The organism is Steroidobacter sp. (assembly GCF_036402275.1).
GTDB lineage: Bacteria > Pseudomonadota > Gammaproteobacteria > Steroidobacterales > Steroidobacteraceae > Steroidobacter.
Map to the genome: position 1 here is coordinate 115344 of NZ_DASWTF010000013.1, position 115343 is coordinate 230686.

The following is a 115343-nucleotide window of genomic DNA, read 5'->3' on the forward strand; positions in this document are numbered from 1 at the left end:
AGGGCGCACGGCTGCTTATCTGCCACTGCCGGATGTGATCGATCTCGGTGAAGAGCTGCTGGCGGGATTCGGCGAGCTCGCCATCGTCTGTCTGGACGATGCGCAGGTCGTGGCCGGTCGCGAACCTTGGGAACGCGCCTTGTTTCGTTTACATCAAGAGCTCGATGAGCGCGGCGGACGATTGTTGGTGGCTGGCGCCATGCCGCCGGCCGCGTTGCCTTTCAAACTGCGCGATCTGGGCTCGCGCCTGAACGGCGGCCTGGTATTGACGCTGCAACCTCTGAACGAGGCCGAACAGATCGCGGCTTTGCAGTTGCGAGCGCAGCTGCGCGGCCTGGAATTGCCGGACGAAGCCGCTCAATACATGTTGCGTCGATTACCGCGTGACATGACTCATCTGTATGCCGTGCTCGACGAGCTGGATGCGGCGTCGCTGGTGGCGCAGCGTCGTTTGACCGTGCCGTTCGTCAAAGAAGTGCTGGAACGTCGACTGACGCCTTAACGCTGTGCCCGCGTCACGCGCAGATAAGCGATCAGCAATACAAACAACACGAACGCGTTGATCAGACACAGGCCCGCCCAGGCGCGCTCCGATGGATTGGCGACGGCTTCGGTGATCCCGACGATCAGAAAAGGCGTGACCGCCAGAGTCATCCACGCGTAGGTGCGTCGATGGCCCGCCAGCAGTCGCGGCAGAGCGAACAACAGCGGGGCGGTCAGCACGGCGAGGACCACAATGTCACCTGCGGACACGCCAGATCGGGTGCGCCAGACGATCAGGCCGGCCATCAACGTGACCATGGTTGCGATCACCGCGAAGCGGGTCCGCTGCACGGTCACGGCGTCGGTGTTCAACATACGTCGATCACTTGGCATTGCCGAGACGGACCGCGAGCTCGGCGACGCGCTTGCCGAGCAGCGCCGCCAGCAAACGTTCGTCTTCGGTGAGTTTGCCCTGCGGGCTCAGGCCGGCCACGTGACTGGCGCCGTATGGAGAGCCGCCGGAGCGAGTGTGGGTGAGCGCGGGTTCGGTGTAAGGCACGCCGACGATATACATGCCGTGATGGATCAGCGGCAGCATCATGCTGATGAGCGTCGTCTCCTGGCCGCCGTGCATGGTCTGCGTGGAAGTAAACACACCCGCGGGTTTGCCGGCCAACTCGCCAGTGGCCCACAACGCGCTGGTCCCATCCAGAAAATACTTCAGGGGCGCGGCCATGTTGCCGAAGCGGGTCGGGCTGCCCATCACGAGACCGTCACATTCGCGCAGGTCGTCGTGGGTCGCGAACGGCGGACCTTCGCTCGGCACCGGCGGCTCCGGTTGCTCTATCACCGTGGTGACTTGCGGAACCGTGCGCAATCTGGCCTTCGCGCCGGTCACAGACTCGATGCCGCGGCACACCTGTCGCGCCAGCTCGGCGGTGCTGCCTTTGCGTGAATAAAACAAAACCAGAATTTCAGCCATGCGCGCGGATGCTCCGAAAAACCGTCGCTGCGCGCGTCATGTGGGATGAATGCAACGCGAGGCTCGCAGTCGAGGCGCGTGCATTGTATTCAGACGCTCCTTGACGGTGTAGATTGCGATTGCTACGGTCGATTGAAAAAATCGCCATGGTAAGCCAGTCATCCCTCCGTTGTTTGGCGCTACTCATGCTTGGAACGAGCATGGGACTGGCTGCGTGCGCCGGCGCTCCCGTGCAGGAAATGAGCAACGCCCGACAGGCCATCAAGGCTGCGCGTGAAGCGGCCGGAGAGTCGGTGGCAGCCCCCGCTTCGCTGATCGAAGCTGAAGCATTGTTGAATCGCGCCGAAGACAGCCTGCAGAAGCGCGCCTACAAACAAGCCCGACGTGACGCCATCGCCGCTCGCGGCAAGGCCGCCGAAGCCCTCAGCTCCACACGGACCGCGGACGATCGGAACGGCGCCGGCTGAGCGCGCATTCATCTCTAATGTCGAACCTCATAGCACGCCGCTGCTATATCTCCGGCCGGGTGCAAGGCGTGTTCTATCGCGCCTCGACTCGTCAGAAAGCCACCGAGCTGGGCTGCGCCGGTTATGCGCGCAATCTGCCTGACGGGCGCGTGGAAGTGCTCGCGGTCGGCGAGCCGCAATCGGTGCAGTCGCTGCTCGATTGGTTGTGGCGCGGTCCGCCGGCGGCGGACGTGAAGCTGGTCGACGTGCAGGAATTGTCGCTGAACGATCTGGATGACGTGCCGGTGGGCTTCGCCCAGCGTTAACGGTATTGCCAGCGATTCGCGAGCCGCACCAGCACCAGGTCGGCGTAGTTACGACGCCCGACGCTGCCGTTGTAGCGGGCCAGCGCCTTGGTGTAGTCGCCCTTTTCCCGATCCAGGTAGAACTTGAGAATGGTAGCGCCCATGCGCACGTTCTGCGGAATGCGCACCAGCTCGGAATTGGTCATGCCCAGCTGATTCGGCCAGAACGGCATCACCTGCATCAGGCCCACCGCACCGGCCGATGACACGGCCCAGCGATCGAACCGGCTTTCCACGTCGATGACCGCCATCACCAGCCCGGGCGGCAGCTGCAGGCGGCGCGCCTCGCAGAACACGTGGTGCAGAATCTCGGCGCGCTCCTGCTCGTTCTTCACCAGCTTGAGCAGCTTCGGCTCCATGGTCGCAAGCCAGACCTTCTCCTCGAACTCATCTTCGAAGCAGGGGGCCTCCTTGAGGGTCTTTTGCAGGAAGCGGCCGAGCGCGGGATCCTGCTGGCGATCGGCCCAAGCGGGTGTCACCGTGGCGATCAGCGCCACCAGGAGCATGGAACGCAGTGCAGTCCTTGTTCGACGAGCCATGAGCGGGTTGGCTGACCGTGTATGTTGTGCGCGTTGCGGGCCGCACAATATCATGGGCATAAACACACATACTTCAGAGCGCGTCACAGCAGGGGTGCCCTGGCCGGAACATGACGCGTGCCGACACATTCAATCTGAATCCCTGGACCGACTGACCGCGACCCAATGGACCCCATGAGCGCCGAATATCACAGCAGCGATGTTGAGCCGGCGGAAACCCGGCGGCCGAGCCGCGGCGTGTATTGGCTGCCCAACCTGTTCACCACGGGCACGCTGTTCGGCGGCTTCTACGCCATCGTCGCCGCCATCGACGGCAATTTCTCCAATGCCGGCATCGCCATCTTCGTCGCCATGCTGGCCGACGGCCTGGACGGGCGCGTGGCCCGCTGGACCAATACCCAGAGCGACTTCGGCAAGGAGTACGACAGCCTGTGCGACATGGTCGCGTTCGGCGTCGCGCCGGCCATCGTCGTGTACCAATGGGGCATCGAGCGCATCTACGGCTATGGCACCTTCTGGGGCAGGTTTGGCTGGCTGGCTTGCTTTTTCTATGCCGTGGCCGCGGCCCTGCGCCTGGCACGGTTCAACTCGCGCGCCGCGACCGCGGACAAGCGCTACTTCGAAGGCTTGCCCAGCCCCTCGGCGGCTGCCACGGTCGCCAGCTTCATCTGGCTGGTGAGCGAATTTCCGGTCACCGGGCTGCCCGCCCTGGCGCTGGCGTTCGCCATCACCATCTGCATCGGCGCCTTGATGGTCAGCAAGTTCTCCTATTGGAGCGGTAAGGAGCTGAACATGCGGGGGCGTATCCCCTGGGTGTATGCAGCCCTGATCCCGTTGATCTACGTGATCGTGTCGCTTGCCCCGGTCTCCCTGTTCACCTTGTTCGGCCTGTATGCGGCCTCCGCCCCGTTGCATTGGGTCTGGCGCAAGGTGACGCGCAAGAAGCGTCCCGTGGAGACTGCCCCCTGACGTTTGCCGATGGTCTAGTGGACCGCGTGCCGGTAAGCTCTCCGGCATAACCATTCACTAGCACCGTCTCGCATGGATTCCCGCCGCCTGGCCTACCTCAAGGCACTCGAAATCGACGTCTGGGAACGTCGAGACGGGAGCGCGCGCGTGTCGGCGCCCCAGGCCGAAGCGGCTCCGGCGCCGGTGGCTCCAGTGATTCCCATTCGCGCGACGCCCGAGCCCGTCATTCAGGCTCGCGCCGTGCCGACGCCGCCGAGCATCGAAGGCGACCCCAGCGTCGCTGCCCTCGGCTGGGACGAGCTTGCAACCGCGGTGCGTTCCTGCACGAAGTGTCCCTTGCATGCCACCCGCACCAACGGGGTGTTTGGCGTCGGCGACCGTCGCGCCCGCTGGATGATCGTCGGCGAGGCGCCCGGAGCCGACGAGGACAAGCAAGGCGAGCCCTTCGTGGGCCGCGCCGGCCAGTTGCTCAACGCCATGTTGAAATCCGTCGGCCTGGCGAGGGAACAGGTTTTCATCGCAAACATTTTGAAATCGCGACCGCCCAACAATCGCGATCCGAAACCCGAAGAAGTGCGCGCCTGCATTCCCTATCTGTATCGGCAGATCGAGCTGGTGAACCCGGCCCTGATCCTGTGCGTGGGGCGGATCGCCGCGCAGACCCTGCTCGAGGTGGACACCCCGATCGGCAAGCTGCGCGGCACGGTGCATAGAATCGCGGCCAACCGCCCGATGGTGGTGACCTACCATCCGGCTTATCTGTTACGCAGTCCGGTGGAGAAGCGCAAATCATGGGCCGATCTGTTATTGGCCATGCGTACCTTCGAGACATTGCAAAGTGGGGCAACGGCGTGAGCGCCGAGCTCGACCGGAGCGCGCTGTATCAAGCGGTTCGCTTCCGGCCGATGACGCTCGTCGACGTCCCCGCCGTCGTCACGGTGGAGCGTGCCTCGTACCTGTTCCCATGGAGCGAAGGAGTGTTTCGCGACTGCGTCCGCGTCGGCTATCTGTGCCGCGTGGTCGAGTTCGAAAGCCAGGTGGCCGGCTACGGCATCATGTCCTACGGCGCCGGCGAAGCGCACATCCTCAATATTTGTATTCGCAACGATCTGCGTGGCGTGGGCGTCGGCCGCCGCCTCATGGATTTCCTGCTCAGCCGGGCGCGCGAGGCGGAAATGCAGGATGTATTTCTGGAAGTCCGCCCGTCCAATCCGGTGGCCATCAAGCTGTACGAATCGCTGGGCTTCGTCAAAGTCGGTGTGCGCAAGGCCTATTACCAGGCCGCCGGCGGCCGCGAGGACGCGCTGGTCTACAAGCGAGTGCTGACAACGACTTGAGCTGGGCCGCAGGCCCGGTCCCCCTCGCCCGTGTGACCCATGCCCTTGCAGGCGGGGCCCCGGTATGGTCAAAAGCCGACACCATCACCGGGGATCGGCTCGATGCAGCTCGCGGTCGCCACCGAAGAACAACGCCCAGGCCTGCTTGCCACCGTTCGAACCCTGCTGCTGCTGCTGATCGCGGCGGATCTGGCGTTCATCGTGCTCCACGTGGTGTACGTCGAGACCTCGCTGCTGCGTGGTCGGCCTTTTTCCCTGGAAGCCGATAACGGACTGCCCGAGGCCTTCCAATACGTCAAACAGTTCTGGATCGCGCTGTGCATGCTGGCTTTGTTTCGTCGCAGTCGCGGACTGGTGTATCTCGGCTGGGCGATCGTGTTCACGTTCCTGTTGCTGGATGACGCGGTCCAGATTCATGAGCGATTCGGCCGATGGCTGGGCGAGCACTATGCGCTGCCGGTCGCTTTCGGCCTGCGCCCCGACGACATCGGCGAGCTGTTGTTTGCATCGGCCGTCGGCGGCGTGACCGTCCTGCTCATCGGGTTCGGTTTCTGGCGCGCCGATGCCGATGCACGCACCGTCACACGCGATATGGCGCTTCTCGTCGTGGTTCTCGCCGCGCTGGGCGTCGGTGTCGACATCCTGCATGCGATCACCTACTTCAAGGCGCCCATGCTGGGTCAGTTGCTGCTGATTCTCGAAGATGGCGGCGAAATGCTGGTGGTCAGCGGCATTGCCGCCTACATCTTCAACGTCCTGATCCACGAAGGACGTGCGCCCGTGGCCTTGTGGGCTATCATTCGCGACTTTGCCAGCCAACGCTTGGCTTCTCGCGCCTGAGCCCGATCCCATCGGGCGGCCCGCGGGGAGCGGAATCGCCCCAAATCGCTCATGTCAGAAGATCTAACTGCCCGAGAGATAAGCAAAAGACGAACTTTTGCCATCATCAGCCATCCGGACGCCGGCAAGACCACGCTGACGGAAAAGCTGCTGTTGTTCGGCGGCGCCATTCAGCTGGCCGGCACCGTCAAGGGCCGCAAGGCGGCCCGGCATGCGACCTCGGACTGGATGGCGCTGGAACAGCAGCGCGGTATCTCGGTCACCTCCTCGGTCATGCAGTTCCCTTACGACGGCCACATGGTCAACCTGCTGGACACGCCGGGCCACGAGGACTTTTCCGAAGACACCTACCGCACGCTGACCGCGGTGGACTCGGCGCTGATGGTCATCGACTGCGCCAAGGGCGTCGAGGAGCGCACCATCAAGCTGATGGAAGTGACCCGCCTGCGCGACACGCCCATCATGACGTTCATCAACAAGCTCGATCGCGAGGGCCGCGAGCCCATGGAGCTGCTGGATGAAATCGAAAAGGTGCTGAAGATCTCCTGCGCGCCCATCACCTGGCCGATCGGCATGGGCCGCGATCTGCAGGGCATTTATCACCTGATCGAAGATCGCATCTACATCTATCAGGCGGGCGAGAAGGGCCGGGCGGGCACGCACGCGACCATCGACAAGCTCGACAGCGACGCGGCGACGGAGTTTCTCGGCGCACGCGCGCAGGCGTTTCGCGACGAAGTGGAACTGGTGCGAGGCGCTGCGCCCGAGTTCGACATCGAGCAGTATCTGGCCGCGAAGCAGACTCCGGTGTTCTTCGGTTCGGCCATCAACAACTTCGGCGTGACCGAGTTGTTGTCCTCGTTCGTCAAACATGCGCCGGGGCCGCAAGCGCGCGAGACCACCGGCCGCGTGGTGGAGCCGATGGAAGAAAAGCTCAGCGGCTTCGTGTTCAAGATTCAGGCGAACATGGATCCGGGCCATCGCGACCGCATCGCCTTCATGCGCATCTGCTCGGGCAAGTACTCGCGCGGCATGCGGTTGTTTCATGTGCGGCTCGGCAAGGAAATGCGCATCAACGACGCGCTCACGTTCCTGGCCGCCGATCGTCAGCACACCGACGAGGCGTTCGCGGGCGACATTCTCGGTCTGCACAACCACGGCACCATCAACATCGGCGACACCTTCACCGAAGGCGAGTCGTTGATGTTCACGGGCATCCCGAACTTCGCGCCGGAAATGTTCCGTCGCGTGGTGTTGCGCGATCCGCTGCGCATGAAGGCGCTGCAGAAGGGCCTGGATCAGTTGTGCGAAGAGGGTGCGACTCAGGTGTTCCGGCCGCTACGTAACAACGATCTCATCCTCGGCGCGGTCGGCCAGCTGCAGTTCGACGTGGTGGCGTTCCGCCTCCAGGACGAATATTCGGTGCAGGCGTCGTTCGACAACGTGAACGTGTTTACCGCCCGCTGGGTGTACGGCAAGGACGCCAAGAAGCTGGACGAGTTTCGCACTAAAGCCTACGAGAACCTGGCGTTGGATCATTCCGGCGCGCTGGTGTATCTCGCACCCACCCGCGTCAATCTGCAACTCACCCTGGAGCGCTGGCCCGACCTGGATTTCCGCGAAACGCGTGAACATCTGGCCGCCGCGGCGTAACGAACTAAACAGACATGAAGTCGCCGCTGATCACCAAGAAGGTCTTCGCCTGGGCGTTGTACGACTGGGCGAACTCGTCGTTCGCGACCACGGTGATGGTCGTGTTCTTTCCGCTGTTCTTCAAGCAGTACCTCACGGCGGATCAGGACGCGACCACCAGCACCTTCTGGCTCGGCATCGCCAACGGCGTGTCCAGCTTCGTGCTGGCCGTCATGGCGCCATGGCTCGGCGCGATGGCCGACCGGGGCAGCGCGCATCTGCGCTTCCTGGCCGCGTTCACGGCCATCGGCGTCATTCCGACGGCGATGCTCGCTTTCGTGGGCGCCGGTGAATGGCAGGCCGCGGCGCTGTTGTTCGCGGTCGCATCGCTCGGCTTCTGGGGCGGTTTGATTTTCTACGATTCAATGCTGATCAAGGTCGCGCCGCCAAAGCGTATCGATTCGGTGTCGGGCTTCGGTTATGCACTCGGCTATCTGGGCGGCGCGCTGCTGCTCACCGTCAACGTACTGATGTTCTCCAAGCCGGCGCTGTTCGGTCTGGCCAGCCCGGAGGCGGCGATTCGCGCGTCCTTTGTTTCCGTCGCGGTGTGGTGGATGCTGTTCGCGATCCCGATCTTTCGTTCGTTTCCTCGCACACAGGACAGTACGACCGTGGGCGCCGGACGTGCTTTGCGTGAAGGCTTTCAAGAACTGGCGCGCACTTTCAAGGAAGTCCGCAAGTACCGTGCGGTGATTCTGTTCCTGCTCGCGTATTGGATGTACATCGACGGCGTGAACACCATCATGAAAATGTCGGTGGACTACGGCCTGGCGCTGGGCTTTTCGGCGGACACCCTGATCTCGGGCATCCTCATGATCCAGTTCATCGGGTTTCCCGCGACGCTGCTGTTCGGCGCGCTCGGCGACCGCATCAGCCCGCTGGTGGGCATTTTCGTGGGCATCGGTGTGTACGCCGCGGTGACTTTCTATGCGGTGTTCATGACTCAGGAGACGGAGTTTTATTTCATGGCCGCCGCCATCGGTTGCGTGCAGGGCGCGACTCAGGCCATGAGCCGTTCGTATTACGGACGGTTGATTCCCGCCGACCGCGCCGGCGAGTTCTTCGGCTTCTACAACATGATGGGCAAGTTCGCCGCCGTGCTGGGGCCGCTGCTCATGGGCACCACGGCGTTGCTCACCGGCAATTCGCGGATGGCGATTCTATCGGTCGCGTTGCTGTTCGCAGGTGGGGCCATCGTGCTCGTCGTCGCTGCCCGCGCCGCGCGCGACGTCACGCCTGCAACTGGTTTACCAGAAACTTCAGCCGGCTGAGTTGCGTCGGCAGCGGCGTCGGGCCGTAGCGCAATCCCACGTACACCGAGCGGACTTCGGCGAGTTGGACGGCCAGCTCAGGGCGCGCCCGCGCGGCGCGCGTCACATAGTCGTTCGGTCCTTCGTGCGGTAAGCGCGGCACCCCGAGTTTCGCGAGTTTGCGGCAGAGCTGCTCATACACGTGCGCCACGGGATCGCGCGCTCGTGGCTTGAACTTCCACGCCAGGTACGCCGAAAGCACGCCGAAGAAGCCGAGCAGCGCGAGGATCATCGCCACGCCGAGATATTCCCAACGCGGATCCTTGATGTTGAGCTTCTCCAGCAGCCAGGCTTGCTGAGACGTGCCGAACTGCACGACCTGGTCGTTCCAAAAGGTATTGGCCGCGTCCCACGCCATGCGCATTTTGGAAAGCAGCGCGCTCTGACGCAGCGTTCGACCCGGAACCTCTTCCGACTCGGCGATGGCTGCGTCCAGCCCGCGCTCGATGCGCTCGGGCGCGATCGCCGCGGTGGGGTCGATGCGTTGCCAGCCTCGGCCTTCCAACCAAACTTCCGACCAGGCATGCGCGTCGGACTGACGCACTTGGAAGTAGCCGCCCATCGGGTTGAACTCGCCGCCTTGATAACCCGTGACGATGCGAGCCGGAATGCCGGCGGCGCGCGCCATCACGGTGAAGGCCGAAGCGAAGTGCTCGCAAAAACCGCGCCGGGTGTTGAACAGAAAGTCATCGACCGCGTTCATATCGAGCGCGGGCGGCTGCAGCGTGTAATAGAACTCTTCGCTGCCAAACTTGGTGAGCACCGACTGGATGAACGCTTCATCGCTGCCGGCGCGCTCACGCATCTGCTTTGCGAGCTGAACGGTGCGCACGTTGCGATTGGAGGGAAGCATGGTGTCGAAATGCCGCAGATCGCTACGCAAGGGCGTCGCCGTGATGTAGGTCGGGTTCGACTCGAGATCGAACGACGTGGGCACGGTGATCTGCGGCTGCCGTGCGTACAGCTGAAAGTCGCCAGTTCGAAACGCGCGCTCCCGGCTCCAGTCTGTTGCCATGTCGAGCGGGAAAATCCAGTTTCGTTCCTGCGGCTCGAGCGTGATGCGATATCGATAGGTGGCGCCCGACGACACGATCTCTTGAGGCGAGTACGGCGTGGCGACGCGACGCCACGTGCGACCGTCGAAGTGATGCAACACCGGGCCGCGCCAGTACCGTTCCCGCGCTGGCGGTGGATCGCCCTGGAACTTCACCCGAAACGCGGTGGCGCTGGACAGGCTCAGCTCCGACACGTCGCCGGGAGTCATTTCCTCGCTCAACCCGGTGAGCGCTTTTTCGCGCGGCGGCACGGCCCAGAACTGGCCCGGCAGGCGCGGAAAGAATAGGAACATCAGCACTGCGAGCGGCAGCGCCTGCAGACACATCTTCGCGGTGGCGCCGGCGGCTTCCCGGACGGACATCGCTTCTGTCTGGTGGATGCGCATCAGCGTCGCTGTGAGCAGCCATGCCGTAAAGATCATGTACGGCAGCAACAGCATGTTCTGGTTGTAGAGGAATGCGGCGAACAGCGCGAAGTAGGCCAGGAACACCACGACCGTGAGGTCGCGAACGGACTGTGTCTCCAGCAGTTTCATGCCCGCCATGATGATGAGCAGCGACGTGCCGGCGTCGATGCCGTTGATCGTGCGGAAACTCACGAGCACGCCGATCAGCGAGGCAAACGCGAGGGCGGTGCGTGCCCACCTCGGTGGCAGCGGCCAGCGTTTGACTTCGATGACCATGCGGGCGGCGGTCGCGACGCCTGCGATCAACAAGGTCCAGATCGCGATGTGATCTACATGCGGCAGGACCGACAACGTCAGGCCGGCGATGACCCACGGCAGCCGTTGCCCGAGCGGCGTAAGTTGTTGCAGTCGGATTGTCAGCGCCACGCTCATGGCTCGAACAATGCCAACGCGGTGAGGCAGCGTTGCCGGTGCGCCGGCCCGATGTTCGCTGGGATTTCCAGATCCGGCAGCTTCAATGCGAAGGCGCGGCCCTCGGCGTAGGCGTCTTCGATCCAGCGGGCCAGTTGTGACAGGCGCGCTTCCGTGCTCATTCCGCTCAGCACCTCCCAATCGAAAACGTGTGACGTGACAGCAGTGCCGGCGTAGAGCTTCACGTGCAGGCCTTGCTCACGCGCATAGGCCTTCCATGCGATGCGGCGTGGTGAGTCGCCAGGATGGAACGGGCGCGTGCCAGCGAATTCTTCGTCGCCTCGCGTCGAGTCCTGCGCGCCGCCGGTATCTGTTTCCACGGGCGGCGCCGACAGTCCGCGAGGGCTGGGTTTCGGATACACCACGCACGTCAGTTTCATGTGCAGGTGAGACCACGCCCGGAACAAGCCGAACGGATGTTTGGTGACGATCTCGAAATGATCGAGCGCCAGCAGGCCGCGGCGAGGCGCGGGCATTTGCAGTTCGAACACACCGCGTCCGTTGGCCGGCACGCGCAGGGGCGGAGCCTCGCCATGATCGTTGGCGACGGTGAGCTCATGGCGGGCGAGGGGCGCGGTGTTCTCCAACGCGATATGAAACTTCGCTACGTCGCCGGCGAACACCGGGTCGCTGATGGCCGAGCGCACGATCAATCCGGACAGGTTGCGGTGGGCGTGATGCATGGCGGTGAGCGCCAGCGAGCCGAGCAGGAACGTCAGTCCGAGCGCGAGATTGTTGGCGTAGTTCATCGCGCCGATGAACATTGCGAACAGCATCGCTGCGAACGCGATGCCGAGGCCGCTCGGGATGATATAGATGCGTCGGCCCGGCAGCGTCAAAGGATCGGGATCCACGCCGTGCTTCTTGAAAGCCCAGCGCCGCGAGACTTGGCGCAGCCGGCGGACGACGCCGAAATTGAATTTCAGGGCCACCATTTCGGCGCAGTGACCGTTACGGTACCGGGACTTCCTTGAGCACGAACGCGCCCACTTCGGTCGCCGTTTTGGGCGCGGACTCATCACGCGGTTTGAGGCGATGGCCCACGACGGCGGCGAGCACGGCTTGCACGTCTTCGGGGACCACGCCCTGATGACCGTGAATCAGTGCCCAAGCCTGCGCGGCGCGAAGCAAACCGATGGCGGCGCGAGGCGAGATGCCCGCTTCGAACAGAGGAGACTCGCGCGTGTAGCGAACGATGGCCTGCACGTAGTCGAGCAACGCATCGGACACGTGAACCTTGGGCACCATGGTTTGCATGAGTAGCAATTGTTGCGGCGACACCGTCGGCGCGAGTGTGGCCACCAGATCGCGACGATCCTGGCCGAGCAGCAGCTGACGCTCCAATGCCGGATCGGGATAGCCGAGCTCGATGCGCATCAGGAATCGATCGAGCTGCGATTCGGGCAGCGGATAGGTGCCGATCTGATACACCGGATTCTGCGTGGCGATCACGAAGAAGGGGGCGGCCAATGGATAAGTCGCGCCGTCGGCGGTGACCTGATGTTCTTCCATGGCTTCGAGCAACGCGCTCTGCGCCTTGGGCGTGGCGCGATTCACTTCGTCCGCCAGCACCAGCTGCGAGAACACCGGGCCTTTGTGGAACTGGAACGTGCTGGTGTCACGATCGAACACGGACACGCCGATGATGTCGGCGGGCAAGAGGTCGCTGGTGAACTGGATGCGTTGATAGGAGAGACCCAGCGATTCGGCGAGCGCATGCGCGAGGGTGGTCTTGCCGACGCCCGGAATGTCCTCGATCAGCAGATGGCCGCGCGCGAGCAGGCACGAAATGCACAACCGGATCTGGTGCTCCTTGCCCAGGATCACCCGATTGAGCTGCGCCGTCGTATTGGCGATCAGCTCGATGGGGTCGGCCTGCGTGATCAGAGTAGGGATGGCGGAATTCATGCGCTCTCCGGCTGCGGTCGCCGGCCAGTGTGTTTAGTACGGCGCGAAATGCAAGTAGGTAGTTCGCATTCGCGTCAACGCGCATGACAGATTCGCCAATTGGCGACGCGGAAACGGTGGCGCTTTCGACCAAGCGCCACCGCGACGCTCTTACAAACGACTCACCATCGTTTCCTGCTCCTCGAGCTGCGCGATCTGCCGTTTGAATTCGGCGATGCGCTCGTGAGCTAGGGCGACCACCTCGGGGTTGGCGTTGGCGACGAAGTTCGGGTTCGCCAGCTTGCTCTCTTCGCGCTTGAGGTCCTGCTCGACTTTCGCCTTGCGCTTGCGCAAGCGGGCAAGCTCCGCTTGCGGGTCGGAGATCAGGCCAGCCAGCGGCGAGGACGTGGTGCGACGGTCCACTATCGCTGTCGCGGACGGGGGCAGCTGGGCGTCAGTGGGCAGGATCTTCAGCTCGCTGATCTTGCCGACGCCGCGGACCACGTCGAGGCTGGCCAGGAGCGACGCTTCGTCCGCCGCTTCGGGCGACTGATATGCAACCGCGATCTCGCGCGCCTGCGGGATATCCAGCTGACCACGAATCTGGCGCGCGCCGAGAATCACGGCCTTGATCGGCGCAATCGCCGCTTCAGCCGCGAAATCACGCGGGAACTCCGCCGCAGTCGGATAGGACTGCAACATGATCGTCTCGCCCTTGCGTCCGGCGAGCGGCGCCACTGACTGCCAGATCTCTTCGGTGATGAAGGGCATCAGCGGATGTAACAACCGCAGATACGCCTCCAGCACAGTTGCCAGCGTCTCACGCGTGCCACGCTTCTGCGCATCGCTCGACTGCTCGGATTGCAACGTCGGCTTCGACAACTCGAGATACCAATCGCAGTACTCGTACCACGCGAACTCGTACAACGCCTGCGCGGCGAGATCGAAGCGATACTCGGCGAGGCGCGCGCGCACTTCTTCGATGGTCGCGCCCAGGCGCGAGCGGATCCACGAATCGGCCGCTGAATATTCCACCGGACCGGTGGCGGAAGAAGGCGGCGCGCTCTCCAGATTCATCATCACGTAGCGCGCGGCATTCCACAGCTTGTTACAAAAGTTGCGGTAGCCCTCGATGCGTCCGAGGTCGAAACGAATGTCCCGCCCCATGGTCGCGAGCGCGCAGAACGTGAAGCGCAGCGCGTCGGCGCCATAGGAAGGCATGCCGGTTGGAAACTGCTTCCGCGTCGCCTTCTCGATCTTGTCCTTCATCTGCGGCTGCATCAGGCCGGTGGTGCGCTTGGCCACCAGCGACTCCAGGTCGATGCCGTCGATCAGGTCGAGCGGATCGATGATGTTGCCCTTGGATTTGGACATCTTGTCGCCGTTCTCGTCGCGGATCAGGCCGGTGATGTACACCTCCCGGAACGGCACGTCGCCGGCGAACTTCAGGCCCATCATGATCATGCGGGCCACCCAGAAGAAAATGATGTCGAAGCCGGTCACCAGCACGCTGGTGGGATAGAGCGACTTCAGCTCCTTCGTCTGCTCCGGCCAGCCCAGGGTCGAGAACGGCCACAGCGCGGAGGAGAACCACGTGTCGAGCACGTCTTCGTCGCGTGTGAGTTTGACGTCGCGCCCGAGCGTCAGGCGCGCCTGCTGATAAGCAAGTTCCTCGCTGCGAGCGACGTAGCAGTTGCCTTGATCGTCATACCACGCCGGAATGCGATGGCCCCACCACAACTGGCGGCTGATGCACCAGTCCTGGATGTTTTCCATCCATTGGAAATACGTCTTGGCCCAGTTCTCGGGCACGAAACGAATGCGACCGTCTTTGACGCACTCGATGGCAGGCTCAGCGAGCGGTGCGATGCGCACGTACCATTGATCGGTGAGCCACGGCTCGAGCACAGCGTTGCTGCGATCGCCGCGCGGCACTTTCAGCGCGTGCGGTTCGATTTTCTCGACCAGCCCTAACGCTTCGAGATCCGCGACGACTTGCTTGCGCGCGACGAAACGATCGAGCCCGCGATATTTCTCGGGCACCTCGTCGTTGAGGGCGGCATTGGCGTCGAAGATGTTGATCAGCGGCAGCGAGTGGCGACGGCCGATCTCGTAGTCGTTGAAGTCGTGGCCCGGAGTGATCTTGACGCAGCCCGAGCCGAACGCCGGATCGACATAGTCGTCGCCGACGATGGGAATCAAGCGGTCGGTCAGCGGCAGGCGGATCTGCTTGCCGATGAGATGTTTGTAACGCTCGTCCTCGGGATGCACGGCCACTGCGGTGTCGCCGAGCATCGTTTCCGGACGCGTGGTGGCGACGACGATATGTTCGTTGGTCCCGTCGATGGGATAACGGAAATGCCACAGCGAGCCCTGCTCGTCGACTGGCAGCACTTCGAGATCCGACAGTGCGGTGTGCAGCACCGGATCCCAGTTCACCAGGCGCTTGCCGCGATAGATCAGGCCTTCCTCGTGAAGACGCACGAACACTTCGGCGACGGCCTCGGACAGCCCTTCATCCATGGTGAAGCGGTCCCGCGACCAGTCCACCGAGTTGCCGATGCGACGCTCCTGACGAGAGATCGTGTCGCCGGACTGCGCTTTCCATTCCCACACGCGTTTGACGAAGGCGTCGCGACCGATGTCACGACGATGCACGCCTTCGGCGTTCAACTGGCGTTCGACGACCATCTGGGTCGCGATGCCGGCGTGGTCCGTGCCCGGCTGCCACAAGGTGTTCTCGCCCTGCATGCGGTGCTGGCGGGTGAGCACGTCCATCAGCGTGTGCTGAAAGGCATGGCCCATGTGCAGGGTGCCAGTGACGTTCGGCGGCGGAATGACGATGGAGTAGGGGCTGCCCTCGCCCGACGGCTTGAACCAGCCGTGCGCCTCCCACCGCTGGTAGATGCGCTGCTCTAGGTCCTTGGGGTCGTAGGTTTTTTGCATGGCCGGCAGGGGCGGAAGCGTGGAAAACAGCTGGTTAGTATAGCTGCCACGCTTCCTGCCTGCCCGGCGAGGGGCTTACAGGAACATGCCACCGGAGGCTTCAATGCGCTGAGCATTGATCCAGCGGTTTTCCGGCGACAGCAGCGAGGCGACCACGCCGCCGATGTCGTCCGGCAGGCCGACCCGGCCGAGGGCGGTCTGGGAGGCGACGAAGGCGTTCAGCTCCTTGTTGTCGCGGACCGCGCCGCCGCCGAAGTCGGTCTCGATCGCGCCGGGGGCGACCACATTCACGGCGATGCCGCGACGACCCAATTCCTTGGCCTGGTAGCGCGTCAGCACTTCAATGGCGCCCTTCATGGCGGCATAGGCCGCATAGCCAGGCAGCGCGAACCGGGCCAGCCCGGAAGAAATGTTCACGATGCGGCCGCCGTCGGCCAGCAGCGGCAACAGCTTCTGGGTCAGGAAAAACGGCCCTTTCAGGTGGATGTTCATCAGCTCGTCGAACTGCGCCTCGGTGGTTTCGGCAAAGCCGGCATGAGCGCCGACGCCGGCGTTGTTCACCAGGAAGTCGAAGCGTTCGCGCTGCCAATGGTTCTTCAGCACCGCCCGCACCTGCTCGACGAAAGGATCGAAGGAAGAGGCGACGCCCACATCGAGCTGCAGCGCTGCCGCCCGTCGGCCGGACTTCTCGATTTCGGCGACCACGGCTTCGGCTTCTTTCCGGTTGCTTCGATAAGTCAGTACGACATCGATGCCGCGGCGGGCCGCTTGGAGGGCCATGTTCTTGCCGAGGCCGCGGCTGCCGCCGGTGATCAGGACGATGGGGGTGGTCGAGGTGCTCATTGCTGACTCCTTGTATGGGTGGGGGATAACCGTCGAGGGGCAGCTTATTGGTCGTGATAAGGAGGATAAACCGGCTAATTCTGAGCGTAGTGTTCGTATAATATGAACAATAGTCACGCATACTGGCCGCCATGAACCAATTCGAAGCCATGCAGATCTTCGTCCGGGTCGCCGAGTTGGCCAGCTTTACGCGGGCGGCGGAGAGCCTCGGCATGCCCAAGGCCAGCATGTCCACGGCCGTGCAACAGCTCGAAAGCGAGTTCGGCGCTCAGCTGCTGCACCGGACGACGCGCAAGGTGCAGCTCACCCTCGACGGGCGCGCTTGTTACGAACGCTGCAAGGATCTGCTGGCGGACATGGACGAGCTGCGCTCGATGTTTCAGCACGGCCCGCAGTCGTTGCGCGGGCGCCTGCGCGTCGATATGCCGACCCTCGTCGCTAGGTCCACTGTCATTCCTCAGCTGCCGGCGTTTCTACGTCAGCACCCTCTGTTACAAATCGAGCTGAGTTGCACGGATCGCAAAGTCGATCTCGTGCGCGAGGGGTTCGATTGCGTGATGCGGGTCGGTTCGGTGGATGACTCGAGCTTGATCGCGCGTCCGCTCGGTGCCTACGCCATCGGGAATTACGCCAGCCCCGAGTACGTGCGCACGCATGGCATGCCACGATCTGTCGAGGATCTCGCGCATCATCAGCTGATCCACTATGTGGGCACGCTGGGGGCGAGGTCGATGGGGTTCGAATATCACGACGGCGTCGCTTATCGCACCGTCGATATGCCTGGCGTGATCACCGTCAACAGCGCCGAGGCCTATCAGGAAAGTTGCATCGCCGGGCTCGGCATCATTCAGGCGCCCACGTCCGGTGTGCGTCACCTGATCGAGCAGGGGCGGCTGGTGGAAGTCGCGCCTGAGCTGCGGTCAGAGCCGATGCCTGTGTGGCTGCTGTATGCGCAGCGGCGCAATTTGTCACGACGCGTGCAAGTGTTCATGTCCTGGACTGCGGAACTGATGAAGCCGCTGCTGATACCGTTGCCTGGCGCATGAGCTTGGGTGCGTTATGATTTCGCGATCGAGAGTCGAGGAGCGACCACGATGAGCCGGTTTCGTTATTACCTGCGCACGCGCTACAACGAATGCGACGCGCAGAAAGTGGTGTTCAACTCGCGCTACGCCGATTACACCGACCTGGCCACGGCGGAATACTTTCGCGCGTTGGGCTATGAAAAAGAAATGCAGACGGGCGAGCTGGACTTTCAGCTGGTCAAGCAGACGACGGAGTGGCGCGCGCCGACTCGCTATGACCAGGTGCTGGAGATTTCGGTGTCCACGAAGCATCTCGGCAACACCTCGTTCACTTTGGCGACGGAGTTTCGGATCGCGGGCGATGAGCGGGTGATCGTCAACGTGGAGACGGTGTACGTGCACGTCGATCATCACACCCTGACGAAGTCGCCGCTGCCGCCGGCGTTACGTTCTGCGATGGAACGTGGCGCGTCGAATGTGACCATCGATCACGCCGCGTATTTAGCCTAAAGGTTGTGCGACTCCATCGTGCAGCCTTGCTCGCGATAGAGTTTGTAACGTTCGCGAGCAGTGCGTTTCCGTTCCGGGTCGACGTCGACGATCTCGGCAATGCGCTCGTATGCATTCACGTCCGGCGGCATGGCATCCACGAGGTTGATCAGCAGCGAGCGATGTGACGCCGGCCCGTCGTCCGAGCCGAGCATCACCATCACTCGCGCGTGCGAGGCAGGCTGGCCACGATAGATTTCGTGAGGCAGGAAGCTGCCATCGCTGAACGTCCACAACATGTCGTCGAGCCGTTGCACATCCGGCGTCTGGATGTACACGTAACAACCTTGCTCGACGGCGCGCTCCGCCAGCCTGCACGCATAGCGCAGGCGGGCGTCGGGCGCTTCCGCGGAGAGGACGTAGAAGTCCACTCGACTCATGGCTGCGATTATTTCTTGTTGAGGAGATAGTCGACCAGCAACGGGACGGGCCGGCCGGTGCTGCCCTTGTTCGCGCCGGCCTGGTAGGCCGTGCCAGCGATGTCCAGGTGCGCCCAGCGCAAGCCATCGGTGAACTTCGCCAGGAAGCACGCCGCCGTGATGGCGCCGCCTTCGCGACCGGCGACGTTGGCGAAGTCCGCGAAGTTGCTCTTCAGCTGTTCGCCGTACTCCTCGCCAATCGGCATGTGCCACGCGCGATCGTCCGCACGGTCGCCCGCCGCCTTGAGCTCGGCAGCCAGATCGTCGTCGTTGCTGAACAGGCCGGACAGATGATTGCCCAGTGCGATCACGCAAGCGCCGGTGAGCGTGGCGAGATCGATGACCACGTCGGGTTTGAAGCGGCGCGAGTAGGTGATGGCGTCGCACAGAATCAGGCGGCCTTCCGCGTCCGTGTTGAGCACTTCGATGGTCTGACCCGACATGCTCTTCACGATGTCGCCCGGCTTGGTGGCGCGACCGCTCGGCATGTTCTCGCATGCCGGCACGATGCCGACCACGTTGATGGGCAACTCGAGCTCGAGCACCGCTTTCATGGTGCCGAACACGCTCGCACCGCCGCTCATGTCGAACTTCATCTCATCCATGGCCGCCGGCGGCTTGAGAGAAATGCCGCCCGTGTCGAAGGTCACCGCCTTGCCGACCAGCACCGTCGGAGCTTCGCTGCGGGGCGCACCGTAATATTCGAACACGATGAAGGCCGCCGGCTCTTCGGTGCCGTTGGTCACGGACAGGAACGATCCCATGCCGAGCCGCTTGCATTCGGCTTCGTTCAGCACGCGCACATTGAGCTTTTTGTAATCCTTGGCCAGATTCTTGGCCGCGCGGGCCAGATAGCTGGGCGTGCAAACATTGGCCGGCTGATTGGCCAGATCTCGCATCAAGGCCATGCCGCTGACGATGGCCTGACCGTGCGTGAGGCCGCGCTCGGCGTGACCCTTGTCGCCGCGATTGGCGACTGCCACGCCGAATTTGGTCAGCGTCGGTTTCGGGCGCTTGTTCGCTGTCTTGTGATCTGGGATCCGATACTGCGAGGCCGCGACGACCTCGACCACGACGCGAGCCTGGGAGTACGCATCGGCATCCGCCATTTCGTCCAGACCCAGATAGCTGATTGCGTCGTGAGCACCGGTCTTGGACAGCATGGCCAGCGCGCTGGCGAGGGCCTTGCGGTACTGCCTGCGCTTGAAGGCGCTGCGCGCGCCGAGGCCGAGCACGATGACGCGCTCGACCGGCGCGCCGCTCAGATCGGACAACAGCACCGCGTCACCGGTCTTGCCGCGCAGGTCGCCCCGCTTGACCAGCTTGGCGATGCGGCCGCCGATGCGGGCATCGAGTTCTTCGGCCGCCGCGGACAGAACGCCCTTGTCGTACACGCCGACGATGGCGCAATCGGTGCGCTGACGAGAGGGGGAGGCAGTGCTGACAAAAAATTCCATGAACCTTCCTCGCACAAGGGCGCCAAAAAGGCGGTAGTCTACTCCATTCGCGGCGCGGGGCCGCCGCGGAAGCCGACCTCCCGCTGCGGGAAAAAATTACTGCCGTAAACAGACGCGGAACGAGCATTGCGGACCTTGGATCGATACCTCCTGCGGGAGGTTACGGAAACCTGGCTGGCGGTCACCGGCGTACTGCTGGTCATCCTGCTGTCGAATCAGCTGGCGCGGGTGCTGTCGCAGGCCGCGGCCAACGATTTTCCGCGCACGGTGGTGCTGCAATTGATCGGCCTGACGTCGGCGGGCTATCTGACCGTGGTCGTGCCGATCGGATTCTTTCTGGCCATCATGCTCACGCTGGGCCGGCTGTATCACGAAAGCGAGATGGCGGCGATCCAGTCGGGCGGTGTCGGTCCTTCGGGTCTGTATCGGCCGATCAGTTATCTGGGGGTGGTCATCGTCGGCCTGCTGTTCTGGCTGTCGTTCTGGGCCCTGCCACAGGCGGCGGCGCGGGCGCAGGAAATTAAGGTGCAGGCGTTGCAAGACGCGCAGTTCGGATTGCTGGAGCCTGGCCGGTTTCGCACCTTCGGCGGCGGCAACGTGGTGTTTTATGCCGAACGCGTCGATGACAACGGCATCCTTCACAACGTGAATGTGTTCGTCGACCGGACTCACGAAGAGGGCAGCAACGGCGAGCTGGAGATCTGGGTCGCGACTCGCGCCGAGCAGCGTGGCGCGGGGCAGGCCGATCAGATGTTCGTGTTGTACGACGGCGAACATTACAAGGGCGTGCCGGGCAAGGGCGAATGGCAGATCACTCAGTTCGCCGAAGGCGGCTATCCGATCCGGCTCGGCGAGATCAACGGCCGCGCCGGCAAGGTGGCCATGAAGCCGACCAGCGAACTTTTGCAATCCTCGGACCCGCGCGATCGCGCCGAGCTGCAGCGGCGCATCTCCACGCCGGTCATGGTCCTGATCCTGTTGCTGGTCGCTGTGCCGCTCGCACGCGTGCGGCCTCGTCAGGGGCGCTTCGGACGGATCGGCATCGCCATCCTGTTCTATTTCGTGTACTCGCTGCTGTTGCAAGCGGCGCGCACCTGGGTGGAGGGCGGCGTGGTCCCCGAGTGGGTCGGCGTCTGGTGGGTGCACGCGATTGCGATCGCGCTCGGACTCTGGCTGTTGTCGCGTGAAACTCCGTTGTTTCGGGCGCGGGCTGTGACGGTGCCGGCATGACTTCGATCCTCTCCCGCTACGTGATCAAGGCGGTGCTGGGCAACACCGCGCTGGTGATGCTCGTGCTGATGGCGTTGAGCGGCTTGTATCTGTTCATCACTCAGCAGGACGACATCGGCGTGGGCACGTTCTCGGTCGAGGACGCGTTCATGTTCGTCGGGCTGAATCTGCCGAAGTACGCCTTCGATCTGTTGCCGATTGCCGCGCTGATCGGCTCATTGCTGGCGCTGGGCAATCTGGCGCGCACGCTGGAACTGGTCGTCGTGCGAGCAGCGGGTGTGTCGACGATGCGTATCGCGCTCTGGACTGCGATGGCGGGCGTCATCCTGATGGTATTCACCGGCGTCATCGGCGAGTGGGTCGCGCCGCCGATGGAGCAGTACGGCCGCAAGTTGAAAACATTCGCCAAGTTCAACGACTACAGCATGGCCGGCAACAACAGCGCCTGGGCCAAGGACGGGGACATGATGATCTCCGTGCGACAGCAGTCGGCGGACAATCGTTATGGCGGCGTGTACGTGTTCAACTTCGATGCGCAGCGCCGCTTGCGGAGCGTGGGGCACGCGAACAACGCCAGCATCGATGAGAACAACAAATGGCGCTTGGAGAATTACGTCGAGTCGAGCATCAACGACGAATTTGTCGATACGCGCAAGGAACCGGAGACGGAACTGCAGACGCGGCTGTCGCCGGAGTTCCTCGGGCTCGCCGTGCTCGAAGCGGACTCGCTGCCGGGGCGTGGGCTGTACACTTACATTCAGCACTTGCGGGCCAACGGGCTCGACTCGCGCACCTATGAGACCGCGTTCTGGGCGCGCATCGCTCGTACCGCGGCCGTTGCCATCATCGTCGTGCTCGCGGTGCCGTTTGCATTTGGACCCATGCGCTCGACGGGCACGGGTGCGCGCACGGTCGTCGGCATCATGATCGGTGTGGTGTTCTTCCTTCTGGCCAAGATGTTGGAAAGCGGCGGAGAAGTCTTCAACATGCCGCCGCTCATGGTCGCCTGGCTGCCCACGTTCTTGCTGGCGGTTATTACCACCGTCGCCGTGTCTCGCGTTCGATAAATCATGACCGAAGTTGTTTCTCCCGATCGCTTGCCAAGCGCTGGCGTGCTGCGCCGGCTGGGCGCGATGTTCTATGACCTGCTGGCGATTCTTGCGCTGATGATGGTCATCACGGCGGCGCTGCTACCACTAACGGGCGGCGAGGCGATCACCAGCGAGCGCTATGGCGCATGGGAATACGCCTACCGCGGACTGCTGCTCGGGATCGTCGTCGCGTTCTTCGGCTTGTTCTGGACGCGTCGCGGCCAGACGCTTGGAATGCTCGCGTGGCGGCTCAGGGTGGAGAGAGAGGACGGAAGCCTGTTGAACTGGGGCGATGTGTTCAAGCGCCTCGCCGCCGCGACGGTATCGCTGACGCTGGCGTTCGCCGGCTACCTGTGGATCTGGATCGATCGCGATCGCCTGGCCTGGCCGGATCGCTGGACTCGCACGCGGGTGGTGGTGCTGCCGAAGAAGAGCTGAGCTGACTCGGCCGCGTCGCGTGACGCGGCCGAGTCGGGTGACGTTTATTTCTTGATCAGCTCGTCGACCGGTTTGAAGATCGCCTCGTACTTGTACGCGGGGATCTCATAAACCCAGGCGCTGTGCTGCGCGTTCGCCTTGGTCGCTTCCTCTTCGACGTTGCGAGTCGCTGGCTTCGCGGTCTCCGCGGCCGGAGGTGCGCCTTCGGTGCCCTTGTCGGCAGCGTCCTTGGCGTCGCTGGCGGCTTTGTCACCTTCCGCCACTGCGTCCTTCTTCTCGGTGTCCGCGGTCGCGACTTTGAATTTCTCGGCAAGCGCGGCGTCGTAAGAGGTCTTCAGCGCGAGGTAATGTTTGTCGTCCTTCTTCCAGCCGGTCGCTTCAGTCACCAGTCCATCGAAGGTCCGGATCGTGGTCGTCGCGCTGGGCTTGTCGGTCATGGCGGTGGCCGGCTGCACGTCGGCCAACTGCAGAGTCGCGAGCGCAGTGGCGAATCCGTCGGCGGCGGAGGGCGAGCTCAGCTCCTTGCCCTTGGGCAGACCTTCGACCGTGAAGTCCGCATCGGCGCGCGTCTTCTTCACGACGGAGTAGGGCTTCGCAGCGCCCACGCGCACTTCAGCAGACTGCACGCGATCCGCAGACACATCGATGATGTCCTTGCGCAGCCACTGATCGGCCGACGACGAGGTGTCGATGCTCTTGTTGATCAGCCAGCTCTTCGGCTCGCCGGCGCGACGCACGTAATGTGACTGACCGCCGGAGCCCTGCTTGCCGACGATGAGCTTCACCGGCTGTTTGGGGCCTTCGATCTCGATCTGCATGCTGCCAGCGGCGGCGTCACTGACATCCTCCACGCCCAGCGTCTTATAACTTTCCGGGTTGGAGGTTTTCTCTTCGACCAGCTTGGCCTCGGCCACGCTGGAGATGAGCTTGCGCAGCTTGGCGTCGTCAGCGGGATAGTTGTTACGCTCGGTGACCGTCCAGCCGGATTCGCCGCGTTTCATCTCGACCGCCGGCGCGCCGCCGGCTTTCACGATGCGCACCGTGGTCACTGCATCGAGCTCTTTGCCGAGATCGGGATACAGAACCGCGGATTCTTGCGCAGGCGTGGACGTTTGCCGGCCCGCCAGCCAGATGCCGGCGACCACGGCGATGACCGCAACCAGTCCCAGAATGGAAAGATTTCGCGAAGTCATGAGCTAACCTCACCTCAACCCGTGTGAGCCGCGGCGCGGCCGGCACGGAGCCGGCGACGACGCATGATTTCGAGGAAGATCGCGCCGAGCGCGAGCAGTGACGGCACCAACGCGATGTTGATCGCTTTGAGCCGCGTGCCGAGCGCTTCGATCTCTTCATCGAGGCTGCGGCGCGTTTCACGCAGTTCCTTACGAATGCGCACGCGCTGCTGCTGGAAGCGTTCGAGCTCCGCTGACTGCTCGGGCGACAAGGACAACGAGCCCTGTTCGCCGCCGCGCGCCGATTCGAGCGCGGTGAGTTTCTGTTCGGTGTCCTTGAGCTCCTGATCCAGCTCCTTCTCCTTGGCGCGCAGCTGATCGCCGGCCTGGCGACGCAGCTCTTCGACCTTGGTGAACGGACGGAAGAAGCTCTGACGACCGCGCACGCTGATCAGATCGGCGCTGCCTGCGAGGTTGTCGACCGAGTTGGCGAGGAAGTCGCCGTTGTTTGCCCAGGCGACGGCGAAGCGCTGACCGAACACGTTCTGCGTGCGCACCCACAGAGGATCCGCGAGCATGTCGGCATCCGCCACCAGGATGACGTTGCCGTCTTCCTTCGACTCGGTGAGGTGCTCGCCGGCGGCGCCTTCGGCGTTCGGCTTGCCGTTCGGGAAGGCCGACTTCAGCTTGCCGTGAATGCGGGCCGCGATGGTGTAGCGCTCGCCGGTGGCCTTGAAGCCATCGAGCAGCCCTTCACTGTCCGGCAGGAACATCAGCTTCGACGCCGGCAGCAGCGCGGCGTTGGTGCTCGACTGAATCAGCGGCTCGAACTCGATGGTCGCGCCTTCTTTCTTCGACAGCGCGCCGGCGGTCATGACGTTGATGGTGTCGAGCGCCGACACCGTCACGTCCTTCGGATTCATGCTGCCGCGATTCAAGCCGATGATGGCGATGTGCTGAGAGGGCGGCGTGCCCTGGCGCAGCGACACTGTCAGGCCGAGCTCGCGATCGCCGACGATCTGAGTGGTATCGAACTTCACGCCCCACGCATCGAGCAGCGGGCCGAGCGTCGACGAGCGGTCGCCCATCGGCGGCATGCCCGGTTGCGCGCCGGCGTTGTCGTTCTCGGACTGCGGATCCATGAAGGCGATCAGCTTGCCGCCGCGCATGACGAACTGGTCGATCGCATACTGCGCCTGCGGGCTCAGCTCCTTCGGATGAACCAGCATCAGCACGCCGATGTCGGCGGGGATGGGATTGCCGTCAGCTTGCAGCGTGCGCACCTCGAGCGTTTCACGCAGTTGTTGAATGCTTGCCCAGCCCGGCGCCATCTGGCCGCTCATCTGATCGAAGCGAGCATCCACCGGCAGGCTCGAAATCAAGCCGACGGTGGCGCGCTTGGCGTTGCTCAGCCGATAGATGAGGCTGGCGACGTCGTACTCCAGGAATTCTTCCTTATCCGGCTGGAACAGGCCGATGATCTCGCGACCGTCGGTGGAGTTGGTGCCGGCCAGGCCGAAGTACACCGGCTCGCCGCCCTGGGTCAGGGGCACGGGCGACAGGCCGAATTCGCCGGCGCGATCTTCATCTTCCGAGAACGGCTTCGGATCGATCACGGTGAGGCGCAGCTTGCCGTCGGAGTGCTGAGTCATTTCTTCCAGCAGCTCCCGCACGCGCTGCGCGTACGCGCGCAGTTGCGGCGACTGCTGGCTCGCTTCCTGAGAGAAGAAGAAATACAGGTTCACCGGTTCGGCCAGCGAGCTGACGATCCGCTCCGTACCGGGCGCGAGCGAGTAGAGCTTGCTCTCGGTGAGATCGATGCGCGCGCCGCGCAGGACGAACGTGATGAGGATGGTCACGCCGATGAATAACAGGGCGAGCGCCACGAGCGCGGTCGCGCCATAAGTCTTTCGTGTTGCTGTAGTCATGTCAGTCGGCCTTCTTCATGTCGAGCACGATCGAGTTGGCGGCGAGCCAGACGCCGATCACGGTCGCGAAATACAACAAGTCGCGCAGGTCGATCACGCCCTTGGAGATCGACTGGAAGTGCGTGAGGAACGACAGCGAGGCGATCGCATCGACCACCGGTTGCGGCGCCCAGCCTTCGAACAGCGCGAGCACCACCGGGAAACCCGACAGCAGGAACGCGAAGCAGATACCGATGGTGAAAATGAAGGCGATCACCTGATTGCGGGTCGCCGCCGACAGGCACGCGCCGATCGCGAGGAAACCGCCCGCCATCAGCAGGCTGCCGACGTAGCCGGCGAAGATCGCGCCGTTATCCGGGTCGCCGAGATAGTTGACCGTGATCCACATCGGGAAGGTCAGCGCCAGCGCCACGCCGGCGAACGCCCAGGCCGCGAGGAACTTGCCGATGACCGCCTGCCAGGTCGTGATCGGCAGCGTCATGAGCAGCTCGATGCTGCCGGACTTGCGCTCTTCGGCCCACAGCCGCATCGAGATCGCGGGGATCAGGAACAGATACAGCCAGGGGTGATAGCTGAAGAACGGCGCCAGATCCGACTGGCCGCGATCGTAGAAATTGCCGAACTGGAACGCGAAGGCCGCCGCCAGCACCAGGAAGAACACGATGAACACCAGCGCCAGCGGGGTGGCGAAGTAGCTGCTGAACTCGCGGCGGAAGATGGTTGTGACGTTATGCATGGCTCACCTCACGCTGCTTTCTGGCCGGTGGTGATCTGCCGGAACACGTCGTCGAGGCGGCCGCTCGGCGCGCGGGCGGCCAGTTCCTTCGGCGTGGCGTCGGCGAGCAGTTTGCCGCCGGCGATGATGATGGCGCGGTTACAGACCGCATCCACCTCTTCGAGAATGTGCGTGGAGATCACGATGATCTTGTCCTTCGCCATGTCGTTGATGAGGGTGCGCACGTGATGCTTCTGGTTCGGGTCGAGACCGTCGGTGGGCTCGTCGAGGATCAGCACCTGCGGATCGTGCAGCAGCGCCTGCGCCAGGCCGACGCGACGCTTGAAGCCTTTGGAGAGCGTTTCGATCATTTGTTCGAGCACGCTGGCGAGCTGCAGCCGGCTGACCACGTCGTCGAGGCGGGCGCGGCGACGGTCGCCGGTCAGGCCTCGCACATCGGCGATGAACTCGAGGAACCCGCGCACCGTCATTTCGCCGTAGCTCGGCGCGCCTTCGGGCAGATACCCCATGACGGCCTTGGCCGCGAGTGGATCGTTCTCCACGTCGTGTCCGCAGACGCTGATGCTGCCGGCGGTCGGGGTGAGAAAGCCGGTGATCATTTTCATGGTGGTGGACTTCCCGGCGCCGTTGGGGCCGAGGAAGCCGAGCACCTCGCCCGGCCGCACCGTGAAGGAGATGTCGTTGACGGCGGTCAACGCGCCGTAACGTTTCGACAGGTTTCTGATCTCAATCATGCGAGAGCCCTGTTCTGCAAAGAAGTGACAGTGGTCGTCAGAGAGGTCGGATGGTCCATGCTCGACAACCGGCCTACTAAAAATTTTCCCTTCAGACTGCGTCGGACTCCGCGGGTTCCTGCGGGGACCGGCGGAGCGGCCTTGGTGTTATCGCGAGGGCGCGACGCAAGAGGGCGGCGATTTTTTCGGGACGGGCGCGAATTTTCAAGTCACGGCCGGACGAGAAGCCATGACGATCTCTTAATGAATGGGCCGCTGAACTAATCGCCGCGGCGCGGTCCAACTTGGCCTGTGGGGCAAATCGAGGCTCCACGCAGTGTGAACGGGACGGTTTTATTGGAATTTTTGCAACGCAGTGTTGTGTTGCAGTGCGATCTAGGGTATCTTTGGCACCGCAAAATAAATGCGATAAATGATCCACGGCGCGCAGCGCGCCCCGGATCGTCGGCTCGAAGCGACAGCCCTTGAAAGTCGGTAAAGAGCCCGCAGTTAGGTTGCAACGAATTTGTAAGCCACGCCTGAGACAATGGCGCGGTTGATAGAATCCCCCTGTTGGCCGGATCACTTTCATTAGTATCCGGCCTCTTTTTTTGCCCGCGATTTTTCAGCGCCGGGCGGAAGTAGGGATTCAGGCCTGCGCGGCCTTTTCGATCTCGGCCTTGTGAGCGCGCAACACCTTGCGGATGTCCGCCGCCGGGGGGCGTTCGGCGATACGCTCGATCAGCTCGGCCAGCTCGTGCCAGGGCTTACCCCATTTCAGCAGGCGCACGGCGTCCGCGATGATCTTGCCTTTCAGGTCCTTTGGCAGCGCCAGTTTCGGGACCTCCGGCTGCGCGGCTGGGCGCGCGGCAGGTCTAGCTGGCTGAACGGCAGCCGGATTGATCTTCGGCGCGGGTCGGTTCGAAGGAATCGATCGCGCTGGCACCGCTATCGGCGTCAGCAAGTCTTCGTTGCTCAGTGCTTCGCTCGGATCGAGCAGGGGCGCTTCTTCCGGCTTGATCCTGACGGTCTTGAGCTGCGGCATCTCGCGGGTGGGCTCTTCAGCCGGTGCGCGCGCCGGTTTCGGAGCCGCGCGAATCACGGTCGGCGCTTCCACCGTTTGGCTGGTGCCGGCCACCGCGTCAGCCTTGGCCGGATCCGCCAGCGGTATGAATCGCTGGATATGCTGAATGCCGACCAGGTTGGCCAGAAACGCCATCAGCTCCAGCGACTCGGAGAATTTGCCGTCGCCCATGGCCTGGCGGGTCTCGCACTGCTGTTTCAGCTCCAGCACCTTCTGCCGCGCCACTTCCAGCACCCAGCGGGTCGGCCGGTCGTGCTTCTGCCAGGGCTGCACGCGCGCGTAAGCGGCGTCACTCAGCTCGACGTACTGCAAATGCAGGTCGATGCTGGTGAGCCACTTATCGATCAGCTCCGTGATGCGGCGGTCCGCTGGCGTCATGTCCACTCCGGGTCAGGGTGCGCGCATTATGCACAAGGAGTGTCCGGGGACGGCTGAAAGCCCGGCAATACGGCGCGTTTCTGTGCGCTATTACCGCTATGTCGCCAGATGGGGACTGCGTGCCAGGAACCCTGACGCGGGCAGAGATGGCGCTCCCACGGGGATTCGAACCCCGGTTTAGGCCTTGAGAGGGCCCCGTCCTAGGCCTCTAGACGATGGGAGCGTTTTAGCAGGCTGGCACGATGTGCCGAGAAGACGCGGTATTATACGGGCCGTTTTTTGCGGCTCAAGTTTTTAAGCTTCGACGGACCCGCCGATATTGAACGATAACAATTCTCCCGCCGAGATCATCGATGAGGCGAGCGCCCCGCGCGTGGTGGCGCGCGAACACCACCCGATCTCGCGCGCCAACATCTCCTCGAACGCACTGAAGGTCCTGTACCGGCTCAAGGAGGCGGGCTATCAGGCTTTTCTGGTGGGCGGCGCCGTGCGCGATCTGTTGCTGGGCCTGCACCCGAAGGATTTCGACGTCGCCACCAACGCCCATCCGGATCAGGTCAAGCAGTTGTTCCGCAACTGCCGCCTGATCGGCCGGCGCTTTCACCTGGCGCACGTGCGCTTCGGCTACGAGATCATCGAGGTCGCCACCTTTCGCGCGGCGCATACGCCCATTGACGAGGACAACAGCGTCGATGAAGCCGGGCATCGCCTGGTCGACGAGCGTGGCCGCATCCTGCGCGACAACCTGTACGGCACCATCGAAGAAGATGTGTGGCGGCGGGATTTCACCGCCAACGCGCTCTACTACAACATCAGCGACTTCTCGGTTTGGGATTACGTCGGTGGCTATGAAGACGCGCAGGCGCGCGTCCTGCGACTGATCGGCGATCCAGAAACGCGGTATCGCGAGGATCCGGTGCGCATGTTGCGCGCGGTCCGCTTCGCCGCGAAGCTCAACTTCGGCATTCACATCGATACCGCCACGCCGATTCCGAAACTCGCGTGGATGCTCGATGGCGTGCCGCCCGCGCGGCTGTTCGATGAAGTGAACAAGATGTTCCTCGCCGGCTACGCCATCCGTTCATTCGAGCTGCTGTGGGACCTCGGGTTGCTGGAGCATCTGTTCCCCGACCTCGCCGCGGCGATGAACACGGACCCAAACAGCCTGGCCGCGAGGGTGTTGCGATTGGGTCTGGAAGGAACCGACGAGCGAGTGCGAGCGGACAAGTCGGTCACGCCGACCTTCCTCTTCGCGGTGCTGTTGTGGCCTTCGATTCAGGAGGCGTTCGCCAAACTGCAGCCGGAGCAGGGCGATGTTCATGCGTTGCTCGCGGCTTGCGATCAAGTGACGGCGCGTCAGCAGGCGCGAGTGGCCGTGCCCAAGCGGTTTACTTTGCCGTTGCGTGAGATCGTCGGTCTGCAGCCGCGCTTTGCGTATCGCGAAGGACGTCGCGCGTTACGCTTGCTCGATCACCCGCGATTCCGCGCGGCCTATGATTTTCTGCTGCTGCGTGCGGCCGCCGGCGAAGTCGATCCAGATCTCGCGCAGTGGTGGACGGACATTCAGACGATGTCTGTCGAGCAGCGCACGTCCATGGTCGAACAAGGTGGCGGTGGCGCGCCCGAAGGCGGGCAGCGTCGTCGCCGCCGTCGTCGGCGTCGGCCCCGGCCGCCCGCTGCTTGAACGCCAGCACTTCGACGGCGTCTGCAGTGTGGTTCCCCGCGTATGTAGCGCTCGGCAGTAATCTCGATCAGCCTCTGGTGCAGATCGAGCTCGCGTTCACGGCGCTCGCCAGTCTGGCGAAATGCCGGCTGGTCGCGCGTTCCAATCTTTATAAGACGCAGCCGCTCGGTCCCCAGGATCAACCTGAATTCATCAATGCCGCGGCCGGCCTGCTGACTCAGCTGACGGCGCGCGAGCTGCTGGTGGAGCTGAAGAGACTGGAGCGCGAGCTGGGCCGCGAGTTGCCCGTCGTGCGCTGGGGGCCGCGCCGGATCGATCTCGATTTGCTCGTCTATGCCGATGCGCAGATTTCGGAAAGCGATCTGACGGTGCCGCATCGTGGTCTGCCTGAGCGCAACTTCGTCCTGTATCCTTTGCGGGATATCGCCCCCGAGCTGCTCGTTCCCGGTCACGGGCGCGTCCGGCAGCTTGCGGCACGCGTCGGAGGCGCCGGCTTGGCGCCGCTCGCCGGCGTCCAATGAACAATCTAGCGGTGGACATGACCGAGAAGTCTCTCATTCCAGCGCCGCATCGCTTGATCGTGGTCGAAGGACCGATCGGCGTCGGCAAGACCACGCTCGCGCGGCGGCTCGCGCGCAGCTTCGGCAGCGAGCTGATCCTCGAGCAGGCCGACGAGAATCCGTTCCTGGAACGCTTCTACAAGAATCCGCGCTCGGCCGCGTTGCAGACCCAGTTGTTCTTTCTGTTCCAGCGCACGCGCCAGCTGGAGGACATTCGCCAGCACGACCTGTTCGATACGGTGCGCGTCGCCGACTACCTGCTCGACAAGGACAAGCTGTTCGCGCAGCTGACGCTGGATGAAGAAGAGTTCTCGCTGTACGAGCAGGTGTATGCGCGCCTCGCCGTCGATGCGCCCGTGCCCGACCTCGTGATTTATCTGCAGGCGCCCGTCGACGTCCTGCGCGAACGTATCGAGCGGCGCGGGATCAAGTACGAACAGAACATCGAGAAGAACTACCTCGAGCGCTTACAGGAAACGTACGCGCGCTTCTTCCATGAATACAGCGCCTCGCCGCTGCTGATCGTGAACGCGGCCCAGGCGGATTTCGTCAATAACGACCACGACTACGCCCAGCTCCTGGAACAGGTGGTCCGCACCCGTCGCGGACGGCACTATTACAATCCGCTGAAAAGCGCCGTTTGAGCCGGCTGGGCGGCGCTTTGTTGACCGGGCGCGCGACAGCGGGGTCGGCTTGATAAGGCTGTCATGACCCCCAGTTTGACTGTCGGGTTCACCCTGGGCATTCTTCCCGCCCCGCCGTAGCTCACCGCCATGTACAAGCACCTTCAAGAGCGTTACGCGCCGCGACCTCCGGTCAACGTCGGCACTCTCGTCAAGATGAAGGCGGAGGGCGAGAAAATCGCCGCGATCACCGCCTATGACGCCAGCTTCGCCACGCTGGTTGACGACGCCGGCGTGGACGTTGTGCTGGTCGGCGACTCCCTCGGCATGGTCATCCAGGGGCACGACACCACCGTGCCGGTGACCCTCAACGACATCATTTATCACACCCGTGCCGTGGCCAAAGGGCTGTACCGGCCGTTCCTGATCGCGGACATGCCGTTCATGACCTATGCCTCGCGCGAGCAGGCGTTGGAGAACGCCGTCCGCCTGATGCAGGAAGGCGGCGCGAAGATGGTCAAGCTCGAAGGCGGCGCCGGGCAGGTCGAGATCGTCGAATTTCTCGCCAACCACGACATCGCGGTTTGCGCGCACCTGGGGCTGAAGCCGCAGTCGGTGCACAAGGTCGGTGGCTTCCGCGTCCAGGGACGCGAAGAAGCAGCGGCGGAGCAGATGCTTCGGGATGCGCAGGCGCTGGAAGGGGCCGGCGCCGACATCGTGCTGCTCGAATGTATTCCGGCTGCCTTGGGCAAGCACATCACCGAACAATTGCACGTGCCGGTCATCGGCATCGGCGCGGGCCCGGACACCGACGGCCAGATTCTCGTGCTGTACGACGTGCTGGATATCACGTCGGGCCGCAAACCGAAGTTTTCGAAAAATTTCCTCGCCGGCCGCGACAGCGCTCTGGAAGCAATCAAGGCGTACACGCAGGCCGTGAAGACCAAGGAATACCCTGGCCCCGAGCATTGTTTCTAAGCGATGGCTAAAACTTTAGAAGTGGTGGCTCGTCCACACGAGTTGCGCGAGCGCGTGTCGCAGTGGCGCCGCAAGGGCGAGCGCATTGCTTTCGTGCCCACCATGGGCAATCTGCATGCTGGGCACGGCACTCTGGTGAGCCGCGCGTCGGAGCTCGCCGAGCACGTCATCGTCAGCGTCTTCGTCAATCCCTTGCAGTTCGGACCGAACGAGGATTTCGCCGCGTACCCGCGCACACCCGACGAAGACAAGCAACTGCTTCAGTCGTTGAACGTGGAAGTGCTGTTCGCTCCCGAGGTCGATGACATTTACCCCCGCGGCCAGGAAACAACGGCGCGCGTGCATGTGCCAGGACTAGAAGACATTCTCTGTGGCGCGTTCCGTCCCGGCCACTTCATGGGTGTCGCGACGGTGGTGACCAAGCTCCTGAACCTGGTGCAGCCCGATGTGGCGCTGTTCGGCGAAAAAGATTTCCAGCAGCTGATGATCATCCGTCGCGCCATCGTCGATTTGTGCATGCCGATTGACATCGTCGGTGTGCAGACCGCGCGCGAGAAGGATGGGCTGGCGATGAGCTCGCGCAATCGTTATCTGCTGCCCGAGCAGCGGGCCGTTGCGCCTCAAATATTTGCGGCCCTGGAGCGCGCGCGGGCTGCGCTCGAATCCGGCACCACCGATTACGCGAGTCTGGAAAAGGCGGGAACCCAGGACTTGCAGAAGGCGGGTTTCCGGCCGGATTACTTTGCGATTCGCGATGCGAATTCGTTGCAGCTGCCGGAGTCTGGATCGAACGATCTGGTTGTTCTCACCGCAGCCCGCATCGGTCGCGCCCGCTTGATCGACAACGTCCGCGCCAAGCGAACCTCGACCAGATAATCAGGTTCGGTTTCCGGAGAAAAACAAAAAAATAAAAATTGAGTTCCCCCTCCCGTACACGGGAGGGGGCCAGGGGGTGGGTCTTCAGGCCGCCTGCTGATGCTGGGCCAGCGCCCAGTCCACATGCTCCCGCACGAGCGCTGAGGGATCATCCTTGCGGGAGGCGAGGGCGCGAATGACTTCGTCGGTCGTGGGCGCGTTCCCCAACGCCACCGCGATGTTTCTTATCCAGCATTCATAACCGATGCGCCGGATCGCGCTGCCTTCGGTGCGCTCCAGAAACTCCTGCTCGGTCCAGGCGAACAATTCGACCAGCTTGCTGCCATCCAGCGCATGGCGTGGCACGAAATCCACCTCGCTGGTGACGCGCGCGAACTTGTTCCAGGGGCACACCAGCTGACAATCGTCGCAGCCATAGATGCGATTGCCCATGGCCTTGCGGAACTGCTCGGGGATGGCGCTGCGCAGCTCGATGGTGAGATAGGAAATGCAGCGGGTCGCATCCAGCTCATAGGGGCCGACGATGGCCTGTGTCGGGCACACGTCGATGCACGCTCGACACGTGCCGCAATGATTGGTTTCCGGCTCATCCACCGGCAACGGCAGATCCGTGAGGATCTCGCCGAGAAAAAAGTATGACCCGGCGCGTCGATTGATGAGATTGGTGTGCTTGCCAATCCAGCCGAGCCCCGCATTGCGCGCGAACGCCTTCTCCAGCACCGGCCCGCTGTCCACGAACACACGATGTGACTGTGACGCGCTGTGCGCCTGAATTTTTTCCGCCAGCTTGGCCAGGCGCCGACGTAACACTTTGTGATAGTCGCGACCGAGTGCGTAACGCGAGACATAACCGCGTTCGGGATCTTCCAGAATCTCCTCCGCGCCTTGCGCGTTCGGCGGCAAGTAGTCCATGCGAACCGAGATCACGCGCAGCGTGCCGGGCACCAGTTCGTGAGGTCGCGCGCGGCGACGGCCGTGACGCTCCATATAGTCCATAGCGCCATGACGGCCTTGTTCCAGCCACTGCATCAGCCGTGCTTCGTCTTCGGGCAAGTCGATGCCGGCGATGCCGAGCTGCTGGAACCCGAGCTCGCGACTCCACTGGCGGATCGAGCTGGCGAGCTCGGCGTAGTCGTTTGGGGCATCGGCGGGCATGCGCGTAATTTTGTCAGAATGCCGGGCGGTTATTCATAAGGTTTTCTGTAGGGTTTTTGATAGGCTTTGTCCCATGAAGCCGCTGCCCTTGGCCGTCCATACCGCCGCACAAGTGCGCGCGCTCGATCGTCACGCGATCGACGATCTGCACATTCCTTCCTACACGCTGATGACCCAGGCCGGCGAGGCTGCGGTGGTGGCGCTGCGCAGTTGCTGGCCGTCCAAGCAGCGCGTCGCTGTCGTGTGCGGGCCGGGCAATAACGGCGGCGACGGCTACGTCGTGGCGCGCCTGGCGCAGTCCATGCGCATCGATGTCACGGTGATTTCACTGACCGATCCGGCCAAGCTGCAGGGCGATGCGCGACGCGCGCACGATGATTTCGTGGCTGCGGGCGGCGTGGTGCAGCGCTGGAGCGAGGGCTGTCTGGCGAATGCGGAGATCATCGTCGATGCGATTTTCGGCACTGGTCTGTCACGCCCGCTGGATGCCGGCACGGTCGAGCAGATCAACGCCATCAACGACTGTGGCGTGCCCATCCTTTCGCTCGATATTCCGAGCGGCCTCGATTCGGATACGGGCGCGGTCTGGGGCGCGGCCATCACGGCGGAGCGAACCCTTTCGTTCATCGGGCTGAAGCTGGGCTTCTATCTAGGCGAAGGGCCGAATCACACCGGCATCGTGCTGTTCGACGATCTCGACTTGCCGGAGGGCGCCACCGCCTTCGTTCCGCCGTCCGCGTTACGGATCGATGAAGATGCCGTCGCTCAATTGTTACCGCGGCGTCGTCGCACGACTCACAAAGGTCAGCAAGGCAGCGTGCTCGTGATCGGTGGTGGCATCGGCATGGCGGGCGCCGCGCGCATGGCCGGCGAGGCTGCTTTGCGAGCCGGCGCCGGGCTGGTGACGGTTGCTACCTGGCCGGAGAATGTTGCTTCCATCACTGCGAGTCGTCCCGAGCTGATGTGTCGCGGCGTCGAAGGCGCGAGCGATCTTGCGTCCATGATCGAGCGTGCGGATGTACTCGCCATCGGGCCGGGACTCGGCACGGGCGAGTGGGGCAGGGCGCTGCTCAACATCGCGCTGGAAAGTGACAAGCCGACGGTCATCGATGCCGACGCGCTCAATCTGCTGGCCCAGGAGCCTTGCTCCAATGCGAAATGGATTCTGACGCCGCACCCTGGCGAAGCCGGTCGCTTGCTCGGCATCGGCACGGGCGACGTACAAAGCAATCGTCTGCAGTCGGCTCGTGACATCGCCGCGCGGTATGGCGGCACTGTCGTGTTGAAGGGAGCGGGAACGCTCGTCGTCAGCGGCGATGCGTTGCCGTACATCTGCGACCAGGGCAATCCTGGCATGGCTTCCCCCGGCATGGGCGACGTCCTCACCGGCGTGATTGCCGGCATCGCGGCTCAAACCGCCGATCTTCCAGGTGCGGCTCGCGCTGGAGTGCTCGTACATGCGATGGCAGGGGACATGGCCGCACGGCGCGGCGAGCGTGGACTCCTGGCGACCGATCTTTTTGGATACCTGCCCACGTGCGTGAACCCGGCACAGAGATTCTGAACGTTCCCTCCGCCGAGCAGATGCAGGTGCTGGGGCGAACGATCGGTCAGGCAATCGAGGCCGTCGACGCTCCGTTCATCATTGCCCTCGAAGGCGAGCTCGGCGCGGGCAAGACGACGCTGGTCGGTGGGATCCTGCGCGCGTATGGAATTACTGGCCCGGTTCGCAGTCCAACTTACACATTGATCGAGCCGTACGAGACGGCGTCACGGCCGCTCTACCACCTCGATCTGTATCGGCTGACCGATCCCGGGGAGGCCGAGCCGCTGGGCGTTCGCGATCTGCTGACTGGCCTGGCGGTGTTAATGATCGAATGGCCGGCGCGGGCCGCGGGTGCGCTTCCCGCCGCCGACCTGTGGGTCGATATTTCTTATCCCGCTACGGGAACCGACGGCCGGCGGCTCAGGTTAACCCCTCATTCCCTCAACGGGGCTAACGTCGTGCGACGTATCGTTGCAGCAATACCGGAATTGCGTCAGCTATCTCCATAATTTCGTTGAATACTTGAATCATGGCGCGGTAGATTACCCGCCATATGCGAGGCTCCAGGCCAAGTTTGATTTATGTCACGTGGGCGGGCTGCCTGGGCCTGCTCCTGGCCGCGTTTGGCGCGCTCGCCGCCAAGCCCGTGACCATCAAGGATGTGCGCCTGTGGGCCGGCCCCGACGGCACGCGCCTGGTGTTTGATTTGAGCGCGCCGGCCGAACACTCGGTGCTGAAGCTCGACAATCCTGATCGCGTCGTCGTCGACATTCCCGCCGGGACCATGGAAAGCGAGCGTGCGCTGCCCGAAGGCCAAGGCTTCGTGAAGCAGCTGCGTGCGGCCGCTCAACCGAACGGCGATTTGCGAGTGGTCGTCGATCTCACCGGGCCCGCTGAACCGAAAGCTTTCAGCGTCGGTCCGCAGGAGTCCTACGGCCATCGGCTGGTGCTGGATCTCACGCCGGCAAAAGGAACATCTCCGCCGCCGCTGTCCGTCGTGAAGGCGGCCGCCGATCTGCACGGTCGGGATATCGTCGTCGCGATCGACGCGGGTCACGGCGGCGTCGATCCCGGTTCGATCGGTAAGCGCGGCACCTATGAAAAACATGTGACGCTTGCAATCGCCCGTCGCTTGAAGGAGCGCATCGATCGCGAGCCGGGCATGCGCGCCATTCTGACCCGCGACGACGACACGTTCGTCGAGCATCGCGAGCGCATCAGGCGAGCGCGCCGTCAGCAGGCGGATATGTTCGTGTCCGTGCATGCCGACTCTTACACCAACCGTTCGGTGGCTGGATCGTCGGTGTATGTGCTGTCCGCTCGTGGCGCGAGCGATGAATCGGCGCGCTGGCTGGCCGATCGCGAGAACGCGGCCGATCTCATCGGCGGCGTGACGCTGGACGACAAGGACAGTGTGTTGGCGTCGGTTCTGCTGGATCTGTCGCAAGGCGCCAGCATGAGCGCCAGCGTCGATGCGGCCGAGAAGGTCATGCACGAGCTCTACCAGATCGGCAACATCACCAATCGCGGCGTCAAACACGCCGGCTTCCTGGTGCTGAAGTCGCCCGACATTCCGTCGCTGCTGGTGGAGACCGGCTTCATCTCCAATCCCACCGAAGAGTCGCGACTGCTGGACGCCAAGCATCAGCAGAAGCTGGCCGAGGCCATTCACCAGGGCGTGCGGGCGTACTTCTACGCGAATCCGCCGCCCGGCACCGTCGTCGCCGAGTTGCGCGCCAAGCAGTCGGGCACGACCGTGGTGGCCAGCTCGGATGAAGGCGAAAAGGCCGCTGGCACAGCGCATTAAGCGCTATCGCTGAGACGGGCGGACAACGCCCGCAACGGCCGGTTAGTGAAGCGCGAGCTTTCGCGCAATAATGACGCGCTTCCTCCCCAGCGCCGCCTACTCCTGATGCCGATTCGCGTACTCCCCGAGCAACTCATTCACCAGATCGCCGCCGGCGAGGTGATCGAACGGCCTGCCTCGGTGCTCAAGGAGCTGATCGAGAACAGTCTCGACGCGGGATCCAAACGCATCGATATCGAAATCGAGGAGGGCGGCGCCAAATTGTGCCGTGTTCGCGATGACGGTTGCGGCATCGAGCGGGAGGAGCTGGCGCTCGCGTTGTCTCGTCATGCGACCAGCAAGATCGCGAGCATCGACGACTTGGAGCGCGTCGGCACGCTCGGCTTTCGTGGCGAAGCGTTGCCGAGTATCGCGTCGGTGTCGCGCACCAAGATCACCTCTCGTAGCGCCAACCACTCCGTGGGCTACAGCATCAGCAGCGACAACGGCACACTGAGCGAGCTCGAGCCCGCGCCGCATGGCATCGGCACGACGGTGGAAGTGCGCGATCTGTTTTTCAATGTGCCGGCGCGTCGCAAATTCCTGCGCGCAGAGCGCACCGAGACTCAGCACATCGCGCGCATGGTCGAACGCCTCGCGCTCTCCAAGTTCGAAACCGCATTCTCGTTGAGCGCCGCGCGTCGGTCGCTGGGAGACTTCCCAGCGGCGAAGACGCAGATCGAGCGGGAGCGGCGCGTCGCTCAGATCGTCGGCGACGAGTTCATGGCGAACGCTTTGTACGTCGAGCACGAGTCGGCAGGCTGTCGTCTCACCGGCTGGTTGTGTCAGCCGACGTATGCTCGCGCGCAGCCCGATCTACAACATTTCTATTTGAACGGTCGCATGCTGCGCGACCGTTTGATCAGTAGCGCCATTCGACTCGGTTATCGCGACGTGATGTTTCACGGCCGGCATCCGGCGTTCGTGCTGTTCATGGAAATCGATCCGCGACAAGTCGACGTCAATGCGCATCCGGCGAAGTTGGAAGTGCGCTTCCGTGACGGCCGGCACGTGCATAACTTTCTGTTCAAGACGGTTGAGCGAGTCTTGCAGGAAACGTATGCCGGCGCGGCCAGCGCTGCTGCTCCTCCGACAGACGCCAACTCGCTGATGCCAGCAACGGACCCAGTCTCGATGTGGCCCATGCGCGGACCGAACCAGGCAACGCTCGGGCTGCGCGTCTCGGAGTCCGCGCCACCCGCGTACTTTCGTCAGCCGATGTCGTCATACACGGCGCCGTTGCCATACCAGTCATCGGCGGTTGCACCACTCAGCGAGGCTCAGCCTGCCGCGCCGGAATCGCAACCGGCAACGCCGCCGCTGGGTTTCGCGCTGGCACAGTTGCACGGCATCTATATTCTTTCGCAGGCTCCTGACGGTTTGATTCTCGTGGACATGCATGCCGCGCACGAACGCACGACGTACGAACGGATGAAAGCGGCGCTCGAGAATGGCGGAGTGGCCAGTCAGCCGTTGCTCGTGCCGCTCTCGGTTTCAGTCGCGGCAGGCGAGGCCGATGTGCTGGAAGAACATGCGCCGGCTTTAAACCGCTTGGGGCTCGACGTGGTGCGCTCGGGACCGACGAGCGTACAGATTCGCGCCGTGCCGGCGTTTCTCGCGCAGAAGGATCTCGACGAGCTGTTACGTCGGATCAGCGCCGATCTTTCCGCGGACGGTTCGACGCGTGGCATCGAAGAAGCGCTCAACGAGGTGTTGGGCACGATGGCCTGTCATGGCGCCGTGCGCGCGCATCGTAATCTCGCCGTGCCTGAAATGAATGCATTGCTGCGTGAGATGGAACGCACCGTGCGCAGCGATCAATGCAATCACGGTCGCCCCACCTGGACGTATGTGAGCCTGAGCGATCTGGATCGCATGTTTCTTCGCGGACGATGAGCGCCGGCGAATTCAAGTCGGCGACGGCGCCCTTGCCGCTGATCATGGGCCCCACCGGCGCGGGCAAAACGGATCTGGCGCTGCGTCTCGCCGAGCGTCATCCCATCGAAATCGTGAGCGTCGATTCGGCGCTAGTTTATCGGGGCATGGACATCGGCACCGGCAAACCGTCGCGCGAGCAACTCGAACGCGTGCCGCATCATCTCGTCGACATTCTCGATCCCGCACAAGCGTACTCGGCGGGTCAATTCGTACGCGACGCAACGCAGGCGATCGCGGACATCCGTGCTCGAGGTCGTCTACCCGTGCTGGTCGGCGGCACCATGTTGTATTTCCGTGCTCTACGGCGTGGGCTGGCGGAGATGCCGACCGCCGATCCGCAGGTGCGACAGGAAATTGACGCGGAAGCGGCGCGTGTCGGTTGGCCCGCATTGCATGCGCAGTTGACCTTGCTGGATCCTGTCACCGCACAACGAATCCAACCGAACGACGGACAACGAATACAGCGGGCGCTCGAAGTACATCGGCTCACCGGTAGAACGCTAAGCGAGCTGCACGCGCAGACCCGACCGGCAGATCCTTCGTTGAGCTTCGCGGCATTCGCTTGGGCGCCGAGCGATCGCGAGCGTCTGTATGCGGCGATCGAGCGGCGCTTCGAGTCGATGATGCAGGCAGGGTTGCTGGATGAAGTACGCAGATTGCAGCAGCGCGGCGATCTGCATGCCGATCTGCCGGCGATTCGTTCTGTCGGCTATCGGCAACTGTGGGAACATTTGTGTGGCAGAGACTCTTTAGCTTCTTCGGTACAGCGAGCGATTTTCGCGACCCGACAGCTGGCGCGACGACAACTAATCTGGTTACGCGCGGAAAATGACGTCCAGTGGTACAACGCTCTTGATTCCGCCGCGGCCGACCAAATTGAGCAAGCCATTGCGACCTTTTGTTCGAAGCTGTCGGTGTGATCGAGGATCCGTTGCGGGCGGGCGCAGTGGGTCACTCGTGACACTGATGCAGCTGCGTATTGAATCAAAGGCAGCTTCGACGGGAACATCGCTGTGCTAAACTGCGGCATCGCAGCGGTTACCGGATGGTGCCCGTCGGCTGTCGTGCAGCTGCAGGGAAGCGGCATAGTCGGCAAAGCTCAACCAAAGAATTCGAAGGCATAACAAGGAGATAAATGATGGCCAGAGGGCAATCATTACAGGATCCGTTCCTGAACACATTGCGCAAGGAGCGCGTCCCGGTCTCCATTTACCTGGTGAACGGTATCAAACTGCAAGGTCAGATCGACTCGTTCGATCAGTTCGTCGTCTTGCTGAAGAACAGCGTCAGCCAGATGGTCTACAAGCACGCGATTTCCACAGTCGTTCCGGCGCGGGCAATCCGATTGCCGACGAGCGAAGAAGAAGGCGCGGAGACGGTCGCAGCCAGCGAGTGATGCGCGTGTCCGTGTGGGAGCTCGTTGTTGTTTGAAAGACCCCGCAGCGGCGAACGTGCGCTCCTGGTCCGGATCGGGCTGGGAGGTCCTCCCGGTGAAGATGAGCTGAGCGAGTTCGAGGCGCTGGCGCGATCCGCCGGCGCCGAAGTCCTCTCGGTGATCACCGGCACCCGCAAGGTGCCGGATCCACGCCTGTACATTGGCAGCGGCAAGGCCGAAGAGATCCACACGCGAGTCAAAGAGCTCGGCGCGGACCTGGTGGTTTTCGATCACCCCTTGTCGCCCAGTCAGGAGCGCAATCTGGAAGCGCTGCTGCAATGTCGCGTGCTGGACCGTACCGGCTTGATTCTGGACATTTTCGCGCAGCGAGCCCGCAGCTTCGAAGGCCAATTGCAGGTCGAGCTGGCGCAGCTCAAGCATCTCGCCACCCGACTGGTGCGAGGCTGGACCCACCTCGAGCGACAGAAGGGTGGTATCGGTCTGCGCGGTCCCGGCGAAACGCAGCTGGAAACCGACCGCCGATTGCTGGCGGCACGCATTCGCACATTGAATTCGCGCCTGGACAAGGTGCTCACGCAACGCGCGACCACTCGTCGCGAACGCAAGCGGGCCGAAATTCCGACGGTCGCCTTGGTGGGTTACACCAACGCCGGTAAGTCCACTCTCTTTAATAGGCTGACGGGCGCGGGCGCTTACGCCGCCGATCAGTTGTTCGCAACGCTCGATCCCACGGTTCGTCGGCTGCAATTGCCCGACGCGCGCTTCGCATTGCTGGCCGATACGGTCGGGTTCGTTCGCGACCTGCCGCACGAGCTGGTGGCGGCGTTCCGCTCGACCCTGCAGGAAGCGCGCGAATCCACTCTGTTGCTGCATGTGATCGACGCCGCCGACCCGAATCGCGGCGAGCGCATCGCCCAGGTCAACCAGGTGTTGAGCGAAGTGGGCGCAGGCGACCTGCCGCAGATCGAGATTTTCAACAAGGCCGACCTGGTCGGCGAGCCGGCGCAAGTGGAACGGGCCGAGGATGGCTCGGTGCGGCGGGTGTGGCTGTCCGCCCAGACGGGCGACGGCGCCGATCTGTTGATCGCCGCCATCGGGGAATTCCTGGGGCCGGAGCTGGTCCACCGTCACGTCGTGCTCAAACCCGAGGCCGGCCGGGCCCGGGCGCGGTTCTTCGCGGCGGGCGCGGTATTGGCCGAGCAGCCCCTGCCCAGCGGCGCCGTGGACCTGGAAGTTTCCATGCCGCGGCGGGCTTTCGAGCACCTATGCCGGTCCGAAGGGCTGGCCGAGGCCATCGCCGAGGAGTGATGGGACGGGTAAAGCTTGTGCCGGCCCGGAGCGGTTCCTAAAATCGGCCGTTTGGAGTTCGGCAAGGCCCCGGCTGATTTCACGGGGCGCACATTTCCAACTTTCTTAGCCTCAAGACACAAAAGTCATCCAACATGGCGTGGAACGAACCCGGCGGTAATTCCGGCGGCAAACGCAACCCCTGGGGGGGCGGCAACAAGCCCGAGCAGGGACCGCCCGATCTGGACGAAGTCCTGCGTAACCTGCAGCGCCGCCTGGCTGGCCTGTTCGGCGGCGGCAGCGGCGGCAATCGCACGGTCGGCGGCGGCTCGGGGCGCGGCTTCGGCATCGGCACGATCGTCATCGTCCTGGCCGCGATCTGGCTGGCGAGTGGCCTGTACACGGTGGACGCCGCCGAGCGCGCCATCATCCTGCGGTTCGGCAAGCACGTCGCCACCACCGAGCCCGGCCTGCGCTTCCACTGGCCGTGGCCCATCGAGACCAAGCAGATCGTCAACATTCAGAGCATCGAGAGCTTCAGCGAGCAGACGCGCATGCTGACCTCGGACGAGAACATGGTCGATATCAACCTGGAAGTGCAGTTCCGGCGCGCCAACGCGCTGGACTACGCGTTCAACGTCAACCGTCCCGAGGAAACGCTGAAGGAAGTCAGCGAGAGCGCCATTCGCGAAATCATCGGCCGCAGCAAGCTGGATGCCGTGCTCGAGTCGGGCCGTCAGGAAATCGTGGCCAAGACCAAGGACCTGATCCAGCGCACGCTGGAAGCCTACAAGGTCGGCCTGGAAGTCACGGCCGTCAACCTGCAGGACGTGAAGGTGCCGAACGAAGTTGCGCCGGCCCAGCAGGACGCGATCAAAGCTCGTGAAGACCGCGATCGTTTGTCGCTGGCCGCGCAGGCTTATTCCAACGACCTGATTCCTCGCGCCCGCGGCGCGGCGGTTCGTCAGGTGCAGGAAGCCCAGGCCTATCGCGCTCGCAAGATCGCGAACGCCGAAGGTGAGGCGAGTCGCTTCCTGGCGCTGCTCGACGAATACGAGCAGGCCCCTGGCGTGACCCGCGAACGTTTGTATCTGGAAACGGTCGAGCGTGTGCTCGCGTCCAGCAAGAAGGTGGTGCTCGACACGCAAGGTGGCGGCGCCGGCAATCTGGTTTATCTGCCCATCGACAAGCTGCTCGAACAGAGCCGGCGCGTACCGCGCGTCGCGACGACCGAGCCGAGCATGACCGTCGAGAGCACCGAACCCACTGACGCGACCACCGTCACCGGCGATCGTCGTACGCGAGGGACCCGCTAATGGCCAACCGCGGATTTCTGGTTTTGATTCTGGCGGCGGTCGTGGTGTTCACGCTCGCCATGTCGACCTTCACGGTGCGTGAGACGGAACTGGCGATCAAGTTCCGCTTTGGCGAGATCGTGCGCGCCGACTACGCCCCGGGTCTGCATTTCATGATCCCGATGGTCAACAACATCCGTAAGTTCGAGCGTCGCATCGACACCAAGAACTATCCGTCGGAGCAGTTCCTGACCAGCGAAGGCAAGATCCTGCGCATCGACTTCTATATCAAGTGGCGCATCTCCGATGTCGGCACCTACTACCAAGCGGCGGGCGGCGATCGCGAGATCGCGGCGGGTCGCCTCGGCAGTATCGTCAAGGACGGCATCAAGGGCGTGATCGCCCGTCGCACCATTCAACAGGTGGTGGCCGCCGAGCGTGCCGAGTTCACCGGCGAAATCTTGAAGCTGGCGGACGACAGCACGAAGGGGCTTGGTCTGCAGCTGGTGGACGTGCGCGTCAAGAAGATCGATCTGCCCGAGGAAGTGAGCGAATCGGTGTTCAGCCGCATGCGCCAGGACTTCGATCGCCAGGCCAAGCGCCTGCGCGCCGAGGGTGAAGAGAGCGCGGAAAAACTGCGCTCGGAAGCCGATCGTCAGCGCACCGAGCTGCTCGCCGAAGCCTATCGTGAGTCGGAAATCATCCGCGGCGAAGGCGACGCCAAGTCGGCCGAGATCTATGCGCGCGCGTACAACCGCAACGCCGAGTTCTATTCGTTCCATCGCAGCCTGCAGGCCTATCGCGAAGCCATCGGCACCGACAACGACGTGCTGGTGATTTCGCCGGACAGCGAGTTCTTCAAGTACCTGAATCGCGCGAACCGGCGTTGATGAAGTGAACTGGTCGGATCTGCTCGCGGCGGTGGCGCTGTATTTCGTGCTGGAAGGCGTCATGCCTTTCCTGAATCCGCAATGGCTCAAGCGCATGATGACCGCGCTGGCCGCGAGCCCCGACTGGTACCTGCGCGCCTGGGGCCTGATCAGCATGAGCATCGGCGTGGGATTGCTGTACTTCGTGCGCTCCTAGAATTCTTTCTTTTCAAGCCGAGTTCGTAATGAGTAGCCATCGCAATGTTGTCGTCATCGGCGCCCAGTGGGGCGATGAGGGCAAGGGCAAGATCGTCGATCTGCTCACCAATCGCGTCGCCGGTGTGGTGCGTTTCCAAGGCGGTCATAACGCCGGCCATACCTTGGTGATCAACGGTCGCAAGACCATCCTGCGTCTGATTCCGTCCGGCATCCTGCACGACGGCGTGACTTGCTTCATCGGCAACGGCGTGGTGCTGTCGCCGAAGGCGTTGTTCGACGAAATGGCCGAGCTGCAGCAGGCGGGCATCGACGTGCCGAAACGCCTGCGCATTTCCGAAGCGTGTCCGTTGATCCTGCCGCATCACATTGCGCTCGATAAGGCGCGCGAGGAAGCTGCTGGCGCCGCGAAGATCGGCACGACTGGCCGCGGCATCGGTCCGGCGTATGAGGACAAGGTGGCGCGTCGCGCGATCCGCGTGCAGGACCTGTTCGCACGCGAGCGCTTTGCCGCCAAGCTCGGTGAAGTGCTCGATTATCACAACTTCGTGTTGCGCAATTACTTCAAGGCGCCGGTCATCGATTTCCAGCAGACGCTGGACGAAGCGCTGGCGCTGGGCGAGCGCTTGCAGCCCATGGTTGCCGACGTGTCCGGCGAAGTGAACGCGCTGATTCGCGCCGGCAAACGGCTGCTGTTCGAAGGCGCGCAGGCTGCGTTGCTCGACATCGATCACGGCACGTACCCGTTCGTGACCTCCAGCAATTGCATCGCCGGTCAGGCATGCGCCGGTGTAGGCGTCGGCCCGCAACAGCTGCATTACGTGCTCGGCGTGGCGAAGGCTTATGCGACACGCGTCGGCAGCGGTCCGTTTCCGACCGAGCTCGACGACGAAGTCGGCGAGCACTTGCGTGTGAAGGGCAACGAATACGGTTCGGTGACCGGTCGCCCGCGTCGCTGCGGCTGGTTCGATGCGGCGAGCCTGCGTCGCGCCGTCGAGATCAACGGCATCTCCGGCTTGTGCATCACCAAGCTCGACGTGCTCGACGGTCTCGATACTGTGCGCGTCGCCGTGGGTTACAAAGTCCGTGGCGAGCGCCGCGATCTGCTGCCAGTCGGCGCCGAAGCCCTGTCGATCTGCGCGCCGATTTACGAAGAGCACCCAGGCTGGAAGGAAAGCACAGCCGGCGTGAAGACCTTCGACGAGCTGCCTAAAAATGCGCAGTCATATCTGCGCCGGCTCGAAGTGCTGGCCGGTGCGCCGATCGCGATCATTTCGACCGGCCCGGACCGGCTCGAAACCATCGTGATGAAACATCCCTTCGATTGAGTGTCTCGCGGGCGCTGACGTCAGTCAGCGCCCATCCCATGTAAGCGAACCGGCGCACGCAGGCGAACGTATTTTGCCTGCGGAACTCCGCACATCATCGCGAATTGAGTTCGCACGCCAGCGCGCATTTCGCTGCATTCCCCTCGATTGCCATCGCCTCTTAAGCAGCGCGCGTGCTGACGCGTGAACAGTTTTCGATGCTTAGGAGATAAAGAAATGGCTTACAGCAATTACCGAAGTGACTGGGGTCGCGAGGCCCAGGAGCGTGGACGCTCGGGCTCTCGCGACGAGCGTGAGCGACAGTTCTCACAACGCGATCATGATGAAGAAGATTCGCGCCGCTCTCGTGAATCGATGGAGCGGGATTATTACGGCAGTGAAGGCGGGGGGCGCGGCCGTGGCGGTTACGGTTCGCGCGATCAAGAAGACCTGGGGCCGCGCTACGGCCGTGAATTCAATCGCGGCTACGGTCAAGGAGATTACGACCAATATTACGGCGACTACGGTCAAGGCAGCCGCCAGGGCGGACGCTTCAGCGAAAGCGGTTATGGCCGCGGCCGTGAATATTCAGGCCGTGAAGGTCAGCGTCACTGGGGCAACGAAGGCGGCGGCTGGGAAGGTCGCGAAGACGAGCAATGGCGCAATCGCGACGTGCACGGTCAGTACGACCGCGAACGCAACTACGGCGGCTTCAGCAGCAGCGGCACCGGTAACTATGGTGGTTACGGCGGCAGCGGCGGCAGCTATCAAGGCGGGCAGGGCTACGGCGGCGGATCTCAAGGCGGCCGCAGCTGGGGCTATCAAGGTAGTGGCGATTATCAAGGCGGCGGCAGCTATCAAGGCGGACAGGGACGCTGGGGCCAGGCGGGCACTCAGTACAGCCAGAGCGATTGGCGCGATCAAGGGCGCTACGGCCAAGGTCAGTACGGACAAGGTCAGTACGGCCAAGGTCAATACCGCCAAAGTCAGTATGGCCAGAGTCAGTACGGCCAAGGTCAATATGGACAAGGCGGCGGCGATTACAGCTACCGCGGCTACGATCTCGCGCGCCAAGGTTACGGTCGGGGCTACGGCCAGAGCGACTATCGCGCGGGACAAGGCGGCTACGGACAGGGCGGCTTCGGACAAAGCGCTTACAGCTCCGGTCGTCCGAGCGGTGGTCGCGCCTATGGCGAGTACAGCGGTAGCGCGAGCGGCTATCACGGCGAGGACTACGGTCGCAGTGGCCAAGGCCGCAGCCAGTATGGTTCGCAAAGCCAGTACGGTTCACAAGGCCAGGAGCAGGAGTACGGCCAATTCCGTGGTCGCGGTCCGCGCGGCTACAAACGTTCCGACGATCGGATTCGCGAAGAGGTGTGCGATTGCCTCACCGATGACGACGAACTGGACGCCAGCAATATCGACGTCGCGGTGAAGGACGGCGAAGTGACATTGAGTGGCACCGTCACCTCGCGCGAAGACAAGCGGCGCGCGGAGATGCTGGCCGAGCGCACTTCCGGCGCAAAGGAAGTCCAGAACAGCATCCGCGTACAGGAACAGCAGCGCACGCAAACCGGTACTCAGACCGGCACGCAAAGCTCGAGCGGGACCGGCACGAGCACCACGACCGGTCGAGGAGACAAAGGCAAGGAGTCCAACGTTCAGCACTGAGCGGTGGGGGTCAGGGACTTCAGGGACCGGACTGTCGGGGCGTGACGACGCCCCGACAGCTTGAAACTCAGCAAAAGTCTTAGCCCCGAAGCGTCGACCGGGTCACGTATTGGTACTTTGCAGCGCTCCAAAATGCCGCCCAGGCATTGAGGGTTATGTAACCAAGCATGAGTGATCCGTCCTCGGCGGGCGCGCCCGCCGCAGCAGCGAACCGCGGCGGCGTTTTCTATCTCTACAAGCATCTTTGGGCGCAATCGCACGGCCACCGCCGTCACTTTCTGGGCGCTGTCGCCTTATTGCTGACAGCTCAATGCGTGCTGTTGAGCGTGCCTTACTTCGCGGGCCGCGCCATCAACACCCTGCAGGCGCAGGGCTCATCCGGCATTGGCTCGGCGGGCCTGTGGCTGCTGCTGGTCGTAGCCGCGACCGCCGTGAGCTGGGTGTTTCATGGTCCGGGTCGCTTGCTCGAACGCAACGTCGCCCTGGAGATTCGCAGGCGGATGTCCGGTGGCCTGTTCGAGCGCCTGCTGAAGTTGCCGTTGTCGTGGCATGAAGCCAACCACTCCGGCGTCAGCGCGCATCGGCTACAACAAAGCAGCTCGGCGCTGTCTTCGTTCGCCCAGAGCCAGTTCATTTATTTGAGCAGCGCGGTTCGACTGGTCGGTCCGATCGTCGCGCTGTGGCTGCTGCAGCCGGTCGTCGGCATGAGCGCCATCGTCGGCTTCGTGGTCATTTGCTTGTCGGTCGTCACATTCGATCGCGCGATGATCCGTCTCGCGCACCGTGAGAACGATGCCGAGCGTCGTTACAACGCGGCTCTGCTCGATGCGCTGGGAAATATCACCAGCGTCTTCGCCCTTCGTCAGACGCGCGCCATCACCGAGTTGCTGCAGCGAAGGCTGGAAGCGGTATTCGCTCCGTTGCGCCGTTCGATCGTGTTGAACGAAGCGAAGTGGTGCACCGTCGACGTGTGCAGCAAGGCGCTGAGCTGCAGCCTGGTCGCTTTGTTTGCATGGCTCGCCGTTCGTCAGACCGGCGCGGGCGTCGGCCAGAGCACCATCATGCTCGGCAGCCTGTACATGGTTTGGGAATATGCGTCGCAGGCGGGCGGCGTGATTTCGGCGTTCGCTTCGCATTTCCAAACGTTCGCTCGTCAGCACGCCGACTTCGCGAGCGCCGACACCATTCGCGACGCCGAGGTGAAGACGCCGGAGCCGATGAGCCCCGAGTTGCTGCAGCCCAGTTCCGTCGACTCCGAGTACTACGTGGTGCGCGATCTGGTGTTCAGCCATCCAGGCGCGCGCAGCGAGCGACCCACGCTGAATGGCGTCTCGCTATCGTTGCAGCAGGGCCGTCGCTACGCGCTGATCGGTGGTAGCGGCTCGGGCAAGAGCACGCTGCTCCGGGTGCTCGCCGGTTTGTATGAGGCGGATCGGATCGCTATCGATCGTCGCAATGGACCCGCCGTGGTCACGCCGTCAGCTGCTGCGCAGGTGTTCCGGGCGAACGCCACACTCGTGCCGCAGGATGCCGAGGTCATCGAAGGCACGATGGCCGAGAATCTCGCCTTGTGCGCGACTCATGCGGGTGCGCCTACCGAGACGCAATATTCCGATGCAATGAGCATCGCGTGCGTGACCGATTTCGTAGCGGCGGATGCCGACGGCTTGAACACAGCGGTGGTCGAGCGCGGCGCCAACTGGTCGGGCGGTCAGCGTGCTCGTATCGCGCTCGCCAGAGGCGTGCTGGCCGCGGCCGACAGTAATCTGGTGTTGTTCGACGAACCGACCGCGAGCCTGGATTCCCGCACCGAGGCGCGCGTCTACGACAATCTGTTCGCGGCCTTGCCGAATTCGTGCATCGTTTCGTCCATTCACCGACTGCATCTGCTGGAGCGCTTCGATGAAGTCATCGTGATGCACGACGGACGCGTGGTCGCGCAAGGTCCCGCGCCTTTGCTGGCCGCGACTTCGCCTGACTTTCGCCAGTTGCTGGCGATGTATCGTCAGGAAGATCGCTCGCAATCCGCCGACGCGTCAGCGGCTGCTTGAACCGCCGGGCTTGGTCTTCAACCAGGCCCGCAACACTTCTGCGACGCTCCACGCCTGAGCCACGCAGCCGCCCGGCGCGTACGGCTCCTCGGCGTCGAAGATCTCGCTGATGCTGCCGATCCCCGCGTCGTAGAGATGGCCCGGAAATGCTTCGAGCAGCGCCCGTGCGCCGGCTGGATCCGGATACACGCGCAGGTAAGCGTCGATGTAGTGACCGATCAGCCACGGCCATACCGTGCCCTGGTGATAGGCCGCGTCGCGCGCTCGCAGATTGCCGCGATAGTGACTTTTGTAATCGGCATGATCCGAGCTCAGCGTGCGCAGTCCATACGCCGTCACCAGCTTGTCTCGCACCACGTCCACGACTTGTTTCCAATGGCGCTGATATAGCACCGGGTGTTGCAGCGACAGTGCGAATATCTGGTTGGGACGGATCGCGTCGTCATTGCCTTCGGGGCCGTCGATGACGTCGTAGAGGCAGCCGCCCGATTCGTTCCAGTAGCGTTGATTGAACGAATCCCGCACCTGAGCGGCGAGCGTTTGATACTGCTCGTGCGGCTTGCGCAGTTCGGCGGCCCACTGCGCCATCAACTGTAGCGCGTTGTGCCATAGCGCCTGAATTTCCACCGGCTTGCCACGTCGAGGCGTGACCACCCAGCCGTCGACCTTCGCATCCATCCACGTCAATTGATATCCGTCGGCGGCGGCGGAGATCAGGCCGTCCTTGGGATCGACGTGAATGTTGAAGTGCGTGCCGTCGAGATGATGCTGGATGATGGACTGGAGCACTGGAAACAGATTTCTCACCAGTGCGCGATCCGCTGTCGTTTCGACGTAGCGCGAGATCGCGTGGAAATACCAGAGCGTTGCATCCACCGTGTGATACAGGGCCTGGCGCTCGCCTTCCGGAAACAGATTCGGCAGCAAGCCATCCTTCACGTAATGCGAGAAGGTGTTCAGGATGGCGCCAGCTTCGCGATAGCGCCCCGTGGCCAGCGTGAGTCCTTCGAGACTGATCATGGTGTCGCGACCCCAATCGCCGAACCAGTGATAGCCCGCGTAGACGCTGCGTAGCTCGCCGCCGCTCGCCTGGGCGAGCACGCTTTCTTCCAGGCGGCTGCCGGGCAGCACGATGAATTGATCGGCCGCCATCGCCAGTTGCTCGGCGACGGGATCGTCCTGCACGGCAGGTGCGAGGCTCAGCAGATTGGTGAGGCGCTGCCGTTCGCAGTCGAATACCGCATTGGCATCGAAGTCGAGCTGCTCCCAAGGGTGCGAGGAGGCGATGAACACAGCTGGCTGCTCAGGCCGGATGCGCGCCAGCAGGTAGCCCGGGCTGAAGGCGCTTTCGAATTCCGGATCGCCGCGGTCCCGTTCGATGCGATACATGAAATTACTTTCTTCGCGCTCCTCGGTGACGAACGCAGTGGGGCCCGGCCGCAACAGAAAGCGCAGCACCATGTCGGATTCGGTGTGACAGATCTCGTGCCGCCCCCGGCGCACTTCCAGGGTAAAGATGCCGGGCTCGCCGTGCGGCGACTCGTCGTGGCGGCGAAAAGAAACATAGGGCCGCACTTGCAGATCGAGCGCGTCGCCTTCCAGCAGACGGTATTGCACGCACACCGTGTTCTGGTTGTGAACCATTGCGACGGACTTCTCGAACACCACGCCCTCGTGCTCGAAGGTCCAGACCGCGATCCGATGATCGAGTCGAAATTCCCGGAGGAACAAATGCAACTCGCCCTCGAAGCGCTCCGACTCGTACTCGGCGCCGCCCAGGTGCATGTCGCGCCCGTTGATGGTGAGAGATTCGTCGCACCGTGAAATCAGAATGTGCCGGCCTTTGGGCGAGGCCAGGTTGGGAACGAACAGGCCGTGATATTTCCGCGCCGGAATGCCGGCCAGGGTGCCGGAGGCGTAGCCGCCCAGTCCGTTGGTGAGCAGCCATTCTCGGCTGCGCAGGAATGCGGGATCGCTGTTGCGGTCCCAGCTCAGAACGATCTGTCGATCGCGAATCATGCGGGTACCTCGGGAATGGCAATGCGTGGCGCGGCCACCAGCAACACCGCGCATTGAGCTTGAATGCGCCAGGCGCCGTGTCCGTGTTCGGCGACCGGCTCGAACGATCCTAGTCCGCCATGCTCGGGCGCTTCGCTGTGCCACAAGACTTGCCAGCCACTACCCACTGGCGGGGCGAGCAGCGGCTCGGCGATGGAAGCGGCCTGTAACTCCGCCTCCAGATTGACGATCAGCAGTCGATCGCCGTGGTCGGCGTCGAACCAGCGCAGCACGAAGCTGTGTTCGCTCAACGTCGCGCCGTCGATGGCGGTGATGTCCTGGCGCGAAATGACTGGATCGCTGGCGCGCAGCCGCAGGAGGTCGCGATGTAAATCCAGCATAGCGCGGTTACGCTCGCGCTCCGACCAGTCGAGCTTGGAGTCTAAAAAGGTCTGCTCGGCGCTGGGATCCGGAATCAACGCCTGCAGTCTCGCATCCGCGTAGGCATGAAACTGACCGACGAACTCGCGTCGGCCGGCATGCACTTGACGCGAAAGTTTTTCAGTATGGTCGGCAAAAAAAGTGAAGGGCGTCGAAGCGCCGAACTCCTGCCCCATGAACAGCATGGGAGTCTGCGGGGCGAGCAGCGTCAGCCCCAGCAGCGCTCGATATCGTGACGGCGAACAATTGACGTGTACGCGAACGCCCGTGGCAGTGTTGCCGACTTGATCGTGGTTCTGCAGGAAAATGATACAAGCCGAACCGCCGCGCTCCCGGAACGGCGAGCCGCGACTTTTTTTCTGCCAGTCGTACCACTGGCCTTGATATAAGAAGCCGCGGCGGACACAGGAGACGAACTCCTGCGCGCGCCCGGTGTAGTCGTGAAAATATCCATCGCGGCTGCCGGTCAACGCCACGCGCGCGCTGTGATGAAAATCGTCGTTCCACATGGCGTCCATGCCGAAGCCGCCCGCATTCACCGGCAGTAAATGCTCGCTGCACTGAGGCTCGTTCTCGGCGACGAAGATGATGCGCCGTGGCTGCGCGACCATGCGCGCTCGTTGCGTGAGCTCCGCGAGGATGTGAGTTTTACTGGCGTCGAAGATGGACTGCGTGGCGTCCAGCCGGAAGCCGTCGAGATGAAACTCACGAATCCAGTAACACGCATTGCCGATGATGAACTCGCGGGCGCCGGCGTTCTGCTCGCCGTCGAAGTTGAACGGCTCGCCCCAGTCGGTGCGATAGCGCTCGCTGAAATAATGCGGGCTGAAGCAATGCAGATAATTGCCGTCGGGTCCGACGTGGTTGTAGACCACATCGAGAATCACGGCGAGGCCGAGCGCGTGCGCGCGATCGACGAATCGTTTCAGCGCCTCGTGATCGCCGTACTGGTGATAGGGCGCGTAAATCTGCACACCGTCATAGCCCCAGTTCCAGCGCCCGGGGCATTCCGCCACGGGCATGAGTTCCAGCACGGTGACGCCCACGTCACGCAGGTGATCGAGCTTGTCGGCCGCGGCGTCGAACGTTCCTTCGGGCGTGAACGCGCCGATGTGTAATTCGTAAATGACCTGCCGCTCGATCTCGACGCCGCGCCATCGCGCATCGGTCCAGCGAAAGGCGTCGGGCTCGACGAGCATGGACGGGCCGTGCACGCCTTGCGGCTGAAAGCGCGAACAAGGGTCGGGCCAGGGACCGGTGTCGTCGACGCGGTACTTGTAGTGCCGGGCAGAGGTGGCCGTACTACCGGAAAAATAACCACTCGCGTCGCGCGACAGGGCCAGCGGCTTGTAATCGCCGCCTTCGAACACCACATCGACGCGGCGAGCGGCCGGCGCCCACACACGGAAGCGCGCCACGCCGTCCAGGATGGCTGCACCTAGCAGCTCAGGATGCGGTGAGAGCGACATGCGAACCTTGGATCGCGGGGGTGAATGACAGCAGTGCGGAAAGCACATGCAGTCAAGCGCCGGGCCGCGCCCGGGGTTCCGTCGAATGCAGCTCGCCCGGGTGGGGTTTGCGGCGGCGATAAGTTAGTATGGCGGCCTTGGAGCCCGCTCTGACTTATCGAGTTTTTGTTCTAGTTATCGTTCTTGGGAAGATGGTGCCCAGGAGAGGACTCGAACCTCCACGGATCGCTCCACTGGTACCTGAAACCAGCGCGTCTACCAGTTCCGCCACCTGGGCAAGGAAGGGAACGCGGGGCTGCCCCCGCAAGAGGCGCGCAATGTACCGATGACCTTTAGGGCTGTCAATGACAAGCGGCCCTATCCAAGACGAATTTTCTCAATCCTTATTCAATTCCCGATCAACCCTAATGAAGCTAAGAAAAAAAACCCGAAAACCCAAAAAAACCTCGACTCGCCCGGCCCGGACCGGGGCCTCCACCCGACCCCGGGCGACCCGTAACCAGCCGGCGATACCCCAGGTCTTGCAGACCGCCGGCCGGCCGCTGGATTTCGACGAGTTGGCCTCGCGCGCCCAGCGCAACGGCGCCTCGGCCCGCAAACGACTGACCAAGGAGCTCGAAGAGCTGCTGCAGTCCGGCGCCATCATTCGCAACCGGCGCGATGAATACTGTTTGCGCGAGCGCCTGTCGCTCACCGTCGGCACCGTCAGCGCGCACAAGGATGGGCATGGATTCCTGATGCCCGAAGATCGTTCGGCGCCGATCTACCTCGCGCCACGACAAATGCTCGAAACCATGCACGGCGACCGGCTCGCCGTGCGCATCAGCGGCGTCGATCATCGCGGCCGGCCCGAAGGCGTGATCGTCGAAGTCCTGGAGCGCAACACCAAGGAGATTGTGGGCCGGCTCTACGATGAATCAGGCATCTGGTTTGTCGTTCCCGACAATCCGCGCATCGGCCATCGTGTGCTCGTGCCCCGGCAGCATCTGAATGCCGCGCGCGCCGGGCAGGTCGTGCTGGTCAAACTGGTGGAGCAGCCGTCGAAGACGGCGCAGCCGCTGGGACATATCTCACGTGTGCTCGGCGAACACGCCGCGCCCGGCATGGAGACCGACATTGCGATTCATTCGCACGGTCTGCCGTTCGAATTTCCTCCCGAGGTGGTGGCCGAGGCCGAAGCGTTCGGCAGCTCGGTTCCAGCCGCGGCCAAGCGCGGACGAGAAGATCTGCGCGAGTTGCCGCTCGTCACCATCGACGGTGAGGACGCTCGCGATTTCGACGATGCCGTCTATTGCGAACCGTTGCGCGGTGGCAGCTGGCGTTTGCTGGTCGCCATTGCCGACGTAGCCAGCTACGTCGAACCGAATAGAGCGTTGGATCGCGAAGCCCAGCTGCGTGGCACGTCGGTTTATTTTCCCAACCGTGTGCTGCCGATGTTGCCGGAAGCACTTTCCAACGGTTTGTGCTCGCTCAATCCGCACGTCGATCGGCTGTGCATGGTCTGCGAGATGCGCGTCAACGCCGAAGGCAAAGTCACGCGCGCGCAGTTCTTCGAAGGGTTGATGCGCTCGGCCGCACGACTGACGTACACGAAAGTGGCTGCGTACCTGACCAACCCAGCCGCGGTCCATGAGCCTGAAGTGACCGCACTGGGCTCACAGCTGCAAAACCTGTACGGCGTGTTCAAGGCGTTGCACAGGCAGCGTCTGAAGCGAGGTGCGCTCGACTTCGATGCGCCGGAGCTGAAGGTCAAGTTCGACGCGCAAGGGCGCATTGCGGCCTTCGTGGAGTCCACGCGCAACGACGCTCACCGCTTGATCGAAGAGTGCATGATCGCCGCGAACGTGCAGGCCGCGCGTTTCCTGAAGAAACATCGCATCCCGACACTGTATCGCGTGCATGGCCAGCCCGAGGAAGATCGCCTGGAGCAGCTGCGCCAGTTCCTGCAAGGTTTCAATATTCATCTGCCCAGGGACCGCGAGTTGGTGCCGCAGGATCTGAGCGAAGTGCTGCAACGGTCTGTCGGCCACGAAGAGGCGCATCTGATCCAGACCGTCGTGATCCGCTCCATGCCCCAAGCGGTGTATCAACCCGAGAACATCGGCCACTTCGGTCTGGCCTTGTCCGAGTACGCGCACTTTACTTCGCCGATCCGGCGTTACCCGGACTTGCTGGTCCATCGTGGCATCCGGCACATCCTGCGAGGCGGCAACGCCGAGACCTTCCCCTGGACCCCGGGCATCATGTCCACGCTGGGGCAGTCGTGCTCGCATACTGAGCGGCGCGCCGATGAAGCAACACGCGACGCCATGTCCTGGCTCAAGTGCGAATTCATGCGCGACAAGATCGGCGAAGAATTCGACACGCTGGTCACTGGCGTGGTCGACTTCGGCCTGTTCGTGCAGATCAAGGGAATGCAGATCGACGGGCTGGTGCATGTCAGTGCGCTCGGCGCCGATTATTTCTCGCGCGATAAGACGGGCTATCGCATGGTGGGCGCTCGCAGCGGGCGGATCTTCCGCCTCGGCGATCATTTACGCGTGCGTTTGATCAACGTGGTCATCGATGAACGTAAAATCGACTTCGAGCTGGCCGAGGCGGGCGGCGGTCAACGCATGGTGCGCGGACCGTGGCAGCGTCGACGCAACCAGCATCGAGGAAGACGATGAGCGAAACGACAGTCATATTCGGGCTGCATGCCGTGCGCACACTGCTGCGGCAACGGCCCGAACGCGCCGCGTTGCTGATCCTGCAGAAGGGCAGGGAGGACGCGCGCATCAACGAGCTGATGCAACTGGCTCAAGCCAAATCCATCAAGTTCGAGTTGCGCGACAGCCGCGAGCTGGACCGGCTGGCCGGCGACGAGCGCCATCAAGGCGCTTGCCTGCAGATTCGTAGCGTTGGCGTCTTGGGCGAGGGCGCGCTGGATGACTTGCTCGATTCAGCCACCACGCCTCCGCTCTTGCTGGTATTGGATGGCGTGCAGGATCCTCACAATCTTGGCGCGTGTCTGAGAACCGCGGACGCGGCCGGGGTCACCGCCGTGATCGTGCCGAAGGACCGCGCGGCAGGCTTATCGGCCACGGTGCGAAAAGTCGCATCGGGCGCGGCGGAAACCGTGCCGCTGATTCAAGTGACCAACCTGGCGCGTACGTTGCGCTGGTTGAAGGAGCGCGAGGTCTGGGTCATCGGCACCGACGATGAGGCCGAGCATTCGCTTTATTCGAGCAAGCTCACGGGCCCTCTGGCGCTCGTGCTCGGCGCAGAAGGGACTGGCTTGAGGCGCCTCACGCGAGAGAACTGCGACGCGCTGGTCAGCATTCCCATGCGGGGCGTCGTGGAGAGCTTGAATGTTTCCGTAGCCGCCGGCGTCCTGCTCTACGAAGCCGTCCGCCAACGTCAATAAATCAAGACGCCAGCTTGCGAGCGTGAGTCGGCACATACAGCCGGCTCATGGTCGACAACGGATCGAACTTACCGACGTTTTTATCGCGCATCAGCTCGGCGAAGTCCTCAGGCACCATGGCCGGGCTGCAGAAAAACCCCTGGTACTGATCGCAGCCGAGCGAGCGCAGGAACTGCAACTGCTGCTCGGTCTCCACGCCTTCGGCGATCACCTTCAGTCGCAGGCTGTGCGCCAGCGAGATGATGGCGTGCACGATGGCGGCGTCCTCGGGGTTGGCGACCACGTCCTTGATGAAGCTGCGATCGATCTTGAGCTTGTCGAGCGGGAAGCGGCGCAGGTAATTCAGGCTGGAATAGCCGGTGCCGAAATCGTCGATGGAAATGTGCACGCCGAGCCGGCTGAGCTGTTCCAGAATCGAGGTCGAGGTGGCGGCATTGTGCATGACCGCGCTCTCGGTCAGCTCGATCTCCAGAAACGTCGGCTCGAGGTCGGCGTTTTCCAGCGCCGATTGCACGATGCTCACCAGATTCTTTTGCCTGAACTGCTGCGCTGACATGTTGATGGCCACGCGCACCGGCGCCATGCCATTGACCTGCCACTGCCGCGCCTGCCGGCAGGCTTCGCGCAGCACCCATTCGCCGATCTGCAGGATGAGCCCGGTTTCTTCGGCGAGCGGAATGAAATCGCCCGGCGGCACCAGGCCGCGCTCCGGATGTCGCCAGCGGATCAGTGCTTCGGTGCTGCTGATGCGGCCGGTGGTGATGTCCACTTTCGGCTGGTAGTGCAGCTCCAGCTCGCCGTTCACCAGCGCGCGGCGCAATCCGTTCTCCATCTTCAGTCGCTGCTGCGCAAACGCATTCATCGACGGCGTGAAGAACGTATAGGTGTTGCCGCCGATCTTTTTGGAGTGATACATCGCCGCGTCGGCGTTCACCATCAACTCGGCGACGCGGCTGCCGTCGCTCGGATATATGCTGATGCCGATGCTCGGCGCGGTGTGGATGTCCACGGTCAGAATATGGAAGGGCTCAGCGAAACAGGCGAGGACGCGCTGCGCCAGTTGCTCAACGTCGCCCTGACCCGCAACTTCGTCTGCGATCAGTACGAACTCGTCGCCGCCGGTGCGCGCCAATGTATCGCTCTTGCGCAACGTGCCACGCAAGCGGTTCGCGACTTCTTTCAACAGCTCGTCGCCACCGTGGTGACCGAGTGAGTCGTTGATCAACTTGAAGCGATCCAGGTCGATCACCAGCACGGCGACCCGGCCTTCGCGCCGCTCGGCGTAAGAAATCGCTTGTGACAACCGGTCATCGAGCAACAAGCGGTTGGGCAACTCCGTGAGCGCATCGTGAGTCGCCAGATGCTGGAGACGGGCGTTCGCATCTTCCAGCGCCACGGCGTGCTGCCGCGAGCGGGATTCCAGATGCGCGTCGTACATCAGCAGGATCATGGTGATCAGCAGCACGCCCAACGCGAAACCGCCGATGAGCACGGCGAGCCAGCCGTTGCTGGTGGCGGTCGCGCCCACACAATAAGAATTGGGAGCGAATTGCGACGCGAACATGCCGGTGTAGTGCATGCCGCAAATCGCCGCGCCCATGACGACCGCGGCTGCCGTTCGTTGCAGACGGATGCGCCACGAGGCGCCGCCACGCAATCGGAAGAACAGCCACAACGCGGCGAACGACGCGACGATGGCGATGACGATCGATGCGATCAGCAGCGTGGGCTCATAAGTAATGAACGGCACGATGCGGATCGCGCCCATGCCCGAGTAGTGCATCCCTGCGATGCCGAGACCCATGATCACGGCGCTGCCCGCGAGGCGGCCCAGCCCGCCTTCGTTGCGACTGGCGATGTTCAGGGCGAAGCCCGATACCAGAATCGCGACCGCCAGGGAGGCGAGGGTGATGAGTACGTTGTATGCGAGTGGGATCGGCAGCGAGAACGCGAGCATGCCAATGAAGTGCATCGACCAGATGCCCACGCCCATGGCCAAGGCGCCGCCCGCGAGCCACATGCGTTTGTGTTTGCGCTGGGCGGTGGCCACCCTCGATGCCAGGTTCAGCGCCGTGTATGAGACGCACACCGCGACCACGAACGATAGCGTTACCAGCCAGGCGTTGTAGGAGCCGTCCACTGTTGAAGTTTCCTGCCTCGGCAGGGATACCGCTGCCGCTGCCTGTAACGGCCGCTGCCGTTTCGTCTTGACGCAGTCCAGCATCGATTCAGCGCCTTGCCGGCAGCCTGCATCAGGGAAAACCCTTACTATTTAACCGAAGCTGGCGGGTTGGCCTGCTGTGCAGGACCGCCATTCCCGTTGCACTGGCCGGGGCGCTCGGCTAGTATCCGCGGCCCTGTTGCGCCCGGGCCCCTGCCCAGGCGGACAGTTTCTTCAACTCCTTGCCGCACCGACCTTCTCGACCCGGGCGGCATCTCCACAAGGAGCAGCAATGCGACACTACGAGATCGTTTTTCTGGTGCACCCCGACCAGAGTGAACAGGTTCCGGCCATGCTGGAACGCTACAAGACCATGATCGCGGCCGGTAACGGCACCGTGCATCGCCTGGAAGACTGGGGCCGTCGGCAACTCACGTTCCCGATCGCCAAGGTCCACAAAGCCCACTACGTGCTGATGAACATCGAGGTCGACGGCAAGACGCTGGCCGAGCTCACCGGCGCGTTCCGCTTCAGCGACGCAGTGCTGCGCCACCTGGTCATCAAGATGGACAAGGCCGTCACCGAACCCTCGCCGATGGCGAAGGGCGACGAGGAGCGCGACGAGCGCTTCGCGCGTGACGACGAGGAAGAAGGCGCTCCTGCCTCGACCTGACCTTCATCGAATCACTCTTAGAGGTTCACCATGTCCCGCTTTTTCCGCCGTCGCAAGTTCTGCCGCTTCACTGCCGAAGGCATCGAGCAGATCGACTATAAGGATCTCGGTATCCTGAAGAGCTACATCACCGAGACCGGCAAGATCGTCCCGAGCCGCATCACCGGCACCAAGTCGCACTATCAGCGTCAGCTGGCGATTGCCGTGAAGCGCGCTCGCTACCTGGCGTTGCTGCCGTACACCGACCAGCACTGAGATCTCGCGTTCGACGCCTTGGCCCCGGAGTTGACCGGGGCGGGGCACATACATGCACCGTGCAATTGCTGTCTGGCTGACCGGGCATCCCTGGCGCGCCGCCTTCGCGAGCGCCATGTGCGGAGCGCTTTCGCCGCAGATGCCGTTACCATTTCTGGTGATTGCCGGCGCCATCGCAGTGCTGGTAGCGCTGCGTTTCGAAACACGTCATGCCGTCACCATGGCGGTCGCGGCCGGCGCCGCGGCGACCTGGGTGGTGCTGTCGGTGGCCGTGGTGCCGCCCGGCTGGCTGATTTTAGGAATCGGCGTGCTGTTTTTTGGCCCGATGTTGCTGGGCTGGCTGTTGAAGAAGACGGGCTCGCTGAACCTGACGTTTCAGGTCATGTTGTTGGGCCTGGCGGTGCTGCTGATAGGGTTGTTCGCCGTGCTGCCCGATCCGGTCGGCCTCTGGCGCGAACAGATCGATCTGATCGTGCCCGCGATGGAGCGGGCCGGCTGGCAGATCCCAGCGGGCGATCGCGACATGATCCTTTCCGCCTGGGCGCGCACCATGTGGGGCAGCGTGGCGGCGCTCTCGCTGAGCACGGTGTTTGGCGCGGTGTTGCTGGGCCGGTGGTGGCAGTCGCTGCTGGACAGCCCGGGTTCGTTTGGTGTCGAGTACCGGCAGTTGCGCCTCGGGCTCGCGCTCGGCATCGCGGTGACGGTGCTGTTCATCGTCGCGTTGCTGGGCGACTCGGCGTTGACGGCCTCGCTGGCCTGGGTGGCGTTCGCCGCGCTGGTCTTTCAAGGATTGGCGGCCGCGCATCGTAGCAAGGCGGTCGGACGGTTGAATCGCGGTTGGCTGGTCGGAATTTATGTACTGCTGATCATGTTGCCGGTCGCTTCGATCGTAGTATTCATGCTCGCGGTGTGGGGCTTTTTGGATAATTGGCTGCGGCCCCGGACGCAGCACGTTTAACTGACGCCTCTTTTAAGTGAGGGTAGGCTGATGGAAATCATTCTGATGCAGAAGGTTGCCAACCTCGGCAACATCGGTGACAAGGTCAAGGTGAAGCCGGGCTACGGCCGCAACTACCTGCTGCCGCAGGGCAAGGCCACGCTGGCCACGCCGGAGAACGTCGCCAAGTTCGAAGCGCGCCGCGCCGAGTTCGAAAAGGTGGCGAAGGAAGAGCTGGCCAGCGCCCAGTCGCGCGCCGCCAAGCTCGAAGGCTTCAAGCTCACGTTGACGGCCAAGGCCGGCGGCGAAGGCAAGCTGTTCGGCTCGGTCGGCAACAGCGACATCGTCGAGGCCCTGAAGAAGGCCGGTCACACGCTGGAGCGTTCCGAAGTGCGCATGCCGAACGGCCCGATCCGTCAGGCGGGCGAGCACGTCGTGCAGCTCCACTTGCACACCGACGTCAACGTCGATCTGCCGGTCGTCATCGTCGGCGAAGAATAATCTTCGCCGCCACCGATGGCCGAAGCCGACAGCAAGGTTTCGTTCGCGGGCGCGCGACGCGCCCGCGATAAAGCGGTGGATGACATTCGTGTCCCGCCTCATAACATAGAGGCGGAGCAGGCCGTGCTCGGCGGCCTGATGCTGGACAACCGCGTCTGGGACAACATCGCGGACCGCATCGTCGGCGACGATTTCTATCGTCGCGATCACCAGATCATTTTCGAGGCCATCGCCGAGCGCGGCGCCAACGGCGAGCCTTCCGACGCCGTCACTCTTTCCGAATGGCTGGAACGCAAAGGCCTGCTGGCCGAGGTCGGCGGCCTGCCGTATCTCGCGCAACTGGTTCGTGACACGCCCAGCGCCGCGAACGTTCGCGCCTATGCCGACGCAGTCCGCGAACGCTCGACACTGCGCCAACTGATCTCCGTCGGCGGCGAAATCGCCAACGGCGCGTACGATCCTCAGGGCCGCGACGCCGCCGAGATTCTCGATGAGGCCGAGCGCCGCGTGTTCGAGATCGCCGAGAGCCGGAACAAGACCGGCTCGGGCTTCGTGCCGCTGCGAAACGAAGTCGGCAAGATCATCGATATGATCGATACCCTGTCGCAGAACCCCGGTGCGATCACCGGGCTGTCGACGGGTTTCAAAAAGCTCGACGAGATGACTGCCGGCCTGCAGAAGGGCGACCTGATCATCGTCGCCGCGCGTCCCTCGATGGGTAAGACCACCTTCAGCCTGAACATGGCGGAAAACGCCGCCTTCGGCCCGAAGCAGGCCAAGGTCGGCGTGTTCAGTATGGAAATGGGCCGCGAGCAGCTGGCGTTTCGTATGGTCTCTTCGCTCGGGCGCGTCGATCAGACCAAGCTGCGCACCGGCAGCCTGGACGACGACGACTGGTCGCGCGTGCAGATGGCCATCTCGATGATGAAATCGTCGAACATCTTTATCGACGACACGCCGGCGTTGTCTCCTACCGAAGTGCGCGCTCGGGCGCGGCGCCTGAAGCGCGAGCATGGGCTCGATCTGATCGTGGTCGACTACTTGCAGCTCATGCAGGTGCCCGGCAACAAAGAAAACCGCACCGCCGAGATCTCGGAGATCTCGCGCTCGCTCAAGGCGCTGGCCAAGGAGCTGTCGGTGCCGGTGATCGCGCTGTCGCAGCTGAATCGCGCGGTGGAACAGCGCACGGATAAGCGGCCGGTGAGCTCCGACTTGCGCGAATCGGGCGCCATCGAGCAGGACGCGGACGTGATCATGATGATCTACCGCGAAGAAGTTTATAACCCGGAGACGCCGCGCAAGGGCATCGCCGACATCATCATCACCAAGCAGCGTAACGGCCCGACCGGTGACATCGAGCTGACCTTCCTCGGCAAGTTCACGAAGTTCGAGAACTACACGCCGGAGATGCCGTACGGCGACGGGCCGTTCTGATATGAGATCGGGATTGGCTGTTCTGTCGTGAGCTTTCCCGTTGCCACCATCGATGCCTCGGCGCTGCGAAACAATCTCGCGGTCGTTCGGCGCATGGCTCCCCGGTCTCGCGTCATTGCGGTGGTTAAAGCCAACGGTTATGGCCATGGAATGATCCGCGTCGCTCGCGCGCTCGCGGATGCGGATGGGTTGGGTGTCGCTCGGTTGGCTGATGGTGTCGCTTTGCGCGAGGCAGGCGTCACTCAACGCATCCTTCTTCTCGAAGGCGTGTTCGGCCCGGAGCAGTTCGCGCTCGCGGCCAAAGAGCAATGTGAGATCGTCGTGCACTCGCCCGAGCAGCTCGACGTGCTGGAGCAGTTCTCCGGCTCCCATCGCTTCGTCGTCTGGCTCAAGCTCAATAGCGGCATGAACCGGCTCGGATTCCGCGTCGAGGATTTCGCCGCGGCTCATGCACGATTGCAGCGCTGCTCGTCGGTGAGTTTGATTCGAGTGATGACGCATTTCTCGTCATCCGAAGAGCGGGGCGATGCTGGACGGGCCGATGTCACTGCCGCCCAGCTGAAACTATTCAACGATCTCGTCGCGCCCTTCGGACACGAGCGAAGCGCCGCGAATTCGGCGGCAGTGATTGCGTGGCCGGAGGCTCACCAGGATTGGGTGCGGCCGGGCTTGATGTTGTACGGCATGTCACCGATGCCGAACAAAACCGCGGCCGATTTCGGCCTGCGCCCGGCGATGACCTTGTCGACTCAGTTGATCGCCGTTCAAAACATCGGCGTCGGTGAACCCGTCGGCTACAACGGAATCTGGCGCGCCACGCGCCCCTCGCGCATCGGCATCGCCGCTATCGGCTACGGCGACGGCTTCCCTCGCAGCACCCGCAACGGCGCGCCGGTGCTTGTCGCTGGTCAGGAAGCTTCGATCGCAGGTCGCGTATCGATGGACATGATCGCCATCGATATCACTGACCTTCCTCATGCCAAGGCCGGCGACGAAGTTGTCGTGTGGGGCGCAGGATTGCCTGCGGAGCGCCTCGCGCCGTACGCGGATACAACCTGTTACGAGCTCGTCTGCCGCGTGACCTCACGCGTGCCGCTGGTCTGGAGGGAGTAGTCGCGGAAAGCGCGCCGGCTTACCTGCGCAGCCGGTGTAACAGCGCTTCGATCGCCCACGCGTGGTCGTAAGTCTCGCCATCCCAGCGAGTCGCGGCCGTGTGGCGATCGATGTGCAGTCCTTGTTCTTCATGCGTGGCGACCAGTTGCTGCCAATCGCCCAGTGGCTGTGTGTGGTTCTGTAGCGTGCTATCGAAGGATTTGCCGGTTGGTGTCACGAAACGAATTGCGCCGTCGTCGAGCACCAGGACCACGACGTTACCCTCGTGGACCTGGCGGTGATGAAAACGGCAGAGACTCACGAGGTTCGATAGCTTCGTCTCTCCGCCATGGGCCCAGTGCTGGATGTGGTGCCCATCGAGATACCGAGTGTTCGGGCAGCCCGGAAAGCGACAACAGCCACGGTCGCGCGACCGCATCGCGCGGTGTAGCGCGGGCGGGATACTCCGTGTCTTCCGGCCCACATTGAGCGGCTCGCCGTCCGCGTTCTCTACGATGGGAACGACGCTGCAATCACAGGAAAGTCGGCGCGCAGTTTCCGCGGCAACGCTCGGGCCATGCTCGAAGTGACACTGCCCGGCCGTACTGTCTCGTAGCGTTTCGGCATCCACATGCACCACGATGTGATTGCGCTCGCCGCCTTTGAGCGCGGCGGGCCCTTGGGCGAGAAACGTTTCCGCCATGACGGCCAGGGCATCGACCTTGCGGGCGGAGGAATGGATGCGCCATTTAACAGATGACGTTTCTGCAGAAACGTCATCTTCAGTTGGGATCTCTTCGCACGCAGCCTCGATGGCTTTAATAAACATCTGCCCCGCCTCGGCGGGCAGACGTGCCTTGATCACGAGCATGCCATCTTCATCATGAAACCAGGTGAGCTTCCGATCGAGCTGCTGTTGCGCCTCGCGCCCCAGCTCTTCCGCTTCCTTGCAGCGGCGGAAGTCACGCACGATGCGCTCTACATGCACCGCGGTGCCGTGCAGTGCGTACATGAGTAGCGTGTCTTCGGTGTTCGGGCACGCCACGCGCGTCAGCGCGCGGACCTTCGCATAGCTCAACTCACCGCGCTCCATTGCCGCGGCAATCTTCGGCAGGTTCATCAGCGCATGCGCCGTGCGCACCTTCTCGCGGGCCGCGCCCATGTCGATGCCGCACTTCCAATTTAGCCAGTGAGCACAGGATGCGCTGGCGCCATCACTCCAGCCCTTGCGGCGATCCCACTCGGCGATCAGCATCAACAAGCGATAGTTGGCTGCGTTGAGATGGCCGGCGAGTTCAACGATCTGATGGCCGAGGTTTTGGAGCGATTGCCAGTCGGCCGCTCGGGCTTCGTCTTGCTCCGTTCGCTGAACACTTTCCACATTCATGGCGCAGTCTCCGCAGAACGCTTCGTCACCTCGTCCCTCGCACCCTCTGCCGTTCGTCTTCCACTTATCGGCAGAGGGCGCTCAGGTGCCAAGATCTCAGGCCATATACATGAGCGTCGGCTCCCTCACCTGATACAGCCCACGGCTCGCGGGCTCCGACCCGCCTTCGCCTGGCTCTCCACCGCCGCGCTGCCGAAGCGTCTCGATCAACGGCTTCAGGTTCACGAGATCCAACATCACCGCCGCCTCGTCCACCCAGCCTTCGAGAGCCTTCGCCACCTCGGCATGCAAGACGCCGTCATCGTCATCCGAGTACAGCACTACGTCCGATAAGCAATGAAGCGTCGCGCGAACCTGCATCAGCAGGCTTCGCACGTTCTCGACGGCTTCCTCTAAGGTGCGCGGCGGACTCGGCGGTGGTTGTGGATTGTTTGCGTCGTGAACGGCGCGGCTTGGAAGTATGATCGCTCGTAGCCATGTCATCCTCCTACGTAGGTGATGTGGTTAGGCGTTCGGCGGTGTTACCGCATCGTCGAGCGCCGCCTTCGATACATTGAACTCACTCGCTGTAGATCGATTTTGAAGGCCGCTCGAAAGTAAGGGGTGGTTTCGGGCGGAGATCGCTGTGCCTGAAATCAGGCACGGGATCGATCGTAGATCGGCGCTGGGTCACTGTATATAACAACATACCGCATTTGGAAAAATTTGTTTCCCGCTCCGCGCACGTCGCGCGCGGCACGCGCGAGCGACTACGCGTGAGTGCGGCAGTCAGGCTCCCGGTTCAGCATGTCTGCTTGCGGCCAGGAGCGGACATCGGCAAGCTGCCCTGATAAGATGCCCTCCCGGCCGCACAGAGCCCCGCCCCATGTCACTTCCCGCTCACGATCCGAGATCGTCGGAGTGGCCTGCCCGAACGCGGGGCCATTGAACGATCGGCCGCCCATCGATCCGGTACGGATTGTTCACGTCGTCGTCCTTCCACGGTTTCGGCCAGCCATCAGGTGAATCCTCCCACCACTCCTGGCGCCCGTAGACCGTCAAGTCCATCAACGAATAGTTGTTGCCCACTACCTCGACGCCACGACCCGTCGTCCAGTACGTCTCGAAAACCTTCGATCCTTGTCGCAGATAGCAGATGAGGTACATCCTGTTCGCACGCCGACCGGCTAAGAGCGCCTCGAGCGATTTCCCTTGAACCGAGTACCAGGGCAACTCCCAGCCCATGAACTTGCGATAGCGCGCGCTCGCTTCATAAGGCCCTTGGCAGAACGTCGCATAAGTAATGTCGCGCGACTGCAGGAAAGACACCTCGCGGACCTGGGTCGTGTAGAGGGCGCAACCCTCGCATTGATCTGCGGCAGAATGCCCGTGGTGCCACATGAAGTAGTAAGCGATCAACATTCGGCGACCTTCGAACGCATCCAGCAGGGCCACTTCACCTCGATCTGAGATCAGCGACGCGTTGCCGTCGACTTCGACCATGGGTAACCGCCGGCGGGCAGCAGCAATCGCATCCCCCGTCTTTTTGTGCTGCTTCTCTCGAATTCTGAGTGAATCCATTTGCGACTGGAAAGTGCTGCGATCAGTTATCGACGGTACCTTTTCCGACGCAGTTGTAGACGTTTCCTTCATGGTGACCTCCAGGTGGGCGATCAGCGGTAGATGCGCTGTAGTATCAGCGCGCGCGTGAAACCACATTGCCATTCTAGGCCCCGAAGATCGCGTGAAGGAGTAACAAGCTGGTCGCGATTGTGCGTGCGTTGCGTTGAGACCTGGGCAGATCATGCACGGGCAGAGTACTGCTGACGAGCTGAGCTCAGGTCAGCAATCGACCAAGAGCAGCCATTCGAGGATATCCGTCGCTATGGCTCCTCTGTATTCATAACCGACATCCGTTGGCCTGAAGGCATCATTGTCGGGCTCGCCGAGCAGCTCGGCTAAGCGCGGGCGCCTCGCTCGTAACGAGCATGCCAATCAACCTGCCTGCAGCACCAGCGATCGTGATGAGTTCTTCCCTTTGCTTGATTGTGTGCCGGGGTTGCCCTCTTCATGCTTGATGAAAGTTGCTCCTTTGGCCGTTATGAAGGCCGGCTCAACGTACTGCAATCGTGGGATCCGACAGCACCGTATCGGCGATATCCAGCATCGCGCGCAAGGGCCTTCTCCTCGCGCTCATCGTCGGGATCACGGCGCAAGTGACCCACATACGGAGGCAGAAGATGACATGCCCAATTCGAGCCGAAGATGTTTGCTGATTGGCGGCTTCAACAGAATCGGTCGTGATCGGATTATTGTTGAGCCTGCAAGCGCAAGGAGCAGACATTGAACTGAGCGCGGCGCACTCTCAGTGTAACTCTTCTCGCGGTCAGTAGCGTCGAACCCTTCGCAAAAGCTTCAAACCTTCGCGGTAGTGCCCGAGCAGCACTGTGTGCTTGTTTGCACGCCAACGTCCCTGGTCGCATGCGTAGCCCGCCCTCTCGAGCACGCGCACAAGCCGCGCATCGATCATTGACAGCAACTACTCGCGGCACTCGAAGCTCGCAGCTTTCTCCGTGTCTCCGCTACCCCTGTAATGCGCATGTTTCGGGTACGGGCAGAGCGGACGGCTGCGTCCGGGGAACGCCCGGCCGGTGGCTTCCACAAAATCCGGCGCCGTGCCCTTCTCTACCCAGCTCTCGATGGAAGTCAGCATGTCGAAGCGGTCGAGCGTGGCCGCGCCACCGCCACAATGACCCATGCCCGGCACGAGGAACAACCTGCTCGACTGCATCACGACGTCCGCGGCACCGTTGTCCGCGGTCATTTTCGTGTAGTACCGAATCGTGTCTTTTGCGGAGAACCACGGATCACTGATGCCGTGAAAGAAGATGAGCTTGCCGCCGTGCTGAAAAAACGAGTCGAGCCGCGTCCAGTGCGCGCTGTCGCCGAGGACAGCGATCGGGCTAGCGGCAATCTGCGCATCCTTGTCGACATCCATCGTGGTGGCGACCGTCGGCGGGCCGACCGGGCTCGGGCCGGGATTGAGCAGGCCGGGGATGCCAACCGTCGCGGCGATGCCTGTGTCATAGAACCAGCCGGGATAGACCTCATCGCCGCGCGAGTCCCTCGGGCCGGCGAAACCCGTGGCGATCGCATCGGCCTGCGCGGACGTCAGGCAGGAATCCGTCTTGGCGCCCTTGCAGACGAGCGACTTCGGATCGAAGCCGCATCCGTTCACGTCGAACACCATGCCATCGGCCACGCCGTCGCGCGCGTCGCAGGCCTTCAGCAGAGAGTCGACGACGAGTTTCTTGTCGCTTTCGGAGAGCGCTTTTGCTGTGATGGGCTTGCCGCTGTCGTCCCTGGGCGCTACGGCATTGAGCGCGACAGTGACGTACTTGTCTGCGAGGTTGGAGAAGCTCGTGCGCATTGCGGGGGCGCCCGCGACGCTGCCATCGAAGTAACGCGGATAGCGCTGGGACATGATCATCGCTTCCCGCCCGCCGGTGGAGCAGCCTACGAAGTACGAGTGATCGGCCGGTTTGCCGTAGTAGGCGGCGACGATGGCCTTGCCCACGGGCGCGACTTTGCCGATGGCCTGATAGAGGAAGTTCAGGGCGGCTTCCTGCTCCTTGAAGAAGCTGGTGTCGAAACCCTCGCCTTTGTGGCCGCTGTCCGTGGAGACGACTGCGTAGCCGCGCGCCAGTGCAGGTTTGGTGCCGGCGGCTGTTGAGCCTATTGGGAGACGCACACTGCCGTTCAGGCCACCTCCGCCCTGGAAGAGGAATCTACCGTTCCAGTTTTCCGGCAACGCGACTGCGAAGCCGATTGCGTAGGGCTTGCCGTCGCTGCCGGTGCGTTCGTCAATGGCACCGTCGACGCGGCAGTAGGATGGTAGCGTTCCTTCCGGTGAGCCGATGGTTGACGCGGGCGGCGGGCTTGCGGGGACTACAGCAGCTTGCTTGATGGTAATGTCATAGCCCGGAATCTTGAGCGCGGTTAGCGAGACGCAGTCGGTGACGGCAAAGGCTGCGGGTGAGAGCAACACGAGAGTCGTGAATATGGCGTGTCCTTTGAGCTGCACGAATGGCCTCTTCTTCTTGCGCGTTTAATGGATTTCCGCGGGCAGTGATGATGCGGAAGAGTTCGGCATGTTGCAAACAGGGCCGGGACGTGATGCCGACGCATCTGGATACCACCATTCATGTGAACAATGGCGTTCCATCTTTCGTCGCTAGACTTTGCTTGAGTGGACCGGCGCCCTTGGCGCCGGCATGCATAACCAGCAGTCTCATTTGTTATCTGATTGCCGCCTCCGCGATCGGGCGCATTACGGCATATCCTTCCGCCGTCGGGTGCACCTCGTCCTTCGCCAGACTGGGCTTCACATCACCCTTTGCGTCCGTTAGCGCGGCGGCGTAGTCCGCGTACACCGCGCCGATCTCCTTTGCATAGCCGCGCATCCACTCGTTCATCGCGATGGCCGCCGCCTTGGGCTGCAGCTCTGGTCGCCACCAATACTTCGATGCTGGGGGCACCGAGCCCAGCACAATACGGATCCCGTGAGCGCGCGCGATCTCGCACATCGCCATGAGGTTGTTCTTCGAATCCTCGGGCGTCATCGGTCCTGTGTTCTGAGCAATGTCATTGGTGCCGGCCATGATGTGCACCACGCGCGGCTTCAATGCAATGACGTCCGCGTGCATGCGCACGAGCAACTGCGGCGTGGTCTGCGCGCTGATGCCGCGGCCAACGTTTCCTTTCGCGAAGAAGTCCGGATCCATGCTGGCCCACCCTTCCGTGATGGAATCGCCAAGAAACACTGCGTCCGCTTTCGCACCGCTCGCTATGAGCGTTGCGTTTTCGTCACGATATCTGCCGAGCCAAGCCCAGTCCGTCAGTAGCAGCGGCGGCTGAAGAGCAGGAGCGGTGTTGGGCTGTTCACCGCATCCCTCGATGGCCCGTGCAAGCGGTGGCAGTGTTAGTCCGGCTCCCACAGAGCCCGCGATCAGTGAACGTCGACTGAATTGTTTCATTCTGCTGCTCCGGCTTGCTGCTCAAAGATTTCGTCCATCGGCTTACACGCTCCGGCGCGCGCATCAAGCCAAGTTAAAAGGAAGTCAGCCAACGGCCTTCGCGTAAGCACGATGCTCGTCTCGAGTTTTCACACAACCTCAGCCGATAGCTGCCTTTATGAGAGCGTCCGCATCCGGCCAGGAGCGGACATGACATCGACAAACGGCACTACTACCCTAAGACATGCTTTCTGGAGGATGAAGTGCATGGCGTTCTACTGTGATCGTGGGCTCGCTGATCAGCTCTCCGAAAAACTCCCGCTGCTAGCGAGCGTACTGGTGGCTATTTTCATCAAGACGCATATTGTAGAGGCGATGACATTCTTTCGGACGAGGGTGTCTTTGAGGAAGTCAATTCGCTTCATGATGAAGGAGATCGCTCGAAACTCGTGTCTGAGCTAGCGAACCTTCTTGGCGCAAGCGATGCCGCAATCATCTCCTTCTGGAATGCTAATGCCGGCTGCCACAACTATGAGCTCGAGGACTCAGCCGAAGCACGCGAATTTCTGGACCGATTTCGCCGCTGCCTGCAAAGCCATCAGTGAGCGTGTTTCATTGCGCTGAAATCTGCTCTCGGCAGCGACTATGGGTGATCACCCTAGATGGGATGCAAAGTCCGTTCGCCGCTGGTACGCTCCAAACCGATCTCTACAAGTATGAGACGACTCGGTTCGTCATCAATAGGATGATCGGGTAAGTACTTGAGGATGTTGTCCTCCGGGATTGTGTACCCCTTCGAGCGAAAGAAGTCGGCTATGGCGTCATCCACCCGTTTTCCTCTTGACCCATCATGGCCGGTTCCATCCTCGTTGATCGAATAAAGTTGCTTCCGCTTTTTCCCTCGCCCGGCGAAAACATGAACATGCTTTTTGGGATGTTTATGTGTGCTGGCTTTATCTTCGCGATAAGTTTCTTTGCGCCCGGGGATCGATTGATATGGATCCCATTCCAGTATGACCTCATACGTAGTGCGCTCAGACATGAGCGAAGAATCGAACCTTTCGAATACTTTGCCGAGCGGTGTATTTTCCAATTGGCTCAGCTTTGCTAAGGACCGGAGCGGGATTTCATCTCGCAGGACGACTTCAATTATTGTGACTTTGGTGCTCATAAAAGTATTTCAGTGGCCGCAGTTATGATGACGGCTTGATGCGCCTTTCCGATCTCGCACAGTCAGACTAACCGTGCCCATCGATAGGAGAATCGTGCACCTTCCCTCGCTCGACGTCCACTTTGGGTCGAATTCGGACTCTTGCTTCCTATTCTCGGTGCACAGGGTGCAAACAAACTCAGAACAGAAGCAGTGTTTGTTGATAGGCCGCTGCGAGGCGTTGCGGATCACGTACAACGTCAGGTAGGCAAACGCCAGGAGCCACTAGTAGCGCTTGCATTCGACGTGCGATGACGCAATTTCTCCTTTTTGACTGTGACGACCGGGATAGGTGAGGGCGACCTAAGCGGAGTGAGACAGAAACATCCCGGGCAGTTCAGAGCGCCAGCGTGGCGAGTGCTGTGCCGACTGGGTTTCTATCTATCTTGTGTTTGGTGGATCCGAACTTGGGGCGGCGGCGGGGACGTGTGCTCGAAACGCTTCCGCCGTGAGGGTCAACGCATCGGTCGTGCGGGTGCGTGTCCCGCCCGGGGGGCGGGACGGGATTTCCAAGGTTCTGCGGAAACATGTTCCGCAGAAATCTCAGCCCGAGATGAAGGAGGGAAGTTGGCCCTCGACGGTCTTCGATGGCGATGCCCGAAGCTTCGATGAACCGCGCGAAAGAATAGAATAACGCGATTCGTAGCCGGCGATCAGACCTCGAAGAACCCCATCTTCACGCCAGCCAGCAGAATCACATCGTTATCCGCCAGCTTCCGGGCTTGCTCGCCGATGGCGGAGCCGTTGACGGACGGATAGTCGCCGGGCTTGCCGCTATCGACGTGGACGATGAAATAGCCGTCGGCGCGGCGGGTGATCGCGGCCACTTGCACGCCGGGGCGTCCGAGCGTGGTCAAAGCTTTGTTGAGTTCGAGCTCGCGGCCGGCGAAGGCGCCGCTCAGCACTTGTAGCTTGGCCTTTGGCAGAGCGATGCCGGCGTGCTCGCCCGTCGCACTGGCCGCAGCGCCACCAGGTGGCATCGGACGAGTGAGAGGAGAGGGCGCGGAAGTTGAAACAGGTGTCGGTGCCGGAGTCGCAGCAGCCTTCGGCGGGGCCGGAGGCGGCGGCGCGGCGGCGGACGCTTTCTTCGCGGCAATGGCGGCCACGGCCGAGCCCGGCGTGATCACCATGGTCTTTTCGAATTCGTCCGGCTCGCTATCCGTGCTCTGGGTATCGACGAAGCGCAGCTGATGATGGCCGACGGTCACGACGTCCCCATGCTGAAGCGCATGTTTCTTGATCAGCTTGCCGTTGACGTACGTGCCGTTGGTGCTGTTCAGATCTTCCAGGAACGAGTCGTTGAGAATGTTGATCACCAGCGAGTGGTGACCGCTCACGGCCGGATTGTCGATGCGAATATCGTTATCGGGGAGCCGGCCGACGGTGTACCGCTCCTTGTTCATGTTGTATTCGGCCATCACCTGACCGTCCAGGCTGAGGATCAACCGTGCCATTTGCTCGTCCCCGATGAATGCCAGTCCAGCGACCAGTGCGACTAGCCAAACCAGCGCAAGATTCTGTCAACTACCCCCGTTCGCGCTGCGAACGAGTCCACAACTTGCGCAAGGATGATCGACACATTATCGCGACCGCCATTGTCGTTCGACAATTGAATCAATTGCTTAGCTACCGTTTCAAGGCTAGCACTAAAGGTGCTCATAGTTAAGTGAATGTCGTCGTCTTCCACCATGTCGGACAGGCCGTCCGAGCACAAACAGAAGAAGTCGCCTTTATCCACAGGTTGTTCATGCACCTCGACCTCGACCGTGGGCTCCACGCCGAGGGCTCGGGTCACGTAGTTTTTATTCGTGGCCCGCTGGGCCTCGGCCTGGGAGTAGAAGCCGCGGTCGACCAGTTCCTGTAACAGGGAGTGGTCCATGGTCATCTGCTCGAGCCGGTTGGCGCGCAGGCGGTACAGGCGCGAGTCGCCGACGTGAGCGATGGCCACGCGATTGTCGAAGAACAGGCAGGCGACGATGGTGGTGCCCATGCCCTCGCATTGGGGCTGGGTCTTCGCCGTCTGGTAGATGATCTTGTTGGCGCGCGCGATCGAGTCGCGCAACACGATGCTCGGCCGGGCCATGCCGGTCTCCGGATCGGAGGCGGTCATGTCCTGATGCTCGACGGCTTCTTTCACCAGGCTCATCACCGTCTTCACGGCAATGCCGCTGGCTACCTCGCCGGCGTTGTAGCCGCCCATGCCGTCGGCCAGCACGAACAGGCCGATATCGGCGTCGACGCCGATGGTGTCCTCGTTGTGCTCACGCACGCGACCGACGTCGCTCAATCCTACGGAGCGGATCTTGCCACGCACCTAGATGACCCTCCTGGTCGTCTCCCGCGGGATTTCCGCGGTCGTGCTTCTTGGATCGCACAACCTTCCGGTCACGGCAGTAACCACTCGTGTTCGGCCTGCGACGCGCTCTTCTCCGGCGGGCCGGCGACGGCGCGCAAGGCCATGGCCATTTCGGCACACATCACGTAACGATCGTCCGCTGATTTGGACAGCGCGCGGTCGATGATGCTCTCGATCTCCGGCGGCAGGTCGGGGCGGATCGTGCGGATGGGCGTGTGCGGCTCGGTGGCGATCTTCTGCATCAGCCGCGGCATGGAGTCGGCCCGGAACGGCAGTTGACCGCACAGCAGTTGATACAGGCTGACGCCCAGGGCGAATTGATCGGAGCGACCGTCGAGCGTGCGCCCTTCCAGCTGTTCCGGTGACATGAATGAGGGTGTGCCCAGGACGATTCCGGTTTTGGTTCGGCTTGTATCGGTCAGGCGTGCAATTCCGAAGTCGGTGATCTTCAGCTCATCCGTCTCGGGATTGAACATTATATTAGCGGGTTTGATGTCGCGATGAACGACGTTCTGCCGGTGCGCATAGTGCAGAGCTTCGGCGACGCGGGCGACGAGCAGCATCACGCTTTTCGGCGGCAACAGCTGTTTCACATCCGTATGGGTGCTCAGATGATGGCCGCGCAGGTATTCCATGGCGATGTAGGCCAGGCCGTTGTCTTCGCCCGCATCGTATACAGTGACGATGGCCGGGTGATTCAATCGGCCCGCCATCTCCGCTTCGCGGAAGAAGCGTGCGCGCGCCTCGGCGAGGTCGTCTTCCTCGAACTCCTCCGCCAGCGGAATGGCCTTGATCGCGACCACGCGATTGATCTTCGGATCGCGCCCCAGATAGACGATGCCCATGGCGCCCTTGCCGAGCTCGCGCTCGATTTCATAGCGGCCGAGCGTGCGCTTGGAGGACGGTCGTCCTGGCAGGGGAAGGTCGGGCAGGTCGGGCACAGTGGCTTCGTGGTCTTTGATATCGAATGCAGACTGTCGCGAACGAATCGGCCGCGGCGGCTCGCGCTTCACGGGCGGCGTCGGCGGCGATGGTTCACGCATCGCGGGTTCGTGGGTCACCGGCTCACGCGTCGCAGGCGCACGTGTCACGGGCTCTCGAGTCGGAGGTTCGCGAGTCAGTGGCTCCTCGCGCACGCGCGCGCGCCGCGCTTTTAGTTCACGGTAATTGGGATCGCGCGTAGCGATATAGGCATACACGGCCGATGCCTTCGACAACTGAGCCCGGCGCTCGAAATCCATGCCGAGGTTGTAGAGCAATTCCATCGTCGGTGCATCCAGCGCACAGCGTTGATAAGTCTCGAAGGCCAGATCCAGCTGGCCCTGCTTATGGAACGTCTGTCCGAGCGAGCGCAGGTTGGCGCCAGGATCGCGCGTGCCTTCGGTTCTGATGTTGGCGCGACGAATCAACTCGCCGACCAGATACAAGCCATAGCCAGCGGCGAGTGCAACGCACGGCAGCGTGAGGTGCAGCCAGGCTTGCGACGATCGCAGCAGCATGATCTCGCTGCCCGCCAGCAACACGGTGAACAGCAGCGTGGTCATTCCACCGATCAGGGCGCCCATCGCGGGCAGTATCAGCGCGCAGAACAACAGCACCAGCGCGACGACGCTCCACTCGACCACGGGAGCATACGACGGCCGGGCATACATTTGACTATTGAGCGAGCTCGACACGGCGCTCGCGATCGCCACCACCGGCGGCGTGCCTTTGCTGACCGGCGTCGCCACCGAGTCATCCACCGCATCGCTGTTGGTCAGGCCGATCAGCACCACCTTGTCGCGCAGCTGTCCCTTGGGGACGCCACCCGCTAACACCTGCCAGTAGGGATATTGCTGAAACGCCTGCACGCCGCTCGCTGGAAAATAACGGGGACGACTGTGCTCAGTGGAATCCAGCGGCGTCCGGCGAGTTCCCATGGTCAGCGCATTGTTGGAATGAAACGCCATTTCATTCGGCGCAGCGCCGAGCGCTCGGCTCGCGATCACGGCCGCAAGCGACGGCACCAGTCCGGTACCCGCGCGCACGCCGGTCAGATCGGTGCGCACGATGCCGTCCGCGTCCGCTTGTATATATGTATGGCCGATGCCGCTGGCTTCGGCGAGGAACACCGGCGCCGGCAGCATCGAAATCTCGGCCGTGGCGGCACGGCTCAACACGGATGGATCGGCGCCCGGCGAGAAGCGCGCCGGAATCTGGCCGCCATCGGTGGCGTTGTCGTTGAGACGGATATGGACCGGCAGCACGACGTTGCCGTGGGAGGCCATGGATTTCGCGAGATGCGCATCCGGATCGCGACCCGTCGCAGAGTTGCCCAGCAGCCGGCGCAGCTGACGCGCCTGATCGGAGCTGCCGAGATTGCTCGATTCGAGAAGTGCGAGCGCAGCACGCACTTTTTCACGCTCGCTCGTGCGACGCGCGGTGTCGAACGGAACCGTGAAGGCAACCACGCGCGCGCCTTCGGCTTTGAGCTTGTCGATGAGGCTGGCGTGGACGTCACGCGGCCACGGCCACTCGCCGAGCTGCGCGAGGCTGGCATCGTCGATCGCAACTATGGCCACTTCACGCGACGGGGTGACTTCGACCGAGTTCATCATCCGGTCGTACACCGCCGTTTCCAGCGGCAGCTCGTTCGGGGAGGCAACCCAGTGGCCCACGGCAACGGCCAGAGCTGCAGCCAGCCCGCCGGGAAGCCAGGAGAATCGCGCCAGTTTTGCCGCCACGAATGGAATGCCCCTAAAAGTGCGGCGCGAGTATAGCTAAGGACGATAGGTTAAATTGCCGGGGCCGTCACACCCGTGATGGCCCCGTAACGCGGTCTGAACGGCCTGGAGCAAGTCCACGCCGCGATACTGCCGACCGGTTCACATCCTTTTACCGCGAGACCCTTTCCAACTTCGGCCATGGCCAAAACCAAGGAAATTTTTGTCTGCGATCAGTGTGGCAACGAGAGCCTGCAGTGGCAGGGCATCTGCCCGTCCTGCGGCTCGGCGGACACGCTCAAGCGCATGAGTATCAGCCGTGGCTCGCGCACCAGCGCGGAGCGTCGGCCACTGACGGCGGGCAGCGACCGGCCCAAGCGGCTGGTGGATGTGACTGAAGCCAGCGAGCCGCGCATCGCCACCGGCCTCGAGGAGCTCGATCGCGTGCTCGGCGGTGGCCTGGTGCTGGGTTCGGTGACATTGCTCGGCGGCGATCCCGGCATCGGCAAGTCGACGATGCTGCTGCAAGCGGGCGACGCACTCAGCCGTGCTACGCCCACACTCTATGTGACGGGTGAAGAATCGTTGCGCCAGGTGAGCTTGCGCGCGCGTCGACTCGAAGTCGTGAGCGATACGTTGCAGCTGCTCGCGGAGACTAATGTCGAGACCATCATCAGTCACGCGGAGCAGTCGGGCGCGCGCGTGCTCGTCATCGACTCGATTCAAACGATGTTCGCCAACGATGTCGACTCATCGCCGGGCTCGGCGTCGCAGGTTCGGGAGTCGGCGGCGGCGCTGGTTCGTTTCGCCAAGTCTTCGGGCGTTTCGGTGCTGATCATCGGCCATGTCACCAAGGAGGGCGTGATCGCCGGCCCGCGCATTCTCGAACACATGGTCGATACCGTTCTTTATTTCGAGAGCGATGCTGGCAGTCGCTTCCGGCTGGTGCGCGCCGTGAAGAATCGCTTCGGCGCGGCCAACGAAGTCGGCGTGTTCGCGATGACGGAGGGCGGGCTTCGAGAGGTGAAGAACCCTTCCGCGATCTTTTTGTCCCAGCATCCGCAGCCCGTCGCGGGCAGCGCGGTGATGGTGGCGCGCGAAGGCAGTCGGCCGATGTTGATCGAAGTGCAGTCGCTCACCGATGAGGCGCAAGGGATGAATCCGCGCCGTGTCGCTGTGGGCCTGGAAGCAAATCGCCTGGCATTGCTGCTCGCGGTTCTGCATAGACACGGTGGCGTGTCGACTGCGGGGCGCGATGTGTTTCTCAACGTGGTCGGCGGCGTGCGCATTTCGGAAACGGCAGCGGATTTGCCGGCGGTGCTCGCGTCTGTTTCGAGTGTCCGCGATCAGCCGTTGGCGCCGCGACTCGTTTGTTTCGGCGAGCTGGGTCTGGCGGGCGAGGTGAGGCCGGTGCCCTATGGTGAAGAGCGGTTGCGAGAAGCCGCGAAGCATGGCTTCGAGCGCGCCATCGTTCCGGAAGCAAACAAGCCTCGCCGCGAGATCGAAGGCCTGGAGATCATCGGCGTCGAACGCCTCGATGAGGCGTTACGCAGCGCCTTTTGACGCGGGCTCTTCCAGATGCAGACCGATGGGCCGGATGCGCGCGGTCTTCACCGAGTTGTCGGCGGTCTGGAGAATCTCCACCGACAGATTGCCGAGCTTGAGGCCGGTGCCTGGATGCGGAATCGTTTCCAGGTACTCGAGGATCAGGCCATTCAAGGTGCGAGGCCCGTCGGTCGGCAAATCCCAACCGAGTGTGCGATTGAGCACGCGAATGCTGATGGCGCCGTTGATGACGAAACTGCCGTCGGCATCACGGTGGATGTCCTGATGTAACGCGCCCGGCGCACTGGTGAAGTCGCCGACCACTTCTTCGAGAATGTCCTCGAGCGTCACCAGGCCGCGGATGTCGCCGTACTCATCGACGACCAGCGCGATGCGCCGGCGGTCGCGTTGGAAATTCAGCAGTTGCACGCTGAGCGTCGTGCCTTCCGGAACGAAATAACCTTCGCGCTCGCGAGCCAGTTGTAACAACCGGTCGCGCGTCAGGTCGCTGCGCGCCAGGGCGTGCGCGACCTTCTTCATGTGCAGGATGCCGATGATGTTGTCGAGATTGTTGTCGCACACCGGCAGGCGTGTGTGCGGAGTCGAGCGCAGCGTGTCGATGATGGTGTCCCAGTCGTCGCTGATGTCGATGCTGGCGATTTCGCTGCGAGGGATCATGATGTCGTCGACCTTCATCGAGTCCAGGTCGAGCAACTTATCGGTGAGGCGCCGGCGCGGATTGTCGGCGGGCCATTGAGCAGGCTCCGCACGCGGCTTTTTGCTGGGCGCGCGCGGCAGCATCTGGCCCACGAGGAAGCCAACGACCGCGGCCACGATCACCGCGAGCACCACCCACACGCTCATCTATTCGATCTCATAACGCTCACGAGGGCCATTGCTCAGCCCCAGTGTCGCCCCAGAATGGTTTCGAGCACGATCTTGGAGCCGAAGTAGGCCAGGCCCAGCAGGGCGAAGCCGCTCAAGGTCCAATTGCGCGCCACGCGTCCGCGCCAGCCGAAGCGCCAGCGACCAAACAGCAACACCGCGAACACCACCCAAGCGAGACATGACAGCACCGTCTTGTGAATCAGGTGCTGCGCGAACAAGTCACGCACGAAAATGAAGCCGCTGAACAGCGCCAGCGTGAGCACCGCGAAGCCCGCGCCGAGCGCTTGGAACGTGGCCGACTCCAGCGCTTCCATGGAGGGCAGGATGGTCAGCATGCCAAGGGGACGCCGGCTGCGCAGGCGCCGATCGAGCAGAGCCAGCGCCACCGCCAACGCCACGGCGATGGTCAGCAGCGCGTAAGCCAGGGTTGAAAGCACGATGTGGGCCGCAATTTCCCAGCTCTGCTGTTCGAGGGCATAACCGGCATTGCCTTCGACGGTCGTGGCGGCGACCACGCCGGCGACGGTCATGAGGATGGAGCTGATGCCGGCGAAGCGCGGCCGTAGCCATGTGAGCGCCAGAGCGATGATGCCGGTGGGCCAGCCGATCAGCGACGCCGTCTCCGCGGCGGTGAACGCCAGCTCGGGTTTGGCGAAGACGTTTTGCCAGAGCAGGACGGCATGCAGCACCACCGCGATCGTTCCCAACGCGAGCCCGGCGATCCGGCGGCCGCGCGCGGCGTTTTCATCGGCGCGGTAGACGCTGGAGGCGAGCCATGCGGCGCAAGCCAGGTAGCAGGCGAGAACGACGATGGACAGCACTGAGGTGGGGGGACTCAGATAAGGATGACGCCCCTAGGATAACGGATCGCCTAAACTACGCGTAACAACTCCCATTTGCTTGCAGACCCCCTACCCATGTTCGACAAACTGACTGAACGCCTGCAGGGCGTCATGGAGAGCCTGCGCGGCCGCGGGCGCCTGACCGAGGAGAACATTGCCGACACCCTGCGCCAGGTGCGCATGGCGCTGCTGGAGGCGGACGTTGCCCTGCCCGTGGTGAAAGGCTTCGTCGACGCCATCCGCGCCAAGGTGGTGGGTCAGGAGTTCGATAAGAGCCTGACCCCCGGTCAGATGCTGGTCAAACTCATCCACGACGAGCTGATCGCGCTGATGGGGGCGGGCGTCCGGCCGCTTAACCTGCGCGCGCAGCCGCCGGTGGTCATTCTGCTCGCCGGCCTGCAGGGCGCGGGTAAGACCACCTCGGCCGGCAAGCTCGCCAAGTGGCTGAAGGAGAACGAGCGCAAGAAGGTGCTGCTCGCCAGTACCGACGTTTATCGCCCGGCCGCCATCCTGCAATTGGAGCGGCTGGCCTCGCAGCTGGACGTGGCGTTCTTCCCGTCCGATCCCAAGAAACCCGCGGTGACGCTGGCGAAGGAAGCGCTGGCCGAGGCCAAGCAGTCGCTGTTCGACGTGCTGATCGTCGACACCGCCGGTCGCCTGCACGTCGATGACGAGATGATGGTGGAGATCCGCGAAATCAGCGGCGTCGTGTCGCCGACGGAAACGCTGTTCGTGGTCGATAGCATGGCCGGTCAGGACGCCGTGAATGCGGCTAAAGCCTTCGGCGCGGCGCTGACTCTGACGGGTGTCGTGCTCACCAAGACCGACGGTGACGCTCGCGGTGGCGCGGCGCTGTCCGTGCGGCAAATCACCGGCGCGCCCATTTTGTTCATGGGCACCGGCGAGAAGACGGATGCGCTCGAGCCTTTCCACGCCGAACGTGTGGCCTCGCGAATCCTCGGCATGGGCGACGTGCTGTCGCTGGTCGAGAAGGTCTCCAAGAGTGTCGATCGCGAGCAGGCCGAGAAGCTGGCCCGCAAGCTCAAGAAAGGCAAGGACTTCGACCTGGAAGATCTGCACGATCAGCTACAGCAGGTCGAGAAAATGGGCGGCCTGAGCGCGCTCATGGACAAACTGCCCGCTCAGCTGGCCGGCAAGGCGGCTCAGATGCCACAGGGCAACGAGAAAGAGATCAAGCGCCAGCTGGCCATGATCCGCTCCATGACGCCGGGCGAGCGCCGCTACCCCAAAACCATCGACGCCTCCCGCAAACGCCGGATCGCGGCGGGCTCGGGGGTGCATGTGTCGGAGATCAATAAGCTCCTGAAGAACCACATGCAGATGCAGAAGATGATGAAGACCTTCTCCAAGGGCGGCGGCCTGCGTCGCCTGATGAGCGCCTTCGGCGGCGGTGGCGGCTTCCCTCGGCCGGGCGGCTAAGTGGCTGATTTTTTGGAACGGGCTCGTCTTTACCTATACTGGCTTTGAAAAACCCTATACATCCAGTATAGTTCGCGCCCTTTTCCGGGGACCCCGTTCCCGGACGCCCGGCTATACGTATTGAATTCGAGGCTTTAGCAGCATGGTCACGATCCGGCTCACTCGCCGTGGGGCAAAGAAGACGCCCTTCTATCACATCGTCGTCACGGACAGCCGTACGCGTCAGGGCGGCATGACCCTGGAGCAGGTCGGCTTTTTCAACCCGATTCCGACCGGCAAGCAGCGCCGCCTGGAGCTGAAGCTGGACCGCGTCGACTACTGGGTCGGCAAGGGTGCCAAGCCCTCCGAGCGCGTGGCCGAGCTGGTGAAGAACCATCGCAAGCAGCAGGCCGCTGCGGCCTAAACCGCCGCTTTCGGCGCCGCTGTGATGAGCGACGCGCAGAGCGACCGCTGGGTGGTGCTGGGCAAGATCGGCGCCACTTTCGGCGTGCAGGGTTGGGTTCGGATTACCTCGTACACCGACCCGGCCGACAACATTCTGGACTACGACCGCTGGCACCTGCGCCGGGCCGGGCAGTGGGAAGAGGTCGAGGTCGAAGAGGGGCGGGTGACCGCCAAAGGGGTGCTGGCCAAGCTGGCCGGCATCGAGACTCCGGAAGAGGCCCGTTTGCAGGTCGGCATCGAGATTGCCGTCCTGCGCAGCGAGCTGCCGCCGACGGCGCCTGGAGAGTATTACTGGAGCGATCTTGAAGGACTCGAAGCGCTGACCCCGGGCGGTGAATCGCTGGGTCGCGTGGATCACTTCCGCAGTACGCCGGGTGGCGATATCGCGGTGGTGAAAGGCGCCAAGGAACACTGGATCCCGTTCGTGAAGGACCGGATCGTCAAGGTGGACCTGGACGCCGGGCGCATCGTGTTCGACTGGGGCGTGGACTGGCTGGACGACTGAGACCGGCAATGCGCATCGAAGTGGTGACGCTGTTTCCGGAGTTCGTGGCCGAAGCAGTTCGAGTGGGTGTTCTGGGTCGCGCCATCGAGCGCGGCACGGTGGCGGTGAATGCCACGACACCGCGCGAATTCGCGACCGACGTGCACAAGTCTGTCGACGACCGTCCCTACGGGGGCGGGCCGGGAATGGTGATGACGATCGAGCCGGCGCGGACTTCGATACGAGCCGCGAAGGCGCGATTGCCCGAAGGCAGTCGCAGCGTCTATCTGGCCGCCGATGGAGCGCCGTTGACGCATGCGAAGGCGCAGGAGCTGGCAAAACTGCCGGGCCTGTTGTTGCTGGCGGGGCGCTACGAAGGTGTCGACGAGCGGCTGATCGAGTCGGAAATCGACGAGAGCGTGTCCATCGGCGACTACGTGTTGTCGGGCGGCGAGCTGCCGGCGCTGGTGTTGATCGACGCAGTGGTCCGGTTGCTGCCGGGCGTGCTGGGTGACGATGCCTCGGCGGTCGAAGATTCGTTCGTCGCCGGGCTGCTCGACTGGCCGCACTACACGCGGCCGGAAGTATTCGAAGGGCAGGCGGTGCCCGCGGTGCTGGTCGGTGGCAATCATGCCGCGATCCGCCGCTGGCGTGAGCAACAGGCGCTCGGGCGCACGTGGCTCAGGCGGCCGGACCTGATCGAGAAACTGGCGCTGACGGCCGAGCAGCAGCGCTTATTGCAAGAATTTTTGGCGGAGCGCCCTAAGTCATAGCAGGGCGCCTCCGCTGCCGGTTTGAGTAAGGATGGGTACGACCATGAACATCATCGAAAAGCTCGAGAGCGAAGCCAGCGGCAAAGAGATTCCGGACTTCTCTCCCGGCGACACCGTCGTCGTGGAAGTGAAGGTGAAGGAAGGCGACCGCGAGCGTACGCAGGCCTATGAAGGCGTCGTGATCGCCCGTCGCAACCGTGGCTTCAACTCGTCTTTCACCGTGCGCAAGATTTCGCACGGCGAGGGCGTCGAGCGCGTGTTCCAGACCTTCAGCCCGTCCATCGGCGCCATCACCGTGAAGCGTCGCGGTAACGTGCGTCGCGCCAAGCTGTACTACCTGCGCGATCTGACCGGCAAGGCCGCGCGCATCGAAGAGAAGGTGTAAGTCACACCGGTCGGATCCGACGGCTGGCGTGGGTGCAAAACTACGCGCCAGCCGGCTCTGCCGAGCGTGGATTAACCGATCCTTCCCCGCGATGGGTAAACTGTGTCTTCGTCCGAGGACACACCATGCTCATCCAGTCTGCCCGACCCCTGCTGTTCAGCTTGCTGTCGCTGTTGTCGGCGACGGCCGCGGTCGCCAGTCCCGCCACGGACAAGGTGCTGCAGAACGTTCGTTTGCCCGGTGGTTTCCAGTTAGAGGTTTACGCCGATAACGTGCCCGCCGCGCGCTCTATGGCGCGCGGTTCGGAAGGAACGTTGTTCGTCGGCACGCGTGGCTCGACGGTCTACGCAATCAGCGGTACGCCCGGAACCGGGCTCAAGCCGACGGTGCGTACGATCGCCAGCAAGCTCAACATGCCCAACGGCGTGGCCTTCCGCGATGGCGCGCTGTACGTCGCCGAGATCAACCGCATCCTTCGCTACGACAACATCGAGTCGTCGCTCACCGAAGTGCCGCCGCCCAAAGTGGTGCGCGACGATCTGCCCAAGGATCGCCATCACGGCTGGAAGTACATCGCGTTCGGACCGGACGGCAAGTTGTATGTTCCCATCGGCGCGCCGTGCAACGTTTGTAACGAGCCGAAGTACGCCAGCATCACGCGCATGAATGCCGATGGCTCCGGGTATGAAGTCTTCGCTCGCGGCGTGCGTAATACGGTCGGTTTCACCTGGCATCCGACGACCAAGGAACTGTGGTTCACCGACAATGGTCGGGATTATCTCGGCGACAACCAGCCGCCGTGCGAGTTGAACGTGGCGCCGCGCGCCGGTCTCGACTTCGGCTTTCCTTACTGTCACGGCAAGGACGTCAAGGATCCAGAGTTCGGCAAGCTCGGCGAGTGCGCGAACATGACGCCGCCGGTGCAAACGTTGGGCGCGCATGTCGCTCCGCTCGGAGTGAAGTTCTATACGGGGACGGCGTTCCCGGAGAAATATCGTAATCAGGTGCTGATCGCCGAGCACGGTTCCTGGAACCGCAGCACCAAGAACGGTTACCGATTGATGCTGGTGCGGCTCGACGGCAACAAGGCGGTGAGCTACGAGTCGTTCGCCACGGGCTTCAACCGCGGCGACGACGTGTTCGGCCGGCCAGTCGACCTGCTGGTCCTGGAGGACGGCTCGATGCTGATTTCCGACGACACCGCCGGCGCCATTTACCGCCTGACTTACTCTGCAACCTGACCTCCATGAAAGCGATTGCTAGCATTCTCGGCTTCATCTGGCGCGGCCTCGATGGCGTGCGCAAAGTGTTGCACCTCATCCTGCTGCTGGGCCTGTTCCTGCTGATCGGCGCCGCGTTGTCGCCGGGCGCGCCGATCATTCCTGGAAAAGGAGCGTTGATCCTTGCTCCGCAAGGAGCGCTGGTGGAGCAGTTGGCCGGCGATCCTTTCGAGCGCGCGGTCGCCGAAGCGTACGGTACGAACCGGCCGGAAACGCTGTTGCGCGATCTGATCCACGTGGTCGATACGGCCGCGAAGGACAAGCGCATCGAGCTGATGGTGCTCGATCTGAGCAGCATGACGGGCGGCGGCATCGCCAAGATGGAAGAGCTGGCACAGGCCATTCAGCGCTTCCGCGCCGCCGGTAAAAAAGTGTTCGCGTTCGGCGAGAGCTACGATCAGGCGCAGTACTACCTCGCCGCGCAAGCCGACGAGATTTATCTGGATCCGCAGGGCCTGGTGCTCATCGAAGGCTTCGGCTATTACCGCACGTTCCTCAAGGGTGTGATCGACAAGATGGAAGTCGACGTGAACGTGTTCCGCGCCGGCAAGTTCAAATCGTTCACGGATCAGTTCAGCCGCAGCGACATGTCGGAGCAGGAAGAGCAGGAGAGCATGGCCTGGCTCAATGCGTTGTGGGGCATCTATCAATCGGGCGTGAGCAAGGCGCGCGGCCTCGACGAAGGCGCCATCCAGGCTTACTCGAGCGAGTACGCCGAGATTGCGAAAGCGCACCGGGGAGATCTTGCGACCGCGGCGTTGGAAAGAAATCTGGTGACCGAGCTGAAGTCGCGCCGCGAATTCGAAGAACAGCTCATCGGTCTGGTCGGCGAAGACGAGGACGCGCATACGTTCAACGGCGTCATGCACTGGGACTATTTCGCCGCGACCCGCTCTTCCGAAGCGCTGCGGATCGAAGGCGATCATGTCGGCGTGGTGGTGGCCTCGGGCGAGATTCTCGACGGCCCACAGCCTCCGGGCACCATCGGCTCGGACTCGACTGTGCAACTACTGCGCGACGCGCTCCACGATGACAACGTCAAAGCGGTGGTGCTGCGAATCGACAGCCCCGGCGGCAGCATGCTCGCTTCGGAAGTCATCCGTCGCGAGATCGCTGCGCTTCGCGATGCAGGTAAGCCCGTGATCGCATCCATGAGCAGCACCGCGGCATCGGGCGGTTATTACATCGCGATGGACGCCGATGAGATCTGGGCGAGCCCGGCGACGCTCACCGGCTCGATCGGCGTGTTCGCAGTGTTCCCAACCGTCGAACGCACGCTCGGCAAATTCGGCGTCACCATCGACGGCGTGGGCACGACGCCCTACGCCGGCTCGCTGCGACTGGACCGCACCTTGAACGACGGCGCCAAACAGATCCTGCAGAACTCCATCGATCACGCTTACAGCGTGTTCGTGAACCACGTGGCGACCGCTCGCGAAAAATCATTCGACGATATCGACGCGGTCGCGCAGGGCAGGGTGTGGGCCGGCGTGGACGCGGCTCAGAACGGCCTGGTCGACAAACTCGGCTCGTACAAAGACGCCCTCGACGCCGCCGCCGAACGCGCGGGCCTGGGCAAGGACTACAAGGTGAATTACATCGAGCCGCCGATGGGCTGGCGCCAGGCCATCGCCATGCGCTCCCAAGCACTCGCCGCGCGCTTCACTCGCGCGCTGGTGCCGGAACACGAGTTGTTTGCTAATGCCCGTCGCATCCTGGCTCCGTTCGAAATGGAGCTGAAGCGCCTGGCTCAGTTCAACGATCCGCGGCAGGTTTATTACTACTGCGCCTGCTCGGCGCCGTGACGCCATCGCCAAAAAAATAAGACCGGGGCTCGAAGTCTGTTGAGCCCCGGCCTGCGCTCGCGAGTTACTCCGCTCTTGACGGATCACGGCTCGGAAGTATTATTCCTTTCGGCCCCTGGTTGCCGCCCTGCTGCTCGGGAAAAACCAGCTCCAAACACATCGATCCATAACCCTTGGCCGGCATAGCAAGCAGCATGCTTACCTGAAGCACCGTTCTTCAGCGGCCTCATTAGGAGTTATGCGATGTTTGCAGCTTCCGAAGTCATTAGCGCGCTCAAGAACTTCACCTCTAACGAGCGCCCGGCCGGTCGAACCTACTGCCAAGCGTTGGATGTTCACGCGCAGCAGCTCGGTTATCAGAGCTATCACCACCTGACTCGATCGTTGAATCAGCTTCCGTCGGATAAGCTCGGGAAATATTCGATGCGATTGATGAGGCGGATCTGCGCCCGTCGGCTGCCATCTCAGGACTGCAGCTACTGCAGCTTCACCGCGCATAGGGATGGCAGTATCAGCTACTACAGTCATTGGATTGGCTGGGACCAAGAAGGGTGCGAGGTGCGCGTCCCCAGCCCGCTCGATGGCAAGCGGGTGACGGAGAAATTTCGGCAGTCCCTGGACCATCCGATATACGTTCTGGAGACGCCGAAGGAGTTGCTGGCTTGGCACTGGAGCTGGTTTGCGGGCGCGGTCATTCCCGAGCCGCTGGCCAAGGACATGCTCGGGTCCTTGTTCAAGCAAGAACATCTGGTGGCAAAGGATCCACCGATGGACAAGGTCCGTATCCAGTCTGCGCTATGCCAGCAGCGCTTGGACGAAGCGGCCCGCAAGCGCAGATCCAGGTAGCTCAGCGTCGGAAGCGGTTGTGCATTGGCTGTTGGCCATTGCACAACCCTTCTCGCACGAGTGCGTTACGCCGCTTCCCAATTCATCACGACTTTCCCCGACTGCCCCGCGCCCATGATTTCGAAGGCGCGCTGATATTCGGTGAAGGGCAGGCGATGGGTGATGATGGGGCGGATGTTCAGGCCGCTCTGTAGCAGCGCGGCCATCTTGTACCAGGTCTCGAACATCTGCCGGCCGTAGATGCCTTTGATGGTCAGGCCTTTGAGAATAACGTCGTTCCAGTCGATGGCGACTTCGGTGGAAGGAATGCCCAGCATCGCGACGCTGCCGCCGTGGTGGAGCGTTCTCAGCATGTCGCGCAAGGCGGAGGCGTTGCCGGACATTTCGAGGCCTACGTCGAAGCCTTCCTGCATGCCCAGTTGTTTCATCGCGTCGTCCAGCGAATCGCGCGAGACGTTGAGGGCCAGCGTCGCGCCCATCTTGCGAGCCAGTTCCAGGCGATAGTCGTTCACGTCGGTGATCACGACATTGCGGGCGCCGATGAAGCGCACGATGGCCGCGGCCATGATGCCGATCGGGCCTGCGCCGGTGATCAGCACGTCCTCGCCGACGACGTCGAACGAAAGCGCCGTGTGAACGGCGTTGCCGAGCGGATCCAGGATCGAAGCGATTTCGTCATCGATGGCGGGCGGCAGTTTGAATGCATTGAACGCCGGAATGACCAGGTATTCCGCGAACGAACCCTGGCGATTCACGCCGACGCCGACGGTGTTGCGGCAGAGATGACGTCGGCCGGCGCGACAGTTGCGGCAGTAGCCGCAAGTGATGTGACCTTCGCCCGACACGCGATCGCCAGGGGCGAACCCCGAGACTTCGCTGCCGACTTCGACGACTTCGCCGCTGTACTCGTGGCCGACGGCCATGGGCACGGGAATCGTCCGTTGCGCCCACTTGTCCCAATTGTAGATGTGCATGTCGGTGCCGCAGATGGCGGTCCGCTTCACGCGGATCATCACATCGTTGGGACCCACCGTCGGCTTGGGAATTTCCTGCAGCTCGATGCCGGCGGCAGCACGGGCTTTGACTAGTGCACGCATGATTGGTTGTTTGCTTGCGTTGAAGTGATAAAGCGCAGCCGGGACGCTGCGATCATGAAATGACGCCGAGTTCCTTGCCCACCGTTGCGAATGCGGCCACGGCCCTGTCCAGCTGTTGCGGAGTGTGCGCCGCCGACATTTGCGTGCGAATGCGCGCCTTGCCGTGCGGCACCACTGGGAACGAGAAACCGATGACATAGACGCCGTGATCGAGCAGCCGCTGCGCGAATTCAGCGGCGACTTTCGCGTCGCCGAGCATGACGGGAATGATGGGATGCTCGCCCGGCACCAGATTGAACCCTGCGGCAGTCATCTGTTTGCGGAAGTGCGCGGCGTTGTCCGACAGGCGCGAGCGCAACTTGTCGTCCGCTTCGAGCAGATCGAGGACACGAAGGCTGGCCGCGGCGATGAACGGGGGAATGCTGTTTGAAAACAAATAAGGACGCGACCGCTGACGCAGCCAGGTGATGATTTCCTTGCGCCCTGACGTATAGCCGCCGGCCGCGCCGCCGAGCGCTTTTCCAAGCGTGCCCGTGATGATGTCGACACGATCCATCACGCCACGGAATTCATGCGTGCCGCGGCCACGCTCGCCCACGAAGCCGACCGCGTGGGAGTCGTCCACCATCACCAGAGCATCGTAACGATCCGCCAGGTCGCAGATTTCTTTCAAGCGCGCGATCACGCCATCCATGGAGAACACGCCGTCGGTGGCGATGAGCCGCACGCGACAATGCGCGGCTTCTTTCAGGCGGGTTTCGAGTTCGTCGAGATCGTTGTTGGCATAGCGAAAGCGCTGGGCTTTGCACAGGCGGATGCCATCGATGATGCTCGCATGATTCAAGGCGTCGCTGATGACCGCATCCTGCTCGTCGAGCAACGTTTCGAACAGACCGCCGTTGGCGTCGAAGCAGGAGGAATAAAGGATGGTGTCCTCGGTGCCGAGGAACCGGCTCAGCCGCTCTTCCAGATCTTTGTGGATCTGATGCGTGCCGCAGATGAAACGCACCGAAGCCATGCCGTAACCGTAGCGATCGAGCGCCAGGCGCGCTGCTTCTCGCACCGAAGCATGGTTGGCCAGCCCCAGATAGTTGTTGGCGCAGAGATTCAGAACTTCCTCGCCGCCTAGCACCCGCACCGAGGAGCTCTGGGGGGAGCTCAGCACTCGTTCCGGCTTGAACAGGCCCTGCGTACGCAGCTGTTCAGTTTCCGCCGTCAGCCGCTGAAAAAAATCGCGCTTCACAACAAAGAACCCCTGCCTGGAGCAAGCCGCGGATTGTGCCACTGTGCGGATGACGGCTGACGGGTCAGCTAGGTTCCGGGGCGTGGAGTACAGCTTTCTAGAATACTGAGTACAGTTCTGTCGTGCGGGATTTGCCAGATATTTCCCGGACTGTCTTGCGCTGTAGACACCGAATTTTTATTCTCGGTATGCCTGCAGAGCGACCTTAGATTCCAAATAACACATCGGACCGCACCGGGTTCGAGCGGTGCGAGGGGGATTCATGAAGGCGACAGGACGAGCGTGGCTGCCGATCGGCGGCCTGTTGAGTTTTTCTGCGACCCCGCTACTGGCTCAGGATTCGGCCTCGCTCCTGGAAGAGGTCGTGGTGACTGCGCAGAAGCGCAGCGAGAGCATCCAGGACGTGCCCATCGCGGTGACCGCCATCACCTCCGAAATGAAAGACGTGATGGGCGTGCTCACCGTCGACGATCTTGCCGACTTCACTCCGGGCCTGTCTTACGCGGCCACGCTCGATCGCATGAGCCTGCGCGGCGTGGGGCGACTAACCAACAATTACGGCTCCGACCCCGGCGTCGCCACTTACTCCGACGGCTTCTACACGGCCAGCAATACCGAAGGAAATAAACGTCCCATCATCGTCGATCGCGTCGAGGTGCTGCGCGGTCCGCAGGGCACGCTGTACGGACGCAACTCTATCGGCGGAGCCTTGAATATCATTTCCAAACGGCCGACCGAGGACCTGCAGGGCGAAGTGCGCGCCACCGCCGGCAGCTACGAGACTCGGATATTCGAAGGGGCGCTGTCTGGGCCCATTACCGACTGGTTACGTTTTCGCTCGGCGGGCACCAAGAGCGAGCAGGGGCGCGGTTATTTTCGCGATGTCGACAGTGCCGAGACCGAAGGCAACGTCAGCGACGATCTGTATGTCGAGCAACAGCTCGAATTCAACGTCGGCGACAAACTCGACGGCTGGATTCGCTACGCCCACTCGGAATGGAATCAGTCGCGGCGCTCGACCATTTCCGTGACGCCGTACAGTATCGCGCCGAGTTATTTCGGCGGCTTGTTTCCAAATTCGACTTTCAATGGCACGCCCACGCAATCCGTTTCGGTCCCGTTCACGGGCACGAATCCGAGCATCGACAATCATCGGCTCTACAACAATGACACGCCTGCGCGTGCCAACCTCGACGGACATCATTCCTATGTCACGGAACTGATCGGTCATCTGGGGTGGGCCGATCTCAAATATGTCGGCGGCTACGCGGCGTCGACATATTCGCAGGTGACTGACTACGACACGATTCAACGCGGCCCATACTCGACCGTGGCGGGCGGCGTGCAGTTCACGATCTATCCGCAGGTCGAATCGTTCTACATGGAGGACAAGGAGTACTACAGCAACGAGCTGAACCTGATCTCGACCGGCGACGGTCCGCTGCAGTGGATCGTCGGTTTGTATCAGTATCACGAGCAGGTGAATCAGCATCAGGGCATCAGGGTGCCGAAGCAGCCGGAGCTGGCGGCGCCGCGGACCTCGACGAGTCGAACGAGCCCGCTCGGTCCGGCCAATCCAGATCACAACTTGCAGATCTCGGGCGCGTTGCTCGATGCCGATGCGCGCGCCGTGTTCGGCCAGATCGATTACGACCTCTCGTCGACTTGGAAGACGACGATCGGCGTGCGATACACCGAGGATAACAAGGACGCCGAGGAGTTCCGCACGCGTGTCCTGTTCGGCGTGCCAGGTGTTCCCCACGCGTACTACGCCACGGGTGAAATCGACCGTCGCGGTCTGTTGAGCGGCGCGTGGCACGCCACGACGGGTACCGCGGGTCTGCAGTGGACGCCGAACGACGACTCACTCGTGTTCGCCAAATACACGCGCGGCTACAAGAGCGGCGGTTTCAACGCCGGCGCATTCGCGCCCGATCGCACCGGGTACACCGAGCCGGAATTCATCAATGCGTACGAACTCGGCGTGAAGCAGACCTTCTTGCGACGCCTGACCGCGAATCTGTCCGTGTTCCATTACGACTACAAGGACGCGCAATACCCCTCGACGGTGCGCGACCCGGTGTCGAACATCAACGAGTCGCGCTTCTTCAATCTGGAGAACGCGGTCTCGCAGGGTGTGGAGTTGGAAGCGCTGTGGGCCGTCACCGATGACTTGCAGCTCAACCTGAGTTACAGCTTCCTCGACACCGAGATTCAGGATACGCGATGTTTCATCGATGGTGACGACACCATGGCGACGGTGCCGGACGCGCGGCCTTGCGGAACTCCGGGTGCGCAGACCGGCCAACTCATCGACGGGGGCAGCCTGCCGAGCTCGCCAAAGAACAAGATCGCGGTCAATGCCAACTACACGTGGCAGATGCCGCTCGGCGCACTCACGTTGTCCAGCACGTGGACCTATCGTGACGAAGCATATTTCTCGGTGTTCTCGCGGGACTACAACCGTGCGCCGTCCTATGACGAAACCGATGTGCGGCTGTTATGGAACGACGCGGAGAATCGCTACACGCTGATTGGTTTCGTGCGCAACGCGTTCGATCAGGAAGGCTACGAAGCGGTGGGCGCCACGCAGACGACGTGGGGCTCGCGCACCTTGACCGTGTCGCCGACGGCGCCGCGCGTCTACGGGGTAGAGGCGCAGTTTCGTTTCTGAGACGGGAGTGAAAAAACAAACAAAGGGCAGGCCGGTCGAGAATATCGATCGGCCTGTTTTTTTGCCGGAATCGACCGATATCGGCGCTTCATATATTCCGGCCTGCAGGCTTGTGCTTCGGTTATTGCTGTCGACTGAGCCAGTTCATACCATCGATGCGACCGCAGAGCGATTATCGGTTCCACACATAAAACTTGTCGGATGCCGCTCGATCCGAACGGGGGTTCTCATGAAGATGCAACAGCGAGGGATGCTGTCCGTCATGGGCAGCCTGTTGTGCGTGAGTGGGATTACAAACGCACAGGACGCAAGAAACACAGAAAACAGAACGTTGGAAGAAGTCGTCGTCACCGCCGAAAAACGCGAACAATCCATTCAAGACGTACCGGTTGCCGTTTCCGCATACACCAGCGAACGCCGGGATCTCATCGGCGTCAACACCATCGAGGACGTAGCGCGCATCACGCCGAGCCTGAGCTATACCAACAACGACCGGCTCTCGATTCGCGGCTTCGGCCGCCTGACCAACAATATCGGTACCGATCCGTCGGTGGCTTTGTATTCGGACGGCATCTTTTCCACGTCCATGGCCGACACCTCGACACCGTCGTTATTCATCGATCGCACCGAAATTCTGCGCGGGCCGCAGGGCACTTTGTATGGACGCAATTCCATCGGCGGCACGCTCAACGTGATCGCCAAGCGCCCGAGCAAGGACTTCAACGGCGAAGTGCGCGGAACTTTCGGTAACTACGGCGCGTGGCGAACCGATGCGTTACTGCGTGGGCCGATTACAGAGTCGGTGAGGTTTTTGATTGGAGGATCGAAAGACAGACGCGAGGAGGGCTTCATCAATAACATCGGCTCGGGCGGCGACACGGCGGACAGCGACCGCTGGATGGTGGAAGCGCAGCTCGAAGCAGACTTGGGCGAGCGGGTGGTGGCGCGGCTGCGCTATTCGAAGTTCGAGTGGCAGGACAGCTATGGCGTGGGCAACACGCTCGCCACCGTTATCTCGCCGTACAACAATGTCACCCTGGCAGGCACCGGCACCGCGGCGCTGTACTACAACCCTGTGTTTGGCTATTCCGAGCCAAATCCAGGCATCGCCGATCCATACACCATCAATACCAATGCACCTTCCGCGGGCACGCTGGAAGATCAGCATCGCATCCACCTGGATGTGACTGCGGACTTCGACGGCGCGACACTGAAGTTGTTGTCCGGTTATCAGCAGTACACGTACTTCACTTCATCGGATAGTGACGACACGCCGCGTACCGTGCCGTTCAACATCCCGGTGCCGCAAGCCGGCACCTTATCCATCGATCTCGATGGGCCGGCCGGGCCGTTGCCGAGTCAGACCGTGCCGCGGTACGCGTTCACTGCGATGAACGTGACGCCGGACGTTCGGACCTACTATCACGAGCGACAACAGTGGCAATCCAACGAGCTGAACCTTTCTTCCAACGGCGACGGCGATCTGCAATGGATCGTGGGTTTGTATCAATACAGCCAGAAGTGGGATCAGCCGCAGGGCCTGGCCGTGGTGGGTGACGCTGCGATCATGAATCCGCTCGGTGCGCCACCCAATCCGAGCGGCGCATTTCTGGCTGTGGACGGCCATCTGGAGACCGACTCCTACGCAGGCTTCGGTCAGATGGATTGGACCTTCACCGATGCGTGGACCTTCACGCTCGGCCTGCGTTACACCAAGGATGAGAAGGAAGGCATCGACATGGCCCGGTACGTCGCGCGCACGGCGGGCACAGCGATTGCCGCAGCCGATGCGCAAGGGACGATCGAGAACGAAATCATCAAACTGTTTCCACCGGGGACGCCGCTCGCCTTCATACAGACGCAGGTTCAAGGCATTGCTCCGATCCTCGTTCCCGCGGTGCTTGCGTCGACCCAGGCGCTGGCGCTGGACGTCACGCAGAGTCAGGTATGTGGAGCGGCCGCGTGCTCGCCTGATCTGATGCCGAATCCAGGCGGCGGCTTGCGACGTAACCTGGCAGGCGAATGGGATGCGGTGACGGGCACCACCGGCCTGCAGTGGGAACCCAACGACGATACGAACATGTATTTGCGTTACAGCCGCGGTTACAAGTCGGGCGGCTGGCTCGGTTCGAATGGCCTGACGCCCAATCCTTATGCCGATCCCGAGTATGTCGATTCGTATGAAATCGGCGTGAAGACCGTGCTGGCCAATCAGCTGCTGCTGAATACGGCGGTGTTCTATAGCGACTACGATGGATTCCAGACGCCGCTGACCGTCTCGCTCGGCACCATCACGGCGAGTCGTTTCCTGAACCTGCAGGCGCGGGTGCAGGGCGTCGAAGTCGAGGCGAGCTGGTCGCCGATCGATCGGCTGCAGTTGCTGGCGAGCTATTCGTATCTCGATGCGGAAATCACTCGCGGTTGCTGCTTCGTCGACACGGTCGATCCGACCGCGGTCGCACGGGGCGCTCAGCCTGTCAGCATGCTGCCGAGTGGCGAAGTGGCGCAATCGCTGGTGGGCAATCGGCTGCCCTTGTCGCCGGAGCACAAGTGGACGGTTGGTGCGAATTACACCTGGAGCTTCGCGCCCGGATCGCTCACGGCCAGCGGCATGTACACCGACATCGGCGATCAGCAGTCGACCATCTGGTCGAACTCAATCTACACTGCGCCGTCGTTCGAGATCGCGGATTTTCGTTTGTTATGGAATGACGCGGACAACCGTTACACCGTCATCGGCTTCGTCAAGAATGCGTTTGACGAGATCGGCTACGGCAGCTCGACTGCCGACAGACCGAGCCCCGTCGGCCCACGCAACACGGTGTCGCTGACGTATCCGCGGACGTATGGAATGGAGTTGCAGTATCGGTTCTGAGTTGCGATAGCGAGGCGGGCGGGCCGCGTCGGACACGGACGCGGTCTCGCTCCGCTATTTCATGGTAGATTGCGAATCGAACCACTGCGCGACCCGGCGCCGCTCCTGCTCGTTCAGATGCAAGCCGAGCTTGGTCCGCCGCCACAGCACGTCATCGCCGCTGCGGGCCCATTCATTCGCGACCAGATAATCGATTTCGGCTTGCGTGAGACCGGCGCCGTAATGCTCGCCGAGATCGAGCATGGCCTGCGCCTTGCCGAGAATCTTGCTCACTCGCGTTCCGTACGCACGGGCGAGTCGATGAGCCGTCGCCGCAGGTAGAAAGGGCCAGCGCTTTTGCACGCCTTCGGCAAACTTTGCGAAGTCGGCTCGCGGCAGATCGCCGCCGGGCAGCGCCGCTTTGTCGGTCCATTCTCGGTCGTTGCCGCTCAAGTAAGGCCGCAGCTTGTCCAGCGCGCTCTCGGCAAGCTTACGATAGGTAGTGATCTTCCCGCCGAACACGGAGAGCAGCGGCGGAGCGTTGTCGGTGGTTTCGGTGAGCTCGAGACGATAATCGCGCGTCACTTTCGAAGCATTTTCGGATTCGTCGTCGGACAACGGTCGTACGCCGGCGTAACTCCATTTCACGTCTGACGGCGCGATGTGCTTGCGGAAGTAGCTGTTGATGGTGTTGCACAGATAGAGCACTTCCTCGGACGAAATGCTCACCTTGGTCGGATCGCCCGTAAAAGGAACATCGGTGGTGCCCACCAGCGTGAACTGCTGCTGATAGGGAATCGCGAACACGATGCGGCCATCCGGATTCTGCAACATGAACGCGTGCTCGCCGTCGAAGAGCCGCGGCACCACGATGTGACTTCCTTTGACGAGACGCACCTGTGCGTCGACCTGCATGTCGGGGAAGCTCTGCAATACCTGCTGTACCCAGGGACCCGCCGCGTTGACGATGACGCGAGCGCGCACTTGCGTAGTCTCGTTGCGACGCAGGTCTTGGATGTTCGCTAGCCATTGCGAGCCTTCGACGCGCGCCGATACGAATCGAGTGCGTGTTCGAATCGACGCGCCGCGAAGTGCGGCGTCGACGGCGTTGAGCACCACGAGCCGGCTGTCGTCGACCCAGCAATCCGAATACGCGAAGCCGTGATCGAGTCCCGCCCGTAACTGTCCGTACGCGCCATTGGCCAGGCGCACGCTGCGCGAGGCGGGCAGGATCTTGCGGCCGCCGATGTGATCGTAGAAGAACAGCCCCAGACGCATCAGCCAGCGCGGCCGCAGTTCGGGCACGTGCGGCAGGACGAATTGCATCGGCCGGATGATGTGAGGCGCGATTCGTAACAGGCGCTCGCGCTCGATGAGCGCTTCGCGAACGAGCCGGAATTCGAAAAACTCAAGGTAGCGCAGGCCGCCGTGAATGAGTTTGGTGCTGGCGGAGGAGGTCGCGGAGGCGAGGTCGGCCTGCTCCACCAGCATGACTTTCAGGCCGCGGCCGGCCGCGTCGCGAGCGATGCCCGCGCCGTTGATACCGCCACCGACGATGAGCAGATCGACGCTCAGCGACTCCGCGCTGCTGGCTGGGCTGGCGCCGGCGGTCGCGTGCGGCGCTGCTGTCATTTGCTCACCGTCGAACATGTCTCGAACAGGTTCCACCCAAAACTGCGGACAGGGCGTCCAGAATACTCACAGCGTGTTGCGAAATGGAATGGCCGTGACGTGCATGTTCATCAGCCAGACGCGTAAAATCCGTTCATGACTGACGAAACTGCCGCCGGCGAGCGGGCCGGTTTACGCATCGATAAATGGCTGTGGTTCGTGCGGCTGTTCAAGAGCCGTTCGCAGGCGACCGACGCGGTGGCCGGCGGTTTGGTGCATGTGAACGGCGAGCGGGTGAAGCCATCGCGCGTGGTGCACGTCGACGACCGTCTGCACATCACCAAGGACGAGACGCGCCTGGAAGTGATCGTTCGTGGTATGCCCGTGCGCCGCGGGCCGGCGCCCGAAGCCCGGCTGCACTACACCGAGACGGAAGAGAGCATTACCGCGCGAGAAAAACAGCGCGAACGTCGACTTGCCGTCGCGCCTGCGCCCGAAGGCCGGCCCGACAAGCATGCTCGACGCGTATTGCGAGATTTGCGCCGCGGTTGACGCGCGGCGTTAGGGACGACCCGGAGCGGCTTTGCTGAACGAGCCGCCTTCGCGGCCCGCCATGACGGCCTGAATCTCCGCCACGATGGCCAGCGCAATCGTCTCAGGCGAGCGTGCGCCAATATCCAGCCCGATCGGTCCATACAACCGGCCGCTCAGTCGCGCCGCTTTGTCGCCGATCTCGTGAAGCAGGCGAATGCGTCGGGGCGCGGGGCCCAGCAACCCGATGTAGGGAATTGAACTGTCGGCCAGCGCTGCGAGATACGCCTGATCCGAGATCAAGTGATGGCTCATGACGACCGCGGCATCGTACTGGCCGGCCTGCAATTCCTGCGGAAGCTCGGCCGACGCCTTGAGCACGACGCGCCGGGCTCGTGGGAATCGATCTGCGATCGCGTACGCCGGGCGATGATCGAACACCGTGACCTGCCAGTTCATCAGTCCCGCGATTTCCACCAGCGGCATGGCGTCGGGGCCCGCGCCGAGTAACAACAGGCGCGGCGGCAATTCGAGCGGCACGACCAGGAACGTCGCATCGTCCGCCTCGATCGCCTGGCTCGATGGGCCAGCGCCGCGCGGCGTCGATACAGCCATTGCCGCCGACACGGCAGCGGGCGCTGAATGTTTGTTTTCCGTCCAGAACGCGGTCCCGAGCGGGAGCGCTGGATTGCGCGACTCCGTGACCAAAGCGAAGCGCGCATCGATCTGATCGAACCGACAGCGCGAGGCGAACTTGAACGGCTGGTAATCGTTGGCGCGATCCAGCCGGGTCAGCAGAATGGTCATCGCGCCTTCGCAGCCCAGGCCGATGCCCCAGATCACATCGTCGGAGCTGCGCGTGTCGTAGTGAACGGTCGCCGGCTCGCCCGTCTGCAAGACGCCGCGGGCGCGCTCCATCAAGTCGGCTTCCAGGCAGCCGCCACTCAATAACCCGGCGACCCGGCCGTCACCGGCGATGAGCATCTGCGCACCGGCCTTGCGATAGGTCGAGCCCAACGTCTGCGCCACGGTCGCGAGCACCAAGGGCTCGCCGCGGTCGACGTAGTACCGAAAGAATTCGTCGGCGGCGACGCCGCTGTGAATCAAGCCTGGCTGAGTCATGGAAGATGAATGGGGTTTCCTGAAGCTGAATTGTCCCAGCTTCAGCGGGCGGCTGCATGCAAAACCGTGCGCGTTGCTTGCCTGATTCCGCAATTCCAGCGCTGCTGGGCAGGCCAGCCACCGACCGACGAACAAGATGCCCTCTCGAAAGCTTCGGGTTCCGGGGAAAAAATTAAAAAAATCTTCCCCTCCCGTACATGGATGCTCCTGCGCGTCCATGCGCCCGCACCATTCGGGCTTCCTGCCCATCGCGGGAGGGGGCCAGGGGGTGGGTCTTCCGGCTCGGGAACTTTTCGACCCCGCGCCCACCGTAAGAAGGAGGTACCGGTAACCTCGACAGGGGAGGGCGCATGCGTGGCAGGTTCGTGCTCGGCTCGTTAATGGCGGTCTGTCTGGCCAGCTCCGGGCTGTCCCAATCGGCGGCCGCCGCCTCCGCCGGCATCCGCTGCACCATGAAGTTCACCATGCAGGGCTGGTCGGCGTTCTACAAGACCGCCGACGGCAACGGCACCATCCAGTGCAGCAACGGCCAGTCGATGAAGGTCAAGCTGTCGGCCAAGGGCGGCGGTCTGACGGTGGGCAAGTCGTCCATCGAAAACGGCCGGGGCAAATTTTCGGCAGTCGCCAGTCCCGACGAGCTGTTGGGCACTTATGTCGCCGCCGAGGCGCACGCCGGAGCGGTGAAATCGTCCGGCGCGCAGGTGATGACCAAGGGCGAGGTGTCGCTGGCGTTGAGCGGCACCGGGCGTGGCTTCGATCTCGGCGTGGCGTTGGGCGCGATGACCATCTCACGCTGAGCGCTGATTTCGAGGACGCACAGCTTCCGAAATTTCACAGAGTGGGACAGCGGCGCCCTGGCAATTCTGCACGTGCGCGCAGTACCGGCATGCACCCCGGCCGCATACAATGACAACTCGCAATCAGGGGAGACGACGAGCAATGCCCGGGCCCGAGACGCAATCGACTGGATCCTCCGCAACCTCGAGCTCGCCGGCCTCGGATGTTTCCATCATCGACGTCCTTCCCCAGCACCGCTTCGACGAAGCGCCGCTGTGGCACTACCTGCAGCAGCACCTGGATGACTTTTCGCCACCGGCGGCGCTGCGCCAGTTTCAAGGTGGGCAATCCAATCCGACGTATCTGATCCAGACGCCCGCCAAGAAATTCGTATTGCGAAAAAAACCGCCGGGCAAGCTGCTGCCCTCGGCGCATCTGATCGAACGCGAATATCGCATCCTGCGGGCGCTGCCTGAAACCGAAGTGCCTGTGCCCCGCGCACGCGTGCTTTGCGAAGACGCGAGCATCATCGGCACGCCGTTTTATGTGATGGATCACGTCGAAGGCCGCGTGATCACCAACGTGACATTGCCGAATCTCAGCCCCGCGGAACGTCGTGCGATTTACACCGACTACGCGCGCGTCGCGGGCAAGCTGCATTCGGTGGACTACAATGCGTGCGGTCTCGGGGACTTCGGCAAGCCGGAAGGTTATGTCGCGCGTCAGCTCGATCGCTGGAGCAAACAATATCTGGCGTCCAAGACCGAAGAGAACGCCGATATGGACGAGCTCATGGCCTGGCTCGCCGCACATTTGCCCGCCACCGACGAGACCGCCATCGTTCATGGCGATTACCGCATCGGCAACACGATTCTGCATCCCACCGAGCCCCGCATCGTCGCGGTGCTGGATTGGGAGCTCGCGACCCTCGGTCATCCGCTGAGCGATCTGGCGTACGCCTGCATGTTCTATCGCATCCCGCCGAGCGAGATGGGCAGTGGCGGTCTCGCCGGCATCGACATTGCCGCGCTGGGCATTCCCGAGGAGCAGGAGTTCCTCGACATGTATTGCAAGTTCTCCGGGCGCGAGCGCATCGCCGACTGGCCATTCTTTTTGTCGTTTGCATATTTCCGCATGGCTGCGATTACACAAGGGGTGTACGCGCGCGCGTTACAAGGCAATGCCGCCGATCGTCGCGCGATTCAATATGGAGAGCACGCCAAGGGCTTCGCTGCCGCCGGTCGCGCCATGACGCGACGTGCGAGCTGAGCGAAGCGCTTCGAGGAGACCAACATGTCCGCACAACTGAATTCAGAAGAAATGTTAGAGGCGTTCCGCCGCGACACTCGCGCGTGGCTGGAGGCGAACTGTCCGCAGGAGATGCGTCAGCCCGTCGTCGACGAATACGACATCTGCTGGGGCGGCCGGCATTTCAAGTTCAAGAACGACGCGCAGCGGGACTGGCTGCAAAAGATGGCCGAGCGCGGCTGGACCGTGCCCGAATGGCCGAAACAATACGGCGGCGGAGGGCTGAGCAAGGACGAGGCCCGAGTGCTGCGCGAGGAAATGGCTGCGATGAAGTGTCGCCCGCCGCTCACGTCGTTCGGCATCTCGATGCTCGGGCCGGCGCTGCTCAAGTACGGCAACGAGAAACAAAAGAGCGAGCACATTCCGAAGATCGCGCGCGGCGAAATTCGCTGGTGTCAGGGCTATTCAGAGCCGGGCGCGGGCTCGGACCTCGCGTCGCTCAAGACGCGGGCCGACGACCACGGCGATCATTTCGTGGTCAACGGCTCGAAGATCTGGACCAGCTATGGCGACAAGGCCGATTGGATTTTCTGCCTGGTGCGCACCAGCACCACGGGCAAGAAACAGGAAGGTATCAGCTTCGTGTTGTTCGATATGGAGACGCCGGGCATCAGCACGCGACCGATCCGATTGATCTCCGGCTACTCGCCTTTTACACAGACCTTCTTCGATAACGTGAAGGTGCCCAAGGAAAATCTGCTGGGCGAGCTCAACAAGGGCTGGACCATCGCCAAGTATTTGCTCACGCACGAGCGCAACATGATTGGCGGCATGGGCACGCAGCGCGTGACGCCCGTGAGTCAGCTCGCGATCAAGAATATCGGTCTCGCAGCGGGCCGCTTGGCGGAGCCGGCGTTGCGCACCGATATCGCACGCTTCGAAATGGATGCGCTGGCGTTCTCGCTCACCATGAATCGCGTCACCGATGAGGCGAAGGCGGGCAACGAGACTGGCGCGATGTCCTCCATGCTCAAGTACTACGGCACCGAGCTCAACAAGCGGCGCGCCGAGCTGACGATGTCAGTGACGGGCAGCGAAGGCTTGAAGTTCGGCGATTCGCACAGCGAAGAGCAGCTGGCGGCGATGTGGCTCCGGACCAAGGCCAACTCCATCGAGGGTGGCACGTCCGAAATCCAGCTCAACATCATCGCCAAGAACGTGCTGCGTCTGCCAGGCGCGTGACGGGGAGGAAAGCTCATGACTCTGATACTCACTGAAGACCAGTTGATGTTTCGTGACGCCGCGAAGCGTTTCGTCGCCGAGCGCGCGCCGATCTCACAGCTGCGCAAACTTCGCGACGACGCCGATCCGGTCGGTTTCGATCGCGCGGTCTGGAAGGAAATGGCGGAGATGGGCTCGGCGGGCGTGCTCGTGCCCGAAGAGTATGGCGGGGTGGGCTTTGGCTTCGTCGGCGCGGGACTGCTCGCGACCGAGATCGGTCGCAATTTGAGCGCCAGTCCGATGCTGTCGAGCGCCGTGCTGGCGGTGACGGCGCTGTTACGCGGCGGTACGGAGGCTCAAAAAGAAACATTGTTGCCTGCGATCGCGGGCGGAGACTTGCTGATCGCATTCGCGAGCGATGAGTGCGTGCGGCACGCGCCCTATAACATTTCGGCGCGCTGCACGGGTAAGTACAAGCTCAGTGGCCGCAAGCTGCACGTGCTCGACGGGCATGTGGCCGATCGTTTGATCGTGACTGCGCGCACCTCGGGCGACACGCACTCACGCGACGGAATCACGTTGTTCCTGGTCGATCCGAAGACAAGCGGCGTCACCATCACTCGTTCTTCGATGGTGGACAGCCGCAACAGCGCCGTGGTCGAACTGCGCGATGTCGTCGTCAACGAAGCTGACGTCATCGGCACCTTCGACAAAGGCGCTATCGTCCTGGATGCAGTGCTCGATGCAGGCCGCGCCGTACTGGCGGCGGAGTTGCTCGGTGTCGCCGAGGAAGCGTTCGAGCGTACGCTGGCTTATTTGCGCGATCGCGAGCAGTTTGGCGTCAAGATCGGCGCCTTCCAGGCGCTCCAACATCGTGCGGCCCATCTGTTCTGCGAGATCGAGTTGGTGCGCTCGGTGGTGCTGCGGACGCTCCAGGCGCTCGATGCTCAGGAGCCGACCGCGTCTTCGCTCGTGTGCCTCGCGAAGGCCAAGGCCAGCGATGTGGCGCGCATTGCGACCAACGAAGCCGTGCAAATGCATGGCGGCATTGGCATGACCGACGAATTCGACATCGGTTTCTTCATGAAACGCGCTCGCGCCGCCGCGGAAACTTTCGGCGATCAGTACTACCACACCGACCGGTTCGCGCAGTTGGCAGGGTATTAGCAAGGGTTAAGGTGTAACCCCACTGTAACCCGTACAGTGGAACCTGGGCTCGGCACCGCGCATTAGCTACAAAGCGTGCGCGATGCCTCTGCTTCGTGTGCGCAGGTCCACTGATATGACGACTTGTGATCCGCCGCTCATGGCCGTTTTGGCCCAGCGGGTTAGGGTGGCACTGTCGTTCCGAGCCGACGAGTCGAAGATTATGACAACCGAGCGCGAATTCGATCCCGATGCCACCCTCGAGATGCCCCGCCCGGTGCAGATCGATGCTGAGCTCGAAGAGGAAGATCCGGAGAAGACGCTGGTTCGCGAGGACTGGGAGACGACGGTGATCCGTCGCGTCGCTCCGCATGTCGCCGCCGTGCAAAGTGCGGTGGGCGAGGATTCGGCCGTCGAAGAGCACTTCGGCTGGGAGACGCAGACGTTGCGTCTCCTGTCGCGAGTCGTGGCCCGCGAGCGCGGCGAAGAGTGATCTCAGCCGATGCTCGTCTTGCTGGTTCCCGCGGTCACTTCGAACTGCTGACCGACCTTCAAGGTCTGGCCCACGCCGCCGGTCAGGATCATGTTCTGACCGAACAGCACGCCGCGTAACGTTTTATCGAACCGGAATGTCTTGAGCGCCTTCAGCGGTTCGTCGCCGGAGCGCTCGCCGGTGATCTGATCGGTGGTCGTGATCACGCACCGATCGCAAGGCTTCACCACCTTCAGCCGCACGTCGCCGGCGACGAACTCATCCACGCTGTCTTCCCCGAACGGGGGCAAACCGTCGACCACGATATTGGGCCGGAAGCGGTTCATGGGCAGCGGCTGTTCCAGGCGGCGGTTCAACTCATCGAGCGAGCCCTGCGAGATCAGCAGCCACGGATAGCCGTCGGAGAACTGATTCAGCGCTTCGGTGCCGCCGGTCCACTGAGTATTGCTCGCGCGCTTGTGACGCTTGTCGAAGCGCACCAGGCGCGCCGGCTTGCCGAGGTGCTCGGTGAGCCAGGTGGCGGCTTGATCGCCTGCGTCGAACGCGCCGGCTTTGTCGCGCCAGATCGTGACTTCAACTTCCGGTCCCGTCAGATCCAGGGGCAGGGCGAGGTCGGCGCCGTTGGGTTTGCGCAGGACTAGCTGATCGGCGGTGATCGCGGTTTCGACCTGCGCCAGTTGTGGCCGCTCGCGCTGGGTCAGAAAACGGTACTCCGGTGTCACGACCAGCCACTCGCGATCGTGCTCGAAGCCGGTCTCGGTGAGCCGAGCCTGTGTCAGCGCGATGCCGCGGCAGGACTTGACCGGATAGATATTGAGCCCCGTGATCTGAACCATGACCTTGAGAACCGTCGAGGAGGAAAGAGTCAAAGCATAACCGGTTCGTTCAAGGACAGCACCGAAAGGGGTGGTGCATACTAGGGCGGAAAAGGAACGCTAATGACACCTGCTGCAAGCCCTGGCCCGAACTCATCATCCATCGGCCTGACTCCGACAAGCGCGGTTGAACATCCCGTCGAAAACCGGGCGGCCCGTCTGTTCATCGTGTTGGCCGCCTTCCTCGTGAGCAACGCCCTGATCGCCGAGTTCGTCGGCGTGAAAATTTTCGCGCTGGAGCCGACGCTGGGCGTGTCGCCGCTGAACTGGAATCTGTTCGGACAGAGCGGCTCGCTGTCGTTCACCAGCGGCGTGCTGCTGTGGCCGTTCGTGTTTTTGATGACCGACATCATCAACGAATACTTCGGCCGTCGGGGCGTTCGGTTCATCTCCTGGCTGACGGTGGTGCTGATCGTCTACGGCTTTCTCGCGGCCTACGCGGCGATCTCGCTGACGCCGGCGGGCTTCTGGGTCGCAGTCAACAACGAACGCGGCGTGCCGGACATGCAGGCGGCGTTCGCCAACATCTTCGGCCAGGGCATGTGGACCATCGCAGGGTCGGTGACCGCATTCTTGGTCGGCCAGTTGATCGATGTAGCAGTGTTTCACCGCATCCGCCTGCTCACCGGCGAACGCTGGATCTGGCTTCGCGCCACGGGCTCTACGGCGGTATCACAGCTCGTCGATAGCTTCGTGGTGTTGTATATCGCCTTCGTGCTTGGCCCACAGAAGTGGCCGATATCGTTGTTTCTCGCGGTCGCCACGGTCAATTATGCATACAAGTTGCTGATGGCGTTCCTGCTGATTCCGCTGATCTATCTCACGCGCCGTCTGATTCGCGCCTATCTCGGCCACGCTACATCCGAGCGGATGCAAGAGGCCGCTCGCGCTTCCGCCTGACCGGAGGACGGCCGTCAAAAGAGCAAGCGAGCCATTTCCTTGCGGGTGCGAGAGACGATGGGGTCGGCTTCGCCGATGAGCTCGAAGGCTTGTAGCAGGCTGCGACGGGCGAGGTCGTCCTTGTAGGTGCGGTGGTTGCGCATCATGTCGAGCCAGGTCTGGATCGCGGGTTCGACATCGCCTCCGAGCAGCTGGTGCACGGCCAGCGCATGGCGCAGATCCAGATCGCTTGCGTTACTCGCAACGCGTTCGCGCAACGAGAGAACATCGGGATTGGCTGCGACGACGTCGCTGAAGCTGAGTAACGCGGCGAGCCGCTTCACCGCCGCGTGGTTCGGCTCAGTGCCCTGCAGCCGGGCGAGCTCGGTGCGTGCGCCTTCGAGATCGCCATCCAACGCTCGCAGTTCAGCGAGCTCGGTCTGGTACGTGATGTTCTCAGGATCAGTGGCGAGCGCGCTTTCCATCAGCGTGCGAGCGCCAGAAAAATCGCCACTGGCTTTCAGCGCCTGAGCGCGTTCCAGCGGAGCGTCGGAGCTCGTGGGCAAATGCTTGTCCAGCAAGCGTCTGATCTGCGCCTCCGGAATCACGCCGACGAAATGGTCGACGGAAGTGCGGTCTTTGAACAGCACGACGGTAGGCAGGCTGCGAATGCCGAGTTGCTGCGCCAGTTCCTGCTGCTCGTCCGTGTTCACCTTGGCCAGACGAAAGCGGCCGCCGTATTCCTGAGCCAGCCGGTCCAGAATGGGCATCAACTGTTTGCACGGCCCGCACCAGGGCGCCCAGAAGTCGACCAGCACCGGCACTTTCGCCGAGGCTTCGACCACTTCGGTCATGAACGTGTCAGCAGTGACGATGCTCGCTTCCTGACTCACGCAGCCCTCCTGCAGGTAATGCAACTTACCGGTCCGTAGTGGAGTTCCTCCCTCGAATTTCAAGCGCATGGAGTTCGTGGGCTGTCGCTATCTACGTACAGCCGGTGTCGCGCTGCGTTGTGTATACCGTCAATAAATTCATATCGCAATCGAAAACATCATGTGTGCCGCCAGACAACTGACTGATCGGCCCATAGCCGATGCCATCAATCGCCACTATCTCGGCGACGAAGAGCACCTCGTGCGCGTCCTGGCAGATGCAGCGCGCGTCTCCGATGGACAGCGCGCCACGATTGCGAGCCGCGCGCAGGCGCTGGTCGAAGGCGTGCGCAATCATCAGGCGCGTCGCAGCGGTCTCGACGCCTTCCTCCGTAAATATGATTTATCGTCCCAGGAAGGCGTGATCCTGATGTGCCTCGCCGAGGCATTGTTGCGCATCCCCGACGACGCCACCGCGGATCGATTGATCGCCGACAAGATCACGTCGGGCGACTGGGCTTCGCACCTGAGCGACAACGAATCGTTGTTCGTCAATGCGTCCACGTGGGGGCTGATGCTCACTGGTCGCATCGTTCGTCCCAGCGATGCGGACATGCACGATCCACGCGGCGTCCTCGCGCGCATCGCCGGTCGCATCGGCGAGCCTGTGATGCGTGCGGCATTCCGTCACGCCATGCGAATCATGGGACATCAGTTCGTCATGGGTCGCACCATCGACGAAGCGTTGGATCGTTCGGTCAGCGCTGAAAGCAGATTGTTCCGACATTCGTTCGACATGCTTGGCGAATCGGCGCTGACCGATGCGGATGCGCGGCGCTATCTCGACTCCTATCACGAAGCTATTCAGAAGATCGGCGCGCATTCGAGCAGAGGGCCGGCAATCGAAGCGTCGCCGAGCATTTCGGTGAAGCTGTCGGCGCTGTTTCCGCGCTATGAGTTCATGCAGCGGGATCGTGTGTTGAAGGAACTTGCGCCCCGGCTCCATGAGTTGGCCATCGCGGCGCGCGCGGTGAGCATTCCTTTGACGGTTGACGCTGAAGAGGCGGAGCGCCTGGAGTTGTCACTCGAGCTGATCGAGCACGTCGCACGCTCGAAGGACCTGGCTGGATGGGAAGGCTTCGGGCTGGCGGTGCAGGCGTACCAGAAGCGTGCGCTCGATGTGATTCGCTGGTTGAAGGGGCTCGCGGAGTCGAGCGGCCGGCGTTTGAACATTCGGCTGGTGAAAGGCGCGTATTGGGACAGTGAAGTGAAGCGGGCGCAGGAGCGCGGGCTCGCGGGTTATCCGGTGTTCACGCGAAAGGTCAATACCGATGTTTCATACATTGCCTGCGCTCGGGAGTTGATCGCTGCGGGGCCGCTGATTTATCCGCAGTTCGCGACTCATAACGCGCAGACGGTGGCGACCATTATCGAGCTGGCTGGAGAGGCTGGGCGTAAGTTCGAGTTTCAGCGTCTGCATGGCATGGGTGAGGAGTTGTACGCGCAGATCGTCGGCGAGGACAGGCTCGGGATTCCGTGTCGAGTGTATGCACCGGTTGGCTCGCATGAAGATCTGCTGCCGTATCTGGTGCGGCGTCTGTTGGAAAACGGCGCCAATACTTCGTTCGTGAATCGCATCGTCGACGAAGAGCACGCGGTGTCCGATATCGTTCGCGATCCGGTCGTGGAACTGGATCGTTTGCAGCAGGCTTCGCATCCGCGCATTCCGCTGCCCCGACTTTTGTATGGTGCGTCTCGCCTGAATTCCGTGGGCGTCAATCTTGCCGACCCTTCCGAACGCGAGCCGTTGCTCGCCAAGATGGAACTGGCAGCGCAGAAGCGCTGGGTCGGTGGATCGATCGTCAATGGCAAGTTGCACGATGCTCGCGGTGTCGAGGCGCCGAATCCTGCCAACCTCGATGAAATGATCGGCGTCGTGAGCGAGGCGGATGCTTCGCTCGTCGATAAGGCGATTACTGCGGCTGTGCCGGCGCAGGTGGAATGGGATGCGACGCCTGCCAGCGAACGTGCCGAGATTCTGGAGCGCGCGGCGGATCTGTATGAAGAGCGCATGCCGGAGTTGATCGCGTATTGCGTGCGAGAGGGCGGTCGCACGATTCCCGATAGCATTTCTGAAGTGCGGGAGGCGATCGATTTCCTTCGTTACTACGCGGACCGGGCGCGTGGTGAGTTTGGCGCTGGCGCTCGCATGCCTGGGCCTACGGGCGAGAGCAATGAGCTGAGGTTGCATGGGCGCGGCGTGTTTTGTTGCATCAGTCCGTGGAATTTCCCTCTGGCGATCTTTACTGGCCAGATCGCGGCTGCGCTTGCGGCCGGCAATTCAGTGCTTGCCAAGCCAGCTGAGCAGACGCCGCTCCTTGCGACGCGCGCGGTTCAGATATTGCTGGAGGCGGGAGTTCCGCCGGAGGTTTTGCATCTGTTGGTCGGTGACGGCGCGACGGTCGGTGCGCGCATCGTGGCGGATCCGCGGGTTGCTGGTGTTGCGTTCACCGGGTCAACGGATACGGCGAAGTTGATTCATCGGTCGCTGGCAAATCGCGAAGGTGTGATTCCGGTGTTGATCGCGGAGACGGGCGGTCAGAACGCCATGATCGTGGACAGCTCGGCGTTGCCCGAGCAGGTCGTGCTCGATGTCGTGCAGTCGAGTTTCAACAGTGCTGGGCAGCGGTGTTCGGCGCTGCGAGCCTTGTATGTTCAGGATGAGATCGCTGATCGCGTCGCTGAGTTGCTTGCGGGCTATATGGAGGAGCTGAGGATTGGTGATCCGATGTTGTTGACCACGGATGTCGGCCCGGTCATCGATAAGCCGTCGCGTGACATGTTGCGAGCTCATGCGGAGAAGATCAGTCGTAAGGCGCGCTGGAGTCACGCGTGCAAGTTGAGGCAGGAGCATGAGCAGGGGACGTTCTTCGCGCCGATGGCCGTGGAGATCGAGTCGTTGTCGTTGCTTACTGGCGAGGTGTTTGGGCCGATCGTGCATTTGATTCGTTATCACGCGCATCAGATTGACAAGGTGATCGATGCGGTGAACGCGACTGGCTTCGGATTGACGCTCGGTGTGCACACGCGGGTGGACGCCACCGCTCGATATATCGCCGCTCGCGTTCGCGCGGGGAACGTCTACGTCAATCGGAACATGATCGGCGCAGTGGTCGGAGTTCAGCCCTTCGGCGGCCGCGGGCTCTCAGGCACCGGGCCGAAAGCCGGCGGGCCGCATTATTTGCACCGTTTTGCCACCGAGCAGACCGTGACGATTAATACGGCTGCTGTCGGCGGCAACGCAAGCTTGCTGGCCATGGCAGGCGAGTAAGAAACTGCTTTGACGCGGCATCTCTCGCGCAGTCGCCGGAGGGAGGTATGTCCTCCCGGCACCGCTGCACCCGCCGCGCTTCGCTATCGCTCGCGCGTAGCTTGTACATCCATGTAGCGCTATTGGGTCAACGTCCTGTTGATCCCAATTGCCGGGAGAACATACCTCCCTCCGGCGCCTGCGCCGATAGGTCGGTTGGGAGGCGGCGGTTCCGTGACTTGGCAGACGTTCAGGCGTCCAGATCTTCGAATTCGCCGGGGACGTCGTCGCCGGGCAGTTTTTTGAAGGGCGCTGATTTGGCTTCGAAGCGATCGCGGGAGCGAGGGTCGGAGAGGGCGGCGGCGAGGGCGGAGTTCAGTTCGTAGACGTTGGTGTCGTAGCCTTGTTCGCGCATCGCGCGGGTGAAGGCGTCTACGTGAGCGCCGCCGGATTGAAACACAAGCGGCGCGAACTCCGGATCGATTTCCAGGTTCTCGGGATCTTCGTAGGACGCCTGGCAGCCCGCTGCGTCCGTCGCGTGATAGTTGCGGCAGGTTTGAGGGCGCGCGGTGTAGATCGAGCAGCGGCCGGCGCTCAGGAATGGGCACTTCACGTTGTGCCGCATGCGCTCCATGTCGTCCATGTCCTTGAGTCTCGCACTGTTCGCGCGGATCTCTGAGAACACGCGAGCCTTCTCTTCCGGCGTCAGTGTGCGTTCAACGAAATCGAGAATGCCGAAAACTTCGACCGCCCTAACGTCGACGGAGAAGTGACAGCACCAGGTGCACCCAGAACGGCAGGCGAGGGTGCCAACGTCCGGCGCGGCGGCAATCCGCGCATCGTGGCGTTCACGTGAGTTCTCATACGCCCGCAGCACACCGAGCTCACGAATCTCACGTTGCGCGAGCGCGCGCTCTTCGCTGAGCACGCGAAGAACGAAAGGAACGTCGAGAGAAATCTCCATCGCCAACTAACAACTACTGCAGTTCTTCGGATAGTCGAATTCGGCGTTCACGCCGCTGTCCCACTCCAGCTCGCTCCAATCCTTCAGATCGAACTCCAACGTATAGATCGCGCACGTCGGCATGTTGTCGACTTCGCGCTCCTCGGAAATCCGATCGGCGAACTCCGTCAACCCGGGATTGTGGCCGACGATCATCAGGTGGTGCGCATCTCCGCCCAGTTCGCGAACCACTTCTTTGAGCACCTTGGGCGAGGCGAGATACAACCGCTCGTCCTGCTGCAACTTCGCAGCTGGCAGATGCAGCTCGCGAGCGAAGATCTGCGCAGTGGTCAATGCGCGCACGGCCGGGCTCGTAATGACGAGATCCGGTTTGAGTTTGCGCTCGCGAAGGCGGCGCGCCATCTCCGGGGCGTCCTTCAGGCCGCGAGGCTCGAGCACACGATCCCAATCTTCCTGTCCGGAGTGCTGAGGCTCGGTCTTGGCGTGGCGAAGCAGAGTCAGGCGCCGCATAGGTTCCCTTCAACTAACTCGAAGCCCAACCAACGTCAGGGTTCGGCCTGGACTTCGACCATGCCGTCGTCGTTGACGCGTGTTTGATAAGTGCGTACCGGTTCATACGCCGGCGGCGTCAAAGCCGCGCCGGTGCGCAGACAGAAGCGAGCGCCGTGGCGTGGACAGATGACGACATCGCCTTCCACGGCGCCACCGGCCAGTTCGCCGCCGTCGTGAGTGCACAGATCGTCGATGGCGTAGAACGTGCCGCCGATATTGAACACGGCGATGAGTTGAGCGTCGATCTCGGTCTGCGCGTAGTCGCCCGGCGCGATCGAGGCCGCCGGAGCCACGGGATGCCACGTCATGATCACATCATCCCGGTTTGCAGGCGCGCCGCTTCCGACATCATGGTCTGATTCCACGGCGGATCGAACACGAGTTCGACATCGGCGCGCGTGACGGTCGGCACCAGCTCGACTTTGTCCTTCACGTCCTGCACCAGCACCTCGCCCATGCCACAGCCGGGCGCGGTGAGGGTCATTTTGATGTCAGCGACGCGATTGCCTTCGGGCGTGTGCGTGATGTCACAGGTGTACACCAGGCCCAGCTCGACGATGTTGATCGGAATTTCCGGGTCGTAGCAGGTGCGCATCTGATCCCACACCAGCTGCTTCACGTCTTCGTCGGTCGCGTTGGGCGGCAACTCGGGCGCGAGGCTCGGCTCTTTGCCGAGCGCGTCCGCATCCTTGCCGGCGATGCGGAACAGATTGCCTTCCACGTACACGGTGAAGCTGCCGCCGAGGGCCTGGGTGATGAACCCCGTTTTGCCTTCGCGCAAGGTCACCGGGATGCCGGCGGGAACCATGATGGCTTCGACGTCGCGCTGTAGGGTTACAGGTTCGTTGTCGTGGCTGTGCATGAAAGGGCTAACTACTCTGTAGTCACTGGTTCGGCGGCACGGTCCAGCGCCGCATTCAACGTATGCCAACACAAGCTCGCGCACTTCACGCGAGCCGGAAACTCACGAACGCCGGAGAGGGCGGCGAGCTTACCGAGTCTGGCGGGATCGACCGTCGCATCGTGCTGGGTCAGCAACGAGTGCACGTCGTCGAACAATTCCTTCACCTCAGACTTCGTCTTTCCCTTCACGGCTTCGGTCAGCAGTGATGCGGACGCGACCGAGATCGCGCAGCCGCTGCCTTCGAACTTCACATCCGTGATGTGCTCGCCCTTCAAGTTGGCGTACACCGTCAACCGGTCGCCGCACAGCGGGTTGTGCCCATCGGCGTGCACGTCGGCAGGCTGCAGCTTGCCGAAGTTCCGCGGATGGCGGTTGTGGTCGACGATCACGTCGCGATAGAGGTCTTTCAGATCCATGGTCAGCCCAGCACTTTGCGAGTGTGTTCGAGCGCGGCCACCAGCCGGTCGATTTCCTCACGCGTATTGTAGAACGACATGGATGCGCGCGCCGTCGCCGGAATCTTGTAGAACTCCATCACCGGCATGGCGCAGTGGTGACCGGTACGGATCGCCACGCCTTCGGTGTCGAGAATGGTGCCGATGTCGTGCGGATGAATCCCGTCCAGCGTGAACGACACGACGGCCGCCTTCTCCGGCGCGGTGCCGACGATGCGCAGGCCCGGCAGTTTGCTCAGGCGCTCGGTCGCGTACTCCAGTAGCTCGTGCTCGTACGCGGCGATGCGTTCCATGCCGATCTTTTCCAGATAATCGATGGCCGCGGCCAGACCGATGGCGCCGCTGATGTGCGGAGTGCCGGCTTCGAACTTCCACGGCAACTGATTGAACGTGGTCTTCTCGAAGGACACCGACAGGATCATGTCGCCGCCGCCTTGCCATGGCGGCATGGCTTCGAGCAGCTCCCGCTTGCCATACAACACGCCCATGCCGGTCGGGCCGAGCATCTTGTGGCTCGAGAAGCAGTAGAAGTCGCAGTCCAGCGCCTGCACGTCGACGGGCGTGTGCGGGATCGCCTGCGCGCCATCGAGCAACACCGGCACGCCGTGTTGCTTGGCGACTTTGATGAACTTCTCCACCGGCACGATCGTGCCCAGCGCATTCGAAACATGCGCCAGCGCCAGCAGCCGCGTGCGCGGGCCGATGAGCTTCTGGAACTCGATGAAATCAACTTCGCCCTGCTCATTGATCGGAATGATCCTCAGCACCGCGCCGACCTGTTCGCGCAGCAGCTGCCACGGAACGATGTTGGCGTGATGTTCGAGCGCGGAGATGATGATCTCATCGCCAGGCTGGAAACCGGGACGTGCAAAGCTCTGCGCGACCAGGTTCACGGCTTCGGTCGTGCCGCGAACAAAGACGATCTCTTTCGTATCGCGAGCATTGATGAAGCGACGAATGGTCTCGCGCGCGCCCTCGTAGGCGTCGGTCGCCCGCTGGCTGAGCGTATGAACCCCCCGATGCACGTTGGCGTGATCGTGCTCGTAGTAGCGCGACACCGCTTCGATGACCGACTTCGGCCGCTGACTCGACGCGGCGTTGTCGAGGTACACCAGCGGCTTGCCGTTGACGCTCTGGTGCAAGATCGGAAAGTCGCGCCGGATGGCGGCAACGTCGAGCGCAGTCGCGCCTCGGGTGGCTGTCACAGCTGCGTTCATGCCTTGGCCTCGTTAGCTAGCTTGAACCGCTCATCGATCTGCTTCTCCAGCGCTGCGTGCAGCGGAGCAAGATCGATGGTCGAGAGAATGGATTCTGCGAACGCTCGAATCAGCACTGCGCGCGCGTCCGATTCGGACAGGCCGCGCGAGCGCAGATAGAACAGGGCAGTCGCGTCGAGCTGGCCGGTGGTGGCGCCGTGGCTGCACTTCACGTCATTGGCGTAGATTTCGAGCTCGGGCTTGGTGTCGATCTCGGCTGTGGGCGACAACAGCAGATTGCGGCTCGACTGACGCGCATCGATCTGCTGCGCATCCGGACGAACGATGACCTTGCCGTTGAACACACCGCGACCCTTGCCGCCGGCGATACCGCGATAGTCTTCCTCGCTCGTCGTGTGCGGAGCTATGTGATCGAGGCGCGTGTGTGCATCCAGATGCTGGTTGCCCATCGGCGCGAACAATCCAAACAAGGCTGCGTGCGAGCCGCTGCCTTCGAGCAGGGCAGTGATGCCGCTGCGACCCAGGCTCGCGCCGAACGCGATGTCATGAATCGAATAGCGAGCGTCCCTCGCCAGCTTGGCCTGAATGTGGCCGATGTGAAAGGCACGCGGCGCTTCCTGCTGCACGCGGAAATGCTTCACCGAGCCGCCAGCAGCGATCTCGAAGCGAGTGACCGCGTTCGTGAAGTACTCGGCGTCGTTCGCGCCCAAATAGTGTTCGATAATGGTCGCGCGGCTATTCCGGCCAGCGCGAACGAAGATGCGCGGATGACTCATCCGCTGCGAAGCCGAGCTGGTCGACTGATGCACGACGTACACCGGCTCGTCGAGCACGGCGTTATCGGCCAGATTGACCACTACGCCGTCTTCGAAGAACGCGAGGTTCAGTTGCTCCAGCGTGTTGCCGCCGAGCTGGTCGTGCTCCTTTAAATAAGCAGCGACGGCAGCCGGCTCGTGCTCGATCCATTGCTTGAACGTCAGCACGGTCGCGCCCGGCTGCTGCGCTTTCTGCGAGCAAAGCGCCGGCAGGCAATGACCGTTGACCAGCACGATGCGCGTGCCGGCAGTCGTGAGCCACTCGGACTGATGCGCGTCGAGCGCGGATGTATCGGCCGGCGTGAACGTGCGCGATTCGAGACGGCGCAGGTTGGTGTACTTCCAAGCCTCGTCTCGCTGCGTCGGAAAGCCGGCGGACAGGAATTGCTCCAGCGCCGCACGTCGCAGCGCCGTCAGCTCATCGTCACCCTGCCATCGCGCATCGAACGCATTCTTATAGCGCTCGACCGGCGAAGCAGCGTTCTTGGCGCTTACCGCACTCACGCCGCGGCCTCCTGCTTGACCCAGTCGTAGCCGCGCTTCTCCAGCTCCAGGGCCAGCGACTTGTCGCCGCTCTTGATGATCTTGCCGCCGGAGAGCACGTGGACATGATCCGGCTCGATGTAATCGAGCAGGCGTTGGTAG

The 115343-nt window shown here is 62.6% G+C and carries 102 protein-coding genes, 2 tRNA genes and 1 pseudogene (2 of these 105 cut by a window edge); 59 read left to right on the forward strand and 46 right to left on the reverse strand.

Features of this window, described 5'->3' with window-relative positions:
• A protein-coding gene (hda, locus tag VGD45_RS05310) for a DnaA regulatory inactivator Hda (protein WP_331154230.1) crosses the window boundary here: on the forward strand, window positions 1–502 show its 3' portion. Its footprint begins 221 nt before the window's first position; only the last 502 of its 723 coding nucleotides appear in the window; its start codon lies beyond the left edge, outside the window; it ends in the stop codon at window positions 500–502.
• Here hda and VGD45_RS05315 read toward each other — a convergent pair.
• A complete protein-coding gene (locus VGD45_RS05315; protein ID WP_331154231.1) occupies window positions 499–858 on the reverse strand; it encodes a DUF2069 domain-containing protein in 360 nt (119 codons plus the stop codon). The genes hda and VGD45_RS05315 overlap by 4 nt on opposite strands.
• 7 nt (window positions 859–865) lie before the next feature.
• Complete coding sequence (gene wrbA, locus VGD45_RS05320) at window positions 866–1465, reverse strand: NAD(P)H:quinone oxidoreductase (protein ID WP_331154232.1); 600 nt, start codon at window positions 1463–1465, stop codon at window positions 866–868.
• 200 nt (window positions 1466–1665) lie between these two features.
• Here wrbA and VGD45_RS05325 point away from each other — a divergent pair, with 200 nt between their 5' ends.
• Window positions 1666–1932 (forward strand): hypothetical protein, encoded by a 267-nt coding sequence (locus tag VGD45_RS05325; RefSeq protein ID WP_331154233.1) that lies wholly within the window; start codon window positions 1666–1668, stop codon window positions 1930–1932.
• Window positions 1933–1949: 17 nt separating this feature from the next.
• Window positions 1950–2237, forward strand: coding sequence for an acylphosphatase (locus VGD45_RS05330; RefSeq protein WP_331154234.1), 288 nt, complete (start codon window positions 1950–1952; stop codon window positions 2235–2237).
• Here VGD45_RS05330 and VGD45_RS05335 read toward each other — a convergent pair.
• Complete coding sequence (locus VGD45_RS05335; protein WP_331154235.1) at window positions 2234–2815, reverse strand: lytic transglycosylase domain-containing protein; 582 nt, start codon at window positions 2813–2815, stop codon at window positions 2234–2236. The genes VGD45_RS05330 and VGD45_RS05335 overlap by 4 nt on opposite strands.
• 174 nt (window positions 2816–2989) lie before the next feature.
• Between VGD45_RS05335 and pssA the strand changes: the two genes are divergently transcribed.
• From pssA to VGD45_RS05365, 6 genes are all read left to right on the forward strand, one after another.
• Window positions 2990–3784: a CDP-diacylglycerol--serine O-phosphatidyltransferase gene (pssA, locus tag VGD45_RS05340; protein WP_331154236.1), complete on the forward strand. Its 795-nt coding sequence runs from the start codon at window positions 2990–2992 to the stop codon at window positions 3782–3784.
• 72 nt (window positions 3785–3856) lie between these two features.
• Window positions 3857–4639: a uracil-DNA glycosylase gene (locus VGD45_RS05345; protein ID WP_331154237.1), complete on the forward strand. Its 783-nt coding sequence runs from the start codon at window positions 3857–3859 to the stop codon at window positions 4637–4639.
• Window positions 4636–5121 carry a ribosomal protein S18-alanine N-acetyltransferase gene (gene rimI, locus VGD45_RS05350; RefSeq protein WP_331154238.1) on the forward strand — a complete coding sequence of 162 codons (486 nt, stop codon included), beginning with the start codon at window positions 4636–4638 and terminating at the stop codon, window positions 5119–5121. The genes VGD45_RS05345 and rimI overlap by 4 nt, the downstream gene beginning before the upstream one ends.
• A gap of 102 nt (window positions 5122–5223) precedes the next feature.
• Window positions 5224–5961: a hypothetical protein gene (locus VGD45_RS05355; protein WP_331154239.1), complete on the forward strand. Its 738-nt coding sequence runs from the start codon at window positions 5224–5226 to the stop codon at window positions 5959–5961.
• Between the two features lie 51 nt (window positions 5962–6012).
• Window positions 6013–7614, forward strand: a complete 1602-nt coding sequence (locus tag VGD45_RS05360) for a peptide chain release factor 3 (RefSeq protein WP_331154240.1) — start codon at window positions 6013–6015, stop codon at window positions 7612–7614.
• A gap of 14 nt (window positions 7615–7628) precedes the next feature.
• Window positions 7629–8924 (forward strand): MFS transporter, encoded by a 1296-nt coding sequence (locus VGD45_RS05365; RefSeq protein WP_331154241.1) that lies wholly within the window; start codon window positions 7629–7631, stop codon window positions 8922–8924.
• Here the strand turns inward: VGD45_RS05365 and VGD45_RS05370 are convergent.
• The 5 genes from VGD45_RS05370 to VGD45_RS05390 all read right to left on the reverse strand — a co-directional run bounded on the left by VGD45_RS05370 (window position 8884) and on the right by VGD45_RS05390 (window position 16572).
• Complete coding sequence (locus tag VGD45_RS05370; RefSeq protein WP_331154242.1) at window positions 8884–10851, reverse strand: DUF3488 and transglutaminase-like domain-containing protein; 1968 nt, start codon at window positions 10849–10851, stop codon at window positions 8884–8886. The genes VGD45_RS05365 and VGD45_RS05370 overlap by 41 nt on opposite strands.
• A 2-nt stretch (window positions 10852–10853) precedes the next feature.
• Complete coding sequence (locus VGD45_RS05375; RefSeq protein ID WP_331154243.1) at window positions 10854–11831, reverse strand: DUF58 domain-containing protein; 978 nt, start codon at window positions 11829–11831, stop codon at window positions 10854–10856.
• Between the two features lie 16 nt (window positions 11832–11847).
• Entirely contained in the window at window positions 11848–12804 is a 957-nt protein-coding gene (locus VGD45_RS05380) for a MoxR family ATPase (protein WP_331154244.1), read from the reverse strand.
• Window positions 12805–12954: 150 nt separating this feature from the next.
• Complete coding sequence (locus VGD45_RS05385; protein WP_331154245.1) at window positions 12955–15729, reverse strand: valine--tRNA ligase; 2775 nt, start codon at window positions 15727–15729, stop codon at window positions 12955–12957.
• Window positions 15730–15804: 75 nt separating this feature from the next.
• Window positions 15805–16572: an SDR family NAD(P)-dependent oxidoreductase gene (locus tag VGD45_RS05390; RefSeq protein ID WP_331154246.1), complete on the reverse strand. Its 768-nt coding sequence runs from the start codon at window positions 16570–16572 to the stop codon at window positions 15805–15807.
• Window positions 16573–16703: 131 nt separating this feature from the next.
• On the opposite strand from VGD45_RS05390, the gene VGD45_RS05395 reads away from it, so the two are divergent.
• Both VGD45_RS05395 and VGD45_RS05400 read left to right on the forward strand, forming a co-directional pair.
• Window positions 16704–17618 carry a LysR family transcriptional regulator gene (locus tag VGD45_RS05395; protein ID WP_331154247.1) on the forward strand — a complete coding sequence of 305 codons (915 nt, stop codon included), beginning with the start codon at window positions 16704–16706 and terminating at the stop codon, window positions 17616–17618.
• Window positions 17619–17666: 48 nt separating this feature from the next.
• Window positions 17667–18107 (forward strand): thioesterase family protein, encoded by a 441-nt coding sequence (locus VGD45_RS05400; protein ID WP_331154248.1) that lies wholly within the window; start codon window positions 17667–17669, stop codon window positions 18105–18107.
• Here the strand turns inward: VGD45_RS05400 and VGD45_RS05405 are convergent.
• Together VGD45_RS05405 and VGD45_RS05410 are read right to left on the reverse strand one after the other, a co-directional pair.
• Complete coding sequence (locus tag VGD45_RS05405; protein ID WP_331154249.1) at window positions 18104–18526, reverse strand: DNA polymerase III subunit chi; 423 nt, start codon at window positions 18524–18526, stop codon at window positions 18104–18106. The two genes, VGD45_RS05400 and VGD45_RS05405, sit on opposite strands and share 4 nt — an antisense overlap.
• An 8-nt stretch (window positions 18527–18534) precedes the next feature.
• Entirely contained in the window at window positions 18535–20022 is a 1488-nt protein-coding gene (locus VGD45_RS05410; RefSeq protein ID WP_331154250.1) for a leucyl aminopeptidase, read from the reverse strand.
• Window positions 20023–20157: 135 nt separating this feature from the next.
• On the opposite strand from VGD45_RS05410, the gene lptF reads away from it, so the two are divergent.
• Genes lptF through VGD45_RS05425 form a run of 3 tightly spaced genes read left to right on the forward strand, consistent with a single transcriptional unit; the run spans window position 20158 to window position 22781 of the window.
• Complete coding sequence (gene lptF, locus VGD45_RS05415) at window positions 20158–21252, forward strand: LPS export ABC transporter permease LptF (protein ID WP_331154251.1); 1095 nt, start codon at window positions 20158–20160, stop codon at window positions 21250–21252.
• Window positions 21249–22319 carry an LPS export ABC transporter permease LptG gene (gene lptG / locus VGD45_RS05420; RefSeq protein WP_331154252.1) on the forward strand — a complete coding sequence of 357 codons (1071 nt, stop codon included), beginning with the start codon at window positions 21249–21251 and terminating at the stop codon, window positions 22317–22319. Before lptF ends, lptG begins: the two co-directional genes overlap by 4 nt.
• Window positions 22320–22322: 3 nt before the next feature.
• Window positions 22323–22781: an RDD family protein gene (locus tag VGD45_RS05425; RefSeq protein ID WP_331154253.1), complete on the forward strand. Its 459-nt coding sequence runs from the start codon at window positions 22323–22325 to the stop codon at window positions 22779–22781.
• A 44-nt stretch (window positions 22782–22825) separates the two neighbouring features.
• On the opposite strand, the gene VGD45_RS05430 is transcribed toward VGD45_RS05425, so the two are convergent.
• From VGD45_RS05430 to VGD45_RS05455, 6 genes and pseudogenes are all read right to left on the reverse strand, one after another.
• Entirely contained in the window at window positions 22826–23974 is a 1149-nt protein-coding gene (locus VGD45_RS05430; protein WP_331154254.1) for a DUF4340 domain-containing protein, read from the reverse strand.
• A gap of 14 nt (window positions 23975–23988) precedes the next feature.
• Window positions 23989–25881: a Gldg family protein gene (locus VGD45_RS05435; protein ID WP_331154255.1), complete on the reverse strand. Its 1893-nt coding sequence runs from the start codon at window positions 25879–25881 to the stop codon at window positions 23989–23991.
• Between the two features lies 1 nt (window position 25882).
• Window positions 25883–26617, reverse strand: coding sequence for an ABC transporter permease subunit (locus tag VGD45_RS05440; protein WP_331154256.1), 735 nt, complete (start codon window positions 26615–26617; stop codon window positions 25883–25885).
• A 68-nt stretch (window positions 26618–26685) separates the two neighbouring features.
• Window positions 26686–27351: pseudogene (locus VGD45_RS05445) on the reverse strand (ABC transporter ATP-binding protein); the annotation flags it as partial.
• A gap of 628 nt (window positions 27352–27979) precedes the next feature.
• Window positions 27980–28792 carry a hypothetical protein gene (locus VGD45_RS05450; protein ID WP_331154258.1) on the reverse strand — a complete coding sequence of 271 codons (813 nt, stop codon included), beginning with the start codon at window positions 28790–28792 and terminating at the stop codon, window positions 27980–27982.
• Window positions 28793–28939: 147 nt separating this feature from the next.
• Window positions 28940–29015 (reverse strand) — tRNA-Glu (locus VGD45_RS05455).
• A 96-nt stretch (window positions 29016–29111) separates the two neighbouring features.
• On the opposite strand from VGD45_RS05455, the gene pcnB reads away from it, so the two are divergent.
• From pcnB to panC, 5 genes are all read left to right on the forward strand, one after another.
• Window positions 29112–30476, forward strand: a complete 1365-nt coding sequence (gene pcnB, locus VGD45_RS05460) for a polynucleotide adenylyltransferase PcnB (protein WP_331154259.1) — start codon at window positions 29112–29114, stop codon at window positions 30474–30476.
• On the forward strand, window positions 30473–30997 hold the full coding sequence (folK, locus tag VGD45_RS05465; RefSeq protein ID WP_331154260.1) for a 2-amino-4-hydroxy-6-hydroxymethyldihydropteridine diphosphokinase: 525 nt from the start codon (window positions 30473–30475) through the stop codon (window positions 30995–30997). Before pcnB ends, folK begins: the two co-directional genes overlap by 4 nt.
• 17 nt (window positions 30998–31014) lie before the next feature.
• Entirely contained in the window at window positions 31015–31680 is a 666-nt protein-coding gene (locus VGD45_RS05470) for a deoxynucleoside kinase (protein WP_331154261.1), read from the forward strand.
• 129 nt (window positions 31681–31809) lie between these two features.
• Window positions 31810–32637: a 3-methyl-2-oxobutanoate hydroxymethyltransferase gene (panB, locus tag VGD45_RS05475; protein ID WP_331154262.1), complete on the forward strand. Its 828-nt coding sequence runs from the start codon at window positions 31810–31812 to the stop codon at window positions 32635–32637.
• Between the two features lie 3 nt (window positions 32638–32640).
• Window positions 32641–33513: a pantoate--beta-alanine ligase gene (gene panC, locus VGD45_RS05480; protein WP_331154263.1), complete on the forward strand. Its 873-nt coding sequence runs from the start codon at window positions 32641–32643 to the stop codon at window positions 33511–33513.
• An 84-nt stretch (window positions 33514–33597) separates the two neighbouring features.
• Here panC and queG read toward each other — a convergent pair whose 3' ends face one another.
• Window positions 33598–34668 carry a tRNA epoxyqueuosine(34) reductase QueG gene (queG, locus tag VGD45_RS05485; protein ID WP_331154264.1) on the reverse strand — a complete coding sequence of 357 codons (1071 nt, stop codon included), beginning with the start codon at window positions 34666–34668 and terminating at the stop codon, window positions 33598–33600.
• A gap of 73 nt (window positions 34669–34741) precedes the next feature.
• Between queG and VGD45_RS05490 the strand changes: the two genes are divergently transcribed.
• The 13 genes from VGD45_RS05490 to VGD45_RS05550 all read left to right on the forward strand — a co-directional run bounded on the left by VGD45_RS05490 (window position 34742) and on the right by VGD45_RS05550 (window position 50090).
• Complete coding sequence (locus VGD45_RS05490) at window positions 34742–36232, forward strand: NAD(P)H-hydrate dehydratase (RefSeq protein ID WP_331154265.1); 1491 nt, start codon at window positions 34742–34744, stop codon at window positions 36230–36232.
• Window positions 36205–36723: a tRNA (adenosine(37)-N6)-threonylcarbamoyltransferase complex ATPase subunit type 1 TsaE gene (gene tsaE / locus VGD45_RS05495; protein ID WP_331154266.1), complete on the forward strand. Its 519-nt coding sequence runs from the start codon at window positions 36205–36207 to the stop codon at window positions 36721–36723. The genes VGD45_RS05490 and tsaE overlap by 28 nt, the downstream gene beginning before the upstream one ends.
• Before the next feature lie 44 nt (window positions 36724–36767).
• Window positions 36768–38021, forward strand: a complete 1254-nt coding sequence (locus tag VGD45_RS05500; protein ID WP_331154267.1) for an N-acetylmuramoyl-L-alanine amidase — start codon at window positions 36768–36770, stop codon at window positions 38019–38021.
• A 105-nt stretch (window positions 38022–38126) separates the two neighbouring features.
• Window positions 38127–39956 carry a DNA mismatch repair endonuclease MutL gene (gene mutL, locus VGD45_RS05505; protein WP_331154268.1) on the forward strand — a complete coding sequence of 610 codons (1830 nt, stop codon included), beginning with the start codon at window positions 38127–38129 and terminating at the stop codon, window positions 39954–39956.
• Entirely contained in the window at window positions 39953–40918 is a 966-nt protein-coding gene (gene miaA, locus VGD45_RS05510) for a tRNA (adenosine(37)-N6)-dimethylallyltransferase MiaA (RefSeq protein ID WP_331154269.1), read from the forward strand. Before mutL ends, miaA begins: the two co-directional genes overlap by 4 nt.
• A 218-nt stretch (window positions 40919–41136) precedes the next feature.
• A complete protein-coding gene (gene hfq, locus VGD45_RS05515) occupies window positions 41137–41394 on the forward strand; it encodes an RNA chaperone Hfq (RefSeq protein WP_331154563.1) in 258 nt (85 codons plus the stop codon).
• A 27-nt stretch (window positions 41395–41421) separates the two neighbouring features.
• Window positions 41422–42702: a ribosome rescue GTPase HflX gene (hflX, locus tag VGD45_RS05520; protein ID WP_331154270.1), complete on the forward strand. Its 1281-nt coding sequence runs from the start codon at window positions 41422–41424 to the stop codon at window positions 42700–42702.
• A 134-nt stretch (window positions 42703–42836) separates the two neighbouring features.
• On the forward strand, window positions 42837–43997 hold the full coding sequence (gene hflK, locus VGD45_RS05525; protein ID WP_331154271.1) for an FtsH protease activity modulator HflK: 1161 nt from the start codon (window positions 42837–42839) through the stop codon (window positions 43995–43997).
• A complete protein-coding gene (gene hflC / locus VGD45_RS05530) occupies window positions 43997–44866 on the forward strand; it encodes a protease modulator HflC (RefSeq protein ID WP_331154272.1) in 870 nt (289 codons plus the stop codon). The genes hflK and hflC overlap by 1 nt, the downstream gene beginning before the upstream one ends.
• 4 nt (window positions 44867–44870) lie before the next feature.
• Window positions 44871–45062, forward strand: coding sequence for a DUF2065 domain-containing protein (locus VGD45_RS05535; RefSeq protein ID WP_331154273.1), 192 nt, complete (start codon window positions 44871–44873; stop codon window positions 45060–45062).
• Between the two features lie 28 nt (window positions 45063–45090).
• Window positions 45091–46389: an adenylosuccinate synthase gene (locus tag VGD45_RS05540; protein ID WP_331154274.1), complete on the forward strand. Its 1299-nt coding sequence runs from the start codon at window positions 45091–45093 to the stop codon at window positions 46387–46389.
• Between the two features lie 216 nt (window positions 46390–46605).
• Window positions 46606–48039 carry a BON domain-containing protein gene (locus VGD45_RS05545; protein ID WP_331154275.1) on the forward strand — a complete coding sequence of 478 codons (1434 nt, stop codon included), beginning with the start codon at window positions 46606–46608 and terminating at the stop codon, window positions 48037–48039.
• Between the two features lie 167 nt (window positions 48040–48206).
• Window positions 48207–50090 (forward strand): ABC transporter ATP-binding protein, encoded by a 1884-nt coding sequence (locus tag VGD45_RS05550; RefSeq protein ID WP_331154276.1) that lies wholly within the window; start codon window positions 48207–48209, stop codon window positions 50088–50090.
• On the opposite strand, the gene VGD45_RS05555 is transcribed toward VGD45_RS05550, so the two are convergent.
• The 3 genes from VGD45_RS05555 to VGD45_RS05565 form a co-directional block, all read right to left on the reverse strand.
• Window positions 50076–52109 carry an amylo-alpha-1,6-glucosidase gene (locus VGD45_RS05555; RefSeq protein ID WP_331154277.1) on the reverse strand — a complete coding sequence of 678 codons (2034 nt, stop codon included), beginning with the start codon at window positions 52107–52109 and terminating at the stop codon, window positions 50076–50078. The two genes, VGD45_RS05550 and VGD45_RS05555, sit on opposite strands and share 15 nt — an antisense overlap.
• Window positions 52106–53998 (reverse strand): malto-oligosyltrehalose trehalohydrolase, encoded by a 1893-nt coding sequence (treZ, locus tag VGD45_RS05560; protein WP_331154278.1) that lies wholly within the window; start codon window positions 53996–53998, stop codon window positions 52106–52108. The genes VGD45_RS05555 and treZ overlap by 4 nt, the downstream gene beginning before the upstream one ends.
• A gap of 192 nt (window positions 53999–54190) precedes the next feature.
• Window positions 54191–54275: transfer RNA gene (locus tag VGD45_RS05565), tRNA-Leu, on the reverse strand.
• Between the two features lie 244 nt (window positions 54276–54519).
• On the opposite strand from VGD45_RS05565, the gene rnr reads away from it, so the two are divergent.
• Both rnr and rlmB read left to right on the forward strand, forming a co-directional pair.
• Complete coding sequence (rnr, locus tag VGD45_RS05570) at window positions 54520–56667, forward strand: ribonuclease R (RefSeq protein ID WP_414717557.1); 2148 nt, start codon at window positions 54520–54522, stop codon at window positions 56665–56667.
• Entirely contained in the window at window positions 56664–57404 is a 741-nt protein-coding gene (gene rlmB, locus VGD45_RS05575) for a 23S rRNA (guanosine(2251)-2'-O)-methyltransferase RlmB (RefSeq protein ID WP_331154280.1), read from the forward strand. The genes rnr and rlmB overlap by 4 nt, the downstream gene beginning before the upstream one ends.
• 1 nt (window position 57405) lies before the next feature.
• Here the strand turns inward: rlmB and VGD45_RS05580 are convergent, their stop codons facing one another.
• Entirely contained in the window at window positions 57406–59544 is a 2139-nt protein-coding gene (locus VGD45_RS05580) for a putative bifunctional diguanylate cyclase/phosphodiesterase (protein ID WP_331154281.1), read from the reverse strand.
• Between the two features lie 313 nt (window positions 59545–59857).
• Here VGD45_RS05580 and rpsF point away from each other — a divergent pair, with 313 nt between their 5' ends.
• The 6 genes from rpsF to alr are packed head-to-tail and all read left to right on the forward strand — an operon-like array spanning window position 59858 to window position 64478.
• Entirely contained in the window at window positions 59858–60238 is a 381-nt protein-coding gene (rpsF, locus tag VGD45_RS05585; protein WP_331154282.1) for a 30S ribosomal protein S6, read from the forward strand.
• Window positions 60239–60268: 30 nt separating this feature from the next.
• Window positions 60269–60493 (forward strand): 30S ribosomal protein S18, encoded by a 225-nt coding sequence (gene rpsR / locus VGD45_RS05590; RefSeq protein ID WP_129642833.1) that lies wholly within the window; start codon window positions 60269–60271, stop codon window positions 60491–60493.
• A gap of 52 nt (window positions 60494–60545) precedes the next feature.
• On the forward strand, window positions 60546–61451 hold the full coding sequence (locus tag VGD45_RS05595; protein ID WP_331154283.1) for a hypothetical protein: 906 nt from the start codon (window positions 60546–60548) through the stop codon (window positions 61449–61451).
• 30 nt (window positions 61452–61481) lie between these two features.
• Window positions 61482–61931, forward strand: a complete 450-nt coding sequence (gene rplI / locus VGD45_RS05600) for a 50S ribosomal protein L9 (protein ID WP_331154284.1) — start codon at window positions 61482–61484, stop codon at window positions 61929–61931.
• A 15-nt stretch (window positions 61932–61946) separates the two neighbouring features.
• Window positions 61947–63365 (forward strand): replicative DNA helicase, encoded by a 1419-nt coding sequence (gene dnaB, locus VGD45_RS05605; RefSeq protein ID WP_331154285.1) that lies wholly within the window; start codon window positions 61947–61949, stop codon window positions 63363–63365.
• 27 nt (window positions 63366–63392) lie between these two features.
• Entirely contained in the window at window positions 63393–64478 is a 1086-nt protein-coding gene (gene alr / locus VGD45_RS05610) for an alanine racemase (RefSeq protein WP_331154286.1), read from the forward strand.
• Window positions 64479–64497: 19 nt separating this feature from the next.
• On the opposite strand, the gene VGD45_RS05615 is transcribed toward alr, so the two are convergent.
• The 9 genes from VGD45_RS05615 to VGD45_RS05655 all read right to left on the reverse strand — a co-directional run bounded on the left by VGD45_RS05615 (window position 64498) and on the right by VGD45_RS05655 (window position 77127).
• Complete coding sequence (locus tag VGD45_RS05615; protein ID WP_331154287.1) at window positions 64498–65844, reverse strand: HNH endonuclease; 1347 nt, start codon at window positions 65842–65844, stop codon at window positions 64498–64500.
• 96 nt (window positions 65845–65940) lie between these two features.
• Window positions 65941–66219, reverse strand: a complete 279-nt coding sequence (locus VGD45_RS05620) for a hypothetical protein (protein ID WP_331154288.1) — start codon at window positions 66217–66219, stop codon at window positions 65941–65943.
• Window positions 66220–66723: 504 nt separating this feature from the next.
• Complete coding sequence (locus VGD45_RS05625) at window positions 66724–67476, reverse strand: DUF899 family protein (protein ID WP_349263223.1); 753 nt, start codon at window positions 67474–67476, stop codon at window positions 66724–66726.
• A gap of 886 nt (window positions 67477–68362) precedes the next feature.
• Window positions 68363–69907 (reverse strand): tannase/feruloyl esterase family alpha/beta hydrolase, encoded by a 1545-nt coding sequence (locus VGD45_RS05630; protein ID WP_331154290.1) that lies wholly within the window; start codon window positions 69905–69907, stop codon window positions 68363–68365.
• 214 nt (window positions 69908–70121) lie between these two features.
• Entirely contained in the window at window positions 70122–70859 is a 738-nt protein-coding gene (locus tag VGD45_RS05635) for a GDSL-type esterase/lipase family protein (protein ID WP_331154291.1), read from the reverse strand.
• A gap of 637 nt (window positions 70860–71496) precedes the next feature.
• Window positions 71497–72009, reverse strand: coding sequence for a hypothetical protein (locus tag VGD45_RS05640; RefSeq protein ID WP_331154292.1), 513 nt, complete (start codon window positions 72007–72009; stop codon window positions 71497–71499).
• Window positions 72010–72701: 692 nt separating this feature from the next.
• Window positions 72702–73502, reverse strand: a complete 801-nt coding sequence (locus VGD45_RS05645; protein ID WP_331154293.1) for an FHA domain-containing protein — start codon at window positions 73500–73502, stop codon at window positions 72702–72704.
• A 41-nt stretch (window positions 73503–73543) separates the two neighbouring features.
• The gene (locus tag VGD45_RS05650) at window positions 73544–74362 is read right to left on the reverse strand and encodes a Stp1/IreP family PP2C-type Ser/Thr phosphatase (RefSeq protein ID WP_331154294.1); all 819 of its coding nucleotides are present in this window, start codon (window positions 74360–74362) and stop codon (window positions 73544–73546) included.
• Between the two features lie 71 nt (window positions 74363–74433).
• Window positions 74434–77127 (reverse strand): CHASE2 domain-containing serine/threonine-protein kinase, encoded by a 2694-nt coding sequence (locus tag VGD45_RS05655; protein WP_331154295.1) that lies wholly within the window; start codon window positions 77125–77127, stop codon window positions 74434–74436.
• 180 nt (window positions 77128–77307) lie between these two features.
• Here VGD45_RS05655 and radA point away from each other — a divergent pair, with 180 nt between their 5' ends.
• Window positions 77308–78669 (forward strand): DNA repair protein RadA, encoded by a 1362-nt coding sequence (gene radA, locus VGD45_RS05660; RefSeq protein WP_331154296.1) that lies wholly within the window; start codon window positions 77308–77310, stop codon window positions 78667–78669.
• On the opposite strand, the gene VGD45_RS05665 is transcribed toward radA, so the two are convergent.
• Window positions 78652–79515 carry a transporter associated domain-containing protein gene (locus tag VGD45_RS05665; protein WP_331154297.1) on the reverse strand — a complete coding sequence of 288 codons (864 nt, stop codon included), beginning with the start codon at window positions 79513–79515 and terminating at the stop codon, window positions 78652–78654. The genes radA and VGD45_RS05665 overlap by 18 nt on opposite strands.
• A 35-nt stretch (window positions 79516–79550) precedes the next feature.
• Window positions 79551–80360 carry a cytochrome C assembly family protein gene (locus tag VGD45_RS05670; RefSeq protein ID WP_331154298.1) on the reverse strand — a complete coding sequence of 270 codons (810 nt, stop codon included), beginning with the start codon at window positions 80358–80360 and terminating at the stop codon, window positions 79551–79553.
• A 96-nt stretch (window positions 80361–80456) separates the two neighbouring features.
• Between VGD45_RS05670 and ffh the strand changes: the two genes are divergently transcribed.
• The 8 genes from ffh to VGD45_RS05710 all read left to right on the forward strand — a co-directional run bounded on the left by ffh (window position 80457) and on the right by VGD45_RS05710 (window position 87838).
• Window positions 80457–81821, forward strand: a complete 1365-nt coding sequence (gene ffh, locus VGD45_RS05675; RefSeq protein ID WP_331154299.1) for a signal recognition particle protein — start codon at window positions 80457–80459, stop codon at window positions 81819–81821.
• A gap of 142 nt (window positions 81822–81963) precedes the next feature.
• Entirely contained in the window at window positions 81964–82224 is a 261-nt protein-coding gene (rpsP, locus tag VGD45_RS05680) for a 30S ribosomal protein S16 (RefSeq protein ID WP_331154300.1), read from the forward strand.
• Between the two features lie 24 nt (window positions 82225–82248).
• Window positions 82249–82770 (forward strand): ribosome maturation factor RimM, encoded by a 522-nt coding sequence (rimM, locus tag VGD45_RS05685; protein WP_331154301.1) that lies wholly within the window; start codon window positions 82249–82251, stop codon window positions 82768–82770.
• A gap of 8 nt (window positions 82771–82778) precedes the next feature.
• Complete coding sequence (gene trmD, locus VGD45_RS05690) at window positions 82779–83522, forward strand: tRNA (guanosine(37)-N1)-methyltransferase TrmD (protein WP_331154302.1); 744 nt, start codon at window positions 82779–82781, stop codon at window positions 83520–83522.
• A 43-nt stretch (window positions 83523–83565) separates the two neighbouring features.
• The gene (gene rplS, locus VGD45_RS05695) at window positions 83566–83907 is read left to right on the forward strand and encodes a 50S ribosomal protein L19 (protein ID WP_331154303.1); all 342 of its coding nucleotides are present in this window, start codon (window positions 83566–83568) and stop codon (window positions 83905–83907) included.
• A 125-nt stretch (window positions 83908–84032) separates the two neighbouring features.
• A complete protein-coding gene (locus tag VGD45_RS05700; RefSeq protein WP_331154304.1) occupies window positions 84033–85148 on the forward strand; it encodes a sorbosone dehydrogenase family protein in 1116 nt (371 codons plus the stop codon).
• Between the two features lie 5 nt (window positions 85149–85153).
• A complete protein-coding gene (sppA, locus tag VGD45_RS05705; RefSeq protein WP_331154305.1) occupies window positions 85154–86992 on the forward strand; it encodes a signal peptide peptidase SppA in 1839 nt (612 codons plus the stop codon).
• A 243-nt stretch (window positions 86993–87235) separates the two neighbouring features.
• On the forward strand, window positions 87236–87838 hold the full coding sequence (locus VGD45_RS05710) for a hypothetical protein (protein WP_331154306.1): 603 nt from the start codon (window positions 87236–87238) through the stop codon (window positions 87836–87838).
• A gap of 65 nt (window positions 87839–87903) precedes the next feature.
• Here the strand turns inward: VGD45_RS05710 and tdh are convergent, their stop codons facing one another.
• Window positions 87904–88935 (reverse strand): L-threonine 3-dehydrogenase, encoded by a 1032-nt coding sequence (tdh, locus tag VGD45_RS05715; RefSeq protein WP_331154307.1) that lies wholly within the window; start codon window positions 88933–88935, stop codon window positions 87904–87906.
• A gap of 52 nt (window positions 88936–88987) precedes the next feature.
• Window positions 88988–90178: a glycine C-acetyltransferase gene (locus VGD45_RS05720; RefSeq protein WP_331154308.1), complete on the reverse strand. Its 1191-nt coding sequence runs from the start codon at window positions 90176–90178 to the stop codon at window positions 88988–88990.
• Window positions 90179–90440: 262 nt separating this feature from the next.
• Between VGD45_RS05720 and VGD45_RS05725 the strand changes: the two genes are divergently transcribed.
• Window positions 90441–92852 (forward strand): TonB-dependent receptor, encoded by a 2412-nt coding sequence (locus VGD45_RS05725; protein WP_331154309.1) that lies wholly within the window; start codon window positions 90441–90443, stop codon window positions 92850–92852.
• 229 nt (window positions 92853–93081) lie between these two features.
• The gene (locus VGD45_RS05730; protein ID WP_331154310.1) at window positions 93082–95727 is read left to right on the forward strand and encodes a TonB-dependent receptor; all 2646 of its coding nucleotides are present in this window, start codon (window positions 93082–93084) and stop codon (window positions 95725–95727) included.
• A 54-nt stretch (window positions 95728–95781) separates the two neighbouring features.
• Here the strand turns inward: VGD45_RS05730 and glpD are convergent, their stop codons facing one another.
• Complete coding sequence (gene glpD / locus VGD45_RS05735) at window positions 95782–97338, reverse strand: glycerol-3-phosphate dehydrogenase (protein WP_331154311.1); 1557 nt, start codon at window positions 97336–97338, stop codon at window positions 95782–95784.
• Window positions 97339–97473: 135 nt separating this feature from the next.
• Here glpD and VGD45_RS05740 point away from each other — a divergent pair, with 135 nt between their 5' ends.
• Complete coding sequence (locus VGD45_RS05740) at window positions 97474–97869, forward strand: RNA-binding S4 domain-containing protein (protein ID WP_331154312.1); 396 nt, start codon at window positions 97474–97476, stop codon at window positions 97867–97869.
• A 9-nt stretch (window positions 97870–97878) separates the two neighbouring features.
• Here VGD45_RS05740 and VGD45_RS05745 read toward each other — a convergent pair whose 3' ends face one another.
• Window positions 97879–98970, reverse strand: coding sequence for an XdhC family protein (locus VGD45_RS05745; protein ID WP_331154313.1), 1092 nt, complete (start codon window positions 98968–98970; stop codon window positions 97879–97881).
• Between the two features lie 350 nt (window positions 98971–99320).
• Between VGD45_RS05745 and VGD45_RS05750 the strand changes: the two genes are divergently transcribed.
• The 5 genes from VGD45_RS05750 (at window position 99321) to VGD45_RS05770 (ending at window position 103855) form a co-directional block, all read left to right on the forward strand.
• Window positions 99321–99767, forward strand: a complete 447-nt coding sequence (locus VGD45_RS05750) for a hypothetical protein (RefSeq protein WP_331154314.1) — start codon at window positions 99321–99323, stop codon at window positions 99765–99767.
• 142 nt (window positions 99768–99909) lie between these two features.
• Window positions 99910–101016, forward strand: coding sequence for a phosphotransferase (locus tag VGD45_RS05755; RefSeq protein ID WP_331154315.1), 1107 nt, complete (start codon window positions 99910–99912; stop codon window positions 101014–101016).
• 24 nt (window positions 101017–101040) lie between these two features.
• Window positions 101041–102237 (forward strand): acyl-CoA dehydrogenase family protein, encoded by a 1197-nt coding sequence (locus tag VGD45_RS05760; protein WP_331154316.1) that lies wholly within the window; start codon window positions 101041–101043, stop codon window positions 102235–102237.
• A 15-nt stretch (window positions 102238–102252) separates the two neighbouring features.
• Complete coding sequence (locus tag VGD45_RS05765; RefSeq protein WP_331154317.1) at window positions 102253–103383, forward strand: acyl-CoA dehydrogenase family protein; 1131 nt, start codon at window positions 102253–102255, stop codon at window positions 103381–103383.
• 202 nt (window positions 103384–103585) lie between these two features.
• Entirely contained in the window at window positions 103586–103855 is a 270-nt protein-coding gene (locus VGD45_RS05770; protein WP_331154318.1) for a hypothetical protein, read from the forward strand.
• Between the two features lie 2 nt (window positions 103856–103857).
• On the opposite strand, the gene VGD45_RS05775 is transcribed toward VGD45_RS05770, so the two are convergent.
• Window positions 103858–104691 carry an MOSC domain-containing protein gene (locus VGD45_RS05775; RefSeq protein WP_331154319.1) on the reverse strand — a complete coding sequence of 278 codons (834 nt, stop codon included), beginning with the start codon at window positions 104689–104691 and terminating at the stop codon, window positions 103858–103860.
• A 147-nt stretch (window positions 104692–104838) separates the two neighbouring features.
• Here VGD45_RS05775 and VGD45_RS05780 point away from each other — a divergent pair, with 147 nt between their 5' ends.
• On the forward strand, window positions 104839–105630 hold the full coding sequence (locus VGD45_RS05780; protein WP_349263225.1) for a queuosine precursor transporter: 792 nt from the start codon (window positions 104839–104841) through the stop codon (window positions 105628–105630).
• A gap of 14 nt (window positions 105631–105644) precedes the next feature.
• On the opposite strand, the gene trxA is transcribed toward VGD45_RS05780, so the two are convergent.
• Window positions 105645–106502, reverse strand: coding sequence for a thioredoxin (gene trxA, locus VGD45_RS05785; RefSeq protein WP_331154321.1), 858 nt, complete (start codon window positions 106500–106502; stop codon window positions 105645–105647).
• Between the two features lie 160 nt (window positions 106503–106662).
• On the opposite strand from trxA, the gene putA reads away from it, so the two are divergent.
• A complete protein-coding gene (putA, locus tag VGD45_RS05790; RefSeq protein ID WP_331154322.1) occupies window positions 106663–109812 on the forward strand; it encodes a bifunctional proline dehydrogenase/L-glutamate gamma-semialdehyde dehydrogenase PutA in 3150 nt (1049 codons plus the stop codon).
• A 229-nt stretch (window positions 109813–110041) separates the two neighbouring features.
• Here putA and VGD45_RS05795 read toward each other — a convergent pair whose 3' ends face one another.
• The 8 genes in view from VGD45_RS05795 to sufC are tightly spaced (at most 35 nt apart) and all read right to left on the reverse strand, a layout consistent with a single transcriptional unit that may run on beyond the window.
• On the reverse strand, window positions 110042–110755 hold the full coding sequence (locus VGD45_RS05795) for a YkgJ family cysteine cluster protein (protein WP_331154323.1): 714 nt from the start codon (window positions 110753–110755) through the stop codon (window positions 110042–110044).
• 6 nt (window positions 110756–110761) lie between these two features.
• Window positions 110762–111265: a histidine phosphatase family protein gene (locus VGD45_RS05800; RefSeq protein ID WP_331154324.1), complete on the reverse strand. Its 504-nt coding sequence runs from the start codon at window positions 111263–111265 to the stop codon at window positions 110762–110764.
• Between the two features lie 35 nt (window positions 111266–111300).
• On the reverse strand, window positions 111301–111615 hold the full coding sequence (locus tag VGD45_RS05805; protein ID WP_331154325.1) for a non-heme iron oxygenase ferredoxin subunit: 315 nt from the start codon (window positions 111613–111615) through the stop codon (window positions 111301–111303).
• Window positions 111616–111617: 2 nt separating this feature from the next.
• Window positions 111618–112169, reverse strand: a complete 552-nt coding sequence (sufT, locus tag VGD45_RS05810) for a putative Fe-S cluster assembly protein SufT (protein ID WP_331154326.1) — start codon at window positions 112167–112169, stop codon at window positions 111618–111620.
• A gap of 11 nt (window positions 112170–112180) precedes the next feature.
• Window positions 112181–112627, reverse strand: a complete 447-nt coding sequence (sufU, locus tag VGD45_RS05815; RefSeq protein ID WP_331154327.1) for a Fe-S cluster assembly sulfur transfer protein SufU — start codon at window positions 112625–112627, stop codon at window positions 112181–112183.
• 2 nt (window positions 112628–112629) lie between these two features.
• The gene (locus tag VGD45_RS05820; RefSeq protein WP_331154328.1) at window positions 112630–113883 is read right to left on the reverse strand and encodes a cysteine desulfurase; all 1254 of its coding nucleotides are present in this window, start codon (window positions 113881–113883) and stop codon (window positions 112630–112632) included.
• Entirely contained in the window at window positions 113880–115202 is a 1323-nt protein-coding gene (gene sufD / locus VGD45_RS05825; protein ID WP_331154329.1) for a Fe-S cluster assembly protein SufD, read from the reverse strand. Before sufD ends, VGD45_RS05820 begins: the two co-directional genes overlap by 4 nt.
• Window positions 115199–115343: the end of a Fe-S cluster assembly ATPase SufC gene (gene sufC / locus VGD45_RS05830; RefSeq protein ID WP_331154330.1), read on the reverse strand. The gene runs 608 nt beyond the window's last position; only the last 145 of its 753 coding nucleotides appear in the window; its start codon lies off the right edge, out of view; it ends in the stop codon at window positions 115199–115201. The genes sufD and sufC overlap by 4 nt, the downstream gene beginning before the upstream one ends.

Coding starts and splice junctions, on each gene's coding strand:
- VGD45_RS05315 (WP_331154231.1), bottom strand. CDS start 858: ATGTTGAACACCGACGCCGTGACCGTGCAGCGGACCCGCTTCGCGGTG.
- wrbA (WP_331154232.1), bottom strand. CDS start 1,465: ATGGCTGAAATTCTGGTTTTGTTTTATTCACGCAAAGGCAGCACCGCC.
- VGD45_RS05325 (WP_331154233.1), top strand. CDS start 1,666: ATGGGACTGGCTGCGTGCGCCGGCGCTCCCGTGCAGGAAATGAGCAAC.
- VGD45_RS05330 (WP_331154234.1), top strand. CDS start 1,950: ATGTCGAACCTCATAGCACGCCGCTGCTATATCTCCGGCCGGGTGCAA.
- VGD45_RS05335 (WP_331154235.1), bottom strand. CDS start 2,815: ATGGCTCGTCGAACAAGGACTGCACTGCGTTCCATGCTCCTGGTGGCG.
- pssA (WP_331154236.1), top strand. CDS start 2,990: ATGAGCGCCGAATATCACAGCAGCGATGTTGAGCCGGCGGAAACCCGG.
- VGD45_RS05345 (WP_331154237.1), top strand. CDS start 3,857: ATGGATTCCCGCCGCCTGGCCTACCTCAAGGCACTCGAAATCGACGTC.
- VGD45_RS05355 (WP_331154239.1), top strand. CDS start 5,224: ATGCAGCTCGCGGTCGCCACCGAAGAACAACGCCCAGGCCTGCTTGCC.
- VGD45_RS05360 (WP_331154240.1), top strand. CDS start 6,013: ATGTCAGAAGATCTAACTGCCCGAGAGATAAGCAAAAGACGAACTTTT.
- VGD45_RS05365 (WP_331154241.1), top strand. CDS start 7,629: ATGAAGTCGCCGCTGATCACCAAGAAGGTCTTCGCCTGGGCGTTGTAC.
- VGD45_RS05375 (WP_331154243.1), bottom strand. CDS start 11,831: ATGGTGGCCCTGAAATTCAATTTCGGCGTCGTCCGCCGGCTGCGCCAA.
- VGD45_RS05380 (WP_331154244.1), bottom strand. CDS start 12,804: ATGAATTCCGCCATCCCTACTCTGATCACGCAGGCCGACCCCATCGAG.
- VGD45_RS05385 (WP_331154245.1), bottom strand. CDS start 15,729: ATGCAAAAAACCTACGACCCCAAGGACCTAGAGCAGCGCATCTACCAG.
- VGD45_RS05390 (WP_331154246.1), bottom strand. CDS start 16,572: ATGAGCACCTCGACCACCCCCATCGTCCTGATCACCGGCGGCAGCCGC.
- VGD45_RS05395 (WP_331154247.1), top strand. CDS start 16,704: ATGAACCAATTCGAAGCCATGCAGATCTTCGTCCGGGTCGCCGAGTTG.
- VGD45_RS05400 (WP_331154248.1), top strand. CDS start 17,667: ATGAGCCGGTTTCGTTATTACCTGCGCACGCGCTACAACGAATGCGAC.
- VGD45_RS05405 (WP_331154249.1), bottom strand. CDS start 18,526: ATGAGTCGAGTGGACTTCTACGTCCTCTCCGCGGAAGCGCCCGACGCC.
- VGD45_RS05410 (WP_331154250.1), bottom strand. CDS start 20,022: ATGGAATTTTTTGTCAGCACTGCCTCCCCCTCTCGTCAGCGCACCGAT.
- lptG (WP_331154252.1), top strand. CDS start 21,249: ATGACTTCGATCCTCTCCCGCTACGTGATCAAGGCGGTGCTGGGCAAC.
- VGD45_RS05425 (WP_331154253.1), top strand. CDS start 22,323: ATGACCGAAGTTGTTTCTCCCGATCGCTTGCCAAGCGCTGGCGTGCTG.
- VGD45_RS05430 (WP_331154254.1), bottom strand. CDS start 23,974: ATGACTTCGCGAAATCTTTCCATTCTGGGACTGGTTGCGGTCATCGCC.
- VGD45_RS05435 (WP_331154255.1), bottom strand. CDS start 25,881: ATGACTACAGCAACACGAAAGACTTATGGCGCGACCGCGCTCGTGGCG.
- VGD45_RS05440 (WP_331154256.1), bottom strand. CDS start 26,617: ATGCATAACGTCACAACCATCTTCCGCCGCGAGTTCAGCAGCTACTTC.
- VGD45_RS05450 (WP_331154258.1), bottom strand. CDS start 28,792: ATGACGCCAGCGGACCGCCGCATCACGGAGCTGATCGATAAGTGGCTC.
- VGD45_RS05470 (WP_331154261.1), top strand. CDS start 31,015: ATGACCGAGAAGTCTCTCATTCCAGCGCCGCATCGCTTGATCGTGGTC.
- panB (WP_331154262.1), top strand. CDS start 31,810: ATGTACAAGCACCTTCAAGAGCGTTACGCGCCGCGACCTCCGGTCAAC.
- panC (WP_331154263.1), top strand. CDS start 32,641: ATGGCTAAAACTTTAGAAGTGGTGGCTCGTCCACACGAGTTGCGCGAG.
- queG (WP_331154264.1), bottom strand. CDS start 34,668: ATGCCCGCCGATGCCCCAAACGACTACGCCGAGCTCGCCAGCTCGATC.
- VGD45_RS05490 (WP_331154265.1), top strand. CDS start 34,742: ATGAAGCCGCTGCCCTTGGCCGTCCATACCGCCGCACAAGTGCGCGCG.
- VGD45_RS05500 (WP_331154267.1), top strand. CDS start 36,768: ATGCGAGGCTCCAGGCCAAGTTTGATTTATGTCACGTGGGCGGGCTGC.
- mutL (WP_331154268.1), top strand. CDS start 38,127: ATGCCGATTCGCGTACTCCCCGAGCAACTCATTCACCAGATCGCCGCC.
- miaA (WP_331154269.1), top strand. CDS start 39,953: ATGAGCGCCGGCGAATTCAAGTCGGCGACGGCGCCCTTGCCGCTGATC.
- hfq (WP_331154563.1), top strand. CDS start 41,137: ATGGCCAGAGGGCAATCATTACAGGATCCGTTCCTGAACACATTGCGC.
- hflK (WP_331154271.1), top strand. CDS start 42,837: ATGGCGTGGAACGAACCCGGCGGTAATTCCGGCGGCAAACGCAACCCC.
- hflC (WP_331154272.1), top strand. CDS start 43,997: ATGGCCAACCGCGGATTTCTGGTTTTGATTCTGGCGGCGGTCGTGGTG.
- VGD45_RS05540 (WP_331154274.1), top strand. CDS start 45,091: ATGAGTAGCCATCGCAATGTTGTCGTCATCGGCGCCCAGTGGGGCGAT.
- VGD45_RS05545 (WP_331154275.1), top strand. CDS start 46,606: ATGGCTTACAGCAATTACCGAAGTGACTGGGGTCGCGAGGCCCAGGAG.
- VGD45_RS05550 (WP_331154276.1), top strand. CDS start 48,207: ATGAGTGATCCGTCCTCGGCGGGCGCGCCCGCCGCAGCAGCGAACCGC.
- VGD45_RS05555 (WP_331154277.1), bottom strand. CDS start 52,109: ATGATTCGCGATCGACAGATCGTTCTGAGCTGGGACCGCAACAGCGAT.
- treZ (WP_331154278.1), bottom strand. CDS start 53,998: ATGTCGCTCTCACCGCATCCTGAGCTGCTAGGTGCAGCCATCCTGGAC.
- rlmB (WP_331154280.1), top strand. CDS start 56,664: ATGAGCGAAACGACAGTCATATTCGGGCTGCATGCCGTGCGCACACTG.
- rpsF (WP_331154282.1), top strand. CDS start 59,858: ATGCGACACTACGAGATCGTTTTTCTGGTGCACCCCGACCAGAGTGAA.
- rpsR (WP_129642833.1), top strand. CDS start 60,269: ATGTCCCGCTTTTTCCGCCGTCGCAAGTTCTGCCGCTTCACTGCCGAA.
- VGD45_RS05595 (WP_331154283.1), top strand. CDS start 60,546: ATGCACCGTGCAATTGCTGTCTGGCTGACCGGGCATCCCTGGCGCGCC.
- rplI (WP_331154284.1), top strand. CDS start 61,482: ATGGAAATCATTCTGATGCAGAAGGTTGCCAACCTCGGCAACATCGGT.
- dnaB (WP_331154285.1), top strand. CDS start 61,947: ATGGCCGAAGCCGACAGCAAGGTTTCGTTCGCGGGCGCGCGACGCGCC.
- VGD45_RS05615 (WP_331154287.1), bottom strand. CDS start 65,844: ATGAATGTGGAAAGTGTTCAGCGAACGGAGCAAGACGAAGCCCGAGCG.
- VGD45_RS05625 (WP_349263223.1), bottom strand. CDS start 67,476: ATGAAGGAAACGTCTACAACTGCGTCGGAAAAGGTACCGTCGATAACT.
- VGD45_RS05635 (WP_331154291.1), bottom strand. CDS start 70,859: ATGAAACAATTCAGTCGACGTTCACTGATCGCGGGCTCTGTGGGAGCC.
- VGD45_RS05640 (WP_331154292.1), bottom strand. CDS start 72,009: ATGAGCACCAAAGTCACAATAATTGAAGTCGTCCTGCGAGATGAAATC.
- VGD45_RS05645 (WP_331154293.1), bottom strand. CDS start 73,502: ATGGCACGGTTGATCCTCAGCCTGGACGGTCAGGTGATGGCCGAATAC.
- radA (WP_331154296.1), top strand. CDS start 77,308: ATGGCCAAAACCAAGGAAATTTTTGTCTGCGATCAGTGTGGCAACGAG.
- VGD45_RS05665 (WP_331154297.1), bottom strand. CDS start 79,515: ATGAGCGTGTGGGTGGTGCTCGCGGTGATCGTGGCCGCGGTCGTTGGC.
- ffh (WP_331154299.1), top strand. CDS start 80,457: ATGTTCGACAAACTGACTGAACGCCTGCAGGGCGTCATGGAGAGCCTG.
- rpsP (WP_331154300.1), top strand. CDS start 81,964: ATGGTCACGATCCGGCTCACTCGCCGTGGGGCAAAGAAGACGCCCTTC.
- rimM (WP_331154301.1), top strand. CDS start 82,249: ATGAGCGACGCGCAGAGCGACCGCTGGGTGGTGCTGGGCAAGATCGGC.
- trmD (WP_331154302.1), top strand. CDS start 82,779: ATGCGCATCGAAGTGGTGACGCTGTTTCCGGAGTTCGTGGCCGAAGCA.
- rplS (WP_331154303.1), top strand. CDS start 83,566: ATGAACATCATCGAAAAGCTCGAGAGCGAAGCCAGCGGCAAAGAGATT.
- VGD45_RS05700 (WP_331154304.1), top strand. CDS start 84,033: ATGCTCATCCAGTCTGCCCGACCCCTGCTGTTCAGCTTGCTGTCGCTG.
- sppA (WP_331154305.1), top strand. CDS start 85,154: ATGAAAGCGATTGCTAGCATTCTCGGCTTCATCTGGCGCGGCCTCGAT.
- VGD45_RS05710 (WP_331154306.1), top strand. CDS start 87,236: ATGTTTGCAGCTTCCGAAGTCATTAGCGCGCTCAAGAACTTCACCTCT.
- tdh (WP_331154307.1), bottom strand. CDS start 88,935: ATGCGTGCACTAGTCAAAGCCCGTGCTGCCGCCGGCATCGAGCTGCAG.
- VGD45_RS05725 (WP_331154309.1), top strand. CDS start 90,441: ATGAAGGCGACAGGACGAGCGTGGCTGCCGATCGGCGGCCTGTTGAGT.
- VGD45_RS05730 (WP_331154310.1), top strand. CDS start 93,082: ATGAAGATGCAACAGCGAGGGATGCTGTCCGTCATGGGCAGCCTGTTG.
- glpD (WP_331154311.1), bottom strand. CDS start 97,338: ATGACAGCAGCGCCGCACGCGACCGCCGGCGCCAGCCCAGCCAGCAGC.
- VGD45_RS05740 (WP_331154312.1), top strand. CDS start 97,474: ATGACTGACGAAACTGCCGCCGGCGAGCGGGCCGGTTTACGCATCGAT.
- VGD45_RS05745 (WP_331154313.1), bottom strand. CDS start 98,970: ATGACTCAGCCAGGCTTGATTCACAGCGGCGTCGCCGCCGACGAATTC.
- VGD45_RS05750 (WP_331154314.1), top strand. CDS start 99,321: ATGCGTGGCAGGTTCGTGCTCGGCTCGTTAATGGCGGTCTGTCTGGCC.
- VGD45_RS05755 (WP_331154315.1), top strand. CDS start 99,910: ATGCCCGGGCCCGAGACGCAATCGACTGGATCCTCCGCAACCTCGAGC.
- VGD45_RS05760 (WP_331154316.1), top strand. CDS start 101,041: ATGTCCGCACAACTGAATTCAGAAGAAATGTTAGAGGCGTTCCGCCGC.
- VGD45_RS05765 (WP_331154317.1), top strand. CDS start 102,253: ATGACTCTGATACTCACTGAAGACCAGTTGATGTTTCGTGACGCCGCG.
- VGD45_RS05770 (WP_331154318.1), top strand. CDS start 103,586: ATGACAACCGAGCGCGAATTCGATCCCGATGCCACCCTCGAGATGCCC.
- VGD45_RS05775 (WP_331154319.1), bottom strand. CDS start 104,691: ATGGTTCAGATCACGGGGCTCAATATCTATCCGGTCAAGTCCTGCCGC.
- putA (WP_331154322.1), top strand. CDS start 106,663: ATGTGTGCCGCCAGACAACTGACTGATCGGCCCATAGCCGATGCCATC.
- VGD45_RS05795 (WP_331154323.1), bottom strand. CDS start 110,755: ATGGAGATTTCTCTCGACGTTCCTTTCGTTCTTCGCGTGCTCAGCGAA.
- VGD45_RS05800 (WP_331154324.1), bottom strand. CDS start 111,265: ATGCGGCGCCTGACTCTGCTTCGCCACGCCAAGACCGAGCCTCAGCAC.
- VGD45_RS05805 (WP_331154325.1), bottom strand. CDS start 111,615: ATGACGTGGCATCCCGTGGCTCCGGCGGCCTCGATCGCGCCGGGCGAC.
- sufT (WP_331154326.1), bottom strand. CDS start 112,169: ATGCACAGCCACGACAACGAACCTGTAACCCTACAGCGCGACGTCGAA.
- sufU (WP_331154327.1), bottom strand. CDS start 112,627: ATGGATCTGAAAGACCTCTATCGCGACGTGATCGTCGACCACAACCGC.
- VGD45_RS05820 (WP_331154328.1), bottom strand. CDS start 113,883: ATGAACGCAGCTGTGACAGCCACCCGAGGCGCGACTGCGCTCGACGTT.